This window comes from Streptomyces sp. NPDC001351, assembly GCF_042896045.1.
In the GTDB taxonomy this organism is placed as follows: Bacteria; Actinomycetota; Actinomycetes; order Streptomycetales; family Streptomycetaceae; genus Streptomyces.
Window position 1 is genome coordinate 375,258 of record NZ_JBIAWS010000001.1, and the last position, 110,470, is coordinate 485,727.

Below are 110,470 nucleotides of genomic sequence, written 5' to 3' on the forward strand. Positions count from 1 at the left end.
GAACCACCGGAAGTGCACGGTCTTCCCGTCGAAGGACGCCTTGGCGTCATACGCCTTGAACTGCCGGGGCGCCTCCGGCGCGGCCACCAGAAACCGCTCGGCGGGCTCCCCGTCCGCGGTCAGCAGCCCCCGCAGCTCCTCGGCGTAGTACTCGGCGAGAGCGTCCCGCTCGGCGGGCAGCACCAGCCGGTACGGATCGCACCCTTCCTTGAGCTGCCCCGCGGCCGCCTCCAGCAGCGGGTCGGCCCCGGGCCGCACCTCCGCCCGCAGGACGACGGTGCCGCGCTTGCCGGGGGACAGCGTGACTCCGGAGATCGCCTCCAGCGGCACCCGGCGTTCCCCCAGCGCCTGGAAGAGCTTGGGTGTTCGAATCCCCCGCTCGTAACGGATGAGCACGGAGTCGGACTCGAACTCCCAGGCGGCATGAAATCCGGCCAGTACGTCACCCATGCGGCTCATCGTAGGCATGACCCGCTCCTTCGTCTCCACCCCGCGCAGACCGCGGTTTCTGCGCCTCTACGCGCGTCCGGACGTGGACGCGCCGGACAAACCCTCCCGGCACACGTTCTCCTCGCGTGCGCAGTGCACCGACTGGTACGCGCCAACCCCGATCTCCGCGAAGTTCCGCACGCTCTCCGTGCCGGGCTCGAAGTAACCGGCATGTCCCACCGCACCCTGCGCGGACAGCACCCGCGCCCCGAACGCGACGGACACCGGGTCGGCCCCGTGGCCCAGCCCGCCGAGCTCCAGGTACGGCACGTCCTGCACCCAGTCGGTGGCGTCCCGCATCGCCCACACCTGGGCGGTGGTGCGCAGATGGGAGGCGTTCGACACACGCATGCCGGGGCTGGCGGCCACCGCTATGTCGGCCACCCGGCGCGGCAGTCCGGGCGCGGCGATGCCGCACACCACGGAGCCGTAGCTGTGGCAGAACAGCGAGACGGGCGCCTTGCCGGGCAGCCCGCGCAGCATCGCGTTCAGCCGCAGCGAGCCCTCCGCCGCGCGCATCGCCGTCGCCGAGTCGATGCCGAGCCCGGCGGGCGCCGTGTAGTCGGCCCAGGCGATCACGGCCGTACGCGTGGTCGGGTTCGCCGCCTGCTCCGCCGCGTACAGCGACCGGGCCATGCCGACGGGCGCCGAGTACGGGCGGTTGGTCCTCTGGAAGGTGAGCAGGTCGGTGTCGACGCCGGGGACGACGACCGACACGCGCTCGGCCCGCTGCAGGTCCCCGATCACCTCCGCGACCCGCCCCGAGCCCTCGGGGTCGAAGGCGAGGATCTGCCGGCCCTGCTGCAGCAACGACTCGTAGCGGTGCATACGGCGGCCGGCGTCGTTCTGCCCGAGGAGCGAGAGCCGGCTGTCGTGCATACGCCGGAGCTCGACCTTGCGCTGCTCGCTGAGCGCGAGCCGATTGGCGCGGTAGCGCAGCGCGACGGGAGCACCGTTCATGTTGCCGACCGCGAGCGGATAGCGGTGGGCGAGGTGGGTGCGCTCCTGGGCGGTGAGCGAGGCGAAGAAGCGGGCGAGGCGCGCGGGGGACGCCTCGGGGTCCGGAAGGTGGTGTCCGTGGATGCGGCCGTGCTCCCAGGAGGAGAGCGAGGCCTGCAGCGGAGTCACCGCTCGATGGCTGCTCAGGGCCGTCCATCCGGTGGTCGCCAGCATCACGAACACGACGGCCAGCGCGAGCAGGGCGCGCCAGACGTTCAGTTGCGGGGAGGTGTCGAAGGAAGTCACTGGGAGGACACACTAGGAGAACGAGAGGGTCTCGCGTGAGCTGAGTGACGGGTATCACGTTTCGATAAACGCGGCGATGACCTCAGTGTCTGTCAATGTCCTCGGAATGTGCCTCAGCGTGTTCGCCAGCTCTCCGTGAGTGCCGGGCCCACCTGTTCGAGGTACGAGATCGTCAACGCGCGCATCGCCTCGACGCTGAAGTCCTCGCCGGTGGACCACTGCCGTTCCGTCACCCGCATCACCCCGCCGAAGACCGCCACGGCAAGGCGCGGCCGCGGGTCGGCGTCCACGTCCAGGCCCTCCCGCTCGGCGAGCACCCGCGCGATGGCGTCCTCGGTCTCCTCGTTGCGTCGCAGATGCGCGGCGAGCAGGACCGGCGTCGACTCGATCACCCGGTACATCCGCAGATACAGCTCGACCGGTACGACGGCCTCGATGATCTCGTGGAGCGTGTCCCAGCCCTCCAGGACCGCCTGGCGCAGCGCCGCCAGCGGCGCCTCGTCCGCGGGCCGTTCGCGTACGGCCTCGACGAACCGCGCCACCGCCATCTCCTGCAGGGCGAGCGCGGCCTCCTCCTTGCCGGCGAAGTAGCGGAAGAAGGTGCGCTGCGAGACGTCGACGGCCTCGGCGATGTCGTCGACGGTCGTCTGTTCGTACCCGCGGGTGGTGAACAGTTCGACGGCGGCCCGCAGCAGCGCGTCCCGGGTGCGCTGTTTCTTGCGTTCGCGGAGTGTTTCCATATGCGTCAGTTACTGACTTGTGATTTGGTTTGTCAATTGTCAGTGGCTGTCACTAGCCTCGAACGCATGACTAGTCAGACCACCATCGACACGACGGGGCCGGGGGACACAGCACCAGCAGCCCCGTCGGACGCGCCGGAGGCCTCCGGGCTGCGCGGCCACCCGTGGTTCACTCTCATCACCGTCGCCGTCGGGGTCATGATGGTGGCTCTCGACGGGACCATCGTGGCCATCGCCAACCCGGCCATCCAGAAGGACCTCAAGGCGAGCTTCGCCGACGTCCAGTGGATCACCAACGGGTACTTCCTCGCCCTCGCGGTCTCGCTGATCACCGCGGGCGAGCTCGGCGACCGCTTCGGGCACCGCCAGACCTTCCTGATCGGCGTGACCGGCTTCGCCGCCGCCTCGGGTGCCATCGGCCTGTCGAACAGCATCGCCGCGGTCGTCACCTTCCGGGTCTTCCAGGGCCTGTTCGGCGCGCTGCTGATGCCGGCCGCGCTCGGTCTGCTGCGGGCGACCTTCCCGGCCGAGAAGCTCAACATGGCCATCGGCATCTGGGGCATGGTCATCGGCGCCTCCACGGCCGGCGGCCCGATCCTCGGCGGTGTCCTGGTCGAGCACGTCAACTGGCAGTCGGTGTTCTTCATCAACGTGCCGGTCGGCGCGATCGCCCTGATCCTGGGCCTGCTGATCCTGCGCGACCACCGGGCTGCCCTCGGGCGGAGCCCGAAAAATGGATACAGCGCGCCGCGCTCCTTCGACCTGCTGGGCATAGCACTGCTCTCGGGCGCGATGTTCTGCCTGGTCTGGGCCCTGATCAAGGCCCCGGCCTGGGGCTGGGGCGACGGCAGGACCTGGACGTTCATAGCCGCGTCCGTCCTCGGTTTCGCCCTCTTCTCCTTCTGGGAGACGAAGGTCAAGGAGCCGCTGATCCCGCTGACCCTCTTCCGCTCGGTCCCGCTGTCGGCGGGTGTCGTGCTGATGGTCCTGATGGCCATCGCCTTCATGGGCGGCCTGTTCTTCGTGACGTTCTACCTCCAGAACGTGCACGGCATGAGCCCCATCGAGGCCGGCGAGCATCTGCTCCCGCTCACCGGCATGATGATCGTCGGCTCCCCGCTCGCGGGCGCGCTGATCACCAAGCTGGGCCCGCGCATCCCGCTGGCCGGCGGCATGGCGGCCACCGCGATCGCCATGTACGGCATGTCGACGCTGAAGGCGGACACCGGCAGCGCCGTCATGTCGCTCTGGTTCGCCCTGCTCGGCCTCGGTCTCGCGCCGGTCATGGTCGGCGCCACGGAGGTCATCGTCGGCAACGCGCCCATGGAGCTCTCCGGCGTCGCCGGCGGTCTCCAGCAGGCGGCGATGCAGATCGGCGGCAGCCTCGGTACGGCCGTCCTCGGCGCCGTGATGGCGTCCAAGGTCGACGGCGACCTCGCCGGCAACTGGAAGGACGCGGGCCTCCCTCCGCTCACCCCGACCCAGCTGGGCCAGGCCTCCGAGGCCGTCCAGGTCGGTGTGGCCCCGGTCGCCAAGGGCACCCCCGAGGCGATTGCTGCGAAGATCGCGGGTGTCGCGCACGACACGTTCATCTCCGGCATGAGCCTGGCGTCCCTGGTCGCGTGCGGGGTCGCGGTCGTGGCCGTCTTCGTCGCCCTGCTCACCAAGCGCGGCGAGAACGCGGAGGCGGGCGCGGGCGCGGCCCACATCTGAGGCGGGAAGCCCGGCGAACCTGACGGGTTTTCAACGGACTTCGCCTATCAGGGTGAAGAAGCTAAAGATTCCTCGCATCCGGTGCGCACCGCAGGCCACAGTGGTCACGCCCTCCCACACGGCATGTTCCTCGGGCAAGTTCGTACGGTGCGGAGGGTGACCGGTGCTGCGGCGCGCTGCCGGAGGGGGGCAGCGCGCCGACAGACTCGAGGATTAGGAAGCGCACCGGGGGTACCCGCTCGTTGAACCCCGAACAGACCCCGGGGTTCAGGGAGTTGATGATGGCGGGCTTCGGACACGGAACGCGCAGGTACCCCCGCTCACGTGGCCGCACGTGGTCACGGACCGGGCCGGATCGCGCAACGCTCGGAATCATCGGAACCATCTGCGCGGTCGCGGGTTTCTTTGTGCTGGGGATCATCCTCGGCCCCGTCGCGATCGTCTGCGGCTGGCTCGCAATGGGCCGCACCTGGGCACGCTCAGGTCCCATACCGGCCCTGGTCGCCCTGGTACTGGGCGCCATCGACACGCTCCTGGCGGTCATCTGGCTGGCAGGAGCGGCAACCCCGGGCAACGGTCTGTTCTGACCCGGGGCGAGTGAGGGAAGGGCCCCCGGCGGATGGGCCGGGGGCCCGCCCCATGGGCAGGGGGCGGCGCCCGTCCCGGAGAGAGCGGCACCTCGCAAGCGCGGGCAAGCGCCCCCGTGGCACCACCGTTCACGGCGTACCCGACGGCTCCCGCAACGCCGCCACCTCGGCCCGAAGCGCCCTCACTTCCTCCGTGAGCGCCTCGATGGCCTCCGTCTGCCGCCGCTCCTCCACGTCGTCCTTCTCGAACCGGGCAATGAACCACGCGGCGATATTCGCGGTCACCACACCCAGCAGGGCTATCCCGGCCAGCATCAGCCCGACGGCGATCATCCGCCCCAGCCCGGTGGTCGGCGCATGATCCCCGTACCCCACGGTCGTCATCGTCGTGAACGACCACCACACGGCGTCACCCAGCGTGCGGATGTTCCCGTTCGGCGAGTCCCGCTCCACCGAGAGCACGGCCAGCGACCCGAACATCAGCAACCCGATGACGGCACCCGCGACATACGTCGTCAGCTGGATCTGCGAGGCCATCCGTGCCCGCCGCCCGACGAGTATCAGCGTCGACACCATCCGCAGCAGCCGCAACGGCTGAAGCATCGGCAGCACGACCGCGCACAGGTCTATCCAGTGCGTCCGCACGAACTCCTTACGCCGCGGGGAGAGCCCCACGCGTACCAGATAGTCCGTGGCGAACGCCCCCCAGACCACCCACTCCACCACCGTGCACGCGGACGTCAGCGAGTGCCCCGCGGAGTGGTCCACGATCGGCACGGCATACGCGACGGCAAAAGCCACCGCGAGCGCCAGCAGGGGCCGTTGGGTGTACTGCTCCCAACGCCCCTGCGCCGTCTGTTGCTTCATGCCCGCATCGTAAAGAACGAGTAAGGGCGGCGAGACCATCTGGTCCCGCCGCCCTCACACCGGCCTCGGTGTTACGCGTCGCCGCCGGCAGCCCCGGGATCCGCAGCCGCAACATCCAGCAACTGATATCGGTCGATGGCCTGCTTCAGCACCGACCGGTCGACCTTCCCCTCCTTGGCCAGTTCCGTCAGCACCGCCACCACGATCGACTCCGCGTCGATGTGGAAGAACCGCCGAGCGGCCCCCCGCGTGTCGGCGAAGCCGAACCCATCGGCGCCCAGGGACTGGTAGGACCCCGGCACCCACCGGGCGATCTGGTCCGGAACCGCCCGCATCCAGTCGGAAACGGCCACGAAGGGCCCCTGCGCGCCCGACAGCTTCTGCGTCACGTACGGCACCCGCTGCTCCTCCTCGGGGTGCAGCAGGTTGTGCCGCTCGACCTCCACCGCCTCGCGCCGCAGCTCGTTCCAGGAGGTCGCCGACCAGACGTCGGCCTTGACGTTCCACTCCTCGGCGAGGATCTTCTGCGCCTCGACGGCCCAGGGCACGGCCACGCCGGACGCCATGATCTGCGCCGGAATCGACCCCGACGCTCCCTCGGAGAGCCGGTGGATGCCCTTGAGGATGCCCTCGACGTCCACGTTCGCAGGCTCGGCCGGGTGCTGGATGGGCTCGTTGTAGACGGTGAGGTAGTAGAAGACGTCCTCGCCGTGCGGGTGTTCCGCGTCCCCGCCGTACATCCGCCGCAGACCGTCCTGCACGATGTGCGCGATCTCGTACGAGTACGCCGGGTCGTAGGCGACACAGCCCGGGTTCGTCGAGGCGAGCAGCTGCGAGTGGCCGTCCGCGTGCTGCAGCCCCTCACCGGTCAGCGTCGTACGGCCGGCGGTCGCACCCAGTACGAAACCGCGCGCCAGCTGGTCGGACATCTGCCAGAACTGGTCACCGGTGCGCTGGAAACCGAACATCGAGTAGAAGACGTAGACCGGGATCAGCGGTTCGCCATGCGTGGCGTACGCCGAGCCCGCCGCGATCAGCGAGGCCGTGCAGCCCGCCTCGGAGATGCCGTCGTGCAGCATCTGGCCGGTCGGCGACTCCTTGTACGCGAGCAGCAGATCGCGGTCCACCGCCTCGTACTGCTGGCCGAGCGGATTGTAGATCTTCGCGCTCGGGAAGAAGGAGTCCATGCCGAACGTGCGGTACTCGTCCGGCGCGATCAGCACGAACCGCTTGCCGAGCTCCTTGTCCCGCATGAGGTCCTTGAGCAGCCGCACGAAAGCCATGGTGGTGGCGATCGACTGCTGACCGGAACCCTTCTTCACAGTCGCGTACGTCTTGTCGTCCGGGAGCGCGAGCGGCTTGGAGCGCACGACGCGTGTCGGGACGTAGCCTCCGCACTGCTTGCGGTGGTCGTGCATGTACTGGATCTCTTCCGAGTTCCGCCCCGGGTGGTAGTACGGCGGAAGCCCGCTCTCCAGGTCCTTGTCGGAGATCGGCAGGTGCAGCCGGTCGCGGAAGCGCTTGAGGTCGTCGACCGTCAGCTTCTTCATCTGGTGCGTGGCGTTGCGGCCCTCGAAGTTCGGGCCCAGCGTCCAGCCCTTGATCGTCTTGGCCAGGATCACCGTCGGCTGGCCCTTGTGCGCCTTGGCCGCCGAGAACGCCGCGAAGATCTTCTTGTGGTCGTGACCGCCACGGCCCAGGTGCAGGATCTGGTCGTCGGTCATGCCCTCGACCATCGCGCGCAGCCGCTGGTCGTCACCGAAGAAGTTCTCGCGGATGTACGCCCCGGACTCGGTGGCGTACGTCTGGAACTGGCCGTCCGGCGTCGTGTTCATCTTGTTGACGAGGATGCCGTCGCGGTCCTGCGCGAGCAGCGGGTCCCAGGAGCGGTCCCAGATCAGCTTGATCACGTTCCAGCCGGCGCCGCGGAACACCGACTCCAGCTCCTGGATGACCTTGCCGTTGCCGCGCACCGGGCCGTCGAGGCGCTGCAGATTGCAGTTGACGACGAAGGTCAGGTTGTCCAGGCCCTCACGGGCGGCGATGGTCAGCTGGCCGAGCGACTCCGGCTCGTCCATCTCGCCGTCGCCGAGGAACGCCCACACATGGGACTTCGACGTGTCGGCGATCCCGCGCGCGTGCATGTAGCGGTTCATCCGCGCCTGGTAGATCGCACCGATCGGGCCGAGGCCCATCGACACGGTCGGGAACTCCCAGAAGTCCGGCATCGAGCGCGGGTGCGGGTACGAGGACAGGCCGTAGGGAGCCTTCGACTTCTCCTGGCGGAAGCCGTCCAGCTGCTGCTCGCTGAGGCGGTCGAGCAGGAACGCGCGGGCGTAGATGCCCGGGGAGGCGTGGCCCTGGAAGAAGACCTGGTCGCCGCCGTCGCCCTCGTCCTTGCCGCGGAAGAAGTGGTTGAAGCCGACGTCGTAGAGGGACGCGGAGGAGGCGAAGGTGGCGATGTGGCCGCCGACGCCGATGCCGGGGCGCTGGGCGCGTGAGACCATGACCGCGGCGTTCCAGCGGGTCGCGTTCAGGACCTTGCGCTCGATCTCCTCGTTGCCGGGGAAGAACGGCTCGTCCTTGGTCGCGATCGTGTTGACGTAGTCCGTGCTGCGCATCTCGGGCACGGCCACGCGCTTCTCGCGGGCCCGCTCGATCAGCCGCAGCATCAGGTAGCGGGCCCGCTCACGGCCGCGCTCGTCGACTGCGGCGTCCAGGGAGTCGAGCCACTCCTGGGTTTCCTCGGGATCGAAGTCAGGAACCTGACTCGGAAGGCCGCCAATGATGATCGGGTTGCGATCGGATCCGGAAGCCACGCTGTTCCTTACCTGTCAGAGGGCTGCATTGAGCTGCTGTTCGGTACGCCTGCACCGTTCCCCATCGTGTACCTCGGGAAAGCAAACGTCATCTCTACTGAGAGGTAACCGAGACCTACGTCAGCTCCGGCTGGTTCCCAATGCCGCAAAGCGGGCAGAAGGGTGTGGTGTAGGTCACTTGTGGCGGCGATCTCATGCCTGGAGTTGCGGTGACACGGCCAGGATCGTCACCGTTTCGGCGGTCTGAACGGCCGGGTACTTGCGCGATCCGCCCCGCCCGTGTGGACTACGGCCAATGCTTCGCGCACGCGCGTGGCTGAGATACTCACCAAGACATGATCAGGAGGCAACCCGTGAGCGCGACCGCGGACCACGCGGAGACGAGCCCTGCCGTCAGGCTGGGGTTCCAGCCCGAGCAGGTGGTCCAGGAGATCGGCTACGACGACGACGTAGACCAGGAACTCCGCGAGGCCATTGAGCAGGTCATCGGCAGCGACCTTGTGGACGAGGACTACGACGACGTCGCCGATGCCGTGGTGCTCTGGTTCCGCGACGAGGACGGCGACCTGACCGATGTGCTGGTGGACGCCACCACGTACATCGAGGAGGGTGGCTCGATCCTGCTGCTGACGCCGAAGACCGGCCGCGACGGCTACGTGGAGCCGAGCGACATCTCCGAAGCCGCGACGACGGCGGGGCTGTCCGCCTCCAAGAGCGTCAGCGTGGGCAAGGACTGGAGCGGCAGCCGGCTGGTGACGCCGAAGGCCGCGAAGTCCAAGCGGTGACCGGCGGCCGCAGCGGCCGTGGCTGGGGGCTGCGCCCCCAGACCCCCCTTCCGGCCTGAACGGCCTCGTCCTCGAACGCCGGACGGGCTGAGGTGCTCAGCCCGTCCGGCGGCTTTCGGTGATCTCTGCGTAGGGTGGGAGCCACCCGAACAGCCCCACCGAAAGGGATGTATCCCGATGGCGATCCAGGTCGGCGACAAGGCCCCCGACTTCGAGCTCAAGGACAACCACGGCGCCACCGTGAAGCTCTCCGACTTCCGTGGCGGTGAGAACCCGAAGAACGTCGTCCTGCTCTTCTACCCCTTCGCCTTCACCGGTGTGTGCACCGGCGAGCTGTGCGAGGTGCGGGACAACCTGCCGCAGTTCTCCGACCGCGACACCCAGGTGCTCGCCGTCTCCAACGACTCCATCCACACCCTGCGTGTCTTCGCCGAGCAGGAGGGCCTCGAGTACCCGCTGCTGAGCGACTTCTGGCCGCACGGCGAGGTCTCCCGCGCCTACGGCGTCTTCGCCGAGGACAAGGGCTGCGCGGTGCGCGGCACCTTCGTCATCGACAAGGAGGGCGTGGTGCGCTGGACCGTCGTCAACGCGCTGCCGGACGCCCGCGATCTGAGCGAGTACGTGAAGGCGCTCGACACCCTGTGATTCTTCGGCTCCAAGCCATGCGTGGGGCGGGAACCCGTCACTAGGATCGACTCGTTGATCCGGTATCAAACGCACGGCGGGGCTCCCCGCCCCTGGACACCAATGGAGGACTCGTGGGAGTCAGCCTCAGCAAGGGCGGCAACGTATCGCTGACCAAGGAGGCCCCGGGCCTGACCGCGGTCATCGTCGGTCTGGGGTGGGACGTCCGCACCACGACCGGCACCGACTTCGACCTGGACGCCAGCGCGCTGCTGCTGAACTCCTCGGGCAAGGTCAGCAGCGACGCCAACTTCGTCTTCTTCAACAACCTCAAGAGCCCCGACGGCTCGGTCGAGCACACCGGCGACAACATCACCGGTGAGGGCGAGGGCGACGACGAGCAGATCAAGGTCAACCTCGCGGCCGTCCCGGCCGACATCGAGAAGATCGTCTTCCCGGTGTCGATCTACGACGCCGAGAACCGCCAGCAGTCCTTCGGCCAGGTCCGCAACGCGTTCATCCGCGTGGTGAACCAGGCCGGCGAGGCGGAGATCGCCCGGTACGACCTCTCCGAGGACGCCTCGACCGAGACCGCCATGGTCTTCGGCGAGCTGTACCGCAACGGCGCGGAGTGGAAGTTCCGCGCCATCGGCCAGGGCTACGCCTCGGGCCTGCGCGGCATCGCGCAGGACTTCGGCGTGAACGTCTGAGACCCGTCACCGGGTCTCGAACCGTCCGGCGCCGCACCGTTTGCGTACGGCGCCGGAAGGTTCCCCCTCTGGGGGAGTGCAGGACAACCAAAGAAGCACCATCTCGGGGAGGACCAGCATCATGGGCGTCACGCTCGCCAAGGGGGGCAATGTCTCCCTGTCCAAGGCCGCACCCAACCTGACCCAGGTGATGATCGGGCTCGGCTGGGACGCGCGCTCCACCACCGGAGCCCCGTTCGACCTCGACGCCAGCGCCCTGCTGTGCGGCGCAGGCAACCGGGTCCTGGGCGACGAGTACTTCGTCTTCTACAACCAGCTCAAGAGCCCCGAGGGCTCGGTGGAGCACACGGGCGACAACCTCACCGGTGAGGGCGAGGGCGACGACGAGTCGATCCTGGTCGACCTGACCCAGGTGCCGGCCCACTGCGAGAAGATCGTCTTCCCGGTCTCGATCCACATGGCCGACGAGCGCGCCCAGACCTTCGGACAGGTGAGCAACGCCTTCATCCGGGTCGTCAACCAGGCCGACGGCCAGGAGCTCGCGCGCTACGACCTCAGCGAGGACGCCTCCACCGAAACCGCGATGATCTTCGGCGAGCTCTACCGCTACCAGGGCGAATGGAAGTTCAGGGCGGTGGGTCAGGGGTACGCGTCGGGGCTGCGCGGCATCGCTCTAGACTTTGGGGTCAACGTTTCGTAAAGGCGAGTACGGCGCGGGGGAGAGACCCGTACCGATACGGATTGGGTAGCCAGTGCTTCTGAAAACCTTCGGCTGGTCGTTCGCGATTACCGCGGTCGGCCTGGCCGTCGCCGTCCTCTACGGGGGGTGGGAGGCCTTCGGCATCGTGGCGATCCTCTCCATCCTCGAGATCTCGCTGTCGTTCGACAACGCGGTGGTCAACGCCGGAATCCTGAAGAAGATGAACGCCTTCTGGCAGAAGATCTTCCTCACGGTCGGCGTCCTCATCGCGGTCTTCGGCATGCGGCTGGTCTTCCCGGTCGTCATCGTCGCGGTCACCGCCAAGAAGAGCCCCATCGACGCCGTCAACCTGGCCCTGACCGACAAGGACCAGTACCAGCAGCTCGTCACCGACGCCCACCCGGCGATCGCCGCCTTCGGTGGCATGTTCCTGCTGATGATCTTCCTCGACTTCATCTTCGAGGACCGGGACATCCAGTGGCTGCGCTGGATCGAGCGCCCGCTGGCCAAGCTCGGCAAGGTCGACATGCTGGCGGTCTGCATCGCCCTGGTCGTCCTGCTGATCACCTCCTTCACCTTCGCGGTCCACGCCCACCAGCACGGCGGCGCGCACGTCGACAAGGCGCAGACGGTGCTGGTCTCCGGCATCGCCGGTCTGATCACGTACATGGTCGTCGGCGGACTCTCCGGCTACTTCGAGGACAAGCTCGAGGAAGAGGAGGAGCGGGAGCACGAGGAGGAGGAAGAGGCCGCGCGCACCGGCAAGAAGCGCTCGGCGGTCGCCCTCGCCGGCCAGGCCGCGTTCTTCATGTTCCTCTACCTCGAGGTCCTCGACGCGTCCTTCTCCTTCGACGGTGTGATCGGCGCGTTCGCCATCACCAACGACATCGTGCTGATGGCGCTGGGTCTCGGCATCGGCGCCATGTACGTGCGTTCCCTGACCGTGTACCTGGTCCGCCAGGGCACCCTCGACGACTACGTCTACCTGGAGCACGGCGCGCACTACGCGATCGGCGCGCTGGCCGTGATCCTCATGGTCACCATCCAGTACCAGATCAACGAGGTCATCACCGGCCTCGTCGGTGTCATCCTGATCGGCTGGTCCTTCTGGTCCTCCGTGCGCCGCAACAAGGCCCTCGCGGAAGCCGAGGGAAAAGCGGCGGGCTCGGACGAGAAGACTGAGATCTCGTCCGGGGTGTGACGCACCTGCGGCTGAGGGAACGCTCTGTGCGGGGCGGCCGGTCTCCGGTCGCCCCGCCTGTTTTTCAAGTGGAGCCGGGTCCAGCGGGGCCCGGGTGAATCTGGGGGCGGGAATGGGTTTCTTGGACGGACTCTGGCGCGGACGCGAGGCCGACTTCGACTCGGGCAGCGCCGCCACCAACTCCATCGAGCTGACCAAACGGCACCACCAGGTCTCCCTCACCAAGCAGGGCGCCGCCACCGGGCATCTGCGCATCAACCTGAGCTGGCGGATGCGGACGTCCGACATCGGCGGCTCTCAGCGGGAGTCCCTGTGGCGGCACCCGTTCAAGGCGCTCAAGCCCCCGGAGGTCATGGGGCACAGCCAGAGCATGGTCAACGTCGACCTCGACCTGGCGTGCCTGTACGAGCTCCAGGACGGCACCAAGGGTGTCGTGCAGCCGCTCGGCAACTACTTCGGGGACGTCAACACACCGCCGTACGTCAAGCTCAGCGGTGACGACCGGTTCGGGTCGGCGTCCGGCGAGACGATGTACGTCAACCTCGACCACCGGGACGAGATCAAGCGGCTGCTGGTGTTCGTGTACATCTACGACCAGACGCCGGCGTTCGACCGTACGCACGCGATCGTGACGCTGTATCCCAGTAATGGGCCCCGGATCGAGATCCATCTTGATGAGCGGCATCCACAGGCTCGGTCGTGTGCGGTGGTGATGATCGAGAACGTGAAGGGGGAGCTGGTGGTGCGGCGTGAGGTGAAGTTCGTCTACGGGTTCCAGGCGGAGCTGGACCGGTTGTACGGGTGGGGGCTGCAGTGGGGGCGGGGGTACAAGTCCGCGGTGGAGCGGTAGGTGCCCCCTGGGAACTCGGCCTTGGGGGGCGCCTCCCTTACCGCCCGATGAACTGCGGGCCCTGCGGCGGCAGACGGAAATCCGGGTTCGGGGGCGGGTAGCCGTAGCCGGTGGAGGCTGCTGCCGGCTGGGGATAGCCGTAGGCGGGTTGGGTCGCGGGGGGCTGCTGGGGGTAGCCGTAGGCCGGTTGCGTGGGGACCGCGGTGGGCTGTTCCGGGGGGAGGGGCTGGGAGGGCTCGGGGGCGGGCTCCGACTCGTCCACCGAGATGCCGAACTCCGTGGCCAGGCCCTTCAGGCCGTCCGAGTAGCCCTCGCCCAGGGCCCGGAACTTCCACAGGTCGCCACGGCGGTACAACTCGCCGCAGATCAGGGCGGTCTCCTGGCCCGTCTGAGGCTTGATGTCGAAGAGGATCAGCGGCTCCTCGGCCGCGCTCGCCGCGTCGTACAGCAGGATGCGCAGTCCCTGTACGCGGTCGAAGGTGACGTCGTCCGCCGAAGCGACCAGAAGAATCCGGCTGACATCGGCCTCGACTCCGGCCAGATCTGTCTGGATCGTGTCGGTGAGGCCATCGGCGACCCGTTTCTTGCCGAGCCACCTCGCCTTCCCGGAGGGGTGCCGGGGCTGGTTGTAGAAGACGAAGTCCTCGTCGGAGCGCACACGACCGTCGGGGCCGAGGAGCAGCGCCGAGGCGTCGACGTCGGGGACCCCCTGCCCGGGCGTCCAGCGCAGCACGGCGCGTACCGTGGTGGCTTCGAGCGGGACGTTCGACCCCTTCAGCATCGCGTGCGTCATGCGGTCATCCTGCCCTCTCGGTCCTGATCACGACAACGCGGGGGTAGGGGCCCGCGGCCGGGTCGGCGGCTCGTCGAATCGCCGTCGACATGGCCGAGTTACCAGAAATTCATGCCCTGCGGGAACCCCTGACATGACTTTCTACGTACTATTACCGGCCACCCATTACCAATCCATAGCCTTACCTGGCGGCACGGGGGAGTTCTATGCGTCATTTCGGGCACATTGCCCCGGAGGTGCGGCAGCGCCTCTTCCATCAGGAGCCGTGCGAGTTCGGCACGGACTCCCCGGCCCGGCTGCTCTCCGCGGCCCTGGGCGCCACGCTCTACAGTCCGGCCACCAGGCCGCGGCTCGCCGACGACATCGTCAAGCAGGCCGGACTCGGCGTGGTCTCGATGGTGCTGTGCCTGGAGGACTCGATCGACGACGCGGACGTGGTCGCGGGGGAGGAGAACCTCGTCCGCCAGTTCGCCGACCTGGCCGGGCGGGAGAGAGCCGAGCTGCCGCTGCTGTTCGTCCGGGTCCGTACGCCCGAGCAGATCCCCGACCTCGTTCAGCGGCTCGGGGCGAGCGTGCGGCTGCTGTCCGGGTTCGTGATGCCCAAGTTCACCGAGGAGCGCGGGATCCCCTTCCTGGAGGCCCTGGCGAGCGCCGAGACCGCGAGCGGTCACCGGCTGTTCGCCATGCCGGTGCTGGAGTCGCCCGAGCTGCTCTACCGCGAGTCGCGGGTGGAGACCCTGGAGGGCATCGCCCGCGCCGTCGACAAGTACCGCGACCGCGTGCTCGCACTGCGCCTCGGCGTGACCGACTTCTGCTCCTCGTACGGCCTGCGCAGGGCCCCCGACATGACGGCGTACGACGTCCATGTCGTCGCCTCCGTGATCTCCGACGTGGTGAACCTGCTGGGGCGGGCCGACGGCACCGGGTTCACGGTGACCGGGCCGGTGTGGGAGTACTTCAGGGTCCCGGAGCGCATGTTCAAGCCGATGCTGCGGACCAGCCCCTTCCTCGAGGGGCAGGCCGTCGAGCTGCGCGAGAAACTGATTGAGCACGCCATGGACGGGCTGCTGCGGGAGATCTCCCTGGACCAGGCCAACGGCCTGCTGGGCAAGACCTGCATCCACCCCTCCCACGTACTGCCCGTACACGCGCTGTCCGTGGTCAGTCACGAAGAGTTCGGCGACGCCGCGGACATCCTGCGGCCCGAGCGGGGCGGCGGGGGTGTACTGAGGTCGGCGTACACCAACAAGATGAACGAGGTGAAGCCGCACCGCGCGTGGGCCGAGCGGACCATGCTGCGGGCCGAGGTGTTCGGCGTCGCCCGCGAGGACGTCAGCTTTGTGGATCTTCTCGCCGCGGGCATTCCCGGCTGAGCCGGACGATCTAGGTATCCAGGAGCCAGTGATCAACGCAGTGAACAACCCGGTCTGGTCCGGCACGTGGGTCGCCGAGCGGCTCGGTGTCGAACTCGTGGGCGACGACAAGCTGACCGACCTGTTGGGGCTGGCCCTGCGGCGCAATCCCAAGCGGGCGCATCTGCTGGTGTCCAATGTGCTCGGCAAGCATGTGCCGCAGTCGCCGTCCGTGGTGTACGGGTACGGGTTCGCGCTCGGCCGCCGGGTGCGGGAGCTGCTGGGCGCGCAGGAGGCCGCCCGCGCGGTCGTCCTCGGGTACGCGGAGACGGCGACGGGTCTTGGCCACTCGGTCGCCGACGGTGTGGGGCTCGCCCCGTATCTGCACTCCACGCGGCGTCCGGTCGCCTCGGTGGCCCCGGCGGGCGGCTTCGAGGAGTCGCATTCCCACGCCACCTCGCACCTGTTGCTGCCGGAGGATCCGGCGCTGCTGGTGGGGGACGGGCCGTTGGTGCTGGTCGACGACGAGTTCTCGACGGGCAATACGGTCCTGAACACCATCCGGGACCTTCACGGGCGGTACCCGCGGCGGCGGTACGTGGTGGTGGCCCTGGTCGACATGCGGTCAGCGGCGGATCTCGGGCGGCTGGAGGGTTTTGCGCGGGAGATCGGAGCGCGGGTCGACCTCGTGGCGGCCGCTTCCGGGACGGTGCGGTTGCCCTCCGGGGTGCTGGAGAGGGGGCAGGAGCTGGTTGCGCGGTACGAGGCAGACAGTGCCGCGATTGGTAGTCGGTCGTCTGCCGGATCGTCTGGGCTTGTCGCGCAGTTCCCCGCGCCCCTTGAGGGCGGTGCCGTCCAAGCCGAGTTCAGCCGCAACCCCCTAGGGGCGCGAGGAACTGCGCGATCAACCCCCACCGGCCCGCACTTCGAAGACAACGGCAACCACCCCCTGCACACCCGGGTGGACCTCTGCTGGCCCCGCGGCCTCCCCGACGGGGGCCGGCACGGCTTCACCCCGACCCACCGGGCCCGCCTGGAAAACGCCCTCCCCGCGATGGCCGCCCGCCTCGCGGAGGCACTCCCGACCGGCGCGCGCCGCGTGCTCGTGCTCGGGTTCGAGGAGCTGATGTACACGCCCCTCAGGCTCGCCCGCGAGCTGGAGCAGGTCGCCGACGCCGAGGTGCGGTACTCCACCACCACCCGCTCACCCGTCCTCGCGGTCGACGACCCCGGTTACGCGATACGCAGCCGCATAGTCTTCCCCGCCCACGACGAACCGGCCGACGGCCCCGGCCAGCGCTACGCCTACAACGTCGCCGGTGCCGGCTTCGACGCGGTGGTCGCCGTCGTCGACTCGGCCGCCGACACCCCCGAACTGCACGCGCCGGACGGCCTGTTGGCCCAGCTCGCCGCCCACACCCCGCAGGTCCTGCTGGCGGTCGTCCCCTCCTATGTGCCACAGCCCCTGTACGTTCCCGAAAGGCCCGCCATGCTGCCCGAGCCCCTTCGCGGCCCCGCCTTCTCCTCGTACCCGCCCGAGGAGGTCGGCTGGCTGCTGCAGGACCTCTCGGACGTGACGCTGGAGGCGCCGACCGAGGAACGGGAGGAGGCCATCCAGAGCGGCGGAGCGCACTACGCGGAGTCGCTGCCCGTGGAGTACCAGCCGAGCGAGCAGTACCAGGAGCTGTTCCACGCGGCGCTCGAGGAGTCCGCGGCGCGTCTCGCCCTGGCGGTCGGCGCCGTCACCGAGATCGTGCTGGCCGAGCGGTCGCCGCGGCCGGTGCTCGTCTCGCTGGCCCGCGCCGGTACACCCGTCGGGGTGCTGATGCGGCGCTGGGCCCAGTTCCGGCACGGCCTCGACCTGCCGCACTACGCCGTCTCGATCGTCCGCGGCCGCGGTATCGACGCCAACGCGCTGCGCTGGCTGGCCGCCCACCACGACCCCTCCGACGTCGTCTTCGTCGACGGCTGGACCGGCAAGGGCGCCATCACCCGCGAACTCGCCGACGCCATCAAGGAGTTCGAGGCCTCCGACGGCATCACCGGCTTTGACCCGGAGATCGCGGTGCTGGCCGACCCGGGCTCCTGCGTGCGCACGTACGGCACGCGGGAGGACTTCCTCATACCCTCGGCCTGCCTCAACTCGACCGTCTCGGGCCTGATCTCGCGGACCGTACTGCGCGCCGATCTGGTCGGCCCGCACGACTTCCACGGCGCCAAGTTCTACCGCGAACTCGCCGGGACCGATGTCTCCGTGGAGTTCCTGGACGCCGTCGCAGCCCGCTTCCCGGAGGTCGCGGACGCCGTCGCCACGCAGGTCAAGGAGCTGCTGTCCGGCGACCGCGAGCCGACCTGGGAGGGCTGGGCCGCGGTCGAGCGGATCAGCGAGGAGTACGGCATCCACGACGTGAACCTCGTCAAGCCCGGCGTCGGCGAGACCACCCGCGTGCTGCTGCGCCGGGTGCCCTGGAAGATCCTGGCGCGGGCCGGAGCGGGTGCCGACCTGGACCACGTACGGCTGCTCGCCGAGCAGAGAGGGGTACCGGTGGAAGAGGTGGCCGAACTGCCGTACACCTGCGTGGGGCTGATCCACCCCAAGTACACGCGGGGCGCCACGGGCGCCGACGGCAAGGCGGTGACGGTCTGATGCCGGTGCTGGTGGCGAGCGACCTCGACCGCACGCTCATCTACTCCTCCGCGGCCCTCGCGCTGACCATGCCGGACGCGCGGGCGCCCCGGCTGCTCTGCGTCGAGGTGCACGAGAGCAGGCCGCTGTCGTTCATGACGGAGACCGCGGCCGGCCTGCTGACCGACCTGGGCGACGCGGCGGTCTTCGTACCGACGACGACGCGCACCCGCAAGCAGTACCAGCGCATCAACCTGCCGGGCCCGGCGCCGAAGTACGCGATCTGCGCCAACGGCGGCCATCTGATGGTGGACGGCGTCTCCGACCTCGACTGGCATGCGCAGGTGACGGCACGGCTGTCGGAGCAGTGCGCGCCGCTGGACGAGGTGCGGGAACAGCTGCTGGCCACGGCGGATCCGGCGTGGGTGCGCAAGCACCGGGTCGCCGAGGACCTCTTCGCCTATCTCGTCGTCGAGCGGGAGCTGCTGCCCGAGGAGTGGGTCAAGGAACTCGCGGTCTGGGCGGAGAACCGCGGCTGGACGGTGTCACTGCAGGGCCGCAAGATCTACGCCGTCCCGAAGCCGCTGACCAAGAGCGCGGCGATGCACGAGGTCGCCCGCCGCACCGGCGCGTCCCTCACCCTGGCCGCAGGCGACTCCCTGCTCGACGCCGACCTGCTGCTGGCCGCCGACCGCGCTTGGCGCCCGGGCCACGGCGAACTGGCCGACGCGGACTGGACGGCCCCGACGATCAGCGCGCTGCCCGAGCGGGGCGTGCTGGCGGGCGAGCGGATCCTCCGGGAGTTCTTGAAGGCGACCCGCACGACAGCCGCCCTTTAGGGGCGCGGGCCCACCTAGCCGCAACACCCTCCACCACAACACCCGCCGCCCGCTGCCTTGGGCGCCGCGGCGGGTGCACTGGCCGTACCGCCCACAGCCACCGTCGACAACAACTTCACCGTGTCGTCATGCCCCGCGGGGCACGTCGCCGGGTCGGAGGACTGAGCCATCGGCCGGCTCAGTTCGAACGTGTCGCCGCAACTCCGGCAGCGGTACTCATAGCGAGGCATGAGACCAGGTTAGCGGCGGCGCGACCCGACGAGTGTGATCCAAGTCACGCGCCCATCATGTTATCTACTGCTCGGTATGTGATCGTTCCTGTCGGATTCTCGTGTGGAGAAGCTGCGAAGATCGTTGATATTTTCCGCTGGTGACCGGGACAGCACAGCGCAGTGGCCGGCGGGCCGACCACCGCCGTCCACGCCGCCGACGGGCGTCGACGAAGTGGTTTGCCCGGGCGGCGTTATGCCGCCTCCGCCCCGCCTATCCGCGCCCCGGCCGCACCGGCCGGCGCCGCTGGCTGCCGTCCTGGCGACAGTTACTCGGCGGCTTCGCGGCATCGACCGGTCTGGCCGCCCTGTCCTTGACCGTCGCCTACGCCGCCACCGACATCCCGCGGAACCTGAACAGCTACGCCACCCAGCAGGACACCGTCTACTTCTGGTCCGACGGCACACCCATGGCCCGTACCGGATGGGTGCGGCGGCAGGCGATGCCGCTGAAGGACATACCCGAGGACGTGCGCCGGGCCGTGCTCGCGGCGGAGAACGAGAGCTTCTACTCCGACCCCGGCATCTCCTTCAAGGGCCTCTTCCGCGCCCTGTGGAGGACCGTCGGCGAGGGGGTCACCGAGGGCGGCTCGACGATCACGCAGCAGTACGCCAAGGGTATCCAGCGCGCGGCCCAGGCCTACTACGGCACGGACGTCACCCACCTGAACGCCAGTCAGTCCGCCTTCCTCGCCTCGCTGTTGAAGGGTGCCGGGCTCTACGGCCCCACCCTCTCCAGGGCCAACCACAAGCGTGCCGTGGAGCGTTGGTCCTGGATCCTCGACCGGATGGTCGAGACCGGCAAGCTGTCGCCGGCCGAACGGGCCACGTACAAGAAGTTCCCCGAGCCGCTCAAGACCGCCCGGGCGTACGACACCGGCAAGCAGAGCGACTACCTGGTCGAGCTGGCGCAGCAGTATGCCAAGAAGGCCGCGCACCTCTCGGACCAGCAGTTCGACCTCGGCGGCTACCAGATCTACACCACCTTCGACCGCGAACGGGAGACCGCCCTCACCGACGCCGTCGCCAAGGGCCGCAGCCGGGCGAAGAAGGAGAAGCCCGAGGCCGCGAGGACCGTGCACTACGGCGCCGCCTCCGTCGCCACCGACGGCCGGATCCTCGCCGTGCACGGCGGCCCCGACCACCGTGCCCAGGGCTTCAACGAGTCCAACGCGGCCACCGTGCAGGCCGGTTCGGCCTTTCTGCCGTTCGTCTACGCGGCCGGTCTGGAGCACGGCGTCCGCAAGACGCGCGGCGGACCCGTCACCCGGATCACCCCGCAGACCGTGTACGACGGTGACAGCGGTGTCGCCGTCACCACGCCCGAAGGCCCGTACTGGGACCGCAGCGGCAAGAAGGTCACCGCCCACAACGACGACGGGAAGTCCTACGGGCCCATCAGTCTCGGCAAGGCGCTCGCCCGGTCCGTGAACACGCCGTTCATGCAGCTCGGCATGGACACCGGCCTGAACGAGGTGCGCGAGACGGCCATCGCGGCCGGGCTGCTGCCGTCCAGCCTGGGCCCCCAGGTGCCCGCGCTCTCCCTGGGCAGCTCCACACCCAGCGCCATCCGGATGGCCGGCGGCTACGCCACCTTCGCCGCGGCCGGGAAGCACACCGAGCCGTACTCGGTGCGCCGTATCACCCACAACGGCGCGGAGGTCCGGCTGAGCACCCCCACCGCGCGCCGCGCGATCGGCGCCGAGGTGGCCGAGCAGGTCTCCCAAGCGCTCACGGACTCCCTCAACGCCGCCCATCCCGCCGTCTCCACCGCGACCGCAGCCGGCAAGTCGGGCACCACCGCCGACGACACCGCCGCCTGGTACACGGGCACCGCGCAGGCCGTGTCGACCGCGGTCGTCGTCTACCGCATGGACCTGGCCGGCTCCCTGGACCCACTGCCGCTGAACGGAATCGCCGGAACGCCCGCCGGCAGCGTCCCGTTCGCCATCTGGTCGGGCGCCATGGGCCTCGACTGACCGCCGAGACCCGCACCACACCCCCCACCCCCCTCGCAGAATGAGCACCGCATGCCCCAGGAACGCCGCATGCCCGGCATGAAACCGCCCACCGGCCGACGTCGCGGAGAGCCCGACAGCCGCACCACCCGGCTGGGGTTCACGACCCTGGCACCCTTCCTGATGGTGGCCTCGCTGGTCGCCGCCTCCCTGATCCTGACCCGCCAGGACCACACTCAGCCCGCCGGCGAAACCGGCAGGAGCCCCAAGGCCGCCGCCCACAGACCCACCCCGGCACCCGTCTGGGACGGCAGGACCAGGATCCTCGGCGACGGCTCCACCTCCGACACCGGCCCGCAGCCAGGCGAGTTGAAGGCCGAACCCCTCAAGCCGGGCCAGAAACCGCCCCAGTTCGTCGTCTTCTCCTGGGACGGCGCACTGGAGGGCAGCGACCATCTCTTCTCCCACTACCGGGAGCTGGCGAAGAAGTACGACGCCCACATGACGTTCTTCCTCACCGGCATCTACCTGCTGCCCAAGAACAAGGCGAAGCTCTACCACCCGCCCCAGCACCCGGCAGGCTCCGCCGCCATCGACTACGCCACCGACGACCACATCCGCACCACCCTGGAACAGCTGCGCCTCGCCTACCAGGACGGCAACGAGATCGGCACCCACTTCAACGGCCACTTCTGCGGCAGGAAGGGCGGCGGCGACTGGAGCGTCGACGAGTGGAAGAGCGAGATCGACCAGTTCTACGCCTTCGTCGAGAAGTGGAAGACCAACACCGGCTTCGCGGACGTCCCCGCCCTGCCCTTCGACTTCAAGAAGGAGGTCACCGGCGGCCGCGCCCCCTGCCTGGAGGGCCAGAACAACCTCCTCAGGGCCGTCAAGAGCTACGGCTGGCGCTACGACGCCTCCTCCACCGGCGACTTCCAGATCTGGCCCACCAAGAAGAACGGCGTCTGGGACTTCCCGCTGCAGCTGCTCCCGTACTCGGGCACCGGCTACCAGGGCCTGTCGATGGACTTCAACTTCCTCTACAACCAGTCCGACGGCGCGACCCACGGCAACCCCGCCGACTACCCCCAGTGGGAGAAGCAGACCGTCGCCTCCTACATGAACGGCTTCAACCGCGTCTACTACGGCAGCCGCGCCCCGCTGTTCATCGGCAACCACTTCGAGGACTGGAACGGCGGCATCTACATGAAGGCCGTCGACCAGATCATCAAGAACGTCTGCACGAAGAAGGGCGTCCAATGCGTGTCCTTCAAGGAACTGGCCGACTGGCTGGACGTGCAGAAGCCGCAGACCTTGGCAGGACTGCGCGCCCTGGACCCCGCGCAGTCGCCCGCCTGGTCGACGGTCGTGAAGTGAACCACCCCCCACCGCAGGGAGAAAACCCCTTGAGACCCAGCAAGTCCGGTGCGAGCAGAGCCCGCTGCACGGCCGTCGCGGCCATGTCCCTCTCCGCCGCCCTGCTCCCGCTGTCCGCCGCCCACGCGGCTGGGGAAGCCCCGGCGCCCGTCCTCACCGCGGCCACCACCGACGCCTTCGGCCGCATCGCCGACGCCGTGCTCACCGACCGCACCGCCGCCCTGGTCGAAGGATCCCCGTCCGGCCGTACGTCCCTGAAGGCGACCGGCGGCGTGCGGCTGACGGCCGCGCTGGCCGCCTCCGAGGCCAACGCCGTGACCTCCCTGCACGGCACCCGCTCCCGGCTCGCCGCACTCGGCGAGGCCTACACCGCCGCCGACACCAGGGTCACCGTCGACAGCACCCGCCTGCACGGCCGCACGGCCACGGTCCGCGTCACCGAGAACACCACACTGACGTACGCGAAGATACGCGGCGACGAACCCGCCACCACGCGCTTCACCGCCCACCACCAGCTCACCTTCACCGCCCGCCCGGACGGCACCTGGCAGCTCACCCGCGAACGCCTCACCGACCGGGGTCCCCGTCCCGTCAACGAGCCCGCCCCGGCGAGCAGGGCCACCCCCGTCCGCCCCGGCGCCGTCATCGACGCGCCCCGGTCGGCCACCGCCTACCCCGCCCCCGCGAACCCCAAGAACCTCGGCACGGGTACGCCGTACGACTACGCGGCGATGGCGACGTACGCCGAGAAGTACTGGAAGAACTACAACACCGCCTACCGCCGCTACAACAACGCCGGCGGCGACTGCACCAACTACCTCAGCCAGTCCCTCCACGCCGGCGGCTGGAAGGTCACCAGCTCGGCCGAGGACTACGGCACCTGGTACTCCGGCACGTCGAGCGACTCCGACACCTGGATCGGCGTCAACGAGTGGTCCGGGTTCACCCAGACCGCGAAGTGCACGAAGGCGCCGGCGGTCGCTGGCCGGCCTGATCGCTTCCTACCCGAACTCGGCGTACTACGCCTACCGCAGTTAGCAGACAGATGTGAGGGGGCGGCGGCTCAGTGGGCGCCGCCGCGCTCCTCCCGGATCTGTGAGACGACCCGGGCCACCGTCTCGCGCACCGCCTCCGTCTCCGTGAGGAAGTGCCAGTAGTCCGGGTGGCGGCCCTCCAGGCCGGCGATCGCGCGCTCCAGGCGGGCCACCGAGTCGTCCAGCGGGCGGGCGTGCCGCGGATCCGGCGTCGACCGGCCCGTCATCGCCAGCCGCTGGGCGTCGCGGATCGCGAACCGCGTACGGTCGATCTCCTGCTGCGGGTCCTTCTGTACGGCGTTCAGCCGCTGCAGCCGGTCCCGCGCCGCCGACACGGACTCGTCCGTCGTGTTCAGCAGCGCCCGCACCGTCGACAGCAGCGAGGTCGCGTCCGGCCAGCGCTGGGCGTCCCGCGCGGCCTGCGCCTCCTTCAGCTTCAGCTCCGCCTGGCGCACGTTCTCCGCGGCCTGCTCCGGCACCTGCTGCAGGTCCTGCCAGCAATCCGCCACGAACCGCCGCCGCAGCTCGCTCAGCACCGGAGCGACCTGCCCGGCACGCGTGGTGAGCGCCTGCGCGCGCGTCCGCAGCGAGACGAGCCGGTGGTCGATGTCGGCCGCCTTCTGCGGCAGCCGCTCGGCCTCCACCCGGATCGCCTCGGCCTCCCGCGCCACCCGCTCGGCCCGCTCCAGGGTCTGCGGCACCCCGTGCTGCCCGGCACCCTGGTTGAGCTTGGTCAGCTCGGGGCCGAGGGCGGCGAGACGGGCCGCGAGATCGTCCGCCCTGAGCTTCGTCTCCCGTACGGCATCCAACGCGTTCGAAGCGGCGAGCAGCCCCTGCCGTGCCCGTTCCACCGCCGGAGCCACCCGGGCCAGCTGGGTCTCCGCCTTGCCGAGCAGCGGCCCGAGACTGTCGCCGAAACGATCCAGCTCCCGCTTGACGTTCGCCAGATCGTCCTTGGCCCTGGTCAGCTCGGTGCGCGCGTGTGCCGCGACCGACGCCTCCAGATCGTCCCGGTCCAGATCGTGCGCGTCGACGGCCTCGATATAGCGGTGGCTGGCCTCGTCGATCCGCCGCCCCAGCGCCTCGAAGTCGGACACGGCCCGCCGGGCGGCAGGAGTGTCGTCGACGGCCGTGATCGTCTCGATCGAGATCCGCAGATCGCGCTGGGCGGTGTCCAGCTCGTAGAACGCGGCCGCAGCGGCGTCCTTCGCGGCCTGCGCCTCGGCCCGCTGACTCTCGGCCCGCCCCCCGAACCAGCGCCGGGTGCCTCCGCCGGCGAACGCGGCGGGCAGCGCCAGCGCGGCGACGAGGGGCAGGGCGACAAGGGTGAAGACATCCCTCATCGCCTGGCGGGGTGCACCCGGCACCGACGGCGAGTACGGCTTCGAAGGTGTCGCCGTCACATCCCTCTCCCGTGCTGTCATCCGTCCTGGCCGGTGCCTCGTCTCATTCTCCCACCGGTTAAGGACGAACACACGGGCCGGTTAGTTCGCGGTCTTCGGGGTGACTTTGCCGTCACCGCCGTGCGCGGACACCACGTGCGAGCTGGAGTCGGACCGCGGCACGGCCACATCCACCGAGCCGTCACCCGTCCCGGTCGTCACCCGGTACGTGGCTCTCGGCAGCGCGACGGTGACCGAACCGTCATGACTGCGGGCGTCCACCAGGTCGACCTTCCCCGCCGGATTCCTGGGCCAACCCCCGCACGAACCGGCTCCCGATACGGGTTTGCAGGGCACTGCCTCGGGCAAGGTAGGCTGTCGACTCGTCTCGGGTGCGTAGCTCAGGGGTAGAGCGCCTGCCTTACAAGCAGGATGTCGGCGGTTCGAAACCGTCCGCGCCCACGTCGTCGAGAAGACCCCGGCCATTTGGCCGGGGTCTTCTTCGCTCACTCCTCGCGTGCGTGCTTCAGCCTCATACGGGCATCCACCCGCTCCCCGGTCGTGACCTCCGCCCAGAAGCGGTGTGTGCTGACGAAGATGGCGAGTTCGTGTTCGCGCTGTCGGAGCTTCTCCACCTCGGCCTGTTCGTCGGCCGTCCAGCCGGGGGAGGCGGGGCGCTCCACCTTGCGCCAGCCGCCTGTGTCGCTGAAGCCGTCCAGGGGCTCGACCGACCAGGGCAGCCGCTTGAGCAGGGCCGACAGCTCCGAACGGACCTGATGCAGCTCCTCCTGACCGGCGAGGAGGTCACTCGGAAAGTCGTAGGTCGTAGCCACAGCGCAATGCTACGCCTGTTCGAATTTGGGATGCGAGTTCCTTCTGTGGGTTCATGCGTATGTGTGAGACACGGTCGAGCACCCGCCCCCCGGCCCCGTTTGACCTTGACACGGTGACAAGGCCTTCACTGCTTGCCGAGGAGGTGGTCCCGGTGGCCATGACGAGGCAGGACACGGATGCGCTACGGGTGATCCAGGGGCTGGAGGACGCTCGTTCGTCCGTGCGGCTGCGGGCGGCTCTGGCGGCCGGTACGACGCCCGATCCGCGCTTCTTCGACAAGCTCGTCGAGCGATGCGCGATCGAGCCCGAATTCTTCGTACGGGACATGCTGACCTGGGCGCTCACCCGCCACCCGGTGTCCATGACGCTCCCCGGGCTGCTGCGTGAAGTCCGCTCGGAGCATGCGCGGGCACGGAGCCAGGCGCTGCATACGCTGTCCAAGATCGGGGACCGGCGGGCGTGGCCGGCGATCACACGGGAGCTGCTGTCCGACGCCGACGACGAGGTGGCGCGGAGCGCCTGGCGGGCCGCGGTGGTGCTCGTGCCGCACGGCGAGGAGGCCGCCTTGGCCGCGGTGCTGGCGACGCAGCTGGGGCGCGGTGAGCGGGAGACGCAGCTGAGTCTCAGCCGGGCGCTGGTCGCACTGGGCGAGGTGGTTCTGCCGGTGCTGCGTACAGCGACGACGGCTCCCGACCCGCGCATGCGCGCGCACGCGCTCGCCACGGAACGGCTGCTGCGCGACCCGGACGCCGGATTCGAGTTCGCGATCGAGGAGGCGAAGCGCATCCTGGTGCTCGGCGGCTCCGGCCAGGAGGGATGAACAGGAGGGACGACAGGAAGTGTTGATCGGTGAGGTGGCGCAGCGGTCCGGGGTCAGTGCCCGCATGCTCAGGCATTACGAGTCGCTCGGCCTGGTGCGGCCCTCGGGCCGTACGGGCTCCGGCTATCGGGAGTACTCCGGCGAGGACATCCGGCGGATCTTCCACATCGAGAGCCTGCGGTCGCTGGGGCTGACGCTGCGTGAGATCGGGCGTGCACTCGACGATCCCGGCTTCGCGCCCTCGGCGCTGGTGGACGGCCTCATCCGTCAGACGCGCCAACGCCTCGCGGCCGAGACGGAATTGCTCACACGGCTCCGCCGGATCGATGCGGCGGAACCCGCCGGCTGGGAGGACGTACTCCAGGTCGTTGCGCTCCTCCAGGCGCTCGGGTCGAAGAGCGCCGACGCGCGCCAGCGGGCTGCCCTTTCCTCGGTCGACGAGGTTTCGGTGCCGGTGGAGGCCCTGGTCGAGGCGGTGCTGCGGGAGACGGAGCCGAACGTCGCCGGAGCCCTTCGATGGGCGCTGGCGCGATCGGGCGACGGTGCTCCGGCGCTGCTCGCGGAGGGCCTTGGCTCACCGGTGGCCGTGGTGCGGGAACGTGCCGTTCGGTCCCTCGCCGAAATGCCCGGCGACGAGGCTGTGGCGCGGCTGCGCGACGCCCTCGCCGACTCCGACGCCGCGGTCCGCGGGTATGCGGCTCTGGCGCTCGGGGCACGTGGAGGGGCCGAAGCGGTCCCGACGCTCATCGACATGGTCGTGGAGGGCAGGAACGACACCGACGCGGCCGACGCGCTGAGCGTGCTGGCGAGCGACACCGCGACGGCGGACCGGATCGCCACCGGCCTCGTCGACCGCCTCGCCCACCACACCATCGAAGCGCCCGCCCGCGGACGACTGACCCAGGCGCTGGCGGACATCCCGGGGCCCACGGCGTCACGCGCCCTCGTGGAGCTGTCGCAGGACGGGGACCGCGCCGTTGCGCTGACGGCGACGTACCTTCTTCGGCTGCGCGATGCGCGGTGACGGATTTCCCCGCACCTGCTGGTCGGGAGGGATTGTCAGACCCTCGTCCTAGTCTGAGGAGCATGGAGATCGCGGACGGGGACAACGACATCGGGGCGGTTCGGCTGGAGCGCTGGGGTGAGGGGGACTTCTGGCTGCTGCGGAGATCCAACAGCCTTGAGATGACCGGGCACTTGGGCGGGCCCGAGAGCGAGGAGAAGCTTCAGGCGCGGCATCGGCGGTATCTGGCGGGGGAGCCGGGGTGCATGTACCGCGTCACGCTTGCGGGCAGTGGGGAGACCGTCGGGTCGATCGGGTTCTGGGAGCGGGAGTGGCGTGGGGAGACGGTGTGGGAGACCGGGTGGGGGGTGCTGCCCGAGTTTCAGGGGCGGGGACTGGCGACCGAGGCCGCCCGCGCCGTCGTGGAGGCGGCGCGGGCGTATGGGGGACACCGGTTTCTGCATGCGTTCCCGAGCGTCGATCACCCGGCGTCGAACCGGGTCTGCCGCCGGGCCGGGTTCACCCTCGTCGGGAGCGTCGACTTCGAGTACCCCAAGGGGCATTGGATGACGTCGAACGACTGGAGGGTGGAACTGGCCGACGGCTGACACCCGCCGGATGACAGGCGGTCACCTCACTTGGTGGTGGTCTCCAACTCCCTTACCACCTCTGCCGTTACGGGCACGGGCACTCCATGCCGCGCCGCCGCGCGCAGCAACGCCCCGCCGATCGCGTCCAGTTCGAGCGGGCGGCCCGCCTCGGCGTCGCGCTGCATGGACGACTTGGTCCGGGGTGGGAAGGCGTCGTACCGGGCGAGTGCCTGTGCGGGATCGGCAGGGGCCCCGCATGCGCGGCTGACCGCGGCCGTCTCCGCCACGAGGGCCGTCAACTCGTCGCGGTGCTGCGTGCGTATGTCACCCAGCGGGACCGCGTACCGGGTCGTGAGCAGCGCGAACGGCGCCAGGAACGACATCTTCGCCCACAGCGCCGCCGCCTCGTCGTCGAGTACGCGGGTTGCCGGGCCCGCGGAGTCGAGGGCCTGGGCCAGGGAGTCCAGCCGGTCGCGGTCCACTCGCGCGCCGGTCAGGTCGATCTCGGCGAAGGGGCTGCCGTGCTCGATCACTCCCGCCGCGACCCGGGTCGACTCGACGCGGATGACCGCGGGGGCGATCAGATCGGGGCGGTAGCGGGCGCGCAGGGTGACCGGGTGTTCGACGCCGTTCAGGAACGGTACGAGGAGGGCGTCGCCGAGGGCCGTGGGCGGGACGCGGTCGAGGGCGGCGTCCAGGGAGGTGTGCTTGACGGCGACCAGGCACGCGTCGACCGGCTCCCGCAGGGCGGTGTCCGCGTCCACCCGGGCCGTGAAGTCGCCGAACAGGCCGCTGCGGACGCTGATCCCCTCCGTACGCAGCGTCGCGGCGGTGGTCTCGCCGGCCAGGCAGATCACGCGGTGGCCGGCGCGGGACAGCAGCCCGGCGAGCAGGCCGCCGATGCCGCCGGGGCCGAGGACGGCAACAGTGAGTTCGTTCGCCATGATTTCGTCGTTCCCTTCGTCGGTCGGCCCCGGAGCGGTGGCCGCCTCGCAACGGATCATTCCAGGCGCGGTGGAAGTGCGTGAGACTGGTTCCATGTGCCGGAGCATCAAGACACTTCGCCCGCCCGCGTTGCCCGAAGAGGCGACGGAGGAAGAGATCAGGGCTGCGGCCCTGCAGTTCGTGCGGAAGGTGTCCGGCTTTCGGGCGCCGGCCGCCCATAACCGGGAGGTTTTCGACCGCGCCGTCGAGGCGGTTGCCGAGGCTACGGCCGAGTTGTTGGCCGGGCTTGAGGTGCGGGGGCAGAAGGCGTCCGCCTAGCTTTGGCGGCTGCATGCGGCTCCGCCGTGGGGGCTACGGGTCCTCGTTCGTGTGCGGCTGCGTCGGGGGCTGGTCGCGCCCGCGCGGCGGAGCCGCATATCGATACAGCCCCGCGCCCCTTTGGGGCGCTCCGGGACTCGGCGGTGTCGCAGCAGGCTCTACGACGCCTTCGCCGGGCGGCGCATCACATACGCCGCTCCTGCCCCTGCTCCGAACAGTGCCAGGACCGAGACCGCCGTGGCGACCCATGTCGTGCCCAGCCACTGGCCGCCGTAGTAGCCGAGCGCCACGCTGTACGTCGCCCAGGTCAGGCCTGCCAGGGCGGACCAGGGGAGGAAGTCGCGGGCGCGGCGGTGGGCCGCGCCCGCGCCGAGGGAGACGACCGAGCGGCCGGCCGGGGCGAACCGGGCCAGGATGACCAGGGCGCCGCCGCCACGGGCCAGGGCGGCGCCGAGACGTTCCTGCGCGGTGGTCAGCCGGCGGGAGCGGGCGATGGCGCGGTCCAGGCGTTCGCCGCCGCGCCAGGCCAGTCGGTACGCCACCAGGTCGCCGACGACCGAGGCGATGGCGGCGCAGAGCGTCAGGCCCAGGATGTCGGGGACCGCGTGCGGTACCTGGCCGCTCGCCGAGCCCGCGGCCGCCGCCGTGGCGGCCGTGATCACCAGCACGCCGCTCGGCAGAAGCGGCACGAACACGTCGAGCAGGACCGACAACGCCACCATGGCGTAGATCCATGGGCTGCCGGTCAGCAGCTCCACACTCTCCAGCACCGCGAACTCCCCGTGACTCCCCCGTGGACCGGACCGTGCCGCGAACGTCGCGAGGGAGCGGCAAGGGCGGCCATGACAGCCATACAGCGTACGCCCGGGCTGTGACGGGAGATTCATGGGGGGCGCGTGGGATCGGCACAGGACGTTCACACGGGCGCGCCGGTCCCTCGGGCGGTCAAGGGACCGGCGCACTCGATCAGGCAGCGACCGGCGTCTGCTCCGCCGCCTGCTTGCTCTGTGCAGTGGAGCGCTTCGCGAACAGCTGGTCCAGGCCGAAGGCGCCGGATCCGGTGAAGACCAGCAGCAGAAGGGCCCAGCAGAACGTTGCCGCGGCCTCGCCGCCGTTCTCGATCGGCCACAGGGCGTTCGGCTGGTGCACCTTGAAGTAGGCGTACGCCATCGAGCCGGAGGCTATGAACGCGGCGCCACGCGTGCCGAGGCCGAGCAGCACGAGGGAACCGCCGACGAGCTCGATGACGCCCGCGTACCAGAACGGCCAGGTGCCGGTCGGGACGGTGCCACCGTTGGTGCCGGGCGCGCCGCCGAGGACACCGAAGAGCTTGGCGGCGCCGTGGCAGGCGATGAGCAGGCCGATGACGATGCGGAACAGTCCGAGCACGTACGGCTGTGCGTTGTTGAGGCGAGCAGTCATGTGGGGGGTTACTCCTTCGGTCGGGCCGGTCCGGGGCGGACCGGTCGAGGGGGACGAGCCGAGCGAGTAATTCACCGTAGGTCTGCCCAATCAATGCTTGCAAGTTCAACATTCGGCCATTGATCCGCTTCCGCTTCCGGCTCCGTTTCACCCGCAGCCGCACGTAGCAGGGCTCTGGCGACAGCGTCCGCGTCCGAAAGCGTGACCGAATCCACTCCCGGCCGGGCTCCTGCCGCCGTCACCCAGTGCACGCCCTCCGTGGGCACACCGAAGGCGAACCGCCTTGAATGCGGGCGACCTTGACGGTCCATCAGACGATAGGGCCGCTCCGTCACGTCCAGCCCCCCGGTCTCGTAGCCGTCGACGGAATGCGGCCTGCACTGTCCCGTCTTCAGCAGCCGGGCGAGGAGTTCGTCCGCGGTGCGTCGCAGATCCGGTTCCGGTAGGCGGGCCTCTATGAGGGTGGTCACACGCACCGCCGACCCCGGCACCTCGGGCGAGCGTGCCACCCACGCCCCCTGCTCGGGCCGCACCTCGAGCCGTGGCCCGAGCACCTCCACCACCCCCGCCTCCACCAGCGCGGCCAGCTCCTCGATGCGCCGCCGGGGCGGGCCGATGGAGAGGAAGGCGTTGAGCGGGGTGTACCAGCGGTCCAGGTGCTCTCGGCGGGAGACGCCGGTGAGGCCGCCGTGGTCGACGATCAGCCGCAGCTCGTTGCGCAGGTCGCGCAGCACGTCCAGGGCCGCCTTGAGCGGGCCGTCCACATTGCCGAGCGCGGCCTGCGTCGCGTCCTCGCGCAGATACGCCAGCAGCCACGCCCGCCACTCCCGCCGATGCGTGAACTGTCCTTCCGTATACGGCCGGGAGATCCGGTCCCAGCTCCAGCGGTCGGCCGCCGGGACGCCGAACTCGTCGAGTACGTACGCCTCTTGGGGATCGCGGTGGGGCACGGCGAGGAAGTGGTCCGCGAAGTCCTTCCGGCCGGTGAGCGCCGCGTAGTAGACCGTCTCCACCTCCTTCGCCACCAGCGGCCATATCTCGGTGAGGAAGTCGGGCGCCTCACCGGAGTCCGCGCGCTTGCGGAAGCCCGCGATCACCTCCGGGGTGAGGACGAGCGGGGTGTGCCGGCCGTACGGCCCTTTCGCGTTGTCGCCACGCGCCTGGTACGGGATGCCGCGCCGGGAGCCGGCGTACAGGCGCGGTTCTCGGCCGGAGGGGACGTAGCGCAGACCGCGGCGGCCGGGGACGAACCGGCCGCCGCGGCCCGTGGTCAACAGGGCCGTGTGGTCGAAGAAGTTGAGGCCCAGACCGCGCAGCAGCACCGGTTCGCCGGGGGCTATGGGGGAGAGGTCGACGTCGGCCGGGTTGGCGGGCGGGAAGTGGAGCAGCCCGTGGCGGTCGGCGTGGTCCGCGAGGCGGCGCTGCTCCGCGTCCGCGGCGGCCGGGAGGTGGCCCTGGGCGAGGACGACGGCGGACAGGCCGGTCAGGGTGCGGCCGTCGTCGAGGGTGAGGGTCTGGTGGCCGTCGGGCGCGTCGTCCAGCCGTACGGCTCGCGCCCGGTGGGTCTCGACGCGTACGGCGGGCGGGGCCTCGCGCACCACCTTCGCGAACACCCACTCCAGGTAGTGGCCGTATTGGGCGCGGGTCGGGTACGCGTCCGCGCCCAGCTCGCCGGCCGCCCACTCGTACAGGCTGGGGCCCGGCCGGACCGGTCCCGAGCAGTCCACGCTGTCGTCGGTGAACAGGGTCACCTGGCAGGCCACGGTGTTCATCAGCAGCTCGGGGGACTGGGTGGTGCGCCATACGCTGCCGGGGCCGGGCGGTGCGGGATCGACGACGTGGACGGTCAGTCGTACGCCCCGCGGGAGGAGTTCCGGCGCGGAGGCGCAGAGACGTTCCAGGACGCTGGTGCCGCGCGGTCCGGCGCCGACCACGGCAAGGGAGACGGTCGGGTGTTCTGCGAGCGGTGCAGACAAGGGGGGACTCCGGGCGTGGGGGGCGCGTGGCAGCAAAACCGCCGGAACGGAAGCGGACGGTCCGCCTCATCATTGCCGTCACGCGCCACGGAATCCAACGCACGTCCCAGACACCCCGTTTGACCCTCATGTGTCCGTCATGTGCTGGTTGCTGTGCTGCTACATGTGCTGCTTCATGCGGGGGTGAGGGTGGACTCCTCCACGGTCTTCAGCACCCGGTTCGGTTGTGCCTGGTCCAGCCGCAGCCGCGCCGAGCGGCCCTTCAGCGTCAGTGTCATCAGCTGGTTGCCGAACCAGGGGCCGCCCTTCTTGCGCCAGTCGACCGGCGGCCGCTCGCACCGCCCGTGCCGGGCGAAGCGCCTGCCCAGGGCGCGGGCCGCCGCACTCCAGCCGAAGCGGAAGCCGATCCGGATCGACAGCGGGACGGAGTTGTGGACGGGCGAGCAGGTCAGCTGCAGGACGCGGGCGTCCGGGGCGGTGGAGGGCCAGACCGGCTCGGCCACATACGCGTGGTGCACGTCCCCCGACAGGACGAGCACCGTCGCCGGCGCCTCCGCCCCCGAACCGGCCTCGGCGATCAGCCCGGTCAGCGCGGTGAAGGAGGCCGGAAAGGCCGCCCAGTGCTCCAGGTCGGCCCGCCGCCGCAGATCCTCCCCGAACCGTGCCCAGCGCGCCCCGCGCTCGCCCCGGCACAGCGCCGCGTTCCATGCCTCGGCCTCGTGCACCAGATGCGGCAGCAGCCACGGCAGGGAGGTGCCGATGAGGAGGTGGTCGTACGACCCGCGGTCCGTCAGGGCCTGCTCGCGCAGCCACTCGGTCTCCCCGGGGTCGAGCATCGCCCGGTCGTCCTCGTCCAGGACGCGGGCCGCCCGGGTGTCCACCATCAGCAGCCGCACGCGGCCGAAGTCGCGCCGGTAGCTCCAGCGTACGGCGGGCGGGTCGGCGTCGGCCTTGCAGGCGAAGGCGCGCAACTCGTCCGTGCCGTCGGGCAGTTCGCGTACGGACGCGTACAGCGGATCGGCCGCCAGCTCGGCCGGCGAGAGGTTCCCCAGATGCTGGTGCACCCAGTACGACATCAGGCCGCTCAGCAGCCGCTCCCGCCACCAGGGGGTGGCCCGCATGTCCTCCAGCCAGGCGGCGGAGGTGTTCCAGTCGTCGATGACGTCGTGGTCGTCGAAGATCATGCAACTCGGCACGGTGGACAGCAGCCAGCGCACCTCGGGGTCGAGCCAGGACTCGTAGTAGAGGCGGGTGTACTCCTCGTAGTCCGCGACCTCGTTGCCCGGCGGGTCGCTCAGGTCGCGGCGGGCGGCCAGCCAGCGGCGGGTCGCCTCGGAGGTCTCGTCGGCGTACACCTGGTCGCCCAACAGCAGCAGCACGTCCGGCCGTTCGCCGTCCGGATCGGCCGCGATGCGCGCGGCGAGGGTGTCCAGGGCGTCGGGTCCCACCGGGTCGTGCTCATCCGGGGGCGGGGCGGCCCAGCGGCAGGAGCCGAAGGCGACGCGGACACCGTCGCCGTCGTGCGGGGTGCGGATGACGGAGGGCGGGAACCTCCGCGGGGAGCCGGCCGCGGCGGGCGGCGGCCACACGGGCGTGCCGTCGAGGAGGACGTCGTACGGCGTGGTCGTGCCCGGTGTGAGCCCGGTGACCGGCACGAGGGCGTAGTGATGGCCCGCGACCTGGAAGGTGCGGGCCTCGCCGCGGGCGCCGTCCGCGCAGCGCACCTCGGCGGTGCACGGACGGCTCGCCTCGACCCAGACGGTCGCGGACGAGCCGTCGGCATACCTCAGCAGTGGACCCAGGCGCAGTTCGGCCACGTCATGCCCGCCCTTTCATTGGTCGGGCTCGCCTTCGGAGCGCCTCAGCCGGCGTCGCGCCCCTTCGGCTCGCCTCCTCCGTCGCCCCGTACGGTACGGAACGACGGGGGTCGGCGGGGAGGTTCCTTTACAGAATCCGCCGCAACATCCGCCGGATCAGCAGCCGGAGAGGTAGCTGGTCAGCGCGGACTTCTCGGCGGAGTCGACCGAGAGGTCGTAGTAGTACTTCACCTGGACCCAGGCGCGGACGTAGGTGCAGACGTACGCGGAGCGGGTGGGCACCCACTCGGCCGGGTCCTGGTCGCTCTTGGAGCGGTTGGAACTCGCGGAGACGGCGATCAGCTGCGGGCGGGTGACGTCGTTGGCGAACGCCTGGCGCCGGGCGGTGGTCCACCCGCTGGCCCCGGAGTCCCAGGCCTCGGCGAGCGGGACCAGGTGGTCGATGTCGAAGGTGCTGGGGTCGGTGGTGGTGACCCCGTCGTACTGCGAGTACCAGGAACCGCTGGTGGCGGTGCAGGCGGAGTTGGTGACGACGTTGCTGCCGTCCCGCTTGATGACGTACTCGCGGGTGTTGCAGGTCCCCGAGATCGTGATCCAGGTCGGGAACAGATCGCGGTCGTAGCCCGTGCGGTCCTCGGTCGCCACGGTGAGCGAGGCGAGGTAGGTGCGGGCGGTGGCGGCGCTGACCGGGGTGGGCAGCGCGGCGGAGGCGGCCGGACTGTTGAGAAGTCCGGCGGAGGCTATGAGTCCGGTAAGAGCCGCGAGTATGCTGAGCCGTCGACGCGCGTAGAACTTCGGCATGCGAACTCCCTTGGGGTATGCGGGCGTTGGGGTGCGAGCAGGGGAATGCTCGCGGCGCCGTGTTGCCGAGAGGTGAGCGTTCGGTAAGAAGCTAATGTCGCGTACATGACACGACAAGGTTTACGGCTGAACTTTCGCTCGCGCGGCGGTCGCGTACGATGGGCGGTGCAGAAGGGGAGTAGCTCTTCGCCGGACCGTCGACATACTGCTCAGCTCGTCTGAGCCGGCGCCCGGAGGCAGGCCTCGCACGCGGGGCCGGCCAGCGAGACCTTCGGCAAAGCAGTGCACATCTGTGTCTTCCGCTGTGTGCTGCCGTGCCGAGGTGTCGTATCGCAGTCACAGCACTCTCGGCGGGGCGGCCCCGACCGATTGAGGAACCTTGATCAGCTTCACCGTCACGGCGCTGGTGTTCGGCGTCGTCTTCCTTGCCGAACTGCCGGACAAGACCGCGCTCGCCGGGCTGGTGCTCGGCACCCGCTACCGCGCCTCATACGTCTTCGCCGGCGTGGCCGCGGCGTTCGCGCTGCATGTCGCGCTGGCCGTGGCCGCCGGAAGCGTGCTCACCCTGCTGCCCCAGCAGATCGTCCACGCGCTCACCGGCGTCCTCTTCCTGGGCGGCGCGGCGGTCCTGCTGATGAGGAAGGGCGAGGACGAGGAGGAGATCCGCAAGCCCGAGAACCAGTCCTTCTGGAAGGTCGCGAGCACCGGGTTCATGCTCATCCTGGTCGCCGAGTTCGGGGACCTGACCCAGATCATGACCGCGAACCTCGCGGCCCGTTACGACGACCCGCTCTCCGTGGGCCTCGGAGCGGTACTGGCGCTGTGGGCCGTGGCCGGGCTCGGGATCGTCGGCGGGAAGGCCCTGATGAAGCGGGTGCCGCTGGCCCTCATCACCAAGGTCGCGGCGCTGCTGATGCTGGCGCTCGGCGTGTGGAGCCTGTGGGAGGCGGTCGCCGGGTGAGCCGGACACCGGGCGGGCAGGGCGCCGGGCGAGCTGAACACCGGGTGAACTGTCTCCGGGTGCACTGGCGGATGCCGGGCGTGTTTTGTACCGTGGAGAAACAAAGTGGCTCCCGCCCGTTTTCCCTGACCGGCGGGCGGGGCCGCCTTGTTTCCTTCTTCGCGCCTTGGAGCTGCCGATGACGGTCACCACCGTGCCCACCGTCCTCACCGCCCGCGCCCTCCTGCTGGACATGGACGGCACCCTCGTGAACTCCGACGCCGTCGTCGAGCGCATCTGGCGCCGCTGGTCCGAGCGGCACGGGCTGGACGCCGACGAGGTCATGAAGGTGGTGCACGGACGCCAGGGCCATGCCTCGATGGCGCTGCTGCTGCCCGACCGGCCCATGGAGCAGAACCTCGCCGACAACGCGCGCATGCTCGCCGAGGAGACGGCGGATGTGGACGGTGTCGTGGCGATCCCCGGCGCGCCCGAGTTCCTCGCCTCGCTGCGGGGGCTGCCGCACGCTCTGGTGACGTCGGCGGACCTGGCTCTCGCCACGGCTCGGATGGGGGCGGCGGGGCTGGCGCTTCCCGAGGTGCGGGTGACGGCTGAGTCGGTGGGGGCGAGCAAGCCGGATCCCGAGGGGTTTTTGAAGGGGGCGGCTGAATTGGGGGTCGAGCCGGGCGCGTGTGTTGTCTTTGAGGATTCCGCTGCGGGGATCGAAGCCGGGCGGGCTGCGGGGATGCGGGTGGTGGGGGTGGGGGCTCGGGCGGATCTGTACGAGCCGGATGTGGTGGTGCCGGATCTGACGCGTGTGCGGGTCGAAGGTGTGGCGGGTGGGGGGATTCGGCTGTACGTCGGGTGACCTGTGCCCGGGGGTTGCGGTCGGGGGCGGGGTGCGCAGCCCGGCGGTGCGGGTGCCGCCTGCGCCCACCCGTGCCGCCCTTGGCGGCACGATTGCCCGCAGGCTACGGCGGCCTAGTGGCAGCCCGCAGGCTGTGGTGTTTTCAGCCCGTCCGGCGTTTGAGGACGAGGCCGTTCAGGCCGACAGCGGGGGTCTGGGGGCGGCAGCCCCCGGTGGCCCCACCGCCGGGTGCCTTCGCAGCGTCACGGCTGTGTCGTCTCCGACTCCAGCCGCGCCCGCGTCGCCGCCCCGTAGACCCCCAGCTCGTCCTCTGTGATCCCCCGCGCCCACTGGTATCGGCTGACCGCGTCCTCGACGCCCTCGTCGTAGTGGCCGCCCGGCTCTCCCGTGTAGAGCCCGAGCTGGGTCAGGCGCAGCTCGAGTTCGACGACCTCGGGGCCCTCGGAGCCGCGGCGCAGGACGGGCGGTGCCGACGGGCGGCTGTCGCTCGCTCCGATGCTGGCGCTTGCCGTGGCCGACTGCGGGGTCCGGGCCGGCTCCGCCGAGCGGGACGGGCTCGGCGAGGCGCTCGTCGCCGACGGGGACGGCGAGAGCGACGGGCTCGCACTGCGCACCGGTGCCGGCGGTGCGGGCCGTACCGACGTGGCGTTCTTCGACGGCGACGCGGACTCCGAGCTCGGCGACACGTCCGGCACGCTCGCCCGTACGTCGTCGGGCAGCGCGGTGTCCCGCGTCGGCGCCTCGTACGAGAACAGCCCGCTCGCCATACCGGCCGCCGTCATCACCGCGACGACCGCCCCGCCGACACCGAGCAGCACGATGCGGCGTCTGCGGCGCCCCCTGCCCGTCGCGTCGTCCTCGTCGTACGGCTCCTCGGCGCCCTCCGTGCCCGCGCCCTCGAACAGGCGCAGATCGCCGGCGCCCGGCGGCTCGGCGCCCACCGCTCGTAACGGCATGGTCGCCTCGACCGCAGGTGCCGGAGGAGGTGCCACGGGCTCGCTTTCCGCGCCCTCCAGCTCGACATACGGCCGTATCCGCAGCGGGTCGAAGTCCTCCGCGGCGGCCTGTTCGGCCGTACGGGCCGCGCGCAGGGCGTCGGACGCCCGTTGAGTGCAGCCGCAGGACGGTGTGTTGTCCGCCCCTCTGGGCGCTCCGCACTCCGGGCACTGGTGACCTGTCGGGTCTGTCACGCGTTCGTCCCTCCCTTCACGCTCCCCTCGCGAACTTCAGAGGTTATCCAGATCATCTTCACGGCGCGCCCGCAGCCCCCGGAATATCGGGTTCCAACAGGACTCAACAGGCCATAACCGGTCACACCGATCACCATGGACGTGTAACGAGAGCCGCTGGAGGTCTTCATGGCCGGGGATGCGCACGGTATGACGGGCGATGTGCGAGACGCACAGGCATCCGCGAAGCCCCCGCAGCGGGGCAGCGCCGCCCAGGAGCACGTGTCCGGCAACGTACTCGTGTCGATCGGCGCCCTGCTCCTCGGGATGCTGCTCGCCGCCCTCGACCAGACCATCGTGTCGACCGCGCTGCCCACCATCGTCAGCGACCTCGGCGGCCTCGAGCATCTGTCCTGGGTGGTCACCGCGTATCTGCTGGCGTCGACCGCCGCGACCCCGCTGTGGGGCAAGCTCGGTGACCAGTACGGGCGGAAGCGGCTGTTCCAGACCGCGATCGTGATGTTCCTCATCGGTTCCGCACTCTGCGGAATGGCGCAGAACATGCCCCAGCTGATCGCGTTCCGGGCGGTGCAGGGCCTGGGCGGCGGCGGGTTGATGGTGCTGTCGATGGCGATCGTCGGGGATGTCGTCCCGCCGCGTGAACGCGGCCGCTACCAGGGCCTGTTCGGGGCCGTCTTCGGTGCGACGAGCGTACTGGGGCCGCTGCTCGGCGGGCTGTTCACCGAACACCTCAGCTGGCGCTGGGTCTTCTACGTCAACCTTCCCGTCGGCGTCGTCGCCCTCGCCGTGATCGCGACCGCCCTGCGCATCCCGCGACGGACCGCGCGGCACGTCATCGACTACCTCGGCACCTTCCTCATCGCCGCGGTCGCCACCTGTCTGATCCTGGTCGCCTCCCTGGGCGGCACCACCTGGGGCTGGGGTTCGACGCAGATCGCCGGGCTGATCCTGCTGGGCGTCGCACTGGCCGTCGTGTTCGTGGCCGTGGAGCGGAGGGCCGCCGAACCCGTCCTGCCGCTCAAGCTGTTCCGCATCCGCACCTTCGCCCTGTCCGCGGTCATCAGCTTCATCGTCGGCTTCGCCATGTTCGGCGCGATGACCTATCTGCCGACCTTCCTCCAGGTCGTCCAGGGCGTGACGCCGACCATGTCCGGTGTGCACATGCTGCCGATGGTGTTCGGCATGCTGCTGTCGTCCACCACGTCCGGCCAGATCGTCAGCCGCACCGGGCGCTGGAAGGTCTTCCCGATCGCGGGCACGGGCGTCACCACCCTCGGCCTGCTGCTCCTCCACCGGCTCGACGAGCACAGCTCCACGGCCGAGATGAGCGTCTACTTCTTCGTCTTCGGCCTCGGACTCGGCCTGGTCATGCAGGTGCTGGTCCTCATCGTGCAGAACGCCGTCTCGTACGAGGATCTCGGCGTCGCCACCTCGGGCGCGACCTTCTTCCGCTCGATCGGGGCCTCCTTCGGTGTGGCGATCTTCGGCACGGTCTTCGCGAGCCGCCTCGGCGACAAGCTGACGGACGCCTTCCGCGGCGTCCGGCTCCCCGCCGGTGTCTCCGCGGACGCCCTCAAGTCCGACCCGCGCGGCATCGGCACCCTGCCACCCGCCCTGCGCGGGCCCGCCCTGCACGCCTACGCGGCGTCCATCACCGACGTCTTCCTGTACGCCGCCCCCGTCGCCCTCCTCGGCTTCGTGCTGGCCTGGTTCCTCAAGGAGGACAAGCTGCGCGGCTCCGTCACGGCGCCCGACGTCACGGAGACCCTGGCCAGCAATCCCGTCCAGCGGTCCTCGTACGACGAGGTGTGCCGCGCGCTGTCGCTGCTGGGCACGCGGGAGGGCCGGCGCGAGGTCTACGCGAAGATCACCGAACGGGCGGGCTACGACCTGCTGCCCGCGGCGAGCTGGCTGCTGCTGCGCATCAAGAAGCACGGGTGGGCGGAACCGGCCGTGCTCGCCGAGCGCAGCACGGTGCCGCTCCAGGTCGTCATGGATGCGGCCCGGCAGGTCGAGGAGCGGCGCCTCGCCATCCGGGAGGGCCTCGACATGGTCCTCACCGACCAGGGCCTGGTGGTGGCCGAGAGGCTCGCGCAGGCCCGTGAGGAGTCGCTCGCGGAGCTGCTCGGCGACTGGTGGGGCCCGGACCGGCCGACCGACCTGAACCGGCTGGTCAAGGAGTTGAACGACGAGATGTGCGGCTCGGACCAGGAGCAGCCGCACAAGGAGTCGGCGGCGAAGGTCAGTTGAGGCTCTTGCGGAACCAGTGCTCGGCGTACATGTCGTCGTTGTGCGGCCCGGTCTCCGTGTAGCCGAGCCGTGCGTACAGGGCGCGGGCCTCGGTGAGGTCGCTTCGGGTGTCGAGGATCAACTCGTCGGCGCCGAGGTCTCGGGCGGCCTCCTCGGCGGCGCCCACGAGGAGCGCGGCCCCGCCCTTGCCGCGCATCGCCTCGTACACGAAGACCCGGGTGAGCTCGGCGGTCGTGGCGTCCAGCAGCCGTACGCCCGCGGACCCGGCGGGCTCGCCGCCGTGGCGTGCGACCAGCAAGCGCCCTGTCGGCGGGGCGAGTTCGGCACCGGAGTTGGCCGCGATCTCCCGCTCCAGCTCGGCCGGATCGGTCCGCCGCCCCTCGTGCAGGAGGTAGTAGCGGTCGCTGACCTCCGTGTAGTACGCCCGCCAAAGGGCGGCGGCCGCGGGGGAGTCGACGGGTTCCGGGGCGATCGTCCAGGTCATCCGGTCATTGTGCGGGGACGGTGTGCGGGGCACGCAACCGAATATGGGTGACCCCCGGCGAGTCCAGGACCTGGGTCTTCTCCCACTCGATGTGCTGGTCGCCCAGGTCGTCGAAGAGCCGGCGGCCCCCGCAGGCGAGGACCGGCACGATGTGCAGGAGGAGCTCGTCCAGCCATCCCGCGCGGATGAACTGCTGCACCAGGTCCGCGCCGCCCGCCAGCGACACGTCCTTGTCCCCGGCCGCTTCCCTGGCCAGCTCCAGCGCCCGCTCCGGGCCCTCGGTGACGAAGTGGAAGGTGGTGCCGCCCTTCTTCACCAGCGCCTCGCGGGCGTGGTGGGTGACGACGTACACCGGCGCGTGGAAGGGCGGCTCCTCACCCCACGGGTCCTCGCCGGTGATGTACATGCCGTGCCCCATCACGACCGCGCCGGGCCGGATGACATGCTCGGCGATCAGATCGTCGTCCGGTCCGGTCTCCCCGCCCCGCATCCCCTGCATCTGCCGGAACGTCCGCAGCCCGTACACCCACGAGTGCAGCCGCTCCCCGCCGATCCCGAGCGGGTGCTCACGCCCCGACTCGGGCCCCGCGATGTACCCGTCGAGCGACATGGCCAGCCGTGCGATGACCTCACCCATGACAACCTCCTCAGCGCGCCTGCGTACCTCTGTACCCCTGCGTCGATCGGCGGCCCGCGGAATCGACACACCGCTCGCATGAATCCGGGGCCCTGGGCCCCGCGCGGTTTCCGGCGGGCATCCCTGCCCCTGGCATGCGGCGACGCCGGGAGCCCTCGTCCGCCGTTTGAGGGGTGGCTGGTGGGCAACCCGGTCGAGGAACCGGCCCGAGGGGCCGACACACCGGAAGGCACCCATGTCCACAGGCATGATCATTGCTCTGATCGTGATCGTGGCGGCCGTGGTCGTTGTCGCGGCCGTCCTCACTTCGCGTGCCCGGGGCGGATACGGCGGCCGGGACCTGAAGCGGCGCTTCGGGCCCGAGTACGACCGGACGCTGGCCCGGCACGACGGAGACACCAAAGCAGCCGAGCGTGAGCTCGCGGAGCGCGTGCAGCGGCACGGATCGCTGCGCGAGCAGCCGCTGGACCCGGCACGGCGCGAGGAGTTCGCGGCCCGCTGGACGGCCGCGCAGGAGCGCTTCGTCGACGCGCCGCGGGAAGCGGTCACCGAGGCGGACCGGCTGCTCGCGGAGCTCGCCGCCCTCCGCGGCTTCCCCGACGACAGCCACTACGAGGAACAGCTCGCCGCCCTCTCCGTCCACCACGCCGACCACGTCCACGGCTACCGGCACGTCCACCGTGTCGCCCGCGTGGGCGTGAGCGGGCAGGACGTCGACCGGGTCGACACGGAGGAGATGCGCGAGGCGATGGTCGAGGCCCGGGCCCTCTTCGAGGACCTGACCGCCCCGCCCCGCCGCACCGAGAAGGCCCCGGCGTCCACCGCCGGCCGCACCAAGGCCCACCGGCACGAGAGCCGCGGCCATCTGCCCTGGGCCCTCAACCGACGTCATGTGAAGGGGAGTTGAGCGACATGACGGACGCGACGACCGGCCCCGCGGCCGAAGGCGCCGAGGCCGAGGACAGGACGAACCGCACCACGGTGACGCCCACCCCGCACGAGGTGACGGAGGAGGCAGGCCAGGGTGAGGCCCGCGAGGGCACCGCTTCCGGTCCGCCCACGGGAACTCCCGGCACCACAGCGCCCACCGGCGGCCGTCTTCTCCCGCAGGACGAGTGCGACAAGCTGGATCTCCGTCTTCGCCAGGCGGTCTCCGGGTTCGTGGACGGCCCCCGGGACTCCGTCGAGGAGGCCGACCATGTGGTCGAGGAGATCGCCGGGCGGTTCACCGAGGCCCTGACCCGGCGTCGCCGCACCCTGCGCATGTCCTGGCAGGACGGCGAGGACACCGAACAACTCCGGCTGGCCCTGCGGGACTACCGCAACCTGGCGGAGCGACTCCTACACGGGTGACCCGTTCGAAGTACCCGAAGTACCCGAAGTACCCGTACCCCTCTCCGCATCCCTCGCATCCCTCGCCGTCGCCCGGCGCTCCCGCCACTCCCGTACGACCTCCTCGACGTCGTACGGCTTCATCCCGAGCGGGGGGCCGGGCGGCGGCTTGAACATCATGTCGCGGATCTTGACGTTGACGTCGGTGACGAGCTTCCGCGCGATCCGCTCCGAGGGCGCCGCATACGCCGCCGCCAGCGCGTCCTCGGCCTCCTTGCGCAGGGCGAGCGTCGGTGGCAGCACGGACAGGCCCTCGCGGGCCATCTTCTGCTTGATCCACCACAGTTCGTCGTACGAGGTGTCGGTACCGGCGGGCAACGGCTTTCCCGCGCCGGGCAGTTGGGCGAACTCGCCGCGCCTTTCGGCATCACGGATCTGTTTGTCGACCCAGGACTCGAACGGCACACCCGGTGGCTTTCGCTCGGTCATGACTCCATTGTGCCGGACGCGGCATGCCCGGGCGATTTATCATGCGGCCGCCGTGTTAGGACACTTCAAGAGGAGCAGCGCGTGCTCGAACTGACCATGGCCACCGTCTCCGGGGCGGAAGAGGGGGCCACGGCCGGCATGCTCATGGCCGACGCACCCAGTGAGCCCGGCGCCGTGCTGCGGGTGGGCCGGGACACCTCCGTGTGCCGCCTTGTGACGCCCGACGACTGGCTGTTCATCTCCCGGGTCCACCTGGAGTTCCTGTGCGGCCCCGAGGGGACCTGGCAGCTGACCTGGCTGCGCGGCTCACAGCCCGACCCGTCCTCCGAGGTCCGGCTGATCGTCGGGGAGTACGCGCAGCCGCTCGCCTACGGCGGGACCGTGGCGCTGCCCAGAGGCGGCAGCGGCGAGGTCGTCGTCCAGGACCGCACCGCCCCGCGCAGCGTCAACGTCGGCTTCTACCACGAGTTCTGACCCCATAGCCCGGGCCGTGAGGGCTACGCCAGCACGCGCGCCAGTGCCAAGCCGTCGTAGCCCTTGCCGCCCACCGTCTGGATCGCCGTGCCGCTCAGCCGCGGGTGCGAGCCGATCAGCTCGACGGCGGCGCGGCTGCCCAGCACGTCGGGCGACTTGCTGTCCGCGTCGGCGACCCGGCCGCCGCGTACGACGTTGTCCACGACGATCAGGCTGCCCGCGCTGGTGAGTCTGAGGGCCCACTCCACGTAGTGCGGGTTGTTGACCTTGTCGGCGTCGATGAAGACCAGGTCGAAGGGGGGCGGGTTCTCGTCGGCCAGCTTGGGCAGCGACTCCAGGGCGGGCCCGACCCGCACCTCGACGATCCGCTCGAGACCCGCCCGCGCGATGTTGCGGCAGGCGACCTCGGCGTGCTTGGCGCTGTACTCGAGCGAGATCAGCCGGCCGTCCTCGGGCAGCGCGCGGGCCAGCCAGATGGTGCTGTAGCCGCCGAGGGTGCCGATCTCCAGGATGCTGCGGGCGCCCTGGATCTGGGCGAGGAGCTGCAGGAACTTGCCCTGGAGCGGGGTGACCGCGATCTGCGGGAGCTCGGCGGCGTCGCTGTCGCGGAGGGCCGCTTCGAGCGCTTCGTCGTTCCGTGAGAGGTGGGTGGTGAAGTACTCGTCCACGTCGTCCCAGAGCTGCGACTCGCTCATTCGCTGTGCCTTCCGTGTGACTGTTTAGCGCTTCTAACTAGCTGCCCTAATGAATATAGCCGCGGGCCGCTGCCCCGTCAGGGAGATCATGGCGGCCGGGTTCAGCTGATCGGTGGAGGCGCGTGCGCAGCCGGTCCTCGTGGATCGCCTGCTGGAACGGGGTGCCCGCGGCCGACTCGGCCGGCGGGCCCGACCTCGCTTTGACCCGTCCGCCGCCATTCCCCGAAGTCTGCGTGCCGCCGTGGACGGGGCTTCACCCGGTACGGGGGCCGTGGCGGTTCCGGCGGCGACCCCATATCGGGCGCACTATGGTCATCCCGACAAATGGAGCGAAAGCATCAGGTGAACGTGGAGCACAGCGGGCGACCGGCGGAAACCTTCGAAGCGACAGCCGTCGATGGAGCTCCCAGACGCCTGCATGTGGTCCGCCTCGGCCTGTGGCTCGTCGCGGCCGTGCTCGCCGTACGCCAGGTGGCCGTCGTCCGCAGTACCCCCAGGACCGAACGGCTGACGGATCTGGAGACCTGGGTCGGCCCCCACGGCGTCCTGCATGTGAAGGGATCGCTGTACGACTCGACGCGGTTCACCGGCACACCGTTCGGCGGGCTGGTCCTCAAGCCCCTCACCCGGGCAGCCGAACAGGCCCTCGGCTGGGGCTGGACCTTCGGCACACTGCTGCTGGTGGTCGCGCTCGGCCTGATCGCGGCCCGTGCGCTGCCGCAGCCGGCGAGCCGCCGGACCTCCCTGCTCGCCGCGCCGCTCGCGATCAGCCTGCTGATGCTGTCCCTGCCGGTGCGCAACACGCTGTGGCTCGGACAGACCAGCATCATCCCGGTCCTGCTGGTGCTGCTCGGCTGCTTCGTCGTCCGGGGCGAGCGCGCCGGTGGTCTGCTGATCGGGCTCGCGGCCGCCCTCCAGCCGACCGTGCTGCTCTTCGCCCCGCTGCTGTGGTTCACCGGGCGCCGCCGCGCCGCGGCCTCCACCGGGCTCACGTTCGCCGCCTGCACGGTGCTGGCGTGGGCCGCGATGCCGCACGACTCGTCGACCTACTGGGTGCACCACATCGCCGGCGCCGGCCTCGGCGGCAGGGCCGACGACCTCGCCAACCAGTCCCTGCACGGCGCGCTGCTGCGGCTCGGACTCTCGGGCCCTGTGGAGATCGTCCTGTTCTTCGCGCTGGGCACGGCGGTCGCCGTACTCGGGGTGCGCCGCGCGGTGCGCTACGCGCGCGACGGACAACTGCTCCTCGCGGTCGCCGTCACCGGCTGCGCGGCGATCGCGGCGTCGCCGACCGCCTGGCAGCACCAGCTGCTGTGGGTGCTGCTCGCGGTGGTCGGACGGGTCGGCAAGCGGGCCTCCGACCGGTATGTGTGGCCGGTCGCCGTCATCCTGGTGATGACGCTGCCGGCGGACATGCTGCTGCCGCACCTGGAGCCGCTGTACCCGCTGCAGGACAACAGGGTGCTGGTCGCCGCTCTCGCCGCGGCCACCTTCGTGCCGTTCCTGTCCCGCACCTCGCCGTACTACCGGTCCCCGGTCCCGACCGAGTACGCCGCCCCGGTCCCGTCCCGCTTCCGGCAGGTGCCCGTCGTCCCGTTCCTGCGCCGGGTCCTCACCCGCCCGAACCTGCTCCTCGAACTCCTCCTGACGCGCGTCACCTACGCCGCCTACCAGCAGATCCGGGTCGGGGTGACCGCCGACCGGGCCACCGCGGAACACCACGGGCACCAGATCCACCGGATCGAGCAGTGGCTGTCCGTGGACTTCGAGCACCGGGTCAACCACGCCGTGGTGAAGGTCGGCTGGCTGCGCGGTTTCCTCGACTACTACTACGTGTCGTTCCACTTCGCCGTCCCGCTGGCCATCCTCGCCGTGCTCTATGTGTGGCGCCCCGCGGGCTACCGCTGGGCGCGCTCGGCGCTGGGCCTGGCCACCCTGTTCGGGCTGATCGGCTTCTGGCTGTACCCGCTGGCGCCGCCGCGCCTGATGCCGGGGCTCGGGTTCATCGACACCGTGCACGGCGTCCAGGACTTCTCCAAGCCGAACTACGGCACGCTGACCGAGTTCACCAACCAGTACGCGGCCATGCCGTCCCTGCACTTCGCGTGGGCGCTGTGGTGCGGCATCGTGATCGTGATCCTGGCGCCGTGGTGGATGAAGCCCGCGGGGGTGCTGCATCCGCTGTTCACGCTGTTCTCGATCATCGCGACCGGCAATCACTGGTTCCTGGACGCGGTCGGCGGTGCCACCGTGGTCGGGGCCGGCTTCGGGCTGCAGTACCTGCTGTCGGGTCCGCGGGCGGCCACCCGGGCAGGGACGGGCCGGCGGCGCCGGGAGGCCGCCGGCCCGAGACCGTTGTCAGCCGGACACGGTCAACGGACCTCGACCTGAAGGTGCTTCACTCCGTTGATCCACGCCGAGCGCAGCCGGGACGGGTCGCCGGCCAGGGTGAGGCCCGGCAGGGCGTCGGCGATCGCGTTGAAGATCAGGTCGATCTCCAGGACGGCCAGGGACTTGCCCAGGCAGTAGTGCGGGCCTCCGCCGCCGAACCCGAGATGGGGGTTGGGGTCGCGCAGGATGTCGAAGGCGTCGGGGTCGGTGAAGACCTCCGGGTCGTGGTTGGCGGAGGCGTAGAAGATCCCGACCCGATCCCCCTTCTTTATCGACTTCCCGCCCAGTTCGGTGTCCTGAGTGGCCGTCCGCTGGAAGGAGTTGACCGGGGTCGCCCAGCGCACGATCTCCTCGGCCGCCGTCTCGGGGCGCTCCCGCTTGTACAGCTCCCACTGCTCGGGATGGGTCAGGAACGCGTGCATCCCGTGGGTGATGGCGTTACGGGTCGTCTCGTTGCCCGCGACGGCCAGCATCAGTACGAAGAAGCCGAACTCGTCGGAGTTGAGGTTGCCCTCGTCCTCGGCAGCCACGAGCGTGGTCACGATGTCCTTCGCCGGGCACTGCTTCCGGTCGGCGGCCATGTTCATGGCGTAGGCGATCAGCTCGGTGGCCGACTCGGCGCCGACCTCCTCGGTGATCGCGTACTCCGGGTCGTCGTACGAGATCATCTTGTTGGACCAGTCGAAGATCTTGGCCCGGTCGTCCTGCGGGATGCCGATGAGCTCGGCGATCGCCTGCAGGGGCAGTTCGCAGGCGACCTCGGTGACGAAGTCGAAGGAGCCGGTCTGTGCGCGGGCGCTCTGCGCGATGGTGTGGGCGCGCTCGCGCAGCCGGTCCTCCAGCGCCCGTATGGCACGCGGGGTGAAGACGCGCTGCACGATCTGGCGGACCCGGGTGTGTTCCGGCGGGTCCATGTTGAGCAGGATCAGCCGCTGGGCGTCGATGGCGTCGCGTTCGATGTGCTCGTTGAAGCGGATGATCGCCGTGTTGAGGTACGAGGAGAACAGCTCCGGGTGGGTGGAGACGTACTTGACGTCCGCGTGCCGGGTGACGGCCCAGTACCCCTCGTCCTGGAAGCCGGCGATGTTGCCCGACTGCGGGATCCAGCGGACCGGTTCGGCCCGCCGCAGCTCGGCGAACTCCGGCAGGGGCACACGGTGGTGCAGCAGGTCGGGGTCGGTGAAGTCGAACCCGTCGGGGAGGGCTGGACAGGGCATGGGCGACTCCGGCTCGAAATTCTGACGGACCATCAGGTTTCAGGTTTGCCGTGAAGGTAGTAACGGGTTCTACAAGAGGCAAGAGGTGCGGCAAGCCGAATTGGGGCCGTATTGCATGCAAGACTCTTGCGGTTGTGGAGGCGCTGTCAGCAGACTGCTGCCAGAACTAGAACACGTACTAGTTCAGCGTGGCGGGGCCGGCCGGGACGCCCCCGCGCCGCGCGGGTACCGGAGGAGAGGATCCCCCACCATGGCCGCGGAACCCGTGATCGTCGAAGCCGTACGCACCCCCATCGGCAAGCGCGGCGGCGCGCTCGCCAACCTCCACCCCGCCTACCTCCTGGGCGAGACCTACCGTGAACTCCTCGGCCGCACCGGCATGCCCGCCGACGCGGTCGAACAGATCGTCGGCGGCACGGTGACGCACGCCGGCGAGCAGTCCATGAACCCCGCGCGCACAGCCTGGCTGACCATGGGCCTGCCCTACGAGACGGCGGCGACGACGGTCGACTGCCAGTGCGGCTCCTCGCAGCAGGCCTCGCACATGGTGGCCAACATGGTCGCCGCGGGCGTGATCGACGTCGGCATCTCGTGCGGTGTCGAGGCGATGTCGCGGGTGCCGCTGGGCTCGGGTTCGAAGCACGGCCCCGGAAAGCCGTTTCCCGACGAGTGGAACGTGGATCTGCCGAACCAGTTCGAGGCGGCGGAGCGGATCGCGCGCCATCGCGGCCTGACACGCGAGAACGTCGACTCACTGGGCCTGATCTCGCAGGAGCGGGCCGCCGCGGCCTGGGCCGAGGAGCGCTTCAAGCGCGAGACGTTCGCGGTCCAGGTGCCGACCACGGAGCAGGAACAGCGCGCCGGACAGGGCATGTGGCGGCTCGTCGACCGGGACGAGGGCCTGCGTGACACGACCATGGAGGCGCTCGCGGGCCTGAAGCCGGTCATGCCGACGGCCATCCACACGGCGGGCAACTCCTCGCAGATCAGCGACGGCGCGGCGGCGATCATGTGGGCCTCCAAGCGGATGGCCCGCGCGCTGAAGCTGAAGCCGCGGGCGCGGATCGTGGCCCAGGCGCTGGTGGGCGCCGACCCGCACTTCCACCTCGACGGACCGATCGACGCGACGCGGGCGGTGCTGGGCAAGGCGGGCATGTCCCTGAGGGACATCGACGTCGTCGAGATCAACGAGGCGTTCGCGTCGGTGGTGTTGAGCTGGGCGCAGGTCTTCGAGCAGGACCTGGAGAAGGTCAACGTCAACGGCGGCGCGATCGCGCTAGGGCATCCGGTGGGAGCCACCGGCGCTCGGCTCATCACCACGGCGCTTCATGAACTGGAGCGGACGGACAAGGAGTTCGCGCTCATCACCATGTGTGCGGGGGGTGGGCTGGCGACCGGGACGATCATCCAGCGCCTGTAGGTGTAAGTGGGTGCGGTCAGACCTCAGGCGTAGTGCCGCTCCAGGCGACGAAACGGCGGAACGCGTCGGGCCGGAGGGTCAGTACCGGCCCGGCGGGGTTCTTGGAGTCGCGGATGGCGATGGTGGCGCGGGGGGATTCGGCGACTTCGACGCAATCGCCGCCCTGGTCGCTGCTGTAGCTGGACTTACGCCAGTTGCTCTCCATAGCGGTCCTCCATCACGCGCCGGATCAATTCCGCCGAGTCCTTGAGGGATAGAGCGGCGGCCCGGAGATGATCGTAACGGAGTGAACAGTCCTTGACGTTGGTCGGATCCGCGGCCGGATGCCCGCTGCCGTACCCCTCGGTGTAGACGATGGTCGGATCGCTCGCGAAGCGGTAGAGGTTGAACGAGCCTGTCAGCCCCGCGTGGGCTCCCGCCGAGAACGGCAGCACCTGGACGTTGATCCGAGGGTTGTCCTCGAAGCTCAACAGATGGCCCAGTTGGTCGCGCATGGTCTCGGGGCCGCCGATCTCCTGGTACAGCGCGGCCTCGCTGATGACCATCCAGAAGACCGGCGGCTCGTTCTTCTCGAAGATGCGCTGGCGTGCCAGCCGTACCGCGGTGCGGTCGTCGAGGTTGGTCCGGTCGAGCGTGCCGAGGGTGGCCCGTGCGTACGCATGGGTCTGCAGGAGACCGTGGATCATGCCCATCTGAAAGGTGCAGATCTCTGTCGCGCGCGCCTCAAGCTCGGCCACCTGCCTGAACCAACCCGGCAGTTGACTCCGCATCACCAGCTCGACGAGCCGCGACAACGCCCCGCCCGTCCCCAGCGCCGCGTCCGCCCGCTCGCTGAAGTCCTGTGTCGGCAGTTTTCTCGCCGTCTCGATCTGGCCGATCATCGAGCCCGTGTAGTTGACGATGTCCCCGAGCTGCCGCTGCGTCAGCCCTGCGGCATCGCGATAGCGACGCAACTCGTAGCCGTAGTAATCGAGCGGCGAGGCGCCCGGGTCGAGGGTGTTGATCTGGGTCATGTGTACGGCCCCCTGCTTGTGCAACAACTCCGCCCACTGCGGGACTGGTTGTGCTCGTACCGTAGCCCAGAGTAGTCGCGCAAGGTCAAGCTCGTCCTGTGAATCAATTCATTCCCCCCACCTACCGCATGAGCCTCACCGTCGGCGCCCACTCGGCCCGCCACATCCGCCGTATCGTCCGCTCGCTGCTCGACGAGTGGGGGCTGACAGAGCTGACCGACGCCGTGGAGCTCGGCGTGACCGAGCTGGTCGCCAATGTCGTACGGCATGTTCCGGGTCGGCGCTGTGTGCTGCTGGTGTTGCGGTCGGCGGCCGGAGTCAGGGTGGAGGTGGCGGACGGATGTCCTCAACTGCCGTGCATTCCGGCCGAGTTGTCGCCGGAGGCGGAGGGCGGCCGCGGGCTCGTGCTGCTCGACGCCGTGGTCGACAAATGGGGCGTGGGTCCGGCGGCCGGCGGTGGCAAGACGGTGTGGTTCGAGTGCGTGAGATGAGGTGGTGGGACCGTGGACGGGGTGAAGAGGGGCCTGTGCGCGGCGGCGCTGAGTCTCGCGGACCGATGAGTTTCCCTCGCGGCCGCCGTCTGCCTCTGTGAGAAGGAGGTGTTCGCGATGGACGCGACGGCACGGCAGGAAGCCCTGAAGCGGCTGGACGTCCTGGTCGGGGAGTGGGTGGTGGAGGCCGAGTTCCCGGGGCTGGAGGTGCCGCCCGGGCGCTGTGTGTTCGAGTGGAGTCTGGACGCGCAGTTCCTGGTCCAGCGCTCCGAGGCCCCCCGTCCCGTTCCGGACAGCATGTCGGTCATCGCCGTCGACCCGGAGACGGGCGGGTACACGCAGCACTACTTCGACTCGCGGGGAGTCGTACGGACGTATGCCATGGCCTTCGACGGCGAGGTCTGGCAGCTGCTGCGCGAGTCGCCCGACTTCTCGCCGCTGAGCTTTCGGCAGCGGTTCGTCGGGCGGATCGGTGACGACGGCGACACCATCCGCGGCGCCTGGGAGAAGCGGACGGACGCATCGGCCGACTGGGAGCTGGACTTCCCGCTCTCGTACCGCAGGAGCAGCGCGGGAGCCGTCGATGAACCGCGGTGAGACCGCCCGCGTGGCCGTCGACGCCGGTCAGGGGGTGCACATGTCCGCGGTCGCCGCGCGCGCGGAGGGAGAGGGCCTCGCGCACGGGCTGGACGTCTTCTCCCGGCGTTCCGTACCGCAGCCGGATCATCGGGTGGCGGTCGACCTGGGGTGACGGGTGGTGTCGGCCGGGCGGGTCCGCTCGATCGCGGCCGCCGTCTCCGCGGCGGAGGCCGTGTCGCCGAGCGCGGTGTACAGGGCGTGGGCCCGGGTGTAGTGGGTGTGGGCCTCCGCCGGGTCGCCGCCGTGTTCCAGGGCGGCGGCCAGGCCGGAGAGGACGCGGGCCTGGAGGTGGTCGATGCCCTTGTGGGTGGCGGGGACGGTGACGGCCCGGTAGGCCTCGGCGGCTTCGGGCCAGCGGCGCAGGGCGAGCAGGTCCAGGGCCGTCTCGTGCTGGAGGATGGCCCGCATGTAGTTGTCGAGGTCGGGCACGTCACCGGCCCGGGCGCCGAGCAGGGCGCGGTGGATGGCCAGGGCCTCCTCCGGGCGGCCGGCCTCGCGCAGTGCGCTGCCGCGGGCGCGCTGGGCGACCGCCTTCCCGGTGGTGTCGCCGGTGGCCTCGAAGAGCCGTACGGCGTTCTCGGCCGCCTGCTCCGCCTCCGCGGGGCGTTTCAGGCTCATGCGGGCCCCGGTGAGGTAGGCCCACGCCCAGGCCTGCTGCCCGACGTCGCCGGCCTCGGTCGCCAGCGCCAGGGCGCGTTCGGCGAGTTGCTCGGCCTGCTCGTACTGGTAGCTGAACGAGTGTGCCCAGGCGAGACAGTTGAACTGGTGGGCCTCGGCCGCCCGGTCCCCGAGCGCCGCCGCGCTCCGGGCGCCGTACGAGAACAGGCTCTGCCACTCGGGCCACTGGTCCCAGCGGTCGGAGAACCAGTACAGGGTGCGTGAGGTGTGGAGGATCTCCCGGTGCCGGCCCGCCTCGAACATGAGGGGCAACGCGCCGACCCAGTGGGGCCGTTCGGCCGTCAGCCACGCCTCCGCCTCGTCGGCCGACGCGGGCGCGAAGGCCGGGACCTCACCGGGCCACGGCTCAGGCGCACCCGGCGCCTCGAACCAGCGGCCCGCCGCGGACGCCGAGCGCAGCAGCCAGTCCGCCATGCGGAGGCCCACCGACTGTGTCTCCTCCTCGTCGAGTTGCTCACGGGCGAAGAGGCGCACCAGGTCGTGCAGGCCGTACCGGCCCGGCGCCGGCTCCTCCAGCAGGCCGCGGTCGACCAGGACGTCGAGGGAGTCCTCGGTCGTCCACGCGTCCTCGCCGGTCAGGACGGCCGCGAGACCGGGGCCGGTGTGGGGCCCGGGCAGCAGCGCGAGCCGGCGCAACAGCATCCGGTGGGGGCCGGTGAGCTGGCCGTAGGAGAGAGCGAGGGCGCTGCGCACGGCGAGGTCGCCCGCGACCAGGCCGCTCAACCGCCGTTCCTCGTCGCCGAGTTGGTCGGCCAGCCGGGACGGGGTCCAGCCGGGGCGGCTGGAGAGGCGGTTGCCGACGATCCGCAGGGCCAGCGGCAGATGCCCGCACAGTTCGGTCAGCCGGGCGATCGCCTCGGACTGGCCGTCGGTGCGCGGGGCGCCGAGGATGCGCTCCAGCAGCGTCGCCGACTCCCGGCCGCTGAGTCCGCCGAGCCTGATGCGCCGTACGCCTTCCAGTCCGGCCAGCGGCCGTCTGCTGGTGACCAGCACGAAGCTGCCCTCGGTGTCCGGCAGCAGCGGTCTGGTCCGTTCCTCGTCGGCCGCGTCGTCGAGGACGATCAGCGCTCGGCGGGAGGCCAGGGTGGCCCGGTAGACGGCCTCCCGGGCGGCCGGTTCCACCGGGATCCGGTCGGGCGGGTGCCCGAGCGCCGTCAGCACCAGGACCAGTGCCTCGGTGGCGGGCAGCGGTGCCTCGCTCATGCCGTGCAGCCGCACACAGACGCAGCCGTCCGGGAAGTGCCCGGCCAGCCGCCGCACGGCCTCCGCGGCAAGCGTCGTCTTGCCCTGTCCGCCCGGCCCGAAGAGCACCGCGGCCCGGGAGGCGGCGGTGGTGGCGAGTGCCTCCAGTTCGGCCAGTTCCCGCTCGCGGCCGGTGAAGTCGGCGACGGTGCGCAGGAGATAGGGCGGTGTGGTCGGGCCGCCGCGTCCGCGGCCGGCGTCCGCCAGCCGCTGCAGGCGCTCGCGCTGTCCGCCGTCCAGTTCGAGGGCGGCGGCGAGCGCGTCGACGGTACGGCGCTGCGGTCCGCGGCTGCGGCCGCGCTCCAGGTCGCCGAGCGCGCGGACGCTCACCCCGGACGCCTCGGACAGCCCTTCCAGGGTCAGCCGGGCGGCCCGGCGCAGGGAGCGCAGCGTGACGCCGAAAGCCGTACCGCTCTGGGAAACATCCGGATCATGTCTGGTCATCACGGCAATTAGAACAAGCATCCACCGGCCGGGGGCCGGAATGCCGGACACCGTTTGGCCGACCGTACTTCCGCCTGTGCTTCTGCCTGGTGACCATGCATCACCGGTGGTGTGCTGGTGGCCGTTGGCAACGTGCCGCCCATGGAAGGGGAACCGCATGCCGTACATCACCGTCGGCCAGGAGAACAGCGCGCCCATCGAGCTCTACTACGAGGACCACGGCACCGGGCAGCCGGTCGTGCTCATCCACGGCTACCCGCTCGACGGCCACTCCTGGGAGCGGCAGGTGCCCGCCCTGCTGGAGGCCGGCCACCGGGTCATCACCTACGACCGGCGCGGCTTCGGCCGCTCCTCGCAGCCGACCACGGGCTACGACTACGACACCTTCGCCGCCGACCTGGACAAGGTGCTGACCACGCTGGACCTGACGGACGCCGTCCTGGTCGGCTTCTCGATGGGCACCGGCGAGGTGGGCCGCTACCTGGGCACCTACGGTTCGGGCCGGGTGGCGAAGGCCGCCTTCCTGGCGTCGCTCGAGCCCTTCCTGCTCAAGACCGACGACAACCCCACCGGCGTCGACCAGCAGGTCTTCGACGGCATCCTGGACGCGGTCACCAAGGACCGGTACGCCTACTTCACCGCGTTCTACCAGGACTTCTACAACCTGGACGAGACGCTCGGCAGCCGTATCAGCGAGGAGGCGGTGCGCAACAGCTGGAACGTGGCGGCCGGGTCGTCGGCGCACGCCTCGGTGGCCTGCGTGCCGACCTGGATCACCGACTTCCGCGCGGACGTGGCGAAGGTCGACGTGCCGACGCTGATCCTGCACGGCACCGGCGACCGCATCCTGCCGATCGACTCGACCGGACGGCCCTTCCGCGCCCTGCTGCCCTCCGCCGAGTACGTGGAGATCGAGGGTGCCCCGCACGGCCTGCTGTGGACCCACGCCGAGGAGGTCAACACCGCGCTGCTGGCCTTCCTCGGCAAGTGAGCGGCAAGTCAGCGGCACGTAAGCGGTAAGGGGGCGCCGGGGTCACTCCCGCCCCGACGCCACCACCGCGAACGCACCCGCCGTCACCGCCGCGACCAGCAGCGGAATGCCCAGACCGTGGTGGAGCACCAGCCAGGCGCCGAGGCAGGCACCGGCGGCCATCGCGACGACCGCCGCCGAACGGCGCGGCGAACGGCGGCCCGAGCCGCCGCCGGCCCGGGAGTCGGCGGCCAGACCCGTCAGCGTCATCGTCAGGACGGTCGTCGTGGCGAGGCCGGGGACGTCGAGCTTGCGGACCGTCGCGTTGCGCAGCCCCATCGCGACGGCCGTGAGCCCGATCACGGCGTAACGGGTGGCGGTGGCGTGCGGGGCGGCGAACGCGGCCGCGGCGGCCCCGCCCACCAGCATCGTCTCGGCGGCGAGCGTGAGCCGCGCCCAGGTGCGCTTCGGACCGTCGCCCAGCCGCCGCGTGACCCGCCCTCCGGCCACCGCGCCGAGCAGGAAGCAGACCAGCGAGGTCGCGGTGTGCGGTACGGAGAACCCGGGCGCTCCGGCGGCGGCGAAGCCCAGCACCACCACGTTGCCGGTCATGTTCGCCGTGAAGACGTGCCCGAGCCCCAGATAACTGACGGCGTCGATCAGCCCGCTGACCACGGTCAGCCCCAACAGCACGAACACCAGGCGCAGTCCGCGCGCCCCGGGTTCGCTCTCGCTCACGCTCATCAACTCTCCGGGTGGCTGGACGGGCAGGGTGCACTCAAGTCCACCACGGACGCGGGGGCCACTCGGATGCCGACATCCGACGCGTGTCCGTAGCGTCGACGCCATGACCGATCAGATGCGCAAATCCTATGAAACACCGGCCAGTTGGCGGACCCGGAGGGCTCTGGCCGCCGCGGCCGCCCTGTTGCTCGCGGGGCTCGCGGCGGCGCCCGTGGCCACCGCCGCCGAGCAGACGCACCCCGGGACGCGACGCGGAGACCTGGTCGCCGTCACCCCGGTCGCCGACCACGACGCCGGGCAGGTCAGGAAGTTCGTGACCGACAGGGGCGTCGCCGCCGACCCCGTGCGATACGGCGTACGGGCGTACCGGCTGACCTACCGGACGGTGGACCCGTACGGCAGGCCGACGACCGCGACCGGTCTGCTGACCCTCCCCAAGGGTGGCGCCCACCGGCTCGACCTGGTGTCCGACACCCACGGCACGATGGTCAAGCGCAGCTACGCGCCCTCCGCGAGCGAGGACTTCGGCCGCATCCCCTCGTATCTGAACGCGGGCGCCGGGCGTGCGGTGGCCGCCCCCGACTACCTGGGCCTGGGGGAGGGCCCGGGCCCGCACCCCTACATGGACACCCGCTCCTCCGTCACCGCCTCCGTCGACATGCTGCGCGCGGCCCGCACGGCGGCGCAGCGCCTGGGCCGGCCGCTCACCGGTGACGTCTACGCGACCGGGTTCTCACAGGGCGGCCAGGTCGCGATGGCGCTGGGCAAGGCGCTGGAGCAGGGCGCCGACGGAAACTTCCGGCTGAAGGCCATCGCGCCGATCAGCGGCCCGTACGACCTGGAGGGCCAGGAACTCCCCGCGCTGTTCGACGGTCGGGTCAACGACACCAGCGGGGTGCTCTACATCTCGTACTGGCTGGTCGCGCAGAACCGCCTCCACCCGATCTACAAGGACCCGGCGGAGGTCTTCCGCGCCCCGTACGCGAGCCGCGTCGAGGGCCTCTACGACGGAAACCACGAGGAGGACGACGTCGTCAAGGGCCTCGCCCCCACGGTGAAGGACCTGCTCACGCCCGCCTTCCAGGAGCGGCTGCGACACCTGTCGGGCGGGCTGCTGGAGGCGACGCGCGCCGCCGACCACACCTGCGACTGGAAGCCGGACGTGCCGGTGCGGCTGTACGCCGGTGCCAACGACACCGACGTGCCCATCGGCAACGCCCGCTCATGCGCCCGCACCCTCGCCGGTCAGGGAACGACGAGGGTGCGGGTGGTCGATCAGGGAGCCGTGGACCACTTCGGCTCCTTCGCCGTGTCGGCTCCGCAGGTGGTGCGGTTCTTCGACGGCGTACGGGCTCGGGGCTGAGCCGGGTGGGGCGGCTCAGTACCAGTTGTGGGCCTGCCAGAACGACCAGGCGGCGGCCGGGCTGCCGTAGCGGGAGTTCATGTAGTCCAGGCCCCACTTGATCTGGGTCCTGGGGTTGGTCTTCCAGTCCGAGCCGGCGCTGGCCATCTTCGAGCCCGGGAGGGCCTGGACCAGGCCGTAGGCGCCGGAGGAGGAGTTGGTGGCGGTGACGTTCCAGCCACTCTCACGCTCGACGATCTTGCTGAAGGCGTTGTACTGCGCCGCGTTCGGGATCATCTGGTGCGCGATCGCCTGAGCACTGGCGGCCGAGTTGGCGGTCGCGGCGTGAGCGGGGGCCGCGGTCAGCGCCATGCCGGCGGTGGCGGCGGCCACGGCGGCGGAGGCGAGGGCCTTCTTCGGGGACGCGATGCGGCGGGCGATGCGGGAGACGAACACGAGGAACCTTTTCCTTCGGGGACAGGGAGTCGCACGCAGTCCCGGAGTTCCGGGAGACCCGGAGGAACCGGGGGGCATGCGTCGGCGCCGTGGCCCTGTGGGCACATCGGCGCCGTGCGACGTCATCCAGAGAAGCAGGCTCGGAGGGGGTCCGCAATGACCGTATTTGCTAGTTGTGGTCGTATATGGGTGAGGCGATGCTCGTGTGATCTGGCTCTCAAAGTGCAGGTCAGAGGCTGTTATGGCGTGAACATGGCGTCCGATTTGTACTACTAGGGCGGATAGTGAGTGATGTGGGTCATGTGGGGTGCTTCACCGGTCAGCGGGGGTCGAAAGTGACGGCGGTCTCGAACGCCGCCCGGCGGGTGGCTCTGCGTAGTGCCCTGAGCACGGCCGGGCCGAGCGTGAGCGTCAGGACGACAGTGACGACCGCCCGGCCCAGGTCCCAGCCCAGCGAGGTGGCCGCGCAGTACGCGAGGAAACGGACCAGGTTGGCGGGGACGGCGGCCTGCGGGTCGAAGGCGATGCCCGAGGCGAGCGCGCCCATGAAGGGCCAGCCGGCCAGGTTCATGATCGTGCCGTAGGCGAAGGCGGCGAGGAAGCCGTAGCCGGCGAGGAGGGCGAGCTCGCCACGGCCGCGCAGACGGTCGGGCCCCGGGAGCAGCCCGGCCCCCATCGTGAACCAGCCCATCGCCAGCATCTGGAACGGCATCCACGGTCCCACCCCGCCCGTGAGCAGCGCGGACGCGAACATGGTGAGCGAGCCGAGGGTGAAGCCGAAGCCCGGGCCGAGCACACGTCCGCTCAGCACCATCAGGAAGAACATCGGCTCGATGCCCGCGGTCCCCGCGCCGAGCGGACGCAGGGCCGCGCCGGTCGCCGCGAGCACCCCGAGCATCGCGACCGCCTTGGGGCCGAGCCCGGACTCCGCGATGGTCGCGGCCACGACGGCGACCAGCAGCACCAGCAGGCCCGCGAAGAGCCAGGGGGCGTCCTGGGCGTGGGCGCCGAGCTGTGAGCCGGGCGGGGCGAGGAAGGGCCAGCCGAAGGCGGCCACGCCCACGGCGCTGACGAGGCCGAGCGCGGTGAGGGAGCGTGGGCCGAGGCGGATGGGGCGGGCCTGCGGTGTCATCCCAGGGCCTCCCTTACCTGCGCGACCGTCAGCCACTGCTGCGGGGCGAGGATCTTGGTGACCTGCGGCGCGAAGGACGGGGACGAGACGACGACCTCGGCCGTCGGTCCGTCGGCGATCACCTCGCCGTCGGCGAGCAGGACGACTCGGTGGGCGAGCTCGGCGGCCAGTTCGACGTCGTGCGTGGCCAGGACGATCGCGTGTCCTTCGGCTGCCAGGTCGCGCAGCAGGGTGACGAGGCGGGCCTTCGCCGCGTAGTCCAGGCCGCGGGTGGGTTCGTCGAGGAGGAGCAGGGGTGGGCGGGCGGTGAGGACCACGGCCAGGGCGAGGGTGAGGCGCTGGCCCTCGGAGAGGTCGCGGGGATGGGTGTCGTCGGGGACCTCGGCGATGTCGGGGAGGAGTTGCGAGAGGAGAGTGCGGCAGGTGCCGGGGGTGGCTTGGGCGTCGCGGTCGGCTGCGGTGCACTCCGCTGCGACCGTGTCGGCGTAGAGGAGGTCGCGGGGTTCCTGGGGGACGAGGCCTACGTGGCGGATGAGGGTGGGGGGCGGTGTGCGGTGGGGGGTGAGGCCGCCGACGCTCACTGAACCCGTGGTGGGTTCGGTCAGGCCTACGAGGGTGTTGAGGAGGGTGGATTTGCCGGCGCCGTTGCGGCCCATGAGGGCGAGGGTTTCGCCGGGGGTGAGGGTCAGGTCTATGTGGCGGAGGGCTTGGATGTTTGCCCGGCGGACGGATAGGGCGTGGACTTCCGCAGGAAGGTTGGGAGTTCGTTCGGGCTGAGCCTTCTTACGTCGGCGCAGCCAGGTGGCGGTTGCTGTGGGGGTGGGTTTGCTTGCCAGCGCTTGCGGGGTGCCGCCTCTCTTTGGGCCGGGAGCCGCCCCAGCGGCACGACTGCCCGCAGGCGGCGCGAGTTGGTCGCGCAGCGTTCCCGCCCGGCGGCGTGCATCCCGCACCGTCAGTGGGAGGGGGGACCAAGCTGCCAGGCGGCCCAGGGCCACCACCGGCGGATATACCGGTGATACGGCCATCATGTCGGCCGGAGGGCCGAGTTGTACGGGGGCTCCTGGAGCAGGTAGCAGGGCGACCTGATCCGCGTACTGGATGACCCGTTCCAGGCGGTGTTCTGCCATCAGGACTGTGGTGCCCAGGTCGTGGACGAGGCGTTGGAGGACCGCCAGGACCTCTTCCGCCGCCGCCGGGTCGAGGGCCGAAGTCGGTTCGTCCAGGACCAGGACCTGGGGGTGCGGGGTGAGGACCGAGCCGATGGCGACGCGTTGCTGCTGGCCGCCGGAGAGGGTGGCGATGGGGCGGTTGCGGAGGTCGGCCAGGCCGAGGAGGTCGAGGGTCTCCTCGACGCGGCGGCGCATCACGTCGGGCGCGAGGCCCAACGACTCCATTCCGTAGGCGAGTTCGTCCTCGACGGTGTCCGTCACGAAGTGGGACAGCGGGTCCTGGCCCACCGTGCCCACCACGTCGGCGAGTTCGCGCGGCTTGTGCGTACGGGTGTCGCGGCCCGCCACCGTGACCCGCCCCCGCAGGGTGCCGCCCGTGAAGTGCGGGACGAGACCGCTCACCGCGCCGAGGATCGTCGATTTCCCGACTCCCGACGGACCGACCAGGAGGACGAGTTCACCTTCCGGGACCTCGAAGTCCACACCCCGGACCGTGGGTTCGGCCGCCCCCTCGTACGTCACGGAGACATCCTCGAAGCGGATCACGACGGCTCCTTCGGGGCGGTGAGGGCGGGCAGGAGAGCGAGGAGTACGGCCGCCGCCGGCCACAGGGGGAGGGTGGGGGCGACGAGCGGGACGACCCCGGGGTGCAGGGCCGCCGGGTCGGCGTCGGCGGCCAGGGTGAGCAGCGCGGCGACCGCGGCGCCGGAGGCGGTGACCAGCCAGGCGCGGAGGTCCCAGCGGTCGGGCCGGTACCGGGTGCGCAGGCTGCGCCGGCCGCCCAGCCGCAGACCGGCCAGGGCCGCGGCGACCCCGGCGAGCAACAGGGGCAGGCCGTACGTGCCGCCTTCGGCGGTGAGCAGCCCGTACGTGCCCGCGCAGACGCCGAGGAGGCCACCCAGGGTGAGGGCGGCGGTGGTGCGGCGGACGGCGGGCGGGACCTCGGCGGTGCGTCCGTAGCCGCGGGCGTCCATCGCGGCGGCGAGGGCGACCGAACGCTCCAACGCGCCCTCCAGGACGGGGAGTCCGACCTGCAGCAGGCCGCGGATGCCGCTGTCCGGGCGGCCGCGCAGACGGCGGGCCGCGCGCAGCCGCTGGACGTCGGCGATGAGGTTCGGGGCGAAGGTGAGGGCGACCACCACCGCGACGCCGGTCTCGTACAGGGCGCCCGGCAGGGACTTGAGGAGACGGGACGGGTTGGCGAGGGCGTTCGCGGCGCCCACGCAGATGAGGAGCGTGGCCAGCTTCAGGCCGTCGTAGAGGGCGAAGAGGAGCGACTCGGCGGTGACTCTGCCGCCCAGGCGGATGCCCTGCGCCCAGTGGGGGAGCGGGAGTTCGGGGAGGGTGGCGATCACATGGGTGCCGGGGATGGGGGAGCCGAGCGCCACCGCGAAGACGAGGCGGATGAGGAGGACGGCGAGGGCGAGTTTGAGGAAGGCGGAGTAGGAGTGGGAAGCGGGGGTTCGGGGGCGGCAGGTGGCTACGACATAGGCGGACGCCGCGATGAGGAGGGCGAGGAGGAGGGGGTTGGTGGTGCGGGTGGCTGCGGTGCCCAGACCCAGGGACCAGAGCCACCAGGCTCCGGGGTGGAGCTGTGCGGGGTGGGCGGCGCGGCTACGCATGCCTGCGGCGCCGTGTCTGCCATACCGCTGCCGTGCCCAGCGCGGCCACGGCTGCTGCTCCCACGAACAGCCCGACCGAAGGCCCCGCGCCCCTCTCTCCCTTCTTCTCGGCAGCCGTCGGCTTCTTCCCCGCCGAGACCTGCTCCCCGCACCCCTTCTCCGGATATCCGGCGATGGCGCACAGGAGGGCGTTCGTGTCGTAGCGCAGCGGCTTCGCCACCGCCGCCAGCGCATCAGCCGTCGTGCCGTCGGCGGGCACCCGTGCGCAGACCGTGCGACGGGCCGGCGGAGTCTCCCCGGACGGTGCGTCGGCCGCCGTACCGAAGTCGAGGACCAGCGCCACGCGCTTCTTGCCCTCCTGTGCGGGCGTCCGCGCGCAGATCACCGGGAACGACACCGGCCCGCGGGGCTTCGCCGCATCGCCCGAGTCCTCGCTCACCGAGAAGCGGAAGCCCTGGACGGCGCCGTCCGAGGGGCGGGCGGTGGCGGGGCCCTGGGTGGCGTACGTCCAGTGACCGGCGTCGTACTCCCAGAAGGACCAGTAGCGGTAACCGGCGGCCTGCGCCTGACCGCTGCCGGTCAGGGTCAGGAACAGCGCGGCCAGGAGCGGGACGAAGCGGCCTATCACGGCTGCGCCTTCTTCTTGCGGCCGCTGATCAGGAAGCCGACGCCGATGCCGCCGACGAGGCCGACGCCGATCATCCACCAGACGCTGACGCCGGAGTCGTCCCTGTGTGCTGCCTTGTGCCGGTGCTTGGCGGGCGCGGGGCCGGTCGCGTCGAGGAGCTTGACCAGGTCCTGGCCGCCGAAGTCGTGGACGTCGAAGGTCTCCGCGTGCGCCGCGAGGATCAGCTGCGCATACGCGGCCGGTCCGGCCTGCTTCGCCCATGCCCCGGAGTTGGTCTCCAGCCAGCGCATCGCGTCGGCAGCCTTGTCGCCGTGGCCCGCGGTGGCGAGGGCGAGGACCGCGTCGGCCGTGTTGCCGTAGTCGGGCTGGGGCTTGGCGCCGGGCAGCGCCGAGGTCAGGTGCTTGTCCTTGGCCAGGGCCTTGACGAGGTACGCGGCACCGTTCTGCGCCGCCTGCTCGCGGCCGGTGGCCTTCTCGCAGGTCGGAGTGGTGCCAGTGGGTTTCGGGGAGTCCCCGGCCAGCCCCTTGCCGAGTGCGCCCACGACCGCAGCCGCGCTCGCGTCCGCGTTGGCGGACAGCTTGCCCTTCTTGTCCGGCTGGAAGGCGAAGGCGCCCGAGCCGTCCCCGTCGCAGGGGAGGGCGAGCCTCAGCAGGGCGTCGTAAGGGGACTTGCCGTCCTTGACGACCTGCTCCGGCTTCTCGCCCACGGCGGTCAGCGCGCCGATGACGACGGACGTCGAGTTCGCGTCACTCGCCCCGCCCGGGGCGTAGCCCCAGCCCCCGTCCTTGTTCTGCACGGACTTCAGCCAGGAGACCGCCCTGCCGGTGACGCTCTCGTGTTCGCCGAGCGCGGCGAGGGCCTGCACGGCGGCGCCCGTACTGTTCGTGTCCACCATGAGCTTCGCGTCACAGGCCTTGGCCGTGTCCGCGCGGTACGGCGCGAACGCCCCGTTCGCACACTGCTGTCCCGCCAGCCAGTCCACCGCCTTCGCCGCCGGCCTCACCCCCACGGTGTCCTGCGCGAGCAGGGCCAGCGACTGGCGCCAGACGCCGTCGTACTTCGGGTCGGACGTGCCGTACAGCCCGTCGGGCAGGGACGGCGAGGGGGACGCGGCGAAGGCGGGGACGGCTGCGCCCAGGACGACGGTGGTGGCGGCCAGTACCGCGGCGCTGCGGCGGACGACGTTCATGATCGGCGGGTGCCTCTCCCTGCGGGAGCGGGCAGCACGGGACGACCCCGGCGGCTCGGCTCCGTATGCCTCGACGGTGCCGCGCGCCGACGGGTGCCGACGCACGTGAGCCGGTCACAGGCGTGCGGGGCAGTCCGGCTGACCGCCCGGTCCGGGCGGCTTCACGGTTGCGGGTCAGCGCCGGAATTGCACCGGCTTCCCCCCGTACGGCGTGATGACGACCCGGCCACTGTACCGGCCCGTAGGAACACGCTGAGAGCCGCCTGTGAGGTGCGCGGCGCTATGTTCGGTGCATGACGACGGGGAGGCTGCTCGGCACGGGCCGGGACAACGACGTGTACGAGCTCGACGCGGGGTGGGTGCTGCGGCGCAACCGCGAGGGATGGGGCGACGCGATCGCCGAAGGGGCCGTGATGGAGCACGTACGCGCGCACGGATACCCCGTGCCCCGGGTACGGCTGTCCGACTCCACGCCCACCGAGCTGGTGATGGAGCGGCTGTCTGGGCCGACGATGCTCGAGGCGTGCCTGGCCGGTTCGCTCGGCGCCGAGGAGGCCGGCGCGACGCTCGCCGGCCTCCTGCGCCGACTGCACGCCGTCCCGGCCCGCAGTTCCGCCTCCGACCGCCGCGTGCTCCACCTCGATCTGCACCCGGACAATGTGATGCTGACGTCCGAGGGGCCGTACGTGATCGACTGGAGCAACACGGAGGAGGGTCACCCGGGCCTGGACTGGGGCATCTCCGCCGTGATCCTCGCGCAGGTCGCCGTCGGGGACGAACCGGTCGCCGACGTCGCCCGCGCCATGCTGACCGCCCTCCTCGCCGACCCCTCCCGGCTCACCGACGACGGCCTGGCGGAGGCCCGACGGCGGCGCGCGGCCAACCCGACGATGAGTCGACGGGAGGTCGAACTCCTCGGCGAGGCGGAGGAGTTGATCCGTACGATCGCGTAGGGCGGGCGCTCAGCCGACGACGGCCATCGCGTCCACCTCCACCAGCACCCCCTCGCGCACCGGCTGCACGACCACCGTCGTACGAGCGGGCAGGGGCGAGCCGTCCGCGAAGAACTCCCGGTAGACGCCGTTGAACTCGGCGAGGTGGGCGCGGTCGGCCAGATAGCAGGTGCAGCGTGTGATCGACCGCCGGTCGCCGCCTGCCGCCGCGACGACGGCCTCGACGTTGGCGAGCACCTGCCGTGCCTGCGCGCCGAAGTCCGCGGGCATCTCGCCGGTCGCCGGATCCAGCGGCCCCTGACCCGAGGTGAACAACAGCGGGCCGCTTCGGATCCCTTGGGACAGCGGCGGCATGCTGCCGTCGGCGAAGGGGACGAAGGGCGCGAGGTCGGTGCGGACGGGGTCGAGAGGGCCGCGGCCGACGTGCGGGGTCGGGCCACCGAAGGGGAGGTGCAGCGTGCGGGAGGCGAGCAGCCAACGGCCGTCGACGCGGCGGAAGGTGTCCTCGTAGTTGCCCACTTGGACGGGCGGTCCTGCCGGGACCATGCCGTCCGTCCAGCCTTCGATCCGGTACGTCGTGAAGTACGACGTGGCCTCGGCCGTGTCCGCCGACGTCACAGTGACACGGATGTTGGACATGATCCGCCGCTAGAGCTTGTCCGCGGGGCGTGCGCCGAAGTACTTCCGCAGCGCCTCACGCCCCACGGACCGTCGCCCGTCCCCCGGAGGCGGCCACTCCCACCAGCCGTCCTCCGTGAACAACTCGGCCACGGAGGCCGGTTCGCCGAGGTCCAGGCGGTGGACGAAGTCGAGGATCAGACGCTCGCAGGCACGTTCGGCGAGGAGTTGCTGCAAGGGGTCCATGGGACCGTTCGTACCAGCGGCAGATTACCGGGCGCGACCGCTTTACACCGCCACGTACGTCACGGGGTCGCTCCCCGCCACCGCCTCCGCCCGCCCCAGCTTCACCAGCCGCCGCAGATGCGCCTCGGCCTCCGAGACCGCGATGTTCCGCGAGCCGTAGGGGATCTGGGCCCAGGGCCGGTTCCACTCCATCCGCTCGGCGACCTGCCAGGGGGTGAGCGGTTCCACCAGGAGGGACCGGAGGCCGGTGAGCCGCTCCTCGTGATGGTCCAGCAACTCGCGTACGCGGGCCGGGGCGTCGGCGAACACGTGCTGGTGGGCGGGGAGCACCTCGGCGGGGGCGAGACGGCCGACGCGTTCGAGGGAGTCGAGGTAGTCGCCGAGGGGGTCGGTGACCGTGGTGTCGTCGGGGTCCTCGTACAGGCCGATGTGCGGGGTGATCTCGGGGAGCAGGTGATCGCCGGAGAACAGCCTCCCGTGGCCCGGCAGTCGGGCCGGATGCTGCTCCTCCAGGTGCAGGCAGACGTGGCCGGGGGTGTGCCCCGGCGTCCATATCGCGCGCAGCCGGCGGCCCGGGAGGTCGAGCAGCTCGCCGGGGACGATCTCCCGGTCGGGCAGGGCGGGGGAGAAGCCCGGCAGAGTGGTGCGGGGCGCCGCGTCGCGCAACGGCGCCACGTGCTCCTCGGGGGCGCCCGCGGCGACCAGCTTGGCGGTCATGTACGCGAACCAGCGGCCCGGCCTGGTGTCACGGGTGCGCCGCACGATCGCCGTGTCCGCGGCGTGCATGGCGATCCAGGCGCCGGACGCCTCGCGCACCCTGCCGGAGAGGCCGTGGTGGTCGGGATGGTGGTGGGTGATGACGACGCCGTGCACCTCGCCCACCGCCGTACCGCAGGCCGTCAGCCCCTCGACGAGCGTGTCCCAGGAGGCGGGGTCGTCCCAGCCCGTGTCGACCAGTACGGGCCCGCGGTCGGTGTCGACGGCGTAGACCAGCGTATGGCCGAGGGGATTGTCCGGGATGGGGACCTTGATCGACCGGACGCCTCCGCCGTGGTCGTACACCTGCGTCATGGGCTCCCCAATCGCCGCGAACCGGCCACGCTCGGCCCACTATAACTAGAACGCGTTTCGATGGGAGCCCAAGTCACCTGTCCACGCGGTCCTGTCCACGCGGTCAAGTCGTGTACGGCCCGTGGACTCCTCCGAGGGGAACTGGTATCAGTGCCGTATCTGATGAACCGTCAGAGACAGGCGCTCCGGGGAGGCAGTCGGCCATGACCGAGCTCGTGGAACACGGACAGCTGTTCATCGGCGGGGAGTTGACCGACCCCCTCGGCAAGGACGTCATCGAGGTGATCTCACCGCACACCGAGGAGGTCATCGGGCGGGTGCCGCACGCCTCGCGGGGGGACGTCGACCGGGCCGTCGCGGTCGCCCGCCGTGCCTTCGACGAGGGGCCCTGGCCGCGGATGACCCTCGGCGAACGGATCGAGGTCGTCACCCGCATCAAGGACGCGATCGCCGTACGGCACGAGGAGATCGCCCGCGTGATCTCCTCCGAGAACGGCTCCCCGTACTCCTGGAGCGTCCTCGCGCAGGCGCTCGGCGCGATGATGGTGTGGGACGCGGCGATCACCGTCGCCCGCGACTTCACATACGAGGAGCAGCGCGACGGCGTCCTCGGCAAGATCCTGGTGCGGCGCGAACCGGTCGGGGTCGTCGCGGCCGTGGTCCCCTGGAACGTCCCGCAGTTCGTGGCCGCCGCCAAGCTCGCGCCCGCGCTGCTCACCGGCTGCACGGTGGTGCTCAAGCCGTCGCCCGAGTCGCCGCTGGACGCGTACATCCTGGCCGACATCACACGCGAGGCCGGGCTGCCCGAGGGTGTGCTGTCGATCCTGCCCGCGGACCGCGAGGTCAGCGAGTACCTGGTCGGGCACCCCGGGATCGACAAGGTCGCCTTCACCGGATCGGTGGCGGCGGGCAGGCGCGTGATGGAGGTGGCCTCCCGCAACCTCACCCGCGTGACACTGGAGCTGGGCGGCAAGTCGGCGGCGGTCGTCCTGCCGGACGCGGACGTGGCGGCCACCGTCGCGGGCGTCGTCCCGGCGGCCTGGATGAACAACGGCCAGGCGTGCGTGGCCCAGACCCGCATCCTCCTGCCGCGCTCGCGCTACGAAGAGTTCGCCGAGGCCTTCGCGGCGGCGGCGAGCGCCCTGGTCGTCGGCGACCCGCTGGATGCGGCGACCCAGGTCGGCCCCCTCGTCGCCAGGCGCCAGCAGCAGCGCAACCTCGACTACATCCGCATCGGCCAGGAGGAGGGCGCCAAGATACTCACCGGCGGCGGCCGCCCGCCGGGCCTGGACCGCGGCTGGTACGTCGAGCCGACCCTCTTCGGCGACGTCGACAACTCGATGCGGATAGCCCGGGAGGAGATCTTCGGCCCGGTGATCTGCCTGCTTCCCTACGGCGACGAGTCCGAAGCCCTGAAGATCGCGAACGACTCCGACTACGGGCTGAGCGGCAGCGTGTGGACGGCGGACGTGGCGCACGGCATCGAGGTCGCACGCCGGGTCCGTACCGGCACGTACTCGGTGAACACCTTCAGCCTCGACATGCTCGGCCCCTTCGGCGGCTACAAGAACTCGGGCCTGGGGCGGGAGTTCGGCCCCGAGGGCTACGGCGAGTACCTCGAACACAAGATGATCCATCTCCCGGCCGGCTGGGAGGGCTGAGAGGATGGGGGCGGGAGACCGCTGGCACGTCGAGGTCGACCGCTCCATCTGCATCGGCTCGGCCCAGTGCGTCCACCGCGCGACCGGTGCCTTCCGTCTCGACTCGGCCATGCAGTCGCACCCCGTCGAGCCGGAGGCCGACGCCAACGAACGCATCCTGGAGGCGGCGGAGAACTGCCCGGTGGAGGCGATCGTGATCACGCTGCTGGAGAGCGGGGAGCCGGTGTTTCCGCCGGAGGAGTAGTGCCCGAAAAAGTACCCTTTCAGGTGGTTCATTCCCGGTCGGATGTTCTATTCTGGGAATTGGCCTACGGGACGAGTGAGGGAGTCCGAACCGGAGTAGCCGATTCTGGCGTGAAGCAGTCAGTCCGCTGGGACCGACGTCGACGGTCCGGGCTGAGAGGCCGGAGGGCCGTGGACCGCAAGGTCCGCGACCGGAAGGCGACCTCCACTACCTGACCCGGGTAATGCCGGCGAAGGGAACCCGTCTCGTAGGTCCTTTGTGTGCGCGCTACGCTCCAGCGGTTGCCGTAGGTGCGATCAGGGCGGGGAAGCGTGCGCAAGTCCGAGGCCAGAAAGCTGATCAAGCAGGCTCGTGAGGCGTGGGGGGCCGAGGAGTGGCTGCGCGCCGCCGGCCTCTACGAGCAGGTGCTCGCCCATTTCCCGGACGAGAAACCGAGCGCCAACTGGTGGTACAACACCGCGCTCGCCCACAAGTTCCTGCGGAACTGGGCGAAGGCGTATGAACTCGGACGCGAGGCCGCCGCGCGCTCCCCGCGCGGTGAGGGTGACCCGGCGTACTGGAACCTGGGCATCGCGGCGACCATCCAACGGGACTGGGCGACGGCCCGCGACGCCTGGGCCGGCTTCGGCATCGACCTCCCGGACGGCGACGGCGAGATCGTGGACGGCTTCGGCAACGCGTGTGTGCGGCTCGACACCGGCGGCAAACGCGAGGTCGTGTGGATCGAGCGGCTGTGCCCGACGCGCGGACGGGTGGTCAACGTACCCGTGACCGGAGGGCGGCGGTACGGCGAGATCGTCGTCCACGACGGCGAGCCGAAGGGGGAGCGGATCCTCGACGGAGTGACCTTCCCCGTCTTCGACGAGCTGCTCCTCTTCGAGGCCTCCGAGCTGCCCACCCTGGAGGTGACCGTGGCGGCCGGCGAGGCGGACGACCTGCGGGCCCTGCTCGACCTGTTCGGCGACCACGGCTACGGCGCCGAACCGGCCAGCAGCGTCCGCGTGCTCTGCGCCTGCTGCAGCGAGGGCACCCATCAGCAGGACCGGAGCCTGCCGGCAGGTGCGCAGACGGTGTCCCTCGCGGCTCCGGAGGCGGAGGCACGTCGGCTCCTGGCCGTGTGGGTGGACGGCGCGGCGATCGGGCGAAGCTGGAGCGGGCTGGCCGCGATCGGCTGAGACGGGGCTCCGGGGCGCGGCCGGCTTCCCCTGTCCTCCTCAGGACGGGTTCGCGGTCGCCGCCGGATCCGTCAGGTCGATCAGCCGGCACACCGTCTCGATGTCGATCTTGACCTGGGCGATGGAGGCGCGGCCGGAGAGCCAGGTGATCAGGGCCGAGTGCCAGGTGTGCTCGATGACACGGACCGCGGACAGCTGCTCGGGGGTCGGGTTCTCCTGGCCCATCGCGTCCAGGATGATCACGGTGGTCTGGCGGGAGACCTGGTCCACCTCGGGCGAGACACTCCGGTCGGCGAAGGTCAGCGCACGCACCATCGCGTCCGCCAGATGCGGCTCGCGCTGCAGCGCGCGGAAGGCCCGCATCAGGGTCTCGGCGACCCGCTCGGCCGCCGTCTCCCCCTGCGGCGGCTTCTTCCGCAGCGTGCCGTGCATGTGCTCCAGCTGGTCCTGCATGGTGGCGACCAGCAGATGGATCTTGGACGGGAAGTAGCGGTAGAGGGTGCCCAGGGCCACCTGCGAGGACTCGGCGACCTCACGCATCTGCACCGCGTCGAAACCACCCCGGCTGGCCAGCTGCGCGCTCGCGTGCAGGATGCGCCGACGGCGCGCCTCCTGCCGCTCCGTGAGGGGCGGGGAGGCCGGCTGCGAGGTACGTGCTTCCACCTTGGCCACCTTCGCTTGCGCAGGCATGGATCCCGTTCCGTGACAGTCGGTGAGGGCTGGTGATCGCACCGAGTTTGGCAGGGCCCGTGCCGTGGCGCGAATCACCTGATCCACTGCTCACCGCGCCCCTACCTGCCGGTAGATTCAGAGCCTCCTGGACGATCAAGTCTGAAACTTGTTCTAGATTAGCGTCCCGGCGTAATCTCGCGGGACAGTGCAGGCAGAAGGGGGCCCAGAGTGACCGCTGAGGCCAGTCAGGCGGGTCCCCAGGAGGACCTCGCCGCCGACGGCGAGCGACCGCTCCACATCGCGCTCCTCACCTATAAAGGGAACCCGTTCTGCGGCGGACAGGGCGTCTACGTCCGCCACCTCTCCCGCGAGCTGGCCCGCCTCGGCCACCGCGTCGAGGTCATCGGCTCCCAGCCCTACCCCGTGCTCGACGAGGGCGCGGACCACGCCGGCCGCCTGAGCCTGACCGAACTGCCGAGCCTCGACCTCTACCGCTCGCCGGACCCCTTCCGCACCCCGGGGCGCGACGAGTACCGCGACTGGATCGACGCGCTGGAGGTCGCGACCATGTGGACCGGTGGCTTCCCGGAGCCGCTGACGTTCTCCCTGCGCGCCCGCCGCCATCTCCGCGCCCGCCGCGGCGAGTTCGACGTCGTGCACGACAACCAGACGCTCGGATACGGCTTGTTGGGCGATGTGGGCGCCCCCCTGGTGACCACCATCCACCACCCCATCACCGTCGACCGGCAGCTGGAGCTGGACGCCGCCGAGAACTGGCAGCAGCGCTGGGGCAAGCGGCGCTGGTACGCCTTCACCCGCATGCAGAAGCGCGTCGCCCGCCGCCTGCCCTCGGTCCTCACCGTCTCCGGCACCTCGCGCGCCGAGATCATCGACCACCTCGGCGTGCGGGACGACCGTATCCACGTGGTCCACATCGGCGCCGACACCGACCTCTTCTCGCCCGACCCGTCCGTCCCCGTCGTCCCGGGCCGGATCGTGACGACGTCCAGCGCGGACGTCCCGCTCAAGGGCCTCGTCTTCCTCGTCGAGGCACTCGCGAAGGTCCGCACCGAGCACCCGGACGCCCACCTCGTCGTCGTCGGCAAGCGGCCCACGGAGGGCCCCGTCGCCCAGGCCATGGAGCGCTACGGCCTCGAAGGCGCCGTCGAGTTCGTGAAGGGCATCTCGGACGCCGAACTGGTCGACCTGGTCCGCTCGGCGGAGGTCGCCTGCGTGCCGTCCCTGTACGAGGGCTTCTCCCTCCCGGCGGCCGAGGCGATGGCCACGGGCACACCCCTGGTCGCGACGACCGGCGGCGCGATCCCCGAGGTCGCCGGGCGGGACGGGGAGACGTGTCTCGCGGTGCCGCCGGGCGACCCGGGCGCCCTGGCCGCAGGCCTCAGCCGCCTGCTGGGCGACCCGGAGCTGCGGCTACGGCTCGGCCGCGCCGGCCGTGAGCGGGTGCTGCGGCACTTCACCTGGGCCCGCGCCGCCGAGGGAACGGTCGCCAGATACCGCGAGGCCATCACCGGCTCCCCGGCCCGGGAACCCAGCGCGGCCGAACAGCCGAAGGCCGTCGTACAGACCGTAGAAGCCGTAGAAGAAATAGCCGCCCCCCACCCCGAAAGTAGGGCCACGTGCTGACCGTCGACTTCTCCCGGTTCCCGCTCGCCCCGGGCGACCGCGTCCTGGACCTCGGCTGCGGGGCCGGCCGGCACGCGTTCGAGTGCTACCGGCGCGGCGCCCAGGTCGTGGCGCTCGACCAGAACGGCGAGGAGATCCGCGAGGTCGCGAAGTGGTTCGCCGCGATGAAGGAGGCGGGCGAGGCCCCGGCGGGCGCCACCGCCACGGCCATGGAGGGCGACGCCCTGGCGCTGCCCTTCCCCGACGAGTCCTTCGACGTCGTCATCATCTCCGAGGTCATGGAGCACATCCCCGACGACAAGGGCGTGCTCGCCGAGATGGTCCGGGTGCTCAAGCCCGGCGGCCGCATCGCCATCACCGTCCCGCGCTACGGCCCCGAGAAGGTCTGCTGGGCACTGTCCGACGCGTACCACGAGGTCGAGGGCGGCCACATCCGCATCTACAAGGCGGACGAGCTGCTGGCCAAGATCCGCGAGGCGGGCCTCAAGCCCTACGGCACGCACCACGCCCACGCACTCCACTCGCCGTACTGGTGGCTGAAGTGCGCGTTCGGCGTCGACAACGACAAGGCGCTGCCGGTGAAGGCGTACCACAAGCTGCTGGTCTGGGACATCATGAAGAAGCCCCTGGCCACCAGGGTCGCCGAACAGGCACTCAACCCCCTGATCGGCAAGAGCTTCGTGGCCTACGCGACCAAGCCCCACCTGCCCTCGGTGGACGCCCGGTGACCACTCCCCGGACAGAACACCTCGTCCTGCCCGGGGTCCTCACCGCCGAGCAGGCTGCCGCGACCGTCCGCGGCATCCTCGCCGTACAGCGGGAGGACGGCGCGATCCCGTGGTTCCGGGGTCACCACCTGGACCCCTGGGACCACACCGAGGCCGCCATGGCCCTGGACGCGGCGGGCGAGCACGAGGCCGCCGAGCGCGCGTACGCATGGCTGGCCCGGCACCAGAACGCAGACGGCTCCTGGTACGCGGCCTACGCCGACGGGGACGCCGAGGACATCGCCGACCACGGCCGGGAGACGAACTTCGTCGCGTACATCGCGGTGGGCGTCTGGCACCACTACCTGTCCACGGGCGACGACACCTTCCTGGACCGCATGTGGCCGGCCGTGTACGCGGCCATCGAGTACGTGTTGCGGCTCCAGCAGCCCGGGGGCCAGATCGGCTGGAAGGGCGAGGAGGACGGCAGCTTCACCACCGACGCCCTGCTGACGGGCTCCTCCTCCATCCACCACGCCCTGCGCTGCGCGCTCGCCGTCGCCGAACAGCGCGAAGAGCCGCAGCCGGACTGGGAGCTCGCGGTCGGCGCACTCCGCCATGCGATCCGTCGCCACCCGGAGCGGTTCCTCGACAAGGACCGCTACTCGATGGACTGGTACTACCCGGTGCTGGGCGGCGCGCTGACGGGTGCGGAGGCCAAGTCCCGCATGGAGGAGGGCTGGGACCGCTTCGTCGTCCCCGGCCTCGGGGTGCGCTGCGTCGTCCCCAACCCATGGGTCACCGGCGGGGAATCGGCCGAACTCGCCCTCACCCTGTGGGCGATGGGCGAGTCCGACCGCGCGCTGGACATCCTCCAGTCGATCCAGCACCTGCGCGACCCGGAGACCGGCCTGTACTGGACGGGCTACGTCTTCGAGGACAAGGCGATCTGGCCACGCGAGCTGACCACCTGGACGGCAGGCTCACTGCTGCTGGCGGTCGCCGCCCTCGGCGGCCACGAGGCGACCTGCACGGTGTTCGGCGGGGAACAGCTGCCGAGGGGGCTGGATCCGGACTGCTGCGGTTCGGTGGCGCCCTGAATCGGCGCGCTCAGTGCCGGGTCATCCGTCCGGCGATCGCGTGGCCGACGAACAGGTAGACCACCGCTGCCAGGCCGTAACCTGCGATCACGCGGGCCCAGGCCTTGTCGAAGGTGAACAGGTCACGCGACCAGCCGGCCAGCCAGTTGGCCGCGTTGTGGACGAACTGCACCAGCTCGTTGGCACGGTTGGCGTCCAACAGGTACATCAGGATCCACAGGCCCAGGATGAGGGCCATGATGTCGGCGACGATCGCTATGACCGCGCCGGCCCGATTGCCGCTGCTATATCGAGACATACTTTTCGGATTGCCGCCGAATCCTGTATGAAACCCGGACCGGTTTGCCCGACGGCTACGAGTTGAGTTCCGCCAGCACCCGCAGGGACTCCCGGTCCGGGGAAAGGGCCAGCAGATCCGTCACAGGCCCCTTGCGCCACAACTCCAGGCGCTCGGCGATCCGTTCGCGCGGCCCCACGAGGGAGATCTCGTCGGCGAAGGCGTCCGGTACGGCGAGCACGGCCTCCTCGCGCCGCCCTGACAGGAACAGCTCCTGGATCCGGCGGGCCTCTTCCTCGTACCCCATGCGCCCCATGAGATCGGCGTGGAAGTTGCGCGCCGCGTGCCCCATTCCGCCGATGTAGAAGCCGAGCATGGTCTTCACGGGCAGCAGGCCTTCGCGTACGTCGTCGCAGACCCGGACCTGTGTCATCGGGGCGACGAGGAAACCCTCGGGGGCATCGGCGAGCAAGGCCTCGTAGACCTCGGGACGGGTCGGCGACCAGTACAGGGGGAGCCAGCCGTCGGCGATACGGGTCGTCTGCGCGACGTTCTTCGGCCCTTCGGCCCCGAGGAGGATGGGGAGGTCGGGACGCAAGGGGTGCGTGATGGGCTTGAGGGCCTTGCCGAGCCCTGTCCCGTCCTCGCCTCGATAGGGGTGGGAGTGGAAGCGCCCGTCGAGAGCGACGGGCCCCTCCCGCCTGAGCACCTGCCGTACGACATCCACGTACTCCCTGGTCGCCGTCAGCGGCGACTTCGGGAACGGCCGCCCGTACCACCCCTCCACCACCTGCGGCCCCGACAGCCCCAGCCCCAGCATCATGCGGCCGCCGGAGAGGTGGTCGAGGGTGAGGGCGTGCATGGCGGTGGTGGTGGGCGAGCGGGCGGCCATCTGGGCAACGGCCGTGCCGAGCTTGATCGTTGAGGTCTGGGCCGCGATCCAGGTCAGCGGGGTGAAGACGTCGGATCCCCACGACTCGGCGGTCCACACGGAGTCGTATCCGAGCCGTTCGGCCTCCTGCGCGAGGGGCACGTGGTCGGGGGAGGGGCCGCGGCCCCAGTAGCCGAGGGCGAGACCGAGTCGCATGGCGCCTCCATCAGATATCTGACGGTCAATCAGCTTCAGGGCTGGGAGCTGCGACTGTACGACAACGGCCCCCCGCCCGGAAGGGCGAGGGGCCGCTGGCTGCTTGTGGTCGGCGGGTGTCAGCCGCGCTGGATGCCGGAGGTGTCCTGCAGTACACCGCGGCGGCCGTCCTGCGTCTGGGCGACCAGAGCCGGACCGCGCTGCTCGACGGCCAGGTACCAGGTGCCGGGCGCCAGTTCGGCGATCGGGGTGGGCGAACCGTCCTCCGCGAACAGCGGCCGCGGCACCGGAACGGCGAACCAGAACGGCGAGAAGTCCCCGGCCGGCGGCTGCGGAGCCTGCGGCTGGGCACCCCCGTAGGGCTGCCCGGCCTGCGGCTGCCCGCCGTAGGGCTGCTGCTGTCCGGCGCCCGGGTAGCCGTAACCGCCGGGGGGCTGGGCGCCGTAGGGCTGGGGGGCGGCGGGCTTGGGGGCAGGGATGAGGGCGGCCTGGAGGGCGGGAACCAAGGGGGTGGCGATGGCGGCGCCGGCCATGACCAGGGCGGCGATGAAGCCGAGGATGAGGCCGGCGCCGGCGCTGAGGCCACCCTTGACGCCGACGAGGGTCCAGAACAGGGCCCAGGCCGTCAGGACGGAGAACGCAGCCCCCACCTGACCCAGCTCCAGGCCCGCGACCTTGCGCGGCTGGGGCAGGGCGCGATTGACGACGATCAAGGCAGCACCGATGATCCCACCCACGTAGAGGCCGAGGGCGTCGCCGAGGTACTCCCAGGCGTTCGGGGCGTTGGTGTAGCCATCAGCGGTATAGAAGCTGAGGAACGACGCGATGAAGAGCAACACCGCTGCTCCGATCACCACGCCGTCGCCTCGTGTGAGGGAGCGGATATTCACTTCAGGTCCTTCGTAAGTCGTCTCGTCGTCGGTAGACACTATCGTCCGTCCGAGCAAGGCGTCCGCCGGGATCAGCCCGCTGATCACGAACCGTGCAGGAAACTCACGATTCCATCAGAAATCCCTTGCGCGGCCTTCTGTCGCCACGCACCGCTGGTGAGCAGTGCCGCGTCCTTGCTATCGCGCATGTTCCCGCATTCGATGAACACCTTGGGAACCGTTGACAGATTGAGACCGCCCAGGTCCTTACGCGTGACGAGGCCGGTGCCGTCGCCGATGTAGTTGGAGGGCGGTTCACCCGTGACGCGGACGAAGTTGCCCGCGATGCGCTCGCCGAGGTCGGCGGAGGAGGTGACGATGGGGCGGGTGTCGGCGGCGCCCGCGTGGACGGAGCCGGGAAGGATGACGTGGAAGCCGCGGTTGCCGGCCGCGGAGCCGTCCGCGTGGATGGAGATCGCGGCGTCGGCGTGGGCCTGGTTGCCGATCTGCGCCCGCTGGTCCACGCAGGGGCCCCAGGCGGGGGAGTTGCCGTCGTGGGTCAGCTTCACCGTGGCGCCCAGCTTCTCCAGCAAGGTCTTCAGGCGATGGGACACGTCCAGGGTGAACTGGGCTTCCGTGTAGCCCGCGTTGGTGGACGTACCCGTCGTGTCGCACTCCTTCTTGTTCGTGCCGATGTCCACCTTGCGGGCGATCTCGGTGGCGTGCTGGAAGTTGCCGGGGTTGTGGCCCGGGTCGATGACGACGACCTTGCCCTTGAGAGGGCCGGAGGCAGCGGGCGCCGACGAGGTGGGGGAGGCGAGGGTGGGCGCCGGGCTGCTCGGGTTCTTGTCGTCGCCGGTGGGGGAGGAGGCGGGCGCGCCGGACGTCGCCGCAGCGGACGTCCGTACGGTCGCCTGGGCCGCCCCGCCGCCGTCACCCCCGCTTCCGCCCACGGCTTCGTACACCACCCACCCGAGCAACGCACCCGGCACGAGCGCGGCGACCGCCACGGTCAGGGGGCTGCGCCGGGGGCGGCGGGGCTGGGGAGGATCGAAGTCCGGGCCTACGTACGACACGGCTGCCACCCTACGGGGCGTCAGGCCGATCCGCAGGGTGCCTGGAGTCTTGTGCCCACTCTCTGCGGTACAGGAATGCCGTACCAGTGCGGTACCGTTCTTCCGTACGGTTCTCTACCAGGAGGAGAGTGCGACACATGTCGATAAGCGCTACGGAAGCCAGAAGGACCCTGTTTCCGCTCATCGAGCGTGTCAACACCGATCACACCCCTGTGAGGATCAGCTCGAAGAGCGGCGATGTCGTGTTGATGTCCGCCGACGACTACGACGCGTGGCAGGAGACCGTCTATCTGCTGCGCTCCCCTGCCAACGCCCGGCGCCTCATGGAGGCCGTCGCGCGTGACAAGGCAGGTGAGGCGGGCATCGCGAAGTCGATGGATGAGCTCCGAGACCTGGCCGGAGGCGAGGCGTGAGGGGTGTTTCCTTTGACCCGGACGGGCGGGAGGACTTCCTGTACTGGCTTGCCGCCGACCGCAAAACCGCCCGGAGGATCACGCGGTTGATCGGCGAGATCCAGCGCACGCCGTTCGATGGGATCGGCAAGCCGGAGCCGCTGAAAGGTGAGCTGTCCGGCTACTGGTCTCGGCGGATCGACGACGAACACCGTCTCGTGTACCGAGCAGACGACAAAGAAGTCAAGATCCTCAAAGCCCGCTATCACTACAGCTGAGACTGGCAGCCGGTCACGCCCCCGCACCGGTTCGCCGCAACACGCGCAGCGAGCCCGTCACCGCGACCTCCGTGAACGCGCCGGACTCCAGTGCCCGCAGGTAGACGCGGTACGGCGCCTGGCCGGTGAACTCGTCCTTCGGGTCCGGGAAGACGTCGTGTATGAGGAGCAGGCCGCCTTCGGCCACATGGGGGGCCCAGCCCTCGTAGTCGGCGGTGGCGTGCTCGTCGGTGTGGCCGCCGTCGATGAAGACCAGGCCGAGGGGGGTCCGCCAGAACTTCGCGATCTGCGGCGAACGGCCGACCAGCGCCACCACGTGCTCCTCCAGCCCCGCCCGGTACAGGGTGCGGCGGAAGGTCGGCAGCGTGTCCATCAGGCCGATCTCCGGGTCGACCGTCTCCGGGTCGTGGTAGTCCCACCCCGGCTGCTGCTCCTCGCTGCCGCGGTGGTGGTCGAGGGTCAGCGCGGTGACCCCGCTCTCGCGGGCGGCATCGGCGAGCAGGATCGCGGAGCGTCCGCAGTACGTGCCGACCTCCAGCAGGGGCAGCCCGAGGCCGCCCGCCTCGACGGCGGCCGCGTAGAGCGCCAGTCCCTCATCGACGGGCATGAACCCCTTCGCCGCTTCGAACGCGGCCAGGATCTCCGGCTTGGGTGCCGCGGCCATGGGGTTCCTTTCGGTCGTACGCGCGTCTCGGCACACATGCTGCCGTACCCCCCGTCAGCTATATGACAGGGGGTACGGCAGCGCTCTTAAGGGGCGCGGGGCTGTATCGATATGCGGCTCCGCCGCGTGGGCGCGACAAGCCACAACGAACCCGCAGACGCCAGACGGCCCAGCGTGGCACCCCACTGGGCGCTAAGCAGTCACAGTCTCACCGGGCAACGACAGATCCAGGTCCACCGCCGCCTCCCCGGTGTGCGTAGCCGACGACGCAAGCGGCCCATGCCCCGCCGCTCGCGCGGCCAGCACATACGCCCCCTCGGCCGGCACCGCCAGCACATAGCTCCCGTCCTCGTCGGAGACGGCAGCTCCGGCCTGCCGGCCCCGCCGGTCGATCAGCGTGACCTTCGCCCGGGCCACCGGAGAGCCGTCGGCACCGAGCACACGCCCCCGGAACCCCCGCAGCACTTCCTCCGCGAGCTCCACGACGGCGTCGTCCTCCTCGCTGCTCGCAAGCAGCTGCGGCGCCCGGTTCGGCTTCGGAAGGAACAGGGCCATCAGCAGACCGAGGGCGACCGCGCCGGTCGCGATCAGGAAGGAGACACGGAAGCCGTGCATGGTCGGGATCTCGACGCCGCCGACGTTGTTCGCGGTGTTGGCCAGCACCATGCCGATGACGGCGCTCGACACGGACGTACCGATGGAGCGCATCAGGGTGTTGAGGCCGTTCGCCGCGCCCGTCTCCGAGGCCGGGACCGCGCCCACGATCAGCGCGGGGAGCGAGGAGTACGCGAGGCCGATGCCCGCGCCGAGCAGCACCGCGATGACCAGGCTCTGCCACGGCGCGCTCATCAGGCCGAGCCCGGCGCCGTAGCCGATCGCGATGATCAGCAGGCCGAGGATCAGGGTGACCTTGGGGCCGTACTTCGCGGACAGGCGGGCGTAGACCGGCGCCGTGAACATCATCGTCAGGCCCAGCGGGGCCACCAGCAGGCCCGCGACGACCATCGACTGGCCGAGGCCGTAGCCGGTCGCCTTCGGGAGCTGGAGCAGCTGGGGAAGGACGAGGGAGACGACGTAGAAGGAGACACCGACCATGATCGAGGCCAGGTTGGTGAAGAGGACGGCCGGGCGGGCCGTCGTCCGCAGGTCCACCAGCGGGGCCTTCATACGGAGTTCGAGAACGCCCCACAGGACGAGTACGACGGCCGACGCGCCGAAGAGGCCGAGCGTGGTGCCGGAGGTCCAGCCCCAGTCGCTGCCCTTGGTGATGGGGAGAAGGAAGAGGACCAGGCCGGCGGAGAGGCCGAGTGCGCCGAGCAGGTCGAAGGAGCCCTCGGCGCGCATCGGGGACTCCGGTACGACCAGGAGGGTGAGAAGGATCGAGAGGGCGCCGAGGCCTGCGGCGCCGTAGAAGAGGGCGTGCCAGTCGGCGTGCTGGGCGACCAGGGCCGCGAGCGGCAGGGCGAGGCCGCCGCCGACGCCTATGGAGGAGCTCATCAGGGCCATCGCCGAGCCGAGCTTCTCGCGGGGCAGCATGTCGCGCATCAGGCCGATGCCGAGCGGGATGGCGCCCATCGCGAAGCCCTGCAGCGTCCGGCCGGCGATCATCGTGAGCAGCTGGCTGGTGAGGGCGCTGATCAGGGCGCCGACCACCATCACGGCGAGGCTGAGGATCAGCATGCGCCGCTTGCCGTAGAGGTCGCCGAGGCGGCCCATGATCGGCGTGGCGACGGCTCCCGAGAGAAGTGTCGAGGTCAGGACCCAGGTGGCGTTGCTGGGTGCGGTGCCCAGCAGCTGCGGCAGGTCCTTGATGACCGGGACGAGCAGAGTCTGCATCACCGCGACAACGATGCCCGCGAAGGCGAGCACCGGGACCACGGCCCCGCTCGCCCGCCGGGCGGGCTGTTCGGTCGTCGTGTGCGTCATGGGGTGGGGCCTCCAGGCCGTACGAGATGGAGAGCTGTGCGAGATAAGTGGTGGGTAAACCTCGTATGCACAGGCAACTATTCCGTTGCTTCGGGTCTCTAATGAATTCTTGACCCGGTCATGGGAATCTGATCAGCCGTCAGGTCTGGCGAGTTGGTGAAACGTGTTCTAGTCTCGCGCGCCATGAAGGCATACCGTGTAAGGCGTACCGCGCCATGAAGGCTTATGTCGTCGGGGTCGGGATGACCCGGTTCGAGAAGCCCGAGACCCGTGACTGGCAGTACTGGGACATGGTGCGGGAGGCCGGCGGTGCCGCCCTGGCCGATGCGGGGATCTCGTACGGCGATGTGGAACAGGTTCCTGTCGGGTACTGCTTCCAGCCCTCCACCGCCGGGCAGCGCGCCGCGTATGAGCTGGGTCTCACCGGCGTGCCCGTCTACAACGTCAACAACAACTGCGCGACCGGCTCGACCGCCCTGATGCTCGCCCGGCAGCTCGTCGAGGGCGGGGCGGCCGACTGCGTACTGGCGCTGGGCTTCGAGAAGATGAAGAAGGGCGCGCTGGGCGGAGGCGCCGACGGAGGGGACTTCTCCACGTCTCCGGTCGCCCGGCACTACGGCATCATGGCCGCCCGCCACGGCTTCGAGATGACCCCGCCCACCGCCCAGATCTTCGGCGACGCGGCCCGTGAGCACATGGAGCGCTACGGCACGACCGAGGCGCAGCTCGCCGCCGTGGCCGCCAAGAACCACCGGCACTCGGCGCACAATCCCAACGCGCAGTTCCGGGACGTGTACGAGGTGGACGCCATCCTCGCCGCGCGCACGGTCCACCGGCCGCTGACCAAGCTGCAGTGCTCGCCGACCTCCGACGGCGCGGCGGCGGCGGTCGTCGTCTCCGAGCGGTTCGTGGAGCGGCGAGAGCTGGGTGCGAAGGCCGTCGAGATCGTCGCGCAGGCGATGACGACCGACACGGAGGAGTCCTTCGCGTCGGGATCGTGCATCGACGTCGTCGGTCAGCCGATGTCGCGGGCGGCGGCACGGCAGGTCTACGAGCGGGCCGGGCTCGGGATCGGCGATGTGGACGTCGTAGAGCTGCACGACTGTTTCTCCGTCAACGAGCTGCTGACGTACGAGGCGCTCGGGATGTGCGGGGAGGGGGAGTCCGGGAAGCTCGTCGAGTCGGGGGCGACCACGTACGGCGGGCGGTGGGTGGTGAATCCGTCCGGCGGGCTGATCTCCAAGGGGCATCCGCTGGGGGCGACCGGGATCGCCCAGGTGGCCGAGCTGGTGTGGCAGCTGAGGGACGAGGCGGGGGCGCGACAGGTGCCGGGGGCGCAGGTCGGCCTCGCGCACAACATCGGGCTGGGCGGGGCGGCGGTGGTGACGCTCCTACGGGCGGTGTAGGTCCTGCGGAGGAGGACCCCGTGCGGCGAAATCCCGATGCAAGGACCGTAACGCGGTTGAGAGCATGACAGACATGCTGGAAGCCGCTGACCTAACCCGGACCCCGTCCCGCCGTACCGTGCCTCCCACCTGGCTGGTCGTGGCGCTCGCCTGCGCCGGGCAGTTCCTGGTGGTGCTCGATGTGTCGGTCGTCAATGTGGCGCTGCCGTCGATGCGGGCCGACCTGGGGCTGAGCCCGCAGGGGCTGCAGTGGGTGGTGAACGCGTACGCGATCGCCTTCGCCGGGTTCATGCTGCTCGGCGGACGGGCCGGTGACCTGTACGGACGCAAGCGGATGTTCCTGATCGGGCTCGCCCTGTTCACGGCGGCCTCGCTGGGCGGCGGGCTGGCGCAGGAGGGCGGTCAGCTGCTGGTCGCGCGGGCCGTGCAGGGGCTGGGGGCCGCGGTGCTCGCGCCCTCCACGCTGACCATTCTCACCTCGGCCGTTCCGGAAGGGGCCGCGCGGGCGCGGGCGATAGCGACCTGGACCGCGGTGGGCGCCGGTGGCGGAGCGGCCGGCGGGCTGGTCGGCGGGGCGCTGGTGGACGGGCTGTCGTGGCGGTGGGTGCTGCTGATCAACGTGCCGATCGGGGCGCTGGTGCTGGCCGGCTCGCTGCGCTGGCTGGCGGAGAGCCGCAACGGGGACGGGCGGCGGCTCGATCTGCCGGGTGCGCTGCTGGTGACGGCGGGGCTGGGGACACTGGCGTACGGGATCTCGCAGACGGAGGCTGAGGGGTGGGCCGCGGCGGCCACGATCGTGCCGCTGGCCGCCGGGCTTGCGCTGATCGCGCTGTTCCTGGTCGTGGAGGCGCGTACGGCGGCGCCGCTGATGCCGCTCGGACTGTTCCGGGTGCGGGCCGTGTCGTCGGCGAACGCCGCGATGTTCGTGAACGGGTCCGCGATGTTCTGCATGTGGTTCTTCATGACGCTGTACGCGCAGAACGTGCTCGGCTACACGCCCTTCGAGGCCGGGCTGGCGCTGGTGCCCAGTTCCCTGGCGGTGCTGCTCGGGTCCAAGTCGGCGCCCCGTTTCCTGCCGGTGCTCGGCGCGCGGAACGTGGCCGTGCTCGGGACCGTCCTGGCGGCGGCGGGCTTCGCCTGGCAGTCGATGATGACGCCCGAGGGCAACTATCTGACGGAGATCATGTTCCCGGGGATCCTGATGATGCTGGGGGCGGGCCTCACGGCGACCCCGCTCGCCGCGCTCGCCACGTCCGGGGCGGCTCCGGGGGAGGCGGGGCTGGTGTCGGGGCTGGTCAACACCTCGCGCACGATGGGCGGTTCGCTGGGGCTCGCGGTGATGTCGACGATCGCGGCGACCCGCACGGCGGGCAGCGGCGCTCCGGGGGCGCTCACGGAGGGGTACGCGCTGGTGTTCCGGACGGGCACCGGGGTGCTGCTCGCGGGGGCGGTGCTGATGCTGGCGTGGCTGCCGCGGAGAATTTCGACGAGTTCCGCGGGGTGAGGCAACGATCCGGGCTGCCCATGGACTCCTTCAGACATCTAGGAGGTGCCCATGGGGGATCGCAAGGAAGCTCGGGACAAGGAGTTCCAGAGCTTTGTCACCGGCCGCTGGCCGCGGCTGCTGCGCACGGCATTTCTCCTCACGGGGGAACAGCACGCCGCTGAGGACCTGGTCCAGTCGACGCTCGAGCAGGTCTACGTGGCCTGGCGCCGCGTCGGCTCGGCGGACGACCCGGAGGCGTATGTACGGCGTGTGATGATCAACGCGCATGCGCGCAAACACCGCAGAAAACTGCGGGAGTTCCTGGCGCCGAAGGACGACTCGGGGCTGGTGCGCGAGATCGCCGACACGGGTGACCGCATCGCGCAGGCCGACGACCGGGGCGTCCTGCTGAAGGCGCTCGCCCAACTGCCGGTGCGGCAGCGGGAGGCGGTGGTCCTGAGGTACTGGGAGGACCTCACCGAGACCCAGACGGCGGAGGCGATGGGCTGCAGCGTCGGCGCGGTGAAGAGCAACGCGGCCAAGGGGATCGCGAAACTCCGCGCCATACCGGGACTGGCGGACATGGTGACAAGTGGGGGAGGGCGTAAGTGATGAGCGCGGACCGGGAGACGAACCACGAGATGACGAACACCGACATCGCCCTGCTGCTCGCCGAGGCCGCGGACGGGGTCGAGATCGGTATAGCCCCCACCCAGGCGGTGATCCGCGGTGGCCGGCGGCGCAGGGCGCGGCGCTGGGCGGTGGCGGCGGGTGCGGCGCTGGCGATCGTCGGGACGACGGGGACGGTGGCGCTTGCGGGTCTGCCGGGTGACGGGGACGGGCACCGGGGGGCGCAGGTGGCCACGCACCCGCCGACGACGCTGCCGGATTCGTTCCAGGCCGAGCCGCACAACACCACGCTGGCGAGCGGGTTTGAGGACGGCAAGGAGTGGGATGTCTCCGTCGACGTGTGGGACGCGCCGCGCAATGTGGCTGAGGCGCAGGCCCAGTTGACGGCCATGACCGAGTCCGGGGAATACCCCGGGGAGATCCGCGAGGCCTCCGACCTGATCGGCAAGAGCGCCTTCTTCGTGTCCAAGACCTACGATGGCAAGCCCTCGTTGCTGATCCACCAGATGCTGTCCAAGGGGGACAGGCAGAGGGGCACGGACCTGGTTTCCGGGGCGGGCGGGCTGAAGTCCAGTTCCGAGTCCGCGCGCCTCGTGGTCGGCCGGATCGCCAAGACAGCCCAGCAGGTCACCTGCACCTGGAAGGACGGCACGAGCACGGTCCTGCACAGGGACCCGGCGCACACCTACGTGAACAACGGCCTCATGCAGGCCATCCGGCCCGCCGAGGGCTCCCCGGACAGCTGGTTCGTATGCCTGGCGCCGAAGGGAACCAGCTATGACACGGCGGCGGTGACGGGGTAAGAAATCACAACCACCCCTGCTGGCGGGCCTCCCGCATCGCCTCCATGCGGTTGCGGGTGCCCGTCTTGCCGATGGCGGACGAGAGGTAGTTGCGGACCGTCGACTCGGACAGGTGCAGCTTGGCGGCGATGTCGGCGACCGTCGCACCGTCCACGGACGCCTTGAGGACGTCGCACTCGCGGGCGGTGAGCGGGCTCGGCCCGGCGCTGAGCGCTGCGGCGGCGAGCGCGGGGTCGATCACGGTCTCGCCGGTCAGCACCCGGCGGATCGCGGCGGCCAACTCCTCCACGGGACCGTCCTTCACGAGGAAACCGGCCGCTCCGGCCTCCATCGCGCGGCGCAGATAGCCGGGCCGCCCGAAGGTGGTGAGGATCAGCACCCGGCAGTCGGGGACCTGCTCGCGCAGCTCGGCCGCCGCGTCCAGGCCGCTCATGCCCGGCAGTTCGATGTCCAGCAGCGCCACGTCGGGCCGGTGGGCCAGCGCGGCGTCCACGATCGCGTCGCCCGCCGCGACCTGGGCGACGACCTCCAGGTCCTCCTCCAGACCGAGCAGCAGGGCGAGCGCGCCCCGCATCATTCCCTGGTCCTCGGCGAGCAGGACCCGCACGTTCTTCGACGGCCGGTGATCCCGGGGCATCTCGTTCACGGTCCAAGACTAGGGCGCGGACGGGGCCGCGGCCCGATTAAAGGCTCGTCTAAAGACTTGTCATTGTTCCGTTCCGCGAGTCTTGACGGCCTACCGCTTCGGCCCAACAATCGCGTCTGCATTGGGAGTTCGCCTTTGCAATTCCTGTGCCTGTATCCCCACCCGCAATTGTTCGGCATTTCGATCGTTGGAATAGGTTCGGAATTTCGGTCGAACGACGTTCGGTATGTCGGACATGAAGGAGGCTCCACCTTGTTCTCCAGGTTCGCCAGACTCCGAACCACGGCCCTGGCCGCGCTGTCCGCACTCGTCACCGTCCTCGCGCTCGCCGTCGGCGTGCCGCAGGCGCAGGCGGCGGGCTCGCTGCCCTGCGACATCTACGCCGCCGCGGGCACTCCCTGCGTCGCCGCGCACAGCCTCGTCCGGGCGCTCTACTCGTCGTACAACGGCTCGCTCTACCAGGTGCAGCGGGCCTCGGACGGCGCCACCGCGAACATCGGGCTGCTGGCCGCCGGCGGTTATGCCAACGCGGCCGCCCAGGACTCCTTCTGTTCCGGCACCACCTGCATCATCACCAAGATCTACGACCAGTCCGCACGCCACAACGACCTGACGGTCGAGGGGGCGGGCGGGGCCGGCGCGGCCGATGTCGGCGCACCCGCCGACGCCCTGCCGGTGACCGTCGGCGGGCACCAGGTCTACGGCCTGGAGATCTCGGCCGGCATGGGCTACCGGGACAACGCCACCTCCGGGGTGGCCGTCAACGGGCAGGCCGAGGGGATGTACATGGTGACCTCCGGCACCCATGTCAACGGCAGGTGCTGCTTCGACTACGGCAACGCCGAGACGAACAACAAGGACACCGGCAACGGCCACATGGACGCCATCAACTTCGGCACTGAGTGCTGGTTCTCCCCGTGCTACGGCGGCGGCCCCTGGGTACAGGCCGACCTGGAGAACGGCCTCTTCCAGTCGGACTCCGGCTACAGCAAGAACACCTCGAACACCGGCACCGGGCCGATACCCTTCGTGACGGCTTTGCTGAAGAACAACGGGCAGAACCATTTCGCGCTGAAGTACGGCAATGCGCAATCCGGCAGCCTCACCACCACCTATTCCGGCGGTGAACCCACCACCAGCGGCTACTCGCCCATGCATCAGGAGGGCGCGATCGTCCTCGGCACCGGCGGCGACAACAGCAACGGCTCCATCGGGTCCTTCTTCGAGGGCGTCATGACCTCCGGCATCCCCACGGACGCCGCCGACGACGCGGTGCAGTCGAACATCGTCTCCGTCGGCTACGGCGGCGCGACCGGCTCCACCGGTTCGCTGACCCCGGGTTCGGAGATCTCACTGCGGGCGACGACCTCGTGCTGCACGGGCGACTACATCCGCCACCAGAACGACGCGGCGGTCATCTCCCCGATCACCTCGAGCAGTTCGGCGCTCGACAAGAACGACGCCACCTGGATCGTCCGCCGGGGCCTGGCGAGCAGCTCCTGCGTCTCCTTCGAGTCGCGCAACTACCCGGGTGACTTCCTGCGCCACTACAACTACCAGCTGCTGCGCCAACCCATGGACGGCAGCGCGCAGTTCAGATCCGACGCCACCTTCTGCCCGACGACCGGCAAGAGCGGCACCGGGACCTCGTTCGCCTCGTACAACTACCCGGCCAAGTTCCTCCGCCACTACGACTTCAACGTCTACATAGCGAGCAACGGCGGCTCCAACACCTGGGACAGCTCCACGTCCTGGGCGGACGACGTGAGCTGGGTCGTCAGCTCGCCGTGGGCGCCCTAGCCGCCACCGGTTCGGACACGTCGTCGGCCTCCACGGGGAGTTCGGCGGTGACCGTGAAACCGCCTCGCGGCGACGGGCCGGCCCGCAAGGAGCCGCCGGCCGCCGCGAGGCGTTCCGTCAGACCCTTCAGACCGGTGCCGCCGATGCCCGGCAAGGACGGGGAGGGGGCCGCGGAAGGCACGCCCTCCCCGTTGTCCGCGACCGTGAGGCTCACGCGTTCGGGGCTGCTGAGCACGGTGATCTCGCAGCGCGTGGCGCCGGCGTGCCGCACGACGTTGGTGACCGCCTCCCGCACCACCCAGCCCAGCAGGGCCTCGGTCTGCGGGGCGAGGGGCGCGCCGGTGCGGCGGACCACCGGTTCGACGGCCGCCGCCGTCAGGACCGAGCGGGCCCGGTCCAGTTCGGTGGCGAGGCTGCCCTCGCGGTAGCCGGTCACGGCCTCGCGGATCTCGGTCAGCGCCTGCCGGCCGACGGACTCGATGTCGCCGATCTGGGCGAGCGCGGCCTCCAGGTTCCCCGGGGCCAGCCGCCGGGCCGCCTCCGACTTCACCACGATGACCGACAGGGTGTGCCCGAGCAGGTCGTGCAGATCGCGGGAGAAGCGCAGACGTTCCTTCTCGACCGCCTGGTGCGCCAGCTTCTCGCGGGCCGCCTGCAACTCCCGTACCGCCTCGGACAGGGAGAGGATCGCGGCGGTGACCATCGTCGACAGGAAGGTGCCGTAGGCGATGGTCACGGCGTCCGACCCGTCGCGGTACACGGAGACGGCACCGGCGAACGCGGCGAGCGAAATCCCCGTCCGGCCCAGCCACGGCCCGCGCAGGACCGCGCCCGTGGCGAGGCCGAGCAGCGGGAAGAACATCAGCCAGTTGCCGCCGTAGCCGAGGGCCAGAGCGGTGGTCAGCACGGCCATCAGCAGGAGTGCGACCCGGGTGGACCGCTCCTCGCGCTTGCGCCGATCGAAGCAGCGGAACGTCACGTAGATGTACAGGGAGTTGAAGGCGAGCAGGCCGAGGCCGCCGATCCACGGGTTGGCGTCCTTGCCCTGGATGACGTTGGAGAACGCGCCCATGCCCATCAGCAGCCAGGGCAGCAGCCCGAAGCCGGTCGGCGGCGGGCCCAGGTGCTGCTCGAGCCGCTTCCCGGTCCTGCGCGCCTCCTTCTGCGCGGCCTTGAACTCCCCCATGTCGGCCTTCCAGCGCGCTCGCGCCGCCCGCCACTGGTCCACCTGACAGGCGAACCCTTGTATCCAGGACATGTCTGCGCTCCCCCGTTCAGGCGGTCCGTCCGGACCGCCGGTACGACAGCACAGCGTACGAACCGAAGGCCAGCAGCCAGAGGGTCAGCACCGCGATCGCGCCGAGGGCAGGGGCGTGGCCCTCCGCCGCCGAGGTGCCGAGCTGGGCGAAGCGGTAGGTGGGCGTGTACGCCGACAAGGTGCGCAGCCAGTGCGGGAAGAGGGTGACCGGGAACCACAGGCCGCCGAGGACCGCGAGGCCCAGGTTGCACGCCATGTTCGTCACGCCGGTGGTCTGCCCGGTCAGCCGGTAGCCGTTGCCCAGGCCCAGCAGGGTGAAGGGCAGCGAGCCCAGCCACAGCAGCGCCGCGACCGCCGCCCACTGCCAGGCCTGCAGCCGTACGCCGTTGAGCAGGCCGCCCGCGGCGAGCACCGCGAGGATGGCGGGCAGCACCGTCACCGAGCCGGTCAGCGTGCGGCCGACGACGACCTGGCGCGGGGTCATCGGGGTCACCCGCAGTTGCCGCAGCCAGCCGATCGCCCGGTCCTCGGCGACCCCGCCGCCGGTGTTGAGGGCGCAGCCGACGGCGCCGTAGCCCGCCATGCCGACCATTGCGCCGGTCTTCCAACTCCCGTCGTCCGTACCGAGGTTGGTGAACAGCAGATACATCAGCACCGGCATCGCGATCCCGCCGATCACAAAACCCGCGTCCCGCAGGGTCCGGCGCACTTCGAGCCGTAGATAGTCCAGCATCACGCCGCCTCCGTCACGCGAGCGGTCAGAGCCAGGAACGCTTCGTCGAGCGAGGCGGGCGCGACCTCCAGGCGGCGTATCGCGCCCAGTTCCGCCAGTGCGACCACCGTCGCGTCCGGGTCGTCGGTGCGCAACCGCGCCCGCTCCCCGCGCACCTCCACCGACCGCACACCGGGCAGCAGTTCCAGGCCCTCCGTGCCCCGCCCCGCGAGGTCGAAGGCGACCAGGCTGCCGCCCACCGACCGCTTGAGCTGCTCGCCGGTGCCGTCCGCGACGATCCGGCCCCGGTCGATGACGAGGATGCGGTCGGCATGCGCGTCCGCCTCCTCCAGGTGGTGGGTGGAGAACAGCACGGTGTGCCCGAGGCGGGCGTACGAGCGCATCGACGCCCAGAAGGCGAGCCGCGCCTCCACGTCCAGGGCGGCGGTCGGCTCGTCCAGGACGATCAACGAGGGGTTCCCGGCGAGGGCCACGGCGAACCGCACGCGCTGCGTCTGACCGCCGGACAGCCGGTCCACCCGCCGCCCCGCCAGCTCGGTGATCCCGGCCAGCTGCAGAGCCCGCGCGACGGGCATCGGGTCCGGATAGCGGCCGGCCACGAAGGTCACCAGTTCCCGCACGGTGACCCGGGGCACCGCGCGCCCCTCCTGCAGCATCGCGCCGATCCGTCCGGCGCGCACCGACTGCTCCGGGGGAGCGCCGAAGACCCGTACCGTGCCCTCGTCGGGCTCGTTCAGGCCGAGCAGCAGCGAGATCGTCGTCGACTTGCCGGCGCCGTTGCGCCCGAGCAGTGCCACGGTCTCGCCCTGCGCTACCTCCAGGTCCACGCCCTGCACGGCGCGCACGTCGCCGAAGGTCTTGACCGCCCCCGTGAAGGACACGGCGGGCGGCGCCCCGGCCGTCCTCCCGCTCGTCGTCCCTGTCGTCTTCGTCATGCCTACGACGCTACGGAGACCGGGCCCCCGCCCGGCAGATGCGCTTGTACGGACTCCGGCAGGACAAATGTCACGGCCGGCCGCGCACTGAACTGACACAGTGTCAGGAGCCTTCACAAGTGCGGAGCGCTGGGCTATACAGAGGGCGCCGGACTGGAACGCGTTCTAGATCGGCACTCGTGACGACCTCGGTCGCGGCCGACGGTGCGGACGGCCGCGCCGAGGTCTTGAACCAGCCGAGCCACCAGGAGCCGTATGCCCATCGACGCAGCGAAGGCCCTCGCCGCCGAACCCCGTTCCGGCGAGATCACCTGGGACCGCAAGGACGTCCAGCTCTACCACCTCGGCATCGGAGCAGGCAGCCCGGCGACCGACCCCGACGAGCTGCGCTACACCCTGGAGTCCCGGCTGCACGTCCTGCCGAGCTTCGCCACCGTCGCGGGCAACGGCTCGCCCGGGGTGATCAGCGGCCTGTCCATGCCCGGCGTCGACGTGGACCTGGCCCGCGTCCTGCACGGCGGCCAGTCCCTCACCCTGCACCGCCCGATCCCTGTCGAGGGCACCGCGACCGCCACCGGCCGTATCGCCGCCGTGTACGACAAGGGCAAGGCGGCCGTCCTCGTCATGCGCACCGAGGTGGCGGACGCCGGCGGCCCGCTGTGGACCAACGACGCCCAGATCTTCGTCCGCGGAGAGGGCGGCTGGGGCGGCGACCGCGGTCCCTCCGCCCGCCTGGACCCGCCCACCGGTGACCCCGACCGCACCGTCGAGCGCCCGATCCGCGAGGACCAGGCGCTGCTCTACCGCCTCTCCGGCGACTGGAACCCGCTGCACGCCGACCCCGACTTCGCCAAGACCGCCGGGTTCGAAAAGCCCATCCTGCACGGTCTGTGCACCTACGGCATGACACTCAAGGCGGTCGTCGACACGCTGCTCGGCGGGGACGTGACCCGGGTGCGGTCGTACGCCACGCGGTTCGCGGGCGTGGTCTACCCGGGGGAGACCCTGCGCATCCGGATGTGGCAGGCGCAGGAGTCCGTCAGGGTCGCCGTGAGCGCCGTGGAGCGGGACGACGCGCCCGTCCTCGCCGACACGATCGTCGAACACTCTTGATCCAGCCGGAAGTTGAAGTAGGCAGTTGAGGGGAGCCGCACCATGCGCGCAGCCGTACTGCACGAGATCGGCCAGGACAAACTCGAGGTCTTCGAGGACATCGAGGCGACGGGCTTCGGGCCCGGCAAGGTGAGGATCCGGGTGCGGGCCACCGGGCTGTGCCACTCGGACCTGTCCGCGATGAGCGGGGTGCTGCCGCAGCCGGCGCCGTTCGTGCCCGGGCACGAGGGCGCAGGCGAGATAGTCGAAGTCGGCGACGGCGTCACCCACCTGAAGGCGGGCGACCGCGTCGTGGTCTGCTGGCTGCCCGCCTGCGGCGCATGTCCGGCCTGCAAACGCGGGCAGACCGAGCTGTGCCTGGCCGGGTTCATGAACGCCGGCACCCCCAACTTCCGCCGCCCCGGCGGTGACGTCTTCGGCTTCGCGGGCACCGGCACCTTCGCCGAGGAGGTCGTCGTGGACGCGGGCTGCGCGGTGCCGATCCCGGACGACGTGCCCTTCGACATCGCCGCGCTGATCGGCTGCGGGGTCACCACCGGCCTGGGCGCCGCCCTCAACACCGCCGACGTGGAGGCCGGTTCGTCGGTCGCCGTCATCGGCTGCGGTGGCGTCGGCATCTCCGCGATCCAGGGGGCGCGCCTCAAGGGCGCCGCCGAGATCGTCGCCGTCGACCCGGTCGCCTCGCGCCGCGAGTCCGCCCTCAAGTTCGGCGCCACCAAGGCGGTCTCACCGGACGAGCTGGCCGACGCCAAACAGAACGTCACCGGCGGCGAGGGCTTCGACTACGTCTTCGAGGTCGTCGGCAAGTCGGCCACCGCCCGCACCGCCTACGACACCACACGGCGCGGCGGCACCCTCGTCGTCGTCGGCGCGGGCGCCCTGGACGACTTCCTGCAGCTCAACATGTTCGAGCTGTTCTTCGACGAGAAGCGGATCCTGCCGTCGATGTACGGCGGCGGCGACGTCCTGCGTTCCTACGAGCGGACCATCGCCCTGTGGCGGGCGGGCCGCGTCGACCTGGAGGGCCTGATCACGCACCGGGTGCCGTTGAGCGAGATCAACGAGGCGCTGGACCAGATGCGGACGGGCACGGCGCTGCGCACATGCATCGAGATCTGACGGGGGTGCCCGTGTCGTTGCCACAGCAAGGACCACAGCAAGGACCGCAGCAAGGGCCGCTGGAAGGGCTGTCCGCCGTCGTGACCGGGGCCGGTCGCGGCCTGGGCCGGGCCGAGGCGCTCGAACTCGCCCGGCTCGGTGCCGTCGTCGTCGTCAACGACTTCGGGCAGCCGGGCCGGGACGGCTCGGGGGAGGCCTCGGCGGGCCCCGCCGAAGAGGTCGCCGCCGAGATCCGCGCGGCGGGCGGCAAGGCGCTCGCCCACACCGGGGACGTCGCCGACTTCCCACAGGCCCGAGAACTCGTCGAGTTGGCGATCGGGGAGTTCGGCAAGCTGGACATCCTGGTCAACAACGCGGGCATCCTGCGCGACCGCATGGTCTTCTCCATGACCGAGGACGAGTGGGACGCGGTGATCCGGGTCCACCTCAAGGGCCACTTCAACACCACCCACTTCGCGGCCGCGCACTGGCGCGAGCGGTCCAAGGCCGCGGGAGCGCCCATCTACGGGCGGATCGTGAACACCTCGTCGGAGGCCTTTCTGGCGGGCTCGGCCGGGCAGCCCAACTACGCGGCCGCGAAAGGCGGAATCGTCGGCCTGACCACCTCCACGGCCCTGGCCCTCGCCAAGTACGGCGTCACGGCCAACGCGATCTGCCCGCGCGCCCGCACCCGGATGACCGAGGACGTCTTCGCCGGTTTCGAGCAGCCGGCCGACGGCCTCGACCCGCTCGCCCCCGAGCATGTCGCCCCGCTCGTCGGCTACCTGTCCTCGCCCGCCGCGGCCCGCGTCAACGGCCAGCTGCTCGTCGTGCACGGCGGCATGGTGGCCGTCGTCGACCGGCCGCGGGTGCAGGCGAAGTTCGACAGCAAGCAGGACACCTTCACCTACGACGAGCTGGACGCCGTACTGACTCCGCACTACGCGGACCGGCCACCGGGGGAGACCTTCGCGGCTGCAGAGGTACTGGGACTCAAGCGGGCCTAGACATACGAAAGGGGCTCGCACACCGGCCGGTGTGCGAGCCCCTTCCCTGCGTACCCTCAGGCAGCCGCTTCGCTGTCCTCGGCCGGCTTGCGGTGACGGCCGTGCGGGGCCGTGTCACCGTCCTGGGCCGAATTCGGGCCCCGGTGCCGGCCGTGACCGGCGTCTTCCCGGGACTCGGCGGACAGCGGCTGCATGGTGCTTGTGTCGCTCATCGGAAGGATTCACCCCGTCAACATGATCTTTCAAACAGCCGGGCGAGTTTAACCGGCCACCCTCCTCGCGAATCCAGACGGGCACGCCCATCGGCACTATTTCGTTACAAGACGTCCCAAGGGCGCTTGCTGCAAGGGCACGGGACGCGGTGCGACGGGCTCCGGAGGATCCGGCGGTGCCGGCTCACCCCGTGCCGGATCCTCCGGGCCCGCGCCCCCCGATCCCCCTGCATCCCCCGATTCCCCCGTCTCCCCCGAGGGCGCCGCCACCCGCGCCACGCCGCACGGCACCTCGGCCGTGGCGTAGGGCAGTTGGAGCACCCCGTCCCTGGTCCACATCCCCGCGCCCGCCAACCACCCGTAGGGCGCGGCGAGATGGTGCACCTGCCGCCGGTCCGGCCGCCACAGGCCCACCCAGCTGCCGACGGGCCCGTCGATGCGCAGCGCCACCCCGCAGCTCTCCGGCAGCAGCACCTGCCCCGGCTGGATGGCGAAGGGCGTCACGACACAGTCGGGCAGCCGCAGGCACTCCGGGAAGCGCACCGGCAGGGTGCTGCCCAGCACGCCCCAGCCCAGCCGCTCCTCGCCCGGCGAGGGCGCGTCGGAGCGGATCAGCAGCAGCCCGCTGTCCGGGTCGGCGAGCAGCAGCCGGTCGTCGCTGCCCTCGGCGATCTGCAGCAGCGGCGAGACCTCGCCGGCCCGCTCCAGGTCGACCACGACCGCCTTGGTGCGGCCGCCGGTCTCCCGGTCGAGCGCCAGCAGCCGCCCCGCGCGGTCCAGCCACACCCCGCCCGAGCAGCGCCCCGGGATCTCCGCCACCTGCTCAGGCCCGAAGGCGCCGCCCGCCACCAGCCACACGGTGCTGGAGCGCCGGCCCACGGCGAGGGCGTACGCCCTCTCGCCGCCCGGCGCGGGCGGCAGCAGCCGCAGCCGGGCACCCTCCTCCGGGCACTGCACCGCGCCGATCAGCAGCTCGCCCGTGCCCGGTCCGGTCGGGTACAGCAGCGAGAACAGGTGGCGTCCCTCCGCCCGCCGGTGGATGAGGACCCGCCCGTCGCCCATCGGCTGCACCTCGGTGCCGGGCTCCTCGGGCTGGTTGCCGGGCAGCGGCACGGCGTACGGCTCGGGACTGTCCAGCGTCCAGCGCTCCGGGAACCAGGAGTCCCCGGCCGGCGCGAGGCGGGCGGCGTAGGCGCCGTCCACGGTGATGGTGCAGCCGGATTGCGGGGCGCCGTCCTCGGGAGCAGCCTCGGGCTCGATCGCACACGCCGTCATGGTCTGGTCACCTCCGGCGACGAAGCTAGTTTTCGCACGCACACACGTGGGACCACGAGGCTCCTGCTTCACACATAAGGGTGGCGGGGGAACGATTCGCCTGAGGAAACGGGGGCGGGTGTGCTGAAGAGGGCCGCGGGTGAGCGCCGGGGCGCCGGTCCTCTCCACCCGGCCGCATGGACAGGTCCAGGCCGACTACGGACATAGGTTCAGCGGCACAGATCAGCCAGGTAGCCTTTTGGGCGTGCCCCGTCTGTCTGAAGTCATCGCCGCGCTGGAGAACCTGTGGCCCGCCGAGCGGGCCGAGTCCTGGGACGCGGTCGGCACCGTCGTGGGCGACCCCGACCAGGAGGTCACCCGGGTCCTGTTCGCGGTCGACCCCGTGCAGGAGATCGTCGACGAGGCGGTGAAGCTGGGCGCCGACCTGCTGGTCACCCACCACCCGCTCTACCTGCGCGGTACGACGACGGTCGCGGCGACCCACTTCAAGGGCCGCGTCGTGCACACCCTGATCAAGAACGACATCGCGCTGCACGTCGCCCACACCAACGCGGACACGGCCGACCCCGGAGTCAGCGATGCGTTGGCCGGTGCGCTGGACCTCCGCGTCGTACGCCCCTTGGTGCCCGACCCGGCCGATCCGTCCGGCCGCCGGGGTCTCGGCCGCATCTGCGAGCTGGACCACCCGCTGCCGCTGCGCGAGTTCGCCGAGAGGGCCGCCGCCCGGCTGCCCGCCACCGCGCAGGGCATCCGCGTCGCCGGCGACCCCGAGGCCGTCGTCCGCACGGTCGCCGTCAGCGGCGGCTCCGGCGACAGCCTCTTCGACCAGGTGCGCGCGGCCGGTGTCGACGCCTTCCTCACCGCCGACCTGCGCCACCACCCGGCCTCCGAGGCCGTGCTCCAAAGCCCCCTCGCGCTGCTCGACGCGGCGCACTGGGCCACCGAATGGCCCTGGTGCGAGCTGGCCGCCACCCAGCTCGACGAGATCTCCGACCGCCACGGATGGGACCTCAGGGTCCATGTCTCCAAGACGGTCACCGACCCCTGGACGGCCCACGCGGCCTCCCCCGATCCCACCGCAGGAGCCCCCAACTGAACGCCGCGCCCGCCGACCAGATCCGACTCCTCGACGTCCAGGCCCTCGACGTACGCCTGCAGCAGCTCGCGCACCGGCGCAGGTCGTTGCCCGAGCACGCCGAGATCGAGTCGCTCACCAAGGACCTCACCCAGCTGCGCGACCTGCTGGTGGCCGCGCAGACCGAGGAGAGCGACACCGCCCGCGAGCAGACCAAGGCCGAGCAGGACGTGGACCAGGTGCGCCAGCGCGCCGCCCGCGACCAGAAGCGCCTGGACTCGGGCGCCGTCACCTCCCCCAAGGACCTGGAGAACCTCCAGCGCGAGATCGCCTCCCTCGCCAAGCGGCAGAGCGACCTCGAGGACGTCGTCCTGGAGGTCATGGAGCGCATCGAGTCCGTGCAGGAGCGGGTCGCCGAGCTCACCGAGCGGGTCTCCTCCGTCCAGTCGAAGATCGACGACGCGACCGCCCGCCGTGACGCCGCCGTCGAGGAGATTGACGGCGAGGTGGCGACGGTGACCAAGGAGCGCGAGGTCATCGCGGGCACGATCCCCGCGGACCTGCTGAAGCTCTACGACAAGCTGCGCGAGCAGCAGGGCGGCATCGGCGCGGCCAAGCTGTACCAGCGCACCTGCCAGGGCTGCCGCCAGGAGCTGGCGATCACCGACATCAACGAGATCCGCGCGGCCGCCCCCGACACGGTGGTGCGCTGCGAGAACTGCCGCCGCATCCTGGTGCGTACGGCCGAGTCCGGTCTGTAAGGGGCGGGTGGCGTGCGGGAGTTCATCGTCGAGGCCGACGGCGGTTCGCGGGGCAACCCGGGACCCGCGGGCTACGGATCCGTGGTGCTCGACGCGGCGACCGGGGAGACCCTGGTCGAGGCCGCGGAGTACATCGGCGTCGCCACCAACAACGTCGCCGAGTACCGGGGCCTGCTGGCGGGCCTGCGCGCCGCCCACGAACTGGACCCCTCGGCCAGGGTCCGCGTCCGTATGGACTCCAAGCTGGTCGTCGAGCAGATGTCGGGCCGCTGGAAGATCAAGCACCCCGACATGAAGCCGCTGGCGTCGGTGGCGGCCCGCGTGTTCCCGCCGGACCAGGTGACCTACGAGTGGATCCCGCGGGAGCAGAACAAGCACGCCGACCGCCTGGCCAACGAGGCGATGGACGCGGGCAAGCGCGGCGAGCAGTGGTCCCCGTCGGCTTCGACGGCGGAGCTGGAGACGGCCGCCGAGAGGACCGCGGTCGCCGAGCCGGCCGCCGCCGAAGTCCCGAAGGCCGAGGCCGATGTACGGGCCGCCACGGCCGTCGCCTCCCCCGGCTGGGCCCCCGCCGACCTGGGCGCCCCCGCGACCTTCGTGCTGCTGCGGCACGGTGAGACCCCGCTGACCCCGCAGAAGCGTTTCTCGGGCAGCGGCGGCACCAACCCCTCCCTGTCCGACGTCGGCCGGGAGCAGGCCGAGCGCGCCGGGGCCGCGCTGGCCCGGCGCGGCACGATCCAGGCGATCGTCGCATCACCCCTCGCCCGCACCCGCGAGACCGCCGGCATCGTCGCCTCCCACCTCGGCCTGGAGGTGAGCATCGACGACGGACTCATCGAGACCGACTTCGGCGCCTGGGAGGGGCTGACGTTCGCCGAGGTCCGCGAGCGCTACCCCGACGACCTGAACGCCTGGCTCGCCGACCCGCACGCCCAGCCCTCGGGCGGCGGCGAGAGCTTCGCGGCGACCGCGACCCGTATCGAGGCCACCCGGGAGAAGCTGGTGGCGGCGTACGCGGGCCGCACGGTCCTGCTGGTCTCCCACGTCACGCCGATCAAGACGTTCGTACGCCTGGCTCTGGGCGCCCCGCCCGAGTCCCTGTTCCGCATGGAGCTGTCGGCGGCCGCGCTGTCTGCGGTGGCGTACTACGCGGACGGCAACGCGAGCGTACGGCTGTTCAACGACACGTCCCACTTGCGCTGAGGGACTGGGTGACCACCTAGATGACAACCTGGGTGAGCCCCGCCGCCTCGCGGGCCAGCGACTCGATCCGGTCCCAGTCGCGGGCCGCGAGGGCGTCCGCCGGGAGCATCCAAGTACCGCCCACACAGCCGACGTTGGGCAGCGCCAGATAGTCGGGGGCGTTGGCCGGCCCGATGCCCCCGGTCGGGCAGAACCGCGCCTGCGGCAGCGGCCCCGCCAGCGACTTCAGATACGCCGTGCCACCCGCCGCCTGCGCCGGGAAGAACTTCATCTCCCGCACCCCGCGTTCGAGTAGTGCCACGACCTCCGAGGTGGTGGACACCCCGGGCAGGAACGGCACCCCGGACGCCTTCATGGCCTCCAGCAGTACGTCCGTCCAGCCGGGGCTGACGAGGAACCGCGCCCCGGCGGCCACCGAGTCCTTCACCTGCTCCGGCGTGATCACGGTCCCCGCCCCGACCACCGCGTCCGGCACCGCTTCGGCGATCGCCCGGATCGCGTCCAGGGCGGCCGGCGTCCGCAGCGTCACCTCGATGGCGGGCAGTCCCCCCGCCACCAGCGCCCGCGCCAGCGGAACGGCGTCGGCGGCGTCCTTGATGACGACGACGGGCACGACGGGAGCAAGGTCGAGGAGCGATGAGGCGGCCATGCCGTCATCGTGCCCGTGCAATGCAGCATGCGCAAAGCGCATTGCGCATGCTGCAACAGCACGCCTATTGGTTCAGTGGATCTCGTCCACCAACACGTCCAGCATCCATGCCTTCCCGGCCCCCGTCGGAGGCTCCACCTCCACCACGTAACCGAGCTCGCGCAGCGTCTCCACCAGCTCCGCCGGGCCCTTGGGCGCCGCGCCCGCCGTCAGCAGGCTCCGTACGATCCGCCCCTTCGTCGCCTTGTTGAAGTGGCTGACCACCTTGCGGGTGGGCGCGTGCAGCACCCGTACGCTCGCCGTCCGCCCGGCGACCTCGCCCTTCGGCTTCCAGGCGGCCGCGTACGCGGAGGACCGCAGGTCCAGCACCAGCCCGTCCCCGGCGGCCTCGGGCAGGACGTCCGCCATCGGCGTCCGCCAGTAGGCGCCCAGCGCCCCGATCCCGGGCAGCTTCACCCCCATCGAGCAGCGGTAGGAGGGGATGCGGTCGTTGATGCGCACGGCACCCCACAGCCCGGAGAAGACGAGCAGGGAGCGGGTGGCGCGTTTCTTGGCGGCGGTGTCCAGGGAGGCCAGGTCGAGGGCGTCGTACAGCACTCCCGTGTAGATCTCCCCGGCGGGCCGCGCCCCGGCGGTCAGCAGCTCGGCGTTCTTCGCGACCTCGCCGCGCAGCCCCTCGCTCAGCCCGAGCACCTCGCGTGCCTTCTCCTCGTCCCCGGCGCACAGCTCGACCAGTTCGCCGAGCACGGCTTCACGGGCGGGCGTGAGCCCCGGCAGCGACAGCGACTCCGTCTTCAGCGGGGCGCCACGGCCGGAGGACGCCTTGCCTTCGGAGGGAGGCAGCAGGACAAGCACGGAAGATCTCCTTCTGTTTGAGCTCCCGGACAGCGTACGGGCCCCGGTCTGCTTACCCTCGCTGTATGCCCCGCCGCCACATCCGAGTGACCGGCGCCCCCGAAGCCCCCCTCCGGGCGGCCCTCACCGCGCTGCGCACCGAACTCGGCGTCCCCGAGAGCTACCCGCCCGAGGCGCTGGCAGAGGCCGAGCGATCAGCGAGGACCCCGGCCCTACCGTCGTACGACGCGACGGACATCCCCTTCTGCACCATCGACCCGCCGGCCTCCACCGACCTCGACCAGGCGATGCACCTGTCCCGGCAGGGCACCGGCTACCGGGTGCGGTACGCCATCGCGGACGTGGCCGCCTTCGTCGTGCCCGGGGCGGCGCTGGACGCGGAGACCCACCGGCGGGTGACCACCCTGTACTTCCCGGACGAGCGGATCCCGCTGCACCCGGCGCTGCTCAGCGAGGGCGCCGCGAGTCTGCTGCCCGACCAGGTCCGCCCCGCCGCGCTCTGGACGATCGACCTCGACGACGACGCCCGTACGCTCGCCGTCGACGTCCGCCGCGCCCTCGTCCGCAGCAGGGCCAAGCTCGACTACGCCGCCGTACAGAAGCAGATCGACGACAAGACGGCCGAGGAACCGCTGGCGCTGCTCAAGGAGGTCGGGGAGGCGCGGGAGCGGCTGGAGGTGGAGCGGGGCGGGATCTCGCTGAACGTCCCCGAGCAGGAAATCGTGGAGCGCGACCACACCTACGAGCTCAGCTATCGCGCCCCACTCCCGGCCGACGGCTGGAACGCCCAGATCTCCCTGCTGGCGGGGATGGCGGCGGCAGATCTCATGCTGGCGGCGGGCACCGGCATTCTGCGCACCCTGCCCGCCGCCCCGGACGGCGCCGTCGGCCGCCTGCGCCGCACCGCGCACGCCCTGCACATCGACTGGCCGCACCACGTCTCGTACGCCCAGCTCATCCGCTCCCTCGACCCGCACCGCCCGCAGCACGCGGCCTTCCTCCAGGAGTGCACGACACTGCTGCGCGGCGCCGGCTACACCGTCTTCCGGAACGGCGCCCTCCCGCCCATCACCACGCACGCCGCCGTGGCTGCCCCGTACGCCCACTGCACGGCACCGCTGCGGCGCCTGGCCGACCGGTACGCCTCCGAGCTGTGCCTGGCGGCAGCGGCGGGCGAGCCCCCGCCCGACTGGGTACTGGCCGCCCTGGACACGCTGCCGCACCAGATGGCTGACGGCAGCCGCCGCGCGGGCACGATCGAGCGCGCGTGCGTCGACATCGTGGAGGCGGCGCTGCTGGCGGGCCGGGTGGGGGAGGTGTTCGACGGCTGCGTGGTGGACGTGGAGGAGCGTCAACCGGGCATCGGGACCGTCCAGTTGGCGTCCCCGGCGGTCATCGGCCGCATCGAGGGCGAACACCTGCCGCTGGGGGAGCGGCTGCGGGTGCGCCTCACGCAGGCAGATCCGGCATCGGCAAAGGTGCGCTTCGCGCCTGCGTGAGAGTACGTCCGAGGGCTTGTACGAGGGCTTGTACGAGGGTGTCGGCGTCGTCGGCGTGGAAGCGGACGAGGCGGATGCCGACGGTCGCGGCGGGTTCTCCGATCCGCAGGGGACCAGTACAGAGGCTGACTCCGCGGCAGGGTCAAGCGGGCGGGTCGGCTCCTGACGACCATGGTGATCGTGTGCCACGATCGAGGGAACGGATCCCGATCTCTCGGACAGGTGATCTCCCGATGTCCCAGTCTGGCGAGCGACCGAAGGAGGGGCGTGACATGACTGCCATGGCCCACGAGCCGCTCACGCAGGAAGAGGTCCTGCTGGAGGGCTTCCTCGCCCTGGACACCCCGGAGGGTTTCCGGGCCGAGTTGATCGAGGGGGAAATCGTCGTGGCGCCGCCGCCGGACGGGGACCACGAGGACTACATCGGGCTGATCGTGAACCAAGTGATCAGGCGGTCCCGGACCGACATGCAGTTCTCCGGCAACAAGGGGCTGAAGCTGCAGGGCGGGGGCGGCTGCCCGAAGGACCACGTGATCCCGGACGGCACCTTCGCACCCATGAACCTACGCCTTTACCGGGGCGCCGACTCCTGGATGCCCTGCGAGGGCGTCACCATGGTCCTGGAGGTGACCTCGACCAAGCCGAAGGCCGACCGAGAGGCCAAGCGGCGCTGCTACGCCCGTGGGGGAATCCCCCTCTACTTGCTCGTCGACCGGGACGCCTCCTCGATCACGCTGTTCAGCGACCCCGAGAAGGACGACTACCGCGAGCATTGCACCCGTCCCCTCGGGAAACCGCTCACCCTCCCGGAGCCGTTCGCCTTCGATCTGGAGACGACGGACTTTCTCTGAGCCGCAGACGCCCTCGGCCACTGCGGGCTGCCCGCTTCCAGCGGCACGTCTACGCCCCGCACGCACCCGCCGAGTACACCTTCGGCGTCTGTGTCGGCGGCTCCGTGGCCACGACTACCGCGGCGGCCACGTCCGTACTGAGGCTGACGTCGCGGCAGGGTCAAGCGGCGGCCGGCCGTCGTACGTCTGACACCCCTTGACGGCTAACGACGTTAGCCGTACCGTCATGGGTATCAGGCTAACGATGTTAGCCACTCGCTCCCCGCCTGGAGGCAGCCATGACCACGGTCACGACCACTACGCACCGCTCGGTCCTCCCCCTCGCCCGACGCGCCGCCTGGCTCGCGAACGCCCTGTTCTGGTCCGCCTTCGCGGTGCTGGAAGCCGTCAACCACGGCTGGCTCGCCGGCACCCTCGCCCTGGCCTTCTTCGTCCTGCCGGACCTGACCTTCCTGGTCGCCCTGGACGAGGTGCCCAGGATGGCGAAGGGGCAGCTGGCCCCGCGCGCGGTGCCGTACTACAACGCGATGCACCGGGCCCTGGTCCCGCTGGCGCTGCTCGTGGCGTACGCCATCGGGCCGGTCACCTGGGCCCCCGCCTTCGCGGCCCTGTGCGGCTGGCTCGCCCACATCTCGTACGATCGCGCCTTCGGCTACGGACTGCGCACCAAGGAGGGCTTCCAGCGTGGCTGACCGCCTCACCCCCCGCGCCCGCGAGATCGCGACGGAAGCCAGGATTCTCCTGGAGGAGTCCGGGCCGGCCGCACTCACCCTGCGGGCCCTCGCCGACCGTCTAGGCATCAAGGCCCCGTCCCTCTACAAGCACTTCCCCGACAAGCACGCCGTGGAGGTCGAGCTGATCGCGCAGATGCTGGAGGAGTCGGCGGCGGCCATGGAGTCAGTGGAGGAGCGCGAGCCCGGCTCACTCCCCGCACTGGCGGAGGCGTACCGCACGTACGCGCTCGCCCACCCCCACCTCTACTGCCTCGCCACCGAACGCCCCCTGCCCCGCGCCGCCCTCCCCGCCGGCCTGGAGGACCGGGCCGCGATGCCGCTGATGCGGGCCTGCGGCGGCGACCTGGACACGGCACGTTCCGTCTGGGCGTTCGCCCACGGGATGGTGATCCTGGAGATCCACGGCAGGTTTCCCGACGACGCGGATCTGGCCGCGGCGTGGAAACGGGGCCTGAAGGCGTTCCAACCTCAGTAGGGCGCGCGGGGTTGCGGAGCATGGCCGAACAAGCACGGTGGACCAGGGCACGGCCGGCCGCTGCGGGCGGCCCCTCGACCTGCTGACCGCCTGCCGTCGGTGTCTGGGGCGGCGGCTCCGAGGTCATCGACTACCGCGGCGGCCACATCCGCACCGGCCCCGCCTCGGTCAGCCGCCGATTTTCACGGCAGGGTCAAGCACCGACGGCGGCACCGAACCAGAGCTCCAGCGCCCGTTCGAGCGCCTCCCCGCCCTCGTAGTCCTCGTCCGCCGCCCAGGCGACGAAGCCGTCCGGGCGTACCAGCAGCCCCGCGAGCCCCGGCCGGTCGGCGCAGGCGAGGGTGCGGACGTCCACCCGGTCGCCGTATCCCTCGGCGCGGGCGCGGAGCTTGGGGTCGTCGGCGAGGTCCAGCAGCAGGGCGCGCCCGGTGTGCAGGTGGTCGGCGAGGCGGCTGCCGTCGGAGAGTTCCAGGTCAGGGGCGCTGCGGCCGACGAGCGGATGGTCGCCGGGCAGGTCGTAGCGCTGCCAGACACCGGAGATCTTCTTGGCGAAGAAGGTGGTGCCGGTGACCGTCCGCGACAGCTCGGTGATCACCTCGCGCAGGGCGCGCGCATGCGACTCGGGCCGCATCAGGGCGATCTGGGCCCGCGTCCAGTCGAGCACCCACGCGCCGATCGGATGCCGTTCGGCGGTGTACGAGTCGAGCAGCCCCTCGTTCGCCCGCCCCCGCACCACGGCCGCGAGCTTCCAGCCCAGGTTCATCGCGTCCCCGATGCCCAGGTTCAGCCCCTGCCCGCCGAACGGCGAGTGCACATGCGCCGCGTCGCCCGCCAGCAGCACCCGGCCCTTGCGATAGCTGCTCGCCTGACGGCAGTTGTCGGTGAACCGGGTCGCCGAGTGCACCGCGGTCACCGTCACCTCCACCCCCGTCACCCGGCGCAGGCTGCCCTCCAACTCCCCGGCGGTGATGGGCGCTTCACGGTCGGCGGGCGGCCCGTCGAACTCGACAGTGAGGATCCGCCCCGGCATCGGCCCGTGCACGTACGTCCCCACGTCCGTCGTGTTCCAGCCGGTCTTCAGCTCCTCCGCGCCCGTCATCTCCACGAGCGCCTGATATCCGGTGATCTCCGGGTCCGTCCCGGGAAAGTCGAACCCCGCGAGCTTGCGCACCCTGCTGCGCCCGCCGTCGCAGCCGACGAGCCAGCCGGCGCGGATCTCCTCCGTCGCGCCCGCCGCTCCCGTCGAGCCCGTCGCGGCATCGGCTACGTCGACGACCACGTGGTCGTCGTACATCTCGAACCCGGTCAGCTCGACGCCCCGGCGCACCTCCACCCCGAGCTCCTCCGCCCGCCCGGCGAGGATCCGCTCCAGCGTGGCCTGCGGGACAAAACCGACCCGCTCGGCGGGACCCGATCCGCCGAAGTCGGGGTCGCTCTCGTCCAGCAGCTCGCCGTGCAGCCAGATACCGGCGAAGTGCCCGGCGAACCTGGGCGGCGGCGGTGCGTCCTCGTCCTCACCCCGCGCCCGGCGGAACTTCCGGAAGCCCTTCATCGCCTCGTCCTGCACCGCGGCCAGCGCGGGCAGTAACCCCCGCCGGTACAGCGCCTCGGCGGAGGGCAGATTGATCGCCCCGGCCTTGATCGTCTCGTCCACTTCCGTCAGCCGCTCCACGACGAGCACACGGGCCCCGCCGAGCCGCAGCTCACAGCCGAGCAGCAGGCCCACGGGCCCGGCGCCGGCCACCACAACGTCGTACGTCTTCGTGTCCATGCTCATGCTCATACTCATGGGATTGAGTGTAGTCACTAAAACTTTTTGCTCGCTATAGTTTTCTCATGCCAGGTGAACGTGCAGGTGAACGTGAAGACGAACGCACGGATGCGGAACTGCCGCTGCGCGAGCGCAAGAAGAGGGAGACCCGGCAGCGGATCTCCGACATCGCGACCGGACTGTTCCAGGAGCGCGGCTTCGACGCGGTGACCGTGGCCGAGGTCGCCCGGGCGGCCGACGTCTCCGCCATGACCGTCTTCAACTACTTTCCGCGCAAGGAGGACCTCTACCTCGACCGCATCCCCGAGGCCGCCGCGACCTTCGCCGACGCCGTCCGCGACCGCCGCCCCGACGAGACCCCGCTGGCCGCGCTACGCCGCCTGGCACTCGAACTCCTCGACCAGGGACACCCGTTGGCCGGCGTGAACGACCGCTTCCCGACCTTCTGGCGAGTCGTCATGGAGTCGCCCGGCCTGCGCGCCCGCGCCCGCGAAGGCCTGGAGGAGGTGGAGACGGCCCTGACCGAGGCGCTCACGGAGGCATCCGTCGGCGACCCGCACCTGCTCGCGGCCCTGACCGTCGCCGCCTACCGCTCGGTCTACGTCACCACCGCCCGCCGCCTGCTCGCCGGAGAGCCGGCGGCCGAGCTGCTCGCGGACCACCGCGCACGCATCGAGGCGGTCTTCGACGTACTGGAGCGGATGGATCCATAGCGCCCGGTGCGGACCGGGGGGCATGGAAAAGGCCCGGAGTTTGTTGCACCCCGTACGACGACGGAGACACGGAGACGTAGACCGAACGGACGGGGGCGCACGGTGAGCGAGCAGGCACTGTGGACGCGCGCACGCCTCGGCCGCTGCGGCCCGCCCCTCGACCTGCTCACCGCCCGCTTCCAGCGGCACGTCTACGCCCCGCACGCGCACGCCGAGTACACCGTCGGCGTCTGCGTCGGCGGCTCCGAGGTCATCGACTACCGCGGCGGCCACATCCGTACCGGCCCCGGTTCGATCATCGTCCTCGACCCCGGCGAGATGCACACCGGCGGCCCCGACACCACCACCGACGGCTATGCCTACCGCGCCCTGTACGCCGCCCCCGCCCTCCTCGCCGACGGCACCCTCAGCGGCCTCCCGCACTTCCGCGACCCCGTGATCGACGACCCCGAGCTGGTCACCGCCCTCCGCCTCGCCCACACCGAACTCAGCGCCTGCCCGGACCCCTTGGAGACCGAATCCCGCCTCCCCTGGCTGCTGACGGCCCTGGCCCGCCGCCACTCCACGGCCCGCTCGGCCCCGGACACGGTGCCGGGCGCCGACCACATCGCGTTCGTGGTCCGCGACCGCCTGGCGGACGAACTGCTGGAACCTCCCTCCCTGGCCGACCTGGCCACCGACCTGGGCCTGTCCCGCTACCAACTCCTACGGGCCTTCCGTACGACGATGGGGATACCGCCGTACGCCTGGCTGGCCCAGCACCGGGTGAGCCGGGCGCGCGGGCTGCTGGAGTCGGGCCTGCGCCCGGCCGAGGTGGCCACTCTGGTCGGCTTCGCGGACCAGGCGCACCTGACGCGCTGGTTCCGCCGGGTGCTGGGGGTGACCCCGGCGGCGTACCGCAACAGCGTTCAAGACGCCAGGTAGTGCCTCGGCCGATGCTGTCCGCATGACTGCACGCGGCTGGTTCCTGTTCTCCCTGATGGGAGTGATCTGGGGCATCCCCTACCTGATGATCAAGGTGGCGGTGGACGCCCCCCTGTCCCCCTCGATGGTTGTATTCACGCGCTGCGCACTCGGCGCACTCCTCCTGCTCCCCTTCGCGATACGACAGGGCGGCCTGATCCGCACCGTCCGCACCCACTGGCTGCCGATGCTGGCCTTCGCGTGCATAGAGATCATCGGCCCGTGGTTCACGCTCACGGACGCGGAACGCCACCTGTCGAGCTCCACGGCCGGCCTGCTGATCGCCGGCGTGCCGATCGTGGGTGTGGTGCTGGCCCGCTTCTTCGGCGACACGGAGCGCCTGGGGCTACGGCGGATGACGGGCCTCGGACTGGGCCTGGCGGGCGTAGGCGTCCTGACCGTCCCGCACCTGACCAGCGGCGACGCCCGCTCGCTCGGGGAGGTCCTGCTGACGGTGCTGGGGTACTCGACGGCACCGCTGATCGCGGCACGCTGGCTGAAGAACGTCCCGACCCTGCAGCTGACGGCCCCGTGCCTGGCCCTGGCGGCGGTCGTCTACGCAGCACCGGCGGCGGCGACCTGGCCCTCGACCGTCCCCTCCGCCTCGGTCCTGACAGCCCTGATCGGCCTGGGAGCGATCTGCACGGCACTCGCCTTCGTTGCCTTCCTGGAACTGATCAAGGAGGTCGGCCCGACCCGCGCGACGGTGTTCACGTACGTCAACCCGGCGGTAGCGGTAGCAGCGGGAGCCGTCTTCCTGAACGAGCGCTTCACTCTGGGCATCGGGATCGCCTTCACCCTGATCCTGGCGGGCTCGGTCCTGGCGACGGCGGCCTCCGGTCCGGCGAAGGGCGGACGCCCGGTAGCATGGTCCACACGGCAGACGAGCCGGGCGGACGGCCGCGTGGAGTCCCCTTGAGGGGCTCCCCGAGGAACGTCCGGGCTCCACAGGGCAGGGTGGTGGCTAACGGCCACCCGGGGTGACCCGCGGGACAGTGCCACAGAAAACAAACCGCCCAGCGCTCAGGCGCTGGGTAAGGGTGAAACGGCGGTGTAAGAGACCACCAGTGCCCAGGGTGACCTGGGCAGCTAGGTAAACCCCACCCGGAGCAAGGTCAAAAGGAGCGCCGTAAAAAGCGCTCTGCGGAGGCGTTCGAGGGCTGCTCGCCCGAGCCCCCGGGTAGACCGCACGAGGCCGGTGGCAACACCGGCCCTAGATGGATGGCCGTCTCCCCGGCTGCCGCGAGGCGGCCGGGTGACAGAACCCGGCGTACAGCCCGACTCGTCTGCCGCTGGGGTTCTGACTTTCCGGAAGTTCCCGTAATGCCTGCGACTCGAACCTGCGCACACAGCTCCGGAGGCCGATTAGCTCTCAGGCGACTTTGCTGGTCAGACACTGCAGCTGCGATGCCAGCTAGGGTCTGTCCGCAGGTAGTCCACGGGATCCTCACCACCGCTTCAGAGGATAGGGTGGGGCATTACCGGGACTCCGTACCCGCCTTCGATCTGGCGCTTTACGCGAGATAGTTGGCTGCCCCGCAAACACCTGCTGGCCGTGCTACGAACAGCCACCCCGGCTTCGACTGTGCCCGTGCTGGGACGACGTGTCCCAGCACGGGCGTCACTCATGCGGTGAACGTCACGTGGCGCCAGACGTCCGTCTGCTCGAAGGTGACATTCGTGCCGAGGGCCTCGAAGTGTTTGTGTCCACACTTGATCTTTCCCCGCTCCTCCGGACGGAGGAGGCTCTCCTGCTGGGTGCCCTTGGTCTCTATCACCAGGTAAAGGCGCTGCTCGCCGTCAGGAAGGCGACGCACGATAGCCCAGTCCGGATTGTATGTGCCGAGCGGCGTCGGGACTTTGAACCAGGACGGGAGCTTCGCGTACACCTCGACGTCGCTCGCCGACTCCAGATCCTCGACGAACTTCCGCTCGGTCTCGGAGTCGTAACGGACTTCCTCGTAGACGCTCTTCGCCGCAGGCGCCAAGTTCTTGCCGAGATAGCCGTGCAACTCCTCGGTGAGGAAGAGCTCCTGGGCGTAAACGTCGCTCTCCCCGAGCTTGACGTACTTGATTCCGTCGACAAGCGCCGCACGCCGAGCCTCCGTGATCTTCTCGGCTGCGAGGGATACAAACTCCTGCGGGTTGCGCTGGAAATCCCGGAAGCGGCCACTCTCAGAGAGGATCCGATGGATGGTGCGTCGGGTCAGCTTGGTCTGCTCAGCCAGCTCGCCCAGGATATCTGGCAACGGGATCTCTCCCTGATCGACCAGCTGCGGGGCCGAGGTTGCCGCAGCGCCGGTTTCGATGCCACGCTCGCTTATGGACAACGTTGTTGATGTCCACACCATTCGAGCAGGCAGAATTGGACGGGCCTCCTTTAGAGCCCCAACTGCGTCCGCGATCAGCTTCTCCGTGTCGAAGTCCACCCGGTAGGTGGTCCTCTGCTTAATGCGGTTCCACAGTTCGTGGAACTGAGGGTTCTCGAAGATCTGCTTACGGACCTTGACCGTGCGTCGTTCGTCCCGGTCATTGACGGTGATGCCCTTGGCGCGCTGCTGGAGCCGTTCCACCACTGCAGTCTCCAGGCCGACGAACTCTTCAGGCAGCGTAAACGTGTCCTCTGCGAGAGCTTGTTGGAGCAGCTGCGCGTCGATCTTGCCGTTGCTCTGGATGTAGCCAGCGTCCTGCAAAGCAGCGAAGAGCCGCAGCGAGCCCTCGCTGCCCAGGTGCTTTCCGTCACCGTCGGGAAGGAGGAGGCTGGAGAACTGATGCGGCTCGATTCGACCAAAGCTGACCTTGGCGTCCTGCTCGTACTCGGTCTGTAGAGAGGTGGCGAACTGCTCCAGGCTCTCAGTTGCCACGACCGTAAGGGTGTTTACGTCGAAGCCGTGGAGCCTCTGACCCTCTTGATTCACAGCAAGACGTAGACCGCGACCGATGGTCTGTCGACGCTGCCGCTCGGTTCCCATCTCGCGCAGGCTGCAAATCTGGAAGACGTTCGGGTTGTCCCAGCCCTCTCGGAGTGCCGAGTGGGAGAAGATGAACTTCACCGGCTCGTCAAGGCTGAGCAGGCGCTCCTTGTCCCGCATGATCAGGTCATACGCGCGCTCGGCGTCCGCACCGTCCTGGGCCGCTCCCTCCTTGATGTCCTTTGGCTTTCCCTTGGCATCGCGAGCGAAATAGCCCTCGTGGACGGCGCTCGGCTCGGAGTCGAGATCTACCCCGCCGAAGAGGGTCGAGTAGCGGGGGTTACGCTGGAGCCGCGCATACTCCTCTTCGAAGATCTTCGCGTACTCGCCTGGGATCGGGGCGCCATCTGGGTCCTCGGCGCGGTAGCGGTCCACCCGATCGATGAAGAACAAGCTCAGCACCTTGATGTCCCTGGAGCGAAGCTCCAGTTCCCGATCAAGGTGCACTCGGATGGTCTTGTTGATCAGATGCCGTGCGCGCTCGAGCACCGGGATGTCGCCGTAAGCCTCGCCTTCCCTGAGGTACTCGTCGATTCCGCCGCCATGGATCTGGATGAACCCCGGCTCACTCCTGCCACGGCTCTTTGTGACGTCGCCGACCAACAGGCCCTCGTAGACACGGTTGTTGGTGATCGCTCCAAGGTCGCTTCCGGGGTTGACTCTCTCCGTCCGGCGCACGACGCGCCCAGACCTCATCACGTCGACTTCTACGGTCGCCGTGTAGTCGTCTTTGCGTGTGCTGACCTTCTCTAGGCGGACGTAGGGGCGGCCGTGCGCGTGCTCGACGGTACCGCCGGCCACCTCGATCTGCTTGACCAGTCCCGCCTGGTAGGCGTCGATGGCGTCCAACTTGTAGACCATGTTGAACACGTCGACATGCGTCGCCGAGTAGCGCAGGCTGAACAGCGGGTCCATCGTGCGCAGCGCCTGCCGACCCCGGCCCTGGGGACCGCCGTCCACGCTCTGAGGCTCGTCCACGATGAGGATCGGCCGCACCTGCTTGATTAGCTCGATTGGCGCCTCGCCGCCGGTCCGCTCACTTGGCTGATAGATCTTCGCGGTCGCCTGCTTGTTGATCGCAGCGGCTGTCACGATCATCAGCTCGATGTTGGAGCTATAGGCGAAGTTCCTCACCTGGCCCAGCTGCGCCGAGTCATAGGGGAAGTAGTGCAGTGGGGTGCCGTCGTAAAGGGCCTTGAAGTGGTCCTCCATGATCTGCAGCGACTTGTAGACGCCCTCCCTGATCGCCACAGA

Annotated in this window: 108 protein-coding genes, 1 tRNA gene, 1 other RNA gene, 3 pseudogenes and 2 riboswitches (2 of these 115 only partly in view); of the genes and pseudogenes, 61 read left to right on the plus strand and 52 right to left on the minus strand. The window is 70.6% G+C overall.

Annotated elements, in window-relative coordinates; genetic code table 11:
- The 3 genes from ACFY1U_RS01660 to ACFY1U_RS01670 all read right to left on the minus strand — a co-directional run.
- Positions 1-459 carry the 5' portion of a DUF4429 domain-containing protein gene (locus ACFY1U_RS01660; protein WP_390692821.1) on the minus strand. 396 nt of this gene lie to the left of the window's left edge, so 459 of the gene's 855 nt are visible here — the first part of the coding sequence; it begins with the start codon at positions 457-459; the stop codon falls past the left edge of the window.
- 57 nt (positions 460-516) lie between these two features.
- Complete coding sequence (locus ACFY1U_RS01665; RefSeq protein ID WP_390692145.1) at positions 517-1,734, minus strand: alpha/beta hydrolase; 1,218 nt, start codon at positions 1,732-1,734, stop codon at positions 517-519.
- Between the two features lie 113 nt (positions 1,735-1,847).
- Positions 1,848-2,474, minus strand: a complete 627-nt coding sequence (locus tag ACFY1U_RS01670) for a TetR family transcriptional regulator (RefSeq protein ID WP_390692146.1) — start codon at positions 2,472-2,474, stop codon at positions 1,848-1,850.
- Between the two features lie 66 nt (positions 2,475-2,540).
- On the opposite strand from ACFY1U_RS01670, the gene ACFY1U_RS01675 reads away from it, so the two are divergent.
- Together ACFY1U_RS01675 and ACFY1U_RS01680 are read left to right on the plus strand one after the other, a co-directional pair.
- Positions 2,541-4,187, plus strand: coding sequence for an MFS transporter (locus ACFY1U_RS01675; protein WP_390692147.1), 1,647 nt, complete (start codon positions 2,541-2,543; stop codon positions 4,185-4,187).
- Between the two features lie 278 nt (positions 4,188-4,465).
- Positions 4,466-4,774: a small hydrophobic protein gene (locus ACFY1U_RS01680; protein WP_351471076.1), complete on the plus strand. Its 309-nt coding sequence runs from the start codon at positions 4,466-4,468 to the stop codon at positions 4,772-4,774.
- A 129-nt stretch (positions 4,775-4,903) separates the two neighbouring features.
- Here ACFY1U_RS01680 and ACFY1U_RS01685 read toward each other — a convergent pair whose 3' ends face one another.
- Entirely contained in the window at positions 4,904-5,641 is a 738-nt protein-coding gene (locus ACFY1U_RS01685; protein ID WP_390692148.1) for a potassium channel family protein, read from the minus strand.
- A gap of 71 nt (positions 5,642-5,712) precedes the next feature.
- Positions 5,713-8,460, minus strand: coding sequence for a pyruvate dehydrogenase (acetyl-transferring), homodimeric type (gene aceE / locus ACFY1U_RS01690; RefSeq protein ID WP_390692149.1), 2,748 nt, complete (start codon positions 8,458-8,460; stop codon positions 5,713-5,715).
- A gap of 353 nt (positions 8,461-8,813) precedes the next feature.
- Between aceE and ACFY1U_RS01695 the strand changes: the two genes are divergently transcribed.
- The 6 genes from ACFY1U_RS01695 to ACFY1U_RS01720 all read left to right on the plus strand — a co-directional run bounded on the left by ACFY1U_RS01695 (position 8,814) and on the right by ACFY1U_RS01720 (position 13,330).
- Complete coding sequence (locus tag ACFY1U_RS01695; protein WP_030931848.1) at positions 8,814-9,245, plus strand: DUF3052 domain-containing protein; 432 nt, start codon at positions 8,814-8,816, stop codon at positions 9,243-9,245.
- A 177-nt stretch (positions 9,246-9,422) separates the two neighbouring features.
- Positions 9,423-9,890 (plus strand): peroxiredoxin, encoded by a 468-nt coding sequence (locus tag ACFY1U_RS01700; protein WP_390692150.1) that lies wholly within the window; start codon positions 9,423-9,425, stop codon positions 9,888-9,890.
- 113 nt (positions 9,891-10,003) lie between these two features.
- Positions 10,004-10,579 carry a calcium homeostasis/redox stress adaptation protein gene (locus ACFY1U_RS01705; protein ID WP_390692151.1) on the plus strand — a complete coding sequence of 192 codons (576 nt, stop codon included), beginning with the start codon at positions 10,004-10,006 and terminating at the stop codon, positions 10,577-10,579.
- A gap of 121 nt (positions 10,580-10,700) precedes the next feature.
- Complete coding sequence (locus tag ACFY1U_RS01710) at positions 10,701-11,279, plus strand: TerD family protein (RefSeq protein WP_351470240.1); 579 nt, start codon at positions 10,701-10,703, stop codon at positions 11,277-11,279.
- A gap of 52 nt (positions 11,280-11,331) precedes the next feature.
- Positions 11,332-12,480, plus strand: a complete 1,149-nt coding sequence (locus tag ACFY1U_RS01715) for a DUF475 domain-containing protein (RefSeq protein WP_390692152.1) — start codon at positions 11,332-11,334, stop codon at positions 12,478-12,480.
- Positions 12,481-12,592: 112 nt separating this feature from the next.
- Complete coding sequence (locus ACFY1U_RS01720) at positions 12,593-13,330, plus strand: Tellurium resistance (protein ID WP_390692153.1); 738 nt, start codon at positions 12,593-12,595, stop codon at positions 13,328-13,330.
- Positions 13,331-13,367: 37 nt separating this feature from the next.
- Here the strand turns inward: ACFY1U_RS01720 and ACFY1U_RS01725 are convergent, their stop codons facing one another.
- Positions 13,368-14,123, minus strand: coding sequence for a TerD family protein (locus tag ACFY1U_RS01725; RefSeq protein ID WP_390692154.1), 756 nt, complete (start codon positions 14,121-14,123; stop codon positions 13,368-13,370).
- Positions 14,124-14,329: 206 nt separating this feature from the next.
- Between ACFY1U_RS01725 and ACFY1U_RS01730 the strand changes: the two genes are divergently transcribed.
- The 3 genes from ACFY1U_RS01730 to ACFY1U_RS01740 are packed head-to-tail and all read left to right on the plus strand — an operon-like array spanning position 14,330 to position 18,940.
- A complete protein-coding gene (locus ACFY1U_RS01730) occupies positions 14,330-15,496 on the plus strand; it encodes an HpcH/HpaI aldolase/citrate lyase family protein (protein ID WP_390692155.1) in 1,167 nt (388 codons plus the stop codon).
- 28 nt (positions 15,497-15,524) lie between these two features.
- Positions 15,525-18,122, plus strand: a complete 2,598-nt coding sequence (locus tag ACFY1U_RS01735; RefSeq protein WP_390692156.1) for a phosphoribosyltransferase — start codon at positions 15,525-15,527, stop codon at positions 18,120-18,122.
- The gene (locus ACFY1U_RS01740; protein WP_390692157.1) at positions 18,122-18,940 is read left to right on the plus strand and encodes an HAD family hydrolase; all 819 of its coding nucleotides are present in this window, start codon (positions 18,122-18,124) and stop codon (positions 18,938-18,940) included. Before ACFY1U_RS01735 ends, ACFY1U_RS01740 begins: the two co-directional genes overlap by 1 nt.
- A gap of 14 nt (positions 18,941-18,954) precedes the next feature.
- Here ACFY1U_RS01740 and ACFY1U_RS01745 read toward each other — a convergent pair whose 3' ends face one another.
- A complete protein-coding gene (locus tag ACFY1U_RS01745) occupies positions 18,955-19,170 on the minus strand; it encodes a zinc ribbon domain-containing protein (protein WP_390692158.1) in 216 nt (71 codons plus the stop codon).
- A 137-nt stretch (positions 19,171-19,307) separates the two neighbouring features.
- Between ACFY1U_RS01745 and ACFY1U_RS01750 the strand changes: the two genes are divergently transcribed.
- From ACFY1U_RS01750 to ACFY1U_RS01760, 3 genes are all read left to right on the plus strand, one after another.
- Entirely contained in the window at positions 19,308-21,188 is a 1,881-nt protein-coding gene (locus ACFY1U_RS01750) for a transglycosylase domain-containing protein (RefSeq protein ID WP_390692822.1), read from the plus strand.
- Positions 21,189-21,266: 78 nt separating this feature from the next.
- Entirely contained in the window at positions 21,267-22,544 is a 1,278-nt protein-coding gene (locus ACFY1U_RS01755) for a hypothetical protein (protein WP_390692823.1), read from the plus strand.
- 29 nt (positions 22,545-22,573) lie between these two features.
- Positions 22,574-23,701: an amidase domain-containing protein gene (locus ACFY1U_RS01760; RefSeq protein ID WP_390692159.1), complete on the plus strand. Its 1,128-nt coding sequence runs from the start codon at positions 22,574-22,576 to the stop codon at positions 23,699-23,701.
- Here ACFY1U_RS01760 and ACFY1U_RS01765 read toward each other — a convergent pair.
- Together ACFY1U_RS01765 and ACFY1U_RS01770 are read right to left on the minus strand one after the other, a co-directional pair.
- Positions 23,608-24,981 carry a hypothetical protein gene (locus ACFY1U_RS01765; RefSeq protein ID WP_390692160.1) on the minus strand — a complete coding sequence of 458 codons (1,374 nt, stop codon included), beginning with the start codon at positions 24,979-24,981 and terminating at the stop codon, positions 23,608-23,610. The genes ACFY1U_RS01760 and ACFY1U_RS01765 overlap by 94 nt on opposite strands.
- A gap of 81 nt (positions 24,982-25,062) precedes the next feature.
- Positions 25,063-25,242 (minus strand): hypothetical protein, encoded by a 180-nt coding sequence (locus ACFY1U_RS01770; RefSeq protein ID WP_390692161.1) that lies wholly within the window; start codon positions 25,240-25,242, stop codon positions 25,063-25,065.
- Positions 25,243-25,350: 108 nt separating this feature from the next.
- Between ACFY1U_RS01770 and ACFY1U_RS01775 the strand changes: the two genes are divergently transcribed.
- Positions 25,351-25,422 (plus strand) — tRNA-Val (locus ACFY1U_RS01775).
- A 44-nt stretch (positions 25,423-25,466) separates the two neighbouring features.
- Here the strand turns inward: ACFY1U_RS01775 and ACFY1U_RS01780 are convergent.
- The gene (locus tag ACFY1U_RS01780) at positions 25,467-25,793 is read right to left on the minus strand and encodes a hypothetical protein (RefSeq protein WP_390692162.1); all 327 of its coding nucleotides are present in this window, start codon (positions 25,791-25,793) and stop codon (positions 25,467-25,469) included.
- 158 nt (positions 25,794-25,951) lie between these two features.
- Between ACFY1U_RS01780 and ACFY1U_RS01785 the strand changes: the two genes are divergently transcribed.
- The 3 genes from ACFY1U_RS01785 (at position 25,952) to ACFY1U_RS01795 (ending at position 28,225) form a co-directional block, all read left to right on the plus strand.
- Positions 25,952-26,614 (plus strand): HEAT repeat domain-containing protein, encoded by a 663-nt coding sequence (locus ACFY1U_RS01785; protein WP_390692163.1) that lies wholly within the window; start codon positions 25,952-25,954, stop codon positions 26,612-26,614.
- Positions 26,615-26,633: 19 nt separating this feature from the next.
- Positions 26,634-27,638, plus strand: coding sequence for a MerR family transcriptional regulator (locus tag ACFY1U_RS01790; RefSeq protein ID WP_390692164.1), 1,005 nt, complete (start codon positions 26,634-26,636; stop codon positions 27,636-27,638).
- 62 nt (positions 27,639-27,700) lie between these two features.
- The gene (locus tag ACFY1U_RS01795) at positions 27,701-28,225 is read left to right on the plus strand and encodes a GNAT family N-acetyltransferase (RefSeq protein WP_390692165.1); all 525 of its coding nucleotides are present in this window, start codon (positions 27,701-27,703) and stop codon (positions 28,223-28,225) included.
- A 26-nt stretch (positions 28,226-28,251) separates the two neighbouring features.
- Here the strand turns inward: ACFY1U_RS01795 and ACFY1U_RS01800 are convergent, their stop codons facing one another.
- Positions 28,252-29,151: a ketopantoate reductase family protein gene (locus ACFY1U_RS01800; RefSeq protein ID WP_390692166.1), complete on the minus strand. Its 900-nt coding sequence runs from the start codon at positions 29,149-29,151 to the stop codon at positions 28,252-28,254.
- A 94-nt stretch (positions 29,152-29,245) separates the two neighbouring features.
- On the opposite strand from ACFY1U_RS01800, the gene ACFY1U_RS01805 reads away from it, so the two are divergent.
- On the plus strand, positions 29,246-29,470 hold the full coding sequence (locus tag ACFY1U_RS01805; protein ID WP_030931896.1) for a DUF2277 domain-containing protein: 225 nt from the start codon (positions 29,246-29,248) through the stop codon (positions 29,468-29,470).
- Positions 29,471-29,628: 158 nt separating this feature from the next.
- Here the strand turns inward: ACFY1U_RS01805 and ACFY1U_RS01810 are convergent, their stop codons facing one another.
- From ACFY1U_RS01810 to ACFY1U_RS01830, 5 genes are all read right to left on the minus strand, one after another.
- Positions 29,629-30,240, minus strand: coding sequence for a DedA family protein (locus ACFY1U_RS01810; protein ID WP_390692167.1), 612 nt, complete (start codon positions 30,238-30,240; stop codon positions 29,629-29,631).
- Positions 30,241-30,436: 196 nt separating this feature from the next.
- Positions 30,437-30,892, minus strand: a complete 456-nt coding sequence (locus ACFY1U_RS01815) for a DoxX family protein (RefSeq protein WP_390692168.1) — start codon at positions 30,890-30,892, stop codon at positions 30,437-30,439.
- A gap of 71 nt (positions 30,893-30,963) precedes the next feature.
- Positions 30,964-32,868, minus strand: a complete 1,905-nt coding sequence (locus ACFY1U_RS01820) for an FAD/NAD(P)-binding protein (protein WP_390692169.1) — start codon at positions 32,866-32,868, stop codon at positions 30,964-30,966.
- Between the two features lie 173 nt (positions 32,869-33,041).
- Positions 33,042-34,685 carry an alkaline phosphatase D family protein gene (locus ACFY1U_RS01825; protein ID WP_390692170.1) on the minus strand — a complete coding sequence of 548 codons (1,644 nt, stop codon included), beginning with the start codon at positions 34,683-34,685 and terminating at the stop codon, positions 33,042-33,044.
- A gap of 156 nt (positions 34,686-34,841) precedes the next feature.
- The gene (locus tag ACFY1U_RS01830; protein ID WP_390692171.1) at positions 34,842-35,486 is read right to left on the minus strand and encodes an HNH endonuclease family protein; all 645 of its coding nucleotides are present in this window, start codon (positions 35,484-35,486) and stop codon (positions 34,842-34,844) included.
- Positions 35,487-35,865: 379 nt separating this feature from the next.
- On the opposite strand from ACFY1U_RS01830, the gene ACFY1U_RS01835 reads away from it, so the two are divergent.
- The gene (locus ACFY1U_RS01835; RefSeq protein WP_390692172.1) at positions 35,866-36,447 is read left to right on the plus strand and encodes a TMEM165/GDT1 family protein; all 582 of its coding nucleotides are present in this window, start codon (positions 35,866-35,868) and stop codon (positions 36,445-36,447) included.
- Positions 36,448-36,625: 178 nt separating this feature from the next.
- A complete protein-coding gene (locus ACFY1U_RS01840) occupies positions 36,626-37,294 on the plus strand; it encodes an HAD family hydrolase (protein WP_390692173.1) in 669 nt (222 codons plus the stop codon).
- Positions 37,295-37,536: 242 nt separating this feature from the next.
- Here ACFY1U_RS01840 and ACFY1U_RS01845 read toward each other — a convergent pair whose 3' ends face one another.
- The gene (locus ACFY1U_RS01845; protein ID WP_390692174.1) at positions 37,537-38,484 is read right to left on the minus strand and encodes a peptidoglycan-binding domain-containing protein; all 948 of its coding nucleotides are present in this window, start codon (positions 38,482-38,484) and stop codon (positions 37,537-37,539) included.
- 168 nt (positions 38,485-38,652) lie between these two features.
- On the opposite strand from ACFY1U_RS01845, the gene ACFY1U_RS01850 reads away from it, so the two are divergent.
- Entirely contained in the window at positions 38,653-40,734 is a 2,082-nt protein-coding gene (locus ACFY1U_RS01850; RefSeq protein WP_390692175.1) for an MDR family MFS transporter, read from the plus strand.
- On the opposite strand, the gene ACFY1U_RS01855 is transcribed toward ACFY1U_RS01850, so the two are convergent.
- The gene (locus ACFY1U_RS01855) at positions 40,727-41,218 is read right to left on the minus strand and encodes a GNAT family N-acetyltransferase (protein WP_390692176.1); all 492 of its coding nucleotides are present in this window, start codon (positions 41,216-41,218) and stop codon (positions 40,727-40,729) included. The two genes, ACFY1U_RS01850 and ACFY1U_RS01855, sit on opposite strands and share 8 nt — an antisense overlap.
- Positions 41,219-41,222: 4 nt before the next feature.
- Positions 41,223-41,855: a dihydrofolate reductase family protein gene (locus ACFY1U_RS01860; RefSeq protein ID WP_390692177.1), complete on the minus strand. Its 633-nt coding sequence runs from the start codon at positions 41,853-41,855 to the stop codon at positions 41,223-41,225.
- Positions 41,856-42,090: 235 nt separating this feature from the next.
- Here ACFY1U_RS01860 and ACFY1U_RS01865 point away from each other — a divergent pair, with 235 nt between their 5' ends.
- Together ACFY1U_RS01865 and ACFY1U_RS01870 are read left to right on the plus strand one after the other, a co-directional pair.
- Positions 42,091-42,762, plus strand: coding sequence for a hypothetical protein (locus ACFY1U_RS01865; protein ID WP_390692178.1), 672 nt, complete (start codon positions 42,091-42,093; stop codon positions 42,760-42,762).
- A 5-nt stretch (positions 42,763-42,767) separates the two neighbouring features.
- Complete coding sequence (locus tag ACFY1U_RS01870; protein WP_390692179.1) at positions 42,768-43,208, plus strand: hypothetical protein; 441 nt, start codon at positions 42,768-42,770, stop codon at positions 43,206-43,208.
- Here ACFY1U_RS01870 and ACFY1U_RS01875 read toward each other — a convergent pair.
- Positions 43,197-43,676 carry a DUF1992 domain-containing protein gene (locus tag ACFY1U_RS01875; RefSeq protein ID WP_390692180.1) on the minus strand — a complete coding sequence of 160 codons (480 nt, stop codon included), beginning with the start codon at positions 43,674-43,676 and terminating at the stop codon, positions 43,197-43,199. The genes ACFY1U_RS01870 and ACFY1U_RS01875 overlap by 12 nt on opposite strands.
- An 81-nt stretch (positions 43,677-43,757) precedes the next feature.
- Here ACFY1U_RS01875 and ACFY1U_RS01880 point away from each other — a divergent pair, with 81 nt between their 5' ends.
- Entirely contained in the window at positions 43,758-44,150 is a 393-nt protein-coding gene (locus tag ACFY1U_RS01880; RefSeq protein WP_390692181.1) for a hypothetical protein, read from the plus strand.
- Between the two features lie 23 nt (positions 44,151-44,173).
- Here the strand turns inward: ACFY1U_RS01880 and ACFY1U_RS01885 are convergent, their stop codons facing one another.
- Entirely contained in the window at positions 44,174-44,845 is a 672-nt protein-coding gene (locus ACFY1U_RS01885; protein WP_390692182.1) for an O-methyltransferase, read from the minus strand.
- A gap of 324 nt (positions 44,846-45,169) precedes the next feature.
- Here ACFY1U_RS01885 and ACFY1U_RS01890 point away from each other — a divergent pair, with 324 nt between their 5' ends.
- The gene (locus tag ACFY1U_RS01890; protein WP_390692183.1) at positions 45,170-47,236 is read left to right on the plus strand and encodes a bifunctional glycosyltransferase 87/phosphatase PAP2 family protein; all 2,067 of its coding nucleotides are present in this window, start codon (positions 45,170-45,172) and stop codon (positions 47,234-47,236) included.
- On the opposite strand, the gene ACFY1U_RS01895 is transcribed toward ACFY1U_RS01890, so the two are convergent.
- Positions 47,218-48,453: a cytochrome P450 gene (locus ACFY1U_RS01895; RefSeq protein WP_390692184.1), complete on the minus strand. Its 1,236-nt coding sequence runs from the start codon at positions 48,451-48,453 to the stop codon at positions 47,218-47,220. The two genes, ACFY1U_RS01890 and ACFY1U_RS01895, sit on opposite strands and share 19 nt — an antisense overlap.
- Before the next feature lie 250 nt (positions 48,454-48,703).
- On the opposite strand from ACFY1U_RS01895, the gene ACFY1U_RS01900 reads away from it, so the two are divergent.
- Positions 48,704-49,873 (plus strand): steroid 3-ketoacyl-CoA thiolase, encoded by a 1,170-nt coding sequence (locus ACFY1U_RS01900; protein ID WP_390692185.1) that lies wholly within the window; start codon positions 48,704-48,706, stop codon positions 49,871-49,873.
- A gap of 16 nt (positions 49,874-49,889) precedes the next feature.
- On the opposite strand, the gene ACFY1U_RS01905 is transcribed toward ACFY1U_RS01900, so the two are convergent.
- Both ACFY1U_RS01905 and ACFY1U_RS01910 read right to left on the minus strand, forming a co-directional pair.
- Entirely contained in the window at positions 49,890-50,078 is a 189-nt protein-coding gene (locus tag ACFY1U_RS01905) for a DUF397 domain-containing protein (protein WP_390692186.1), read from the minus strand.
- On the minus strand, positions 50,059-50,886 hold the full coding sequence (locus tag ACFY1U_RS01910; protein WP_390692187.1) for a helix-turn-helix transcriptional regulator: 828 nt from the start codon (positions 50,884-50,886) through the stop codon (positions 50,059-50,061). Before ACFY1U_RS01910 ends, ACFY1U_RS01905 begins: the two co-directional genes overlap by 20 nt.
- A gap of 98 nt (positions 50,887-50,984) precedes the next feature.
- Between ACFY1U_RS01910 and ACFY1U_RS01915 the strand changes: the two genes are divergently transcribed.
- The 3 genes from ACFY1U_RS01915 (at position 50,985) to ACFY1U_RS01925 (ending at position 52,128) form a co-directional block, all read left to right on the plus strand.
- Positions 50,985-51,377, plus strand: coding sequence for an ATP-binding protein (locus ACFY1U_RS01915; RefSeq protein WP_390692188.1), 393 nt, complete (start codon positions 50,985-50,987; stop codon positions 51,375-51,377).
- A gap of 117 nt (positions 51,378-51,494) precedes the next feature.
- Entirely contained in the window at positions 51,495-51,974 is a 480-nt protein-coding gene (locus ACFY1U_RS01920) for a hypothetical protein (RefSeq protein ID WP_390692189.1), read from the plus strand.
- Positions 51,961-52,128 (plus strand): hypothetical protein, encoded by a 168-nt coding sequence (locus tag ACFY1U_RS01925; protein WP_390692190.1) that lies wholly within the window; start codon positions 51,961-51,963, stop codon positions 52,126-52,128. Before ACFY1U_RS01920 ends, ACFY1U_RS01925 begins: the two co-directional genes overlap by 14 nt.
- Here ACFY1U_RS01925 and ACFY1U_RS01930 read toward each other — a convergent pair.
- The gene (locus tag ACFY1U_RS01930; protein WP_390692191.1) at positions 52,101-54,380 is read right to left on the minus strand and encodes an ATP-binding protein; all 2,280 of its coding nucleotides are present in this window, start codon (positions 54,378-54,380) and stop codon (positions 52,101-52,103) included. The genes ACFY1U_RS01925 and ACFY1U_RS01930 overlap by 28 nt on opposite strands.
- A gap of 157 nt (positions 54,381-54,537) precedes the next feature.
- Between ACFY1U_RS01930 and ACFY1U_RS01935 the strand changes: the two genes are divergently transcribed.
- Positions 54,538-55,371 (plus strand): alpha/beta fold hydrolase, encoded by an 834-nt coding sequence (locus ACFY1U_RS01935; protein WP_390692192.1) that lies wholly within the window; start codon positions 54,538-54,540, stop codon positions 55,369-55,371.
- A 42-nt stretch (positions 55,372-55,413) separates the two neighbouring features.
- On the opposite strand, the gene ACFY1U_RS01940 is transcribed toward ACFY1U_RS01935, so the two are convergent.
- The gene (locus tag ACFY1U_RS01940; protein WP_390692193.1) at positions 55,414-56,094 is read right to left on the minus strand and encodes a YoaK family protein; all 681 of its coding nucleotides are present in this window, start codon (positions 56,092-56,094) and stop codon (positions 55,414-55,416) included.
- A gap of 103 nt (positions 56,095-56,197) precedes the next feature.
- On the opposite strand from ACFY1U_RS01940, the gene ACFY1U_RS01945 reads away from it, so the two are divergent.
- A complete protein-coding gene (locus ACFY1U_RS01945) occupies positions 56,198-57,457 on the plus strand; it encodes an alpha/beta hydrolase (protein ID WP_390692194.1) in 1,260 nt (419 codons plus the stop codon).
- Between the two features lie 15 nt (positions 57,458-57,472).
- On the opposite strand, the gene ACFY1U_RS01950 is transcribed toward ACFY1U_RS01945, so the two are convergent.
- The 6 genes from ACFY1U_RS01950 to ACFY1U_RS01975 form a co-directional block, all read right to left on the minus strand.
- Positions 57,473-57,892 (minus strand): transglycosylase SLT domain-containing protein, encoded by a 420-nt coding sequence (locus tag ACFY1U_RS01950; RefSeq protein WP_365839917.1) that lies wholly within the window; start codon positions 57,890-57,892, stop codon positions 57,473-57,475.
- A 319-nt stretch (positions 57,893-58,211) separates the two neighbouring features.
- Positions 58,212-59,024 carry an ECF transporter S component gene (locus tag ACFY1U_RS01955; protein ID WP_390692195.1) on the minus strand — a complete coding sequence of 271 codons (813 nt, stop codon included), beginning with the start codon at positions 59,022-59,024 and terminating at the stop codon, positions 58,212-58,214.
- Positions 59,021-60,739 carry an ABC transporter ATP-binding protein gene (locus ACFY1U_RS01960; protein ID WP_390692196.1) on the minus strand — a complete coding sequence of 573 codons (1,719 nt, stop codon included), beginning with the start codon at positions 60,737-60,739 and terminating at the stop codon, positions 59,021-59,023. The genes ACFY1U_RS01955 and ACFY1U_RS01960 overlap by 4 nt, the downstream gene beginning before the upstream one ends.
- Entirely contained in the window at positions 60,736-61,815 is a 1,080-nt protein-coding gene (locus tag ACFY1U_RS01965) for an energy-coupling factor transporter transmembrane component T (RefSeq protein ID WP_390692197.1), read from the minus strand. The genes ACFY1U_RS01960 and ACFY1U_RS01965 overlap by 4 nt, the downstream gene beginning before the upstream one ends.
- Positions 61,808-62,443: an SCO2322 family protein gene (locus tag ACFY1U_RS01970; protein WP_390692198.1), complete on the minus strand. Its 636-nt coding sequence runs from the start codon at positions 62,441-62,443 to the stop codon at positions 61,808-61,810. The genes ACFY1U_RS01965 and ACFY1U_RS01970 overlap by 8 nt, the downstream gene beginning before the upstream one ends.
- Positions 62,440-63,633: a prenyltransferase/squalene oxidase repeat-containing protein gene (locus ACFY1U_RS01975; RefSeq protein ID WP_390692199.1), complete on the minus strand. Its 1,194-nt coding sequence runs from the start codon at positions 63,631-63,633 to the stop codon at positions 62,440-62,442. The genes ACFY1U_RS01970 and ACFY1U_RS01975 overlap by 4 nt, the downstream gene beginning before the upstream one ends.
- 127 nt (positions 63,634-63,760) lie before the next feature.
- Positions 63,761-63,835: riboswitch (cobalamin riboswitch) on the minus strand.
- Positions 63,836-63,926: 91 nt separating this feature from the next.
- Here ACFY1U_RS01975 and ACFY1U_RS01980 point away from each other — a divergent pair.
- Complete coding sequence (locus tag ACFY1U_RS01980) at positions 63,927-64,586, plus strand: phosphotransferase (protein WP_390692200.1); 660 nt, start codon at positions 63,927-63,929, stop codon at positions 64,584-64,586.
- 9 nt (positions 64,587-64,595) lie between these two features.
- On the opposite strand, the gene ACFY1U_RS01985 is transcribed toward ACFY1U_RS01980, so the two are convergent.
- The 3 genes and pseudogenes from ACFY1U_RS01985 to ACFY1U_RS01995 form a co-directional block, all read right to left on the minus strand.
- On the minus strand, positions 64,596-64,940 hold the full coding sequence (locus tag ACFY1U_RS01985; RefSeq protein ID WP_390692824.1) for a RidA family protein: 345 nt from the start codon (positions 64,938-64,940) through the stop codon (positions 64,596-64,598).
- Positions 64,941-65,003: 63 nt separating this feature from the next.
- Positions 65,004-65,450 (minus strand): annotated as a pseudogene (locus ACFY1U_RS01990) (nuclear transport factor 2 family protein); the annotation flags it as partial.
- A 42-nt stretch (positions 65,451-65,492) separates the two neighbouring features.
- Entirely contained in the window at positions 65,493-66,521 is a 1,029-nt protein-coding gene (locus ACFY1U_RS01995; RefSeq protein ID WP_390692201.1) for an MBL fold metallo-hydrolase, read from the minus strand.
- Between the two features lie 203 nt (positions 66,522-66,724).
- Between ACFY1U_RS01995 and ACFY1U_RS02000 the strand changes: the two genes are divergently transcribed.
- The 3 genes from ACFY1U_RS02000 to ACFY1U_RS02010 all read left to right on the plus strand — a co-directional run bounded on the left by ACFY1U_RS02000 (position 66,725) and on the right by ACFY1U_RS02010 (position 69,601).
- Complete coding sequence (locus ACFY1U_RS02000) at positions 66,725-68,182, plus strand: aldehyde dehydrogenase (RefSeq protein WP_390692202.1); 1,458 nt, start codon at positions 66,725-66,727, stop codon at positions 68,180-68,182.
- Between the two features lie 4 nt (positions 68,183-68,186).
- On the plus strand, positions 68,187-68,426 hold the full coding sequence (locus ACFY1U_RS02005) for a ferredoxin (RefSeq protein WP_390692203.1): 240 nt from the start codon (positions 68,187-68,189) through the stop codon (positions 68,424-68,426).
- A gap of 67 nt (positions 68,427-68,493) precedes the next feature.
- Positions 68,494-68,681: riboswitch (TPP riboswitch) on the plus strand.
- Positions 68,682-68,737: 56 nt separating this feature from the next.
- On the plus strand, positions 68,738-69,601 hold the full coding sequence (locus ACFY1U_RS02010; RefSeq protein ID WP_390692204.1) for a tetratricopeptide repeat protein: 864 nt from the start codon (positions 68,738-68,740) through the stop codon (positions 69,599-69,601).
- Between the two features lie 39 nt (positions 69,602-69,640).
- On the opposite strand, the gene ACFY1U_RS02015 is transcribed toward ACFY1U_RS02010, so the two are convergent.
- Positions 69,641-70,291, minus strand: a complete 651-nt coding sequence (locus ACFY1U_RS02015; RefSeq protein WP_390692205.1) for a TetR family transcriptional regulator — start codon at positions 70,289-70,291, stop codon at positions 69,641-69,643.
- A 210-nt stretch (positions 70,292-70,501) separates the two neighbouring features.
- Here ACFY1U_RS02015 and ACFY1U_RS02020 point away from each other — a divergent pair, with 210 nt between their 5' ends.
- The 3 genes from ACFY1U_RS02020 to ACFY1U_RS02030 are packed head-to-tail and all read left to right on the plus strand — an operon-like array spanning position 70,502 to position 73,724.
- Complete coding sequence (locus ACFY1U_RS02020) at positions 70,502-71,917, plus strand: glycosyltransferase family 4 protein (protein ID WP_390692206.1); 1,416 nt, start codon at positions 70,502-70,504, stop codon at positions 71,915-71,917.
- Positions 71,911-72,645, plus strand: a complete 735-nt coding sequence (locus ACFY1U_RS02025) for a class I SAM-dependent methyltransferase (protein WP_115908450.1) — start codon at positions 71,911-71,913, stop codon at positions 72,643-72,645. The genes ACFY1U_RS02020 and ACFY1U_RS02025 overlap by 7 nt, the downstream gene beginning before the upstream one ends.
- Positions 72,642-73,724, plus strand: coding sequence for a prenyltransferase/squalene oxidase repeat-containing protein (locus tag ACFY1U_RS02030; protein WP_390692207.1), 1,083 nt, complete (start codon positions 72,642-72,644; stop codon positions 73,722-73,724). Before ACFY1U_RS02025 ends, ACFY1U_RS02030 begins: the two co-directional genes overlap by 4 nt.
- 10 nt (positions 73,725-73,734) lie before the next feature.
- On the opposite strand, the gene ACFY1U_RS02035 is transcribed toward ACFY1U_RS02030, so the two are convergent.
- The 4 genes from ACFY1U_RS02035 to ACFY1U_RS02050 form a co-directional block, all read right to left on the minus strand.
- A complete protein-coding gene (locus ACFY1U_RS02035; RefSeq protein WP_390692208.1) occupies positions 73,735-74,022 on the minus strand; it encodes a hypothetical protein in 288 nt (95 codons plus the stop codon).
- 55 nt (positions 74,023-74,077) lie between these two features.
- Positions 74,078-75,088 carry an LLM class F420-dependent oxidoreductase gene (locus ACFY1U_RS02040; RefSeq protein ID WP_390692209.1) on the minus strand — a complete coding sequence of 337 codons (1,011 nt, stop codon included), beginning with the start codon at positions 75,086-75,088 and terminating at the stop codon, positions 74,078-74,080.
- A 119-nt stretch (positions 75,089-75,207) separates the two neighbouring features.
- The gene (locus ACFY1U_RS02045; protein ID WP_390692210.1) at positions 75,208-75,978 is read right to left on the minus strand and encodes a DUF5336 domain-containing protein; all 771 of its coding nucleotides are present in this window, start codon (positions 75,976-75,978) and stop codon (positions 75,208-75,210) included.
- 83 nt (positions 75,979-76,061) lie between these two features.
- Positions 76,062-77,033: an N-acetylmuramoyl-L-alanine amidase gene (locus ACFY1U_RS02050; protein WP_390692211.1), complete on the minus strand. Its 972-nt coding sequence runs from the start codon at positions 77,031-77,033 to the stop codon at positions 76,062-76,064.
- Positions 77,034-77,170: 137 nt separating this feature from the next.
- Here ACFY1U_RS02050 and ACFY1U_RS02055 point away from each other — a divergent pair, with 137 nt between their 5' ends.
- The gene (locus ACFY1U_RS02055; RefSeq protein ID WP_123964784.1) at positions 77,171-77,446 is read left to right on the plus strand and encodes a type II toxin-antitoxin system Phd/YefM family antitoxin; all 276 of its coding nucleotides are present in this window, start codon (positions 77,171-77,173) and stop codon (positions 77,444-77,446) included.
- Entirely contained in the window at positions 77,443-77,703 is a 261-nt protein-coding gene (locus ACFY1U_RS02060; RefSeq protein ID WP_390692212.1) for a Txe/YoeB family addiction module toxin, read from the plus strand. Before ACFY1U_RS02055 ends, ACFY1U_RS02060 begins: the two co-directional genes overlap by 4 nt.
- A 13-nt stretch (positions 77,704-77,716) precedes the next feature.
- On the opposite strand, the gene ACFY1U_RS02065 is transcribed toward ACFY1U_RS02060, so the two are convergent.
- On the minus strand, positions 77,717-78,367 hold the full coding sequence (locus ACFY1U_RS02065) for a class I SAM-dependent methyltransferase (RefSeq protein WP_390692213.1): 651 nt from the start codon (positions 78,365-78,367) through the stop codon (positions 77,717-77,719).
- A gap of 192 nt (positions 78,368-78,559) precedes the next feature.
- Positions 78,560-80,293 carry an MFS transporter gene (locus ACFY1U_RS02070; RefSeq protein WP_390692214.1) on the minus strand — a complete coding sequence of 578 codons (1,734 nt, stop codon included), beginning with the start codon at positions 80,291-80,293 and terminating at the stop codon, positions 78,560-78,562.
- Positions 80,294-80,484: 191 nt separating this feature from the next.
- Here ACFY1U_RS02070 and ACFY1U_RS02075 point away from each other — a divergent pair, with 191 nt between their 5' ends.
- The 4 genes from ACFY1U_RS02075 to ACFY1U_RS02090 all read left to right on the plus strand — a co-directional run bounded on the left by ACFY1U_RS02075 (position 80,485) and on the right by ACFY1U_RS02090 (position 84,618).
- Positions 80,485-81,699, plus strand: coding sequence for a beta-ketoacyl synthase N-terminal-like domain-containing protein (locus ACFY1U_RS02075; RefSeq protein WP_390692825.1), 1,215 nt, complete (start codon positions 80,485-80,487; stop codon positions 81,697-81,699).
- 64 nt (positions 81,700-81,763) lie between these two features.
- Positions 81,764-83,203, plus strand: a complete 1,440-nt coding sequence (locus tag ACFY1U_RS02080) for an MFS transporter (RefSeq protein ID WP_390692215.1) — start codon at positions 81,764-81,766, stop codon at positions 83,201-83,203.
- A 51-nt stretch (positions 83,204-83,254) separates the two neighbouring features.
- The gene (locus tag ACFY1U_RS02085; RefSeq protein WP_390692216.1) at positions 83,255-83,797 is read left to right on the plus strand and encodes a SigE family RNA polymerase sigma factor; all 543 of its coding nucleotides are present in this window, start codon (positions 83,255-83,257) and stop codon (positions 83,795-83,797) included.
- The gene (locus ACFY1U_RS02090; protein ID WP_390692217.1) at positions 83,797-84,618 is read left to right on the plus strand and encodes a hypothetical protein; all 822 of its coding nucleotides are present in this window, start codon (positions 83,797-83,799) and stop codon (positions 84,616-84,618) included. Before ACFY1U_RS02085 ends, ACFY1U_RS02090 begins: the two co-directional genes overlap by 1 nt.
- 4 nt (positions 84,619-84,622) lie before the next feature.
- Here ACFY1U_RS02090 and ACFY1U_RS02095 read toward each other — a convergent pair whose 3' ends face one another.
- Positions 84,623-85,255 (minus strand): response regulator, encoded by a 633-nt coding sequence (locus tag ACFY1U_RS02095; protein ID WP_390692826.1) that lies wholly within the window; start codon positions 85,253-85,255, stop codon positions 84,623-84,625.
- 261 nt (positions 85,256-85,516) lie between these two features.
- On the opposite strand from ACFY1U_RS02095, the gene ACFY1U_RS02100 reads away from it, so the two are divergent.
- Positions 85,517-87,064, plus strand: coding sequence for an alpha-L-arabinofuranosidase B (locus ACFY1U_RS02100; RefSeq protein WP_390692218.1), 1,548 nt, complete (start codon positions 85,517-85,519; stop codon positions 87,062-87,064).
- Here ACFY1U_RS02100 and ACFY1U_RS02105 read toward each other — a convergent pair.
- The 3 genes from ACFY1U_RS02105 to ACFY1U_RS02115 are packed head-to-tail and all read right to left on the minus strand — an operon-like array spanning position 87,042 to position 89,990.
- A complete protein-coding gene (locus ACFY1U_RS02105) occupies positions 87,042-88,322 on the minus strand; it encodes a sensor histidine kinase (RefSeq protein ID WP_390692219.1) in 1,281 nt (426 codons plus the stop codon). The genes ACFY1U_RS02100 and ACFY1U_RS02105 overlap by 23 nt on opposite strands.
- Before the next feature lie 16 nt (positions 88,323-88,338).
- Positions 88,339-89,055 carry an ABC transporter permease gene (locus ACFY1U_RS02110; protein WP_390692220.1) on the minus strand — a complete coding sequence of 239 codons (717 nt, stop codon included), beginning with the start codon at positions 89,053-89,055 and terminating at the stop codon, positions 88,339-88,341.
- On the minus strand, positions 89,055-89,990 hold the full coding sequence (locus ACFY1U_RS02115) for an ATP-binding cassette domain-containing protein (protein WP_390692221.1): 936 nt from the start codon (positions 89,988-89,990) through the stop codon (positions 89,055-89,057). Before ACFY1U_RS02115 ends, ACFY1U_RS02110 begins: the two co-directional genes overlap by 1 nt.
- Positions 89,991-90,245: 255 nt before the next feature.
- Here ACFY1U_RS02115 and ACFY1U_RS02120 point away from each other — a divergent pair, with 255 nt between their 5' ends.
- The 3 genes from ACFY1U_RS02120 to ACFY1U_RS02130 are packed head-to-tail and all read left to right on the plus strand — an operon-like array spanning position 90,246 to position 93,208.
- The gene (locus ACFY1U_RS02120; protein WP_390692222.1) at positions 90,246-91,103 is read left to right on the plus strand and encodes a MaoC/PaaZ C-terminal domain-containing protein; all 858 of its coding nucleotides are present in this window, start codon (positions 90,246-90,248) and stop codon (positions 91,101-91,103) included.
- Positions 91,104-91,145: 42 nt separating this feature from the next.
- Positions 91,146-92,222 carry a Zn-dependent alcohol dehydrogenase gene (locus ACFY1U_RS02125; RefSeq protein WP_390692223.1) on the plus strand — a complete coding sequence of 359 codons (1,077 nt, stop codon included), beginning with the start codon at positions 91,146-91,148 and terminating at the stop codon, positions 92,220-92,222.
- Positions 92,207-93,208 carry a 3-oxoacyl-ACP reductase gene (locus tag ACFY1U_RS02130; RefSeq protein ID WP_390692224.1) on the plus strand — a complete coding sequence of 334 codons (1,002 nt, stop codon included), beginning with the start codon at positions 92,207-92,209 and terminating at the stop codon, positions 93,206-93,208. The genes ACFY1U_RS02125 and ACFY1U_RS02130 overlap by 16 nt, the downstream gene beginning before the upstream one ends.
- A 56-nt stretch (positions 93,209-93,264) precedes the next feature.
- On the opposite strand, the gene ACFY1U_RS02135 is transcribed toward ACFY1U_RS02130, so the two are convergent.
- Positions 93,265-93,420: a hypothetical protein gene (locus ACFY1U_RS02135; RefSeq protein ID WP_099928441.1), complete on the minus strand. Its 156-nt coding sequence runs from the start codon at positions 93,418-93,420 to the stop codon at positions 93,265-93,267.
- A gap of 96 nt (positions 93,421-93,516) precedes the next feature.
- On the minus strand, positions 93,517-94,695 hold the full coding sequence (locus ACFY1U_RS02140; RefSeq protein ID WP_390692225.1) for a hypothetical protein: 1,179 nt from the start codon (positions 94,693-94,695) through the stop codon (positions 93,517-93,519).
- Between the two features lie 244 nt (positions 94,696-94,939).
- On the opposite strand from ACFY1U_RS02140, the gene ACFY1U_RS02145 reads away from it, so the two are divergent.
- The 3 genes from ACFY1U_RS02145 to ACFY1U_RS02155 are packed head-to-tail and all read left to right on the plus strand — an operon-like array spanning position 94,940 to position 97,734.
- Positions 94,940-95,791, plus strand: a complete 852-nt coding sequence (locus ACFY1U_RS02145) for a Nif3-like dinuclear metal center hexameric protein (protein ID WP_390692226.1) — start codon at positions 94,940-94,942, stop codon at positions 95,789-95,791.
- A complete protein-coding gene (locus tag ACFY1U_RS02150; protein WP_390692827.1) occupies positions 95,788-96,531 on the plus strand; it encodes a zinc ribbon domain-containing protein in 744 nt (247 codons plus the stop codon). Before ACFY1U_RS02145 ends, ACFY1U_RS02150 begins: the two co-directional genes overlap by 4 nt.
- A gap of 12 nt (positions 96,532-96,543) precedes the next feature.
- The gene (locus ACFY1U_RS02155) at positions 96,544-97,734 is read left to right on the plus strand and encodes a bifunctional RNase H/acid phosphatase (protein ID WP_390692227.1); all 1,191 of its coding nucleotides are present in this window, start codon (positions 96,544-96,546) and stop codon (positions 97,732-97,734) included.
- A 16-nt stretch (positions 97,735-97,750) separates the two neighbouring features.
- Here ACFY1U_RS02155 and ACFY1U_RS02160 read toward each other — a convergent pair whose 3' ends face one another.
- Both ACFY1U_RS02160 and yaaA read right to left on the minus strand, forming a co-directional pair.
- Positions 97,751-98,383, minus strand: a complete 633-nt coding sequence (locus tag ACFY1U_RS02160; protein WP_390692228.1) for a bifunctional 4-hydroxy-2-oxoglutarate aldolase/2-dehydro-3-deoxy-phosphogluconate aldolase — start codon at positions 98,381-98,383, stop codon at positions 97,751-97,753.
- Positions 98,384-98,455: 72 nt separating this feature from the next.
- A complete protein-coding gene (gene yaaA, locus ACFY1U_RS02165) occupies positions 98,456-99,238 on the minus strand; it encodes a peroxide stress protein YaaA (protein ID WP_390692229.1) in 783 nt (260 codons plus the stop codon).
- 65 nt (positions 99,239-99,303) lie between these two features.
- On the opposite strand from yaaA, the gene ACFY1U_RS02170 reads away from it, so the two are divergent.
- The 5 genes and pseudogenes from ACFY1U_RS02170 to ACFY1U_RS02190 form a co-directional block, all read left to right on the plus strand.
- Positions 99,304-100,737, plus strand: a complete 1,434-nt coding sequence (locus tag ACFY1U_RS02170) for an RNB domain-containing ribonuclease (RefSeq protein ID WP_390692230.1) — start codon at positions 99,304-99,306, stop codon at positions 100,735-100,737.
- Positions 100,738-101,009: 272 nt separating this feature from the next.
- The gene (locus ACFY1U_RS02175; RefSeq protein WP_390692231.1) at positions 101,010-101,588 is read left to right on the plus strand and encodes a Uma2 family endonuclease; all 579 of its coding nucleotides are present in this window, start codon (positions 101,010-101,012) and stop codon (positions 101,586-101,588) included.
- 278 nt (positions 101,589-101,866) lie between these two features.
- Positions 101,867-102,280: a DUF4260 family protein gene (locus tag ACFY1U_RS02180; protein ID WP_390692232.1), complete on the plus strand. Its 414-nt coding sequence runs from the start codon at positions 101,867-101,869 to the stop codon at positions 102,278-102,280.
- Positions 102,273-102,797, plus strand: coding sequence for a TetR/AcrR family transcriptional regulator (locus ACFY1U_RS02185; RefSeq protein ID WP_390692233.1), 525 nt, complete (start codon positions 102,273-102,275; stop codon positions 102,795-102,797). The genes ACFY1U_RS02180 and ACFY1U_RS02185 overlap by 8 nt, the downstream gene beginning before the upstream one ends.
- A gap of 20 nt (positions 102,798-102,817) precedes the next feature.
- Positions 102,818-102,967 (plus strand): annotated as a pseudogene (locus tag ACFY1U_RS02190) (AraC family transcriptional regulator); the annotation flags it as partial.
- A 23-nt stretch (positions 102,968-102,990) separates the two neighbouring features.
- On the opposite strand, the gene ACFY1U_RS02195 reads toward ACFY1U_RS02190, so the two are convergent.
- Entirely contained in the window at positions 102,991-104,586 is a 1,596-nt protein-coding gene (locus tag ACFY1U_RS02195; RefSeq protein WP_390692234.1) for an FAD-dependent monooxygenase, read from the minus strand.
- Positions 104,587-104,633: 47 nt separating this feature from the next.
- On the opposite strand from ACFY1U_RS02195, the gene ACFY1U_RS02200 reads away from it, so the two are divergent.
- The 4 genes and pseudogenes from ACFY1U_RS02200 (at position 104,634) to rnpB (ending at position 107,533) form a co-directional block, all read left to right on the plus strand.
- Positions 104,634-105,281, plus strand: coding sequence for a TetR/AcrR family transcriptional regulator (locus ACFY1U_RS02200; RefSeq protein WP_390692235.1), 648 nt, complete (start codon positions 104,634-104,636; stop codon positions 105,279-105,281).
- A 102-nt stretch (positions 105,282-105,383) separates the two neighbouring features.
- Complete coding sequence (locus tag ACFY1U_RS02205; RefSeq protein WP_390692236.1) at positions 105,384-106,205, plus strand: helix-turn-helix domain-containing protein; 822 nt, start codon at positions 105,384-105,386, stop codon at positions 106,203-106,205.
- Between the two features lie 85 nt (positions 106,206-106,290).
- Positions 106,291-107,010, plus strand: a pseudogene (locus ACFY1U_RS02210) (DMT family transporter); the annotation flags it as partial.
- A 118-nt stretch (positions 107,011-107,128) separates the two neighbouring features.
- An RNA gene (gene rnpB / locus ACFY1U_RS02215) (RNase P RNA component class A) lies at positions 107,129-107,533 on the plus strand.
- A 336-nt stretch (positions 107,534-107,869) separates the two neighbouring features.
- On the opposite strand, the gene ACFY1U_RS02220 is transcribed toward rnpB, so the two are convergent.
- Positions 107,870-110,470, minus strand: the 3' portion of a protein-coding gene (locus ACFY1U_RS02220; protein ID WP_390692237.1) for a type III restriction-modification system endonuclease. It continues 381 nt past the right edge of the window; only the last 2,601 of its 2,982 coding nucleotides appear in the window; its start codon lies off the right edge, out of view — the gene reads right to left on this strand; it ends in the stop codon at positions 107,870-107,872.

Coding starts and splice junctions, on each gene's coding strand:
- ACFY1U_RS01670 (WP_390692146.1), bottom strand. CDS start 2,474: ATGGAAACACTCCGCGAACGCAAGAAACAGCGCACCCGGGACGCGCTG.
- ACFY1U_RS01675 (WP_390692147.1), top strand. CDS start 2,541: ATGACTAGTCAGACCACCATCGACACGACGGGGCCGGGGGACACAGCA.
- ACFY1U_RS01680 (WP_351471076.1), top strand. CDS start 4,466: ATGATGGCGGGCTTCGGACACGGAACGCGCAGGTACCCCCGCTCACGT.
- ACFY1U_RS01685 (WP_390692148.1), bottom strand. CDS start 5,641: ATGAAGCAACAGACGGCGCAGGGGCGTTGGGAGCAGTACACCCAACGG.
- ACFY1U_RS01700 (WP_390692150.1), top strand. CDS start 9,423: ATGGCGATCCAGGTCGGCGACAAGGCCCCCGACTTCGAGCTCAAGGAC.
- ACFY1U_RS01710 (WP_351470240.1), top strand. CDS start 10,701: ATGGGCGTCACGCTCGCCAAGGGGGGCAATGTCTCCCTGTCCAAGGCC.
- ACFY1U_RS01720 (WP_390692153.1), top strand. CDS start 12,593: ATGGGTTTCTTGGACGGACTCTGGCGCGGACGCGAGGCCGACTTCGAC.
- ACFY1U_RS01725 (WP_390692154.1), bottom strand. CDS start 14,123: ATGACGCACGCGATGCTGAAGGGGTCGAACGTCCCGCTCGAAGCCACC.
- ACFY1U_RS01730 (WP_390692155.1), top strand. CDS start 14,330: ATGCGTCATTTCGGGCACATTGCCCCGGAGGTGCGGCAGCGCCTCTTC.
- ACFY1U_RS01740 (WP_390692157.1), top strand. CDS start 18,122: ATGCCGGTGCTGGTGGCGAGCGACCTCGACCGCACGCTCATCTACTCC.
- ACFY1U_RS01745 (WP_390692158.1), bottom strand. CDS start 19,170: ATGCCTCGCTATGAGTACCGCTGCCGGAGTTGCGGCGACACGTTCGAA.
- ACFY1U_RS01755 (WP_390692823.1), top strand. CDS start 21,267: ATGAAACCGCCCACCGGCCGACGTCGCGGAGAGCCCGACAGCCGCACC.
- ACFY1U_RS01785 (WP_390692163.1), top strand. CDS start 25,952: ATGACGAGGCAGGACACGGATGCGCTACGGGTGATCCAGGGGCTGGAG.
- ACFY1U_RS01795 (WP_390692165.1), top strand. CDS start 27,701: ATGGAGATCGCGGACGGGGACAACGACATCGGGGCGGTTCGGCTGGAG.
- ACFY1U_RS01800 (WP_390692166.1), bottom strand. CDS start 29,151: ATGGCGAACGAACTCACTGTTGCCGTCCTCGGCCCCGGCGGCATCGGC.
- ACFY1U_RS01805 (WP_030931896.1), top strand. CDS start 29,246: ATGTGCCGGAGCATCAAGACACTTCGCCCGCCCGCGTTGCCCGAAGAG.
- ACFY1U_RS01815 (WP_390692168.1), bottom strand. CDS start 30,892: ATGACTGCTCGCCTCAACAACGCACAGCCGTACGTGCTCGGACTGTTC.
- ACFY1U_RS01830 (WP_390692171.1), bottom strand. CDS start 35,486: ATGCCGAAGTTCTACGCGCGTCGACGGCTCAGCATACTCGCGGCTCTT.
- ACFY1U_RS01840 (WP_390692173.1), top strand. CDS start 36,626: ATGACGGTCACCACCGTGCCCACCGTCCTCACCGCCCGCGCCCTCCTG.
- ACFY1U_RS01850 (WP_390692175.1), top strand. CDS start 38,653: ATGGCCGGGGATGCGCACGGTATGACGGGCGATGTGCGAGACGCACAG.
- ACFY1U_RS01855 (WP_390692176.1), bottom strand. CDS start 41,218: ATGACCTGGACGATCGCCCCGGAACCCGTCGACTCCCCCGCGGCCGCC.
- ACFY1U_RS01860 (WP_390692177.1), bottom strand. CDS start 41,855: ATGGGTGAGGTCATCGCACGGCTGGCCATGTCGCTCGACGGGTACATC.
- ACFY1U_RS01865 (WP_390692178.1), top strand. CDS start 42,091: ATGTCCACAGGCATGATCATTGCTCTGATCGTGATCGTGGCGGCCGTG.
- ACFY1U_RS01870 (WP_390692179.1), top strand. CDS start 42,768: ATGACGGACGCGACGACCGGCCCCGCGGCCGAAGGCGCCGAGGCCGAG.
- ACFY1U_RS01875 (WP_390692180.1), bottom strand. CDS start 43,676: ATGACCGAGCGAAAGCCACCGGGTGTGCCGTTCGAGTCCTGGGTCGAC.
- ACFY1U_RS01885 (WP_390692182.1), bottom strand. CDS start 44,845: ATGAGCGAGTCGCAGCTCTGGGACGACGTGGACGAGTACTTCACCACC.
- ACFY1U_RS01890 (WP_390692183.1), top strand. CDS start 45,170: ATGGAGCGAAAGCATCAGGTGAACGTGGAGCACAGCGGGCGACCGGCG.
- ACFY1U_RS01895 (WP_390692184.1), bottom strand. CDS start 48,453: ATGCCCTGTCCAGCCCTCCCCGACGGGTTCGACTTCACCGACCCCGAC.
- ACFY1U_RS01900 (WP_390692185.1), top strand. CDS start 48,704: ATGGCCGCGGAACCCGTGATCGTCGAAGCCGTACGCACCCCCATCGGC.
- ACFY1U_RS01905 (WP_390692186.1), bottom strand. CDS start 50,078: ATGGAGAGCAACTGGCGTAAGTCCAGCTACAGCAGCGACCAGGGCGGC.
- ACFY1U_RS01910 (WP_390692187.1), bottom strand. CDS start 50,886: ATGACCCAGATCAACACCCTCGACCCGGGCGCCTCGCCGCTCGATTAC.
- ACFY1U_RS01920 (WP_390692189.1), top strand. CDS start 51,495: ATGGACGCGACGGCACGGCAGGAAGCCCTGAAGCGGCTGGACGTCCTG.
- ACFY1U_RS01925 (WP_390692190.1), top strand. CDS start 51,961: ATGAACCGCGGTGAGACCGCCCGCGTGGCCGTCGACGCCGGTCAGGGG.
- ACFY1U_RS01930 (WP_390692191.1), bottom strand. CDS start 54,380: ATGACCAGACATGATCCGGATGTTTCCCAGAGCGGTACGGCTTTCGGC.
- ACFY1U_RS01935 (WP_390692192.1), top strand. CDS start 54,538: ATGCCGTACATCACCGTCGGCCAGGAGAACAGCGCGCCCATCGAGCTC.
- ACFY1U_RS01940 (WP_390692193.1), bottom strand. CDS start 56,094: ATGAGCGTGAGCGAGAGCGAACCCGGGGCGCGCGGACTGCGCCTGGTG.
- ACFY1U_RS01945 (WP_390692194.1), top strand. CDS start 56,198: ATGACCGATCAGATGCGCAAATCCTATGAAACACCGGCCAGTTGGCGG.
- ACFY1U_RS01955 (WP_390692195.1), bottom strand. CDS start 59,024: ATGACACCGCAGGCCCGCCCCATCCGCCTCGGCCCACGCTCCCTCACC.
- ACFY1U_RS01965 (WP_390692197.1), bottom strand. CDS start 61,815: ATGCGTAGCCGCGCCGCCCACCCCGCACAGCTCCACCCCGGAGCCTGG.
- ACFY1U_RS01975 (WP_390692199.1), bottom strand. CDS start 63,633: ATGAACGTCGTCCGCCGCAGCGCCGCGGTACTGGCCGCCACCACCGTC.
- ACFY1U_RS01980 (WP_390692200.1), top strand. CDS start 63,927: ATGACGACGGGGAGGCTGCTCGGCACGGGCCGGGACAACGACGTGTAC.
- ACFY1U_RS01985 (WP_390692824.1), bottom strand. CDS start 64,940: ATGCCGCCGCTGTCCCAAGGGATCCGAAGCGGCCCGCTGTTGTTCACC.
- ACFY1U_RS01995 (WP_390692201.1), bottom strand. CDS start 66,521: ATGACGCAGGTGTACGACCACGGCGGAGGCGTCCGGTCGATCAAGGTC.
- ACFY1U_RS02000 (WP_390692202.1), top strand. CDS start 66,725: ATGACCGAGCTCGTGGAACACGGACAGCTGTTCATCGGCGGGGAGTTG.
- ACFY1U_RS02005 (WP_390692203.1), top strand. CDS start 68,187: ATGGGGGCGGGAGACCGCTGGCACGTCGAGGTCGACCGCTCCATCTGC.
- ACFY1U_RS02015 (WP_390692205.1), bottom strand. CDS start 70,291: ATGCCTGCGCAAGCGAAGGTGGCCAAGGTGGAAGCACGTACCTCGCAG.
- ACFY1U_RS02035 (WP_390692208.1), bottom strand. CDS start 74,022: ATGTCTCGATATAGCAGCGGCAATCGGGCCGGCGCGGTCATAGCGATC.
- ACFY1U_RS02040 (WP_390692209.1), bottom strand. CDS start 75,088: ATGCGACTCGGTCTCGCCCTCGGCTACTGGGGCCGCGGCCCCTCCCCC.
- ACFY1U_RS02055 (WP_123964784.1), top strand. CDS start 77,171: ATGTCGATAAGCGCTACGGAAGCCAGAAGGACCCTGTTTCCGCTCATC.
- ACFY1U_RS02065 (WP_390692213.1), bottom strand. CDS start 78,367: ATGGCCGCGGCACCCAAGCCGGAGATCCTGGCCGCGTTCGAAGCGGCG.
- ACFY1U_RS02070 (WP_390692214.1), bottom strand. CDS start 80,293: ATGACGCACACGACGACCGAACAGCCCGCCCGGCGGGCGAGCGGGGCC.
- ACFY1U_RS02080 (WP_390692215.1), top strand. CDS start 81,764: ATGACAGACATGCTGGAAGCCGCTGACCTAACCCGGACCCCGTCCCGC.
- ACFY1U_RS02085 (WP_390692216.1), top strand. CDS start 83,255: ATGGGGGATCGCAAGGAAGCTCGGGACAAGGAGTTCCAGAGCTTTGTC.
- ACFY1U_RS02090 (WP_390692217.1), top strand. CDS start 83,797: ATGAGCGCGGACCGGGAGACGAACCACGAGATGACGAACACCGACATC.
- ACFY1U_RS02095 (WP_390692826.1), bottom strand. CDS start 85,255: ATGCCCCGGGATCACCGGCCGTCGAAGAACGTGCGGGTCCTGCTCGCC.
- ACFY1U_RS02105 (WP_390692219.1), bottom strand. CDS start 88,322: ATGTCCTGGATACAAGGGTTCGCCTGTCAGGTGGACCAGTGGCGGGCG.
- ACFY1U_RS02110 (WP_390692220.1), bottom strand. CDS start 89,055: ATGCTGGACTATCTACGGCTCGAAGTGCGCCGGACCCTGCGGGACGCG.
- ACFY1U_RS02115 (WP_390692221.1), bottom strand. CDS start 89,990: ATGACGAAGACGACAGGGACGACGAGCGGGAGGACGGCCGGGGCGCCG.
- ACFY1U_RS02120 (WP_390692222.1), top strand. CDS start 90,246: ATGCCCATCGACGCAGCGAAGGCCCTCGCCGCCGAACCCCGTTCCGGC.
- ACFY1U_RS02125 (WP_390692223.1), top strand. CDS start 91,146: ATGCGCGCAGCCGTACTGCACGAGATCGGCCAGGACAAACTCGAGGTC.
- ACFY1U_RS02130 (WP_390692224.1), top strand. CDS start 92,207: ATGCATCGAGATCTGACGGGGGTGCCCGTGTCGTTGCCACAGCAAGGA.
- ACFY1U_RS02135 (WP_099928441.1), bottom strand. CDS start 93,420: ATGAGCGACACAAGCACCATGCAGCCGCTGTCCGCCGAGTCCCGGGAA.
- ACFY1U_RS02140 (WP_390692225.1), bottom strand. CDS start 94,695: ATGACGGCGTGTGCGATCGAGCCCGAGGCTGCTCCCGAGGACGGCGCC.
- ACFY1U_RS02160 (WP_390692228.1), bottom strand. CDS start 98,383: ATGGCCGCCTCATCGCTCCTCGACCTTGCTCCCGTCGTGCCCGTCGTC.
- ACFY1U_RS02170 (WP_390692230.1), top strand. CDS start 99,304: ATGCCCCGCCGCCACATCCGAGTGACCGGCGCCCCCGAAGCCCCCCTC.
- ACFY1U_RS02175 (WP_390692231.1), top strand. CDS start 101,010: ATGACTGCCATGGCCCACGAGCCGCTCACGCAGGAAGAGGTCCTGCTG.
- ACFY1U_RS02180 (WP_390692232.1), top strand. CDS start 101,867: ATGACCACGGTCACGACCACTACGCACCGCTCGGTCCTCCCCCTCGCC.
- ACFY1U_RS02195 (WP_390692234.1), bottom strand. CDS start 104,586: ATGAGTATGAGCATGAGCATGGACACGAAGACGTACGACGTTGTGGTG.
- ACFY1U_RS02200 (WP_390692235.1), top strand. CDS start 104,634: ATGCCAGGTGAACGTGCAGGTGAACGTGAAGACGAACGCACGGATGCG.